Origin of the sequence: Duganella sp. 3397 (assembly GCF_031456625.1) — a bacterium.
Taxonomy (GTDB): Bacteria; Pseudomonadota; Gammaproteobacteria; order Burkholderiales; family Burkholderiaceae_D; genus Rugamonas; species Rugamonas phyllosphaerae.
In genome coordinates this window covers 1-113735 of the sequence record NZ_JAVDVB010000003.1, presented here as the reverse complement: position 1 = coordinate 113735, position 113735 = coordinate 1, and the positions used below count along the sequence as shown (strand labels likewise).

At 64.8% G+C, this 113735-nt stretch carries 101 protein-coding genes and 1 tRNA gene (1 of these 102 running past the window's edge); 57 read left to right on the top strand and 45 right to left on the bottom strand.

Translation table 11 applies throughout. The annotated features are described in order from the left end of the window. The 9 genes from J2X54_RS09225 to J2X54_RS09185 all read left to right on the top strand — a co-directional run. Positions 1–706 carry the end of a penicillin-binding transpeptidase domain-containing protein gene (locus J2X54_RS09225; RefSeq protein WP_310179981.1) on the top strand. It extends 2672 nt beyond the left edge of the window, so only the last 706 of its 3378 coding nucleotides appear in the window; its start codon lies beyond the left edge, outside the window; the stop codon is at positions 704–706. A 102-nt stretch (positions 707–808) separates the two neighbouring features. Beyond that, complete coding sequence (locus J2X54_RS09220; RefSeq protein WP_310179979.1) at positions 809–2194, top strand: hypothetical protein; 1386 nt, start codon at positions 809–811, stop codon at positions 2192–2194. Further along, the gene (locus J2X54_RS09215; protein WP_310179977.1) at positions 2191–2928 is read left to right on the top strand and encodes a hypothetical protein; all 738 of its coding nucleotides are present in this window, start codon (positions 2191–2193) and stop codon (positions 2926–2928) included. Before J2X54_RS09220 ends, J2X54_RS09215 begins: the two co-directional genes overlap by 4 nt. Before the next feature lies 1 nt (position 2929). Continuing rightward, positions 2930–4096 carry a hypothetical protein gene (locus J2X54_RS09210; protein WP_310179976.1) on the top strand — a complete coding sequence of 389 codons (1167 nt, stop codon included), beginning with the start codon at positions 2930–2932 and terminating at the stop codon, positions 4094–4096. Further along, the gene (locus J2X54_RS09205; RefSeq protein WP_310179974.1) at positions 4093–5103 is read left to right on the top strand and encodes a hypothetical protein; all 1011 of its coding nucleotides are present in this window, start codon (positions 4093–4095) and stop codon (positions 5101–5103) included. Before J2X54_RS09210 ends, J2X54_RS09205 begins: the two co-directional genes overlap by 4 nt. A gap of 95 nt (positions 5104–5198) precedes the next feature. Then, positions 5199–7496: an SPFH domain-containing protein gene (locus tag J2X54_RS09200; protein WP_310179973.1), complete on the top strand. Its 2298-nt coding sequence runs from the start codon at positions 5199–5201 to the stop codon at positions 7494–7496. Between the two features lie 16 nt (positions 7497–7512). After that, positions 7513–9906 carry an SUMF1/EgtB/PvdO family nonheme iron enzyme gene (locus tag J2X54_RS09195; protein ID WP_310179972.1) on the top strand — a complete coding sequence of 798 codons (2394 nt, stop codon included), beginning with the start codon at positions 7513–7515 and terminating at the stop codon, positions 9904–9906. 60 nt (positions 9907–9966) lie between these two features. Then, on the top strand, positions 9967–10314 hold the full coding sequence (locus J2X54_RS09190; RefSeq protein ID WP_310179971.1) for a zinc ribbon domain-containing protein YjdM: 348 nt from the start codon (positions 9967–9969) through the stop codon (positions 10312–10314). A 113-nt stretch (positions 10315–10427) separates the two neighbouring features. Beyond that, positions 10428–11324, top strand: a complete 897-nt coding sequence (locus J2X54_RS09185) for a pirin family protein (protein WP_310179969.1) — start codon at positions 10428–10430, stop codon at positions 11322–11324. 8 nt (positions 11325–11332) lie between these two features. On the opposite strand, the gene J2X54_RS09180 is transcribed toward J2X54_RS09185, so the two are convergent. The 8 genes from J2X54_RS09180 to J2X54_RS09145 all read right to left on the bottom strand — a co-directional run bounded on the left by J2X54_RS09180 (position 11333) and on the right by J2X54_RS09145 (position 21027). Next, the gene (locus J2X54_RS09180) at positions 11333–12871 is read right to left on the bottom strand and encodes an FHA domain-containing protein (RefSeq protein ID WP_404990898.1); all 1539 of its coding nucleotides are present in this window, start codon (positions 12869–12871) and stop codon (positions 11333–11335) included. 196 nt (positions 12872–13067) lie between these two features. After that, complete coding sequence (locus tag J2X54_RS09175) at positions 13068–14069, bottom strand: protein phosphatase (protein ID WP_310179966.1); 1002 nt, start codon at positions 14067–14069, stop codon at positions 13068–13070. A gap of 161 nt (positions 14070–14230) precedes the next feature. After that, positions 14231–14725: an SH3 domain-containing protein gene (locus tag J2X54_RS09170; protein WP_310179965.1), complete on the bottom strand. Its 495-nt coding sequence runs from the start codon at positions 14723–14725 to the stop codon at positions 14231–14233. Between the two features lie 11 nt (positions 14726–14736). After that, complete coding sequence (locus J2X54_RS09165; protein WP_310179964.1) at positions 14737–16410, bottom strand: hypothetical protein; 1674 nt, start codon at positions 16408–16410, stop codon at positions 14737–14739. A 2-nt stretch (positions 16411–16412) separates the two neighbouring features. Then, positions 16413–18764, bottom strand: coding sequence for an FtsW/RodA/SpoVE family cell cycle protein (locus J2X54_RS09160; protein ID WP_310179963.1), 2352 nt, complete (start codon positions 18762–18764; stop codon positions 16413–16415). Between the two features lie 59 nt (positions 18765–18823). Further along, complete coding sequence (locus J2X54_RS09155) at positions 18824–19789, bottom strand: serine/threonine-protein kinase (RefSeq protein ID WP_310179962.1); 966 nt, start codon at positions 19787–19789, stop codon at positions 18824–18826. Positions 19790–19874: 85 nt separating this feature from the next. Beyond that, the gene (locus tag J2X54_RS09150) at positions 19875–20345 is read right to left on the bottom strand and encodes a glycine zipper domain-containing protein (protein WP_310179961.1); all 471 of its coding nucleotides are present in this window, start codon (positions 20343–20345) and stop codon (positions 19875–19877) included. A gap of 151 nt (positions 20346–20496) precedes the next feature. Then, complete coding sequence (locus J2X54_RS09145; protein ID WP_070250398.1) at positions 20497–21027, bottom strand: GNAT family N-acetyltransferase; 531 nt, start codon at positions 21025–21027, stop codon at positions 20497–20499. Positions 21028–21161: 134 nt separating this feature from the next. Here J2X54_RS09145 and J2X54_RS09140 point away from each other — a divergent pair, with 134 nt between their 5' ends. Next, entirely contained in the window at positions 21162–22592 is a 1431-nt protein-coding gene (locus tag J2X54_RS09140; RefSeq protein ID WP_310179960.1) for a M20/M25/M40 family metallo-hydrolase, read from the top strand. Here the strand turns inward: J2X54_RS09140 and J2X54_RS09135 are convergent, their stop codons facing one another. Then, positions 22593–23444, bottom strand: coding sequence for an MBL fold metallo-hydrolase (locus J2X54_RS09135; protein WP_310179958.1), 852 nt, complete (start codon positions 23442–23444; stop codon positions 22593–22595). Positions 23445–23582: 138 nt separating this feature from the next. Between J2X54_RS09135 and J2X54_RS09130 the strand changes: the two genes are divergently transcribed. From J2X54_RS09130 to J2X54_RS09115, 4 genes are all read left to right on the top strand, one after another. Continuing rightward, on the top strand, positions 23583–23822 hold the full coding sequence (locus J2X54_RS09130; protein ID WP_040377908.1) for a hypothetical protein: 240 nt from the start codon (positions 23583–23585) through the stop codon (positions 23820–23822). A gap of 99 nt (positions 23823–23921) precedes the next feature. Beyond that, complete coding sequence (locus tag J2X54_RS09125) at positions 23922–24305, top strand: hypothetical protein (RefSeq protein WP_310179955.1); 384 nt, start codon at positions 23922–23924, stop codon at positions 24303–24305. Between the two features lie 119 nt (positions 24306–24424). Then, on the top strand, positions 24425–25828 hold the full coding sequence (locus tag J2X54_RS09120; RefSeq protein WP_310179954.1) for a TolC family protein: 1404 nt from the start codon (positions 24425–24427) through the stop codon (positions 25826–25828). Further along, complete coding sequence (locus J2X54_RS09115; protein WP_310179953.1) at positions 25825–27210, top strand: copper oxidase; 1386 nt, start codon at positions 25825–25827, stop codon at positions 27208–27210. The genes J2X54_RS09120 and J2X54_RS09115 overlap by 4 nt, the downstream gene beginning before the upstream one ends. 32 nt (positions 27211–27242) lie before the next feature. Here the strand turns inward: J2X54_RS09115 and J2X54_RS09110 are convergent, their stop codons facing one another. Together J2X54_RS09110 and J2X54_RS09105 are read right to left on the bottom strand one after the other, a co-directional pair. Further along, on the bottom strand, positions 27243–27524 hold the full coding sequence (locus J2X54_RS09110; protein ID WP_310179952.1) for a hypothetical protein: 282 nt from the start codon (positions 27522–27524) through the stop codon (positions 27243–27245). Further along, positions 27525–28265 carry a S24 family peptidase gene (locus tag J2X54_RS09105; protein WP_070250391.1) on the bottom strand — a complete coding sequence of 247 codons (741 nt, stop codon included), beginning with the start codon at positions 28263–28265 and terminating at the stop codon, positions 27525–27527. A gap of 133 nt (positions 28266–28398) precedes the next feature. On the opposite strand from J2X54_RS09105, the gene J2X54_RS09100 reads away from it, so the two are divergent. Then, on the top strand, positions 28399–28830 hold the full coding sequence (locus J2X54_RS09100) for a hypothetical protein (protein WP_310179951.1): 432 nt from the start codon (positions 28399–28401) through the stop codon (positions 28828–28830). Between the two features lie 55 nt (positions 28831–28885). Next, positions 28886–28970 (top strand) — tRNA-Leu (locus J2X54_RS09095). A gap of 102 nt (positions 28971–29072) precedes the next feature. Here J2X54_RS09095 and J2X54_RS09090 read toward each other — a convergent pair. The 3 genes from J2X54_RS09090 to J2X54_RS09080 form a co-directional block, all read right to left on the bottom strand. Further along, on the bottom strand, positions 29073–31598 hold the full coding sequence (locus tag J2X54_RS09090; protein WP_310179948.1) for a TonB-dependent receptor domain-containing protein: 2526 nt from the start codon (positions 31596–31598) through the stop codon (positions 29073–29075). A 44-nt stretch (positions 31599–31642) separates the two neighbouring features. Further along, positions 31643–32863 carry a glycoside hydrolase family 88 protein gene (locus J2X54_RS09085; RefSeq protein WP_310179947.1) on the bottom strand — a complete coding sequence of 407 codons (1221 nt, stop codon included), beginning with the start codon at positions 32861–32863 and terminating at the stop codon, positions 31643–31645. Positions 32864–33105: 242 nt separating this feature from the next. Further along, positions 33106–34110, bottom strand: coding sequence for a LacI family DNA-binding transcriptional regulator (locus J2X54_RS09080; protein WP_310179946.1), 1005 nt, complete (start codon positions 34108–34110; stop codon positions 33106–33108). A gap of 174 nt (positions 34111–34284) precedes the next feature. Between J2X54_RS09080 and J2X54_RS09075 the strand changes: the two genes are divergently transcribed. Then, positions 34285–35103: an NAD-dependent epimerase/dehydratase family protein gene (locus tag J2X54_RS09075; protein WP_404990897.1), complete on the top strand. Its 819-nt coding sequence runs from the start codon at positions 34285–34287 to the stop codon at positions 35101–35103. A 52-nt stretch (positions 35104–35155) separates the two neighbouring features. Then, positions 35156–37081: a hypothetical protein gene (locus J2X54_RS09070; RefSeq protein ID WP_310179944.1), complete on the top strand. Its 1926-nt coding sequence runs from the start codon at positions 35156–35158 to the stop codon at positions 37079–37081. A 100-nt stretch (positions 37082–37181) separates the two neighbouring features. Here J2X54_RS09070 and J2X54_RS09065 read toward each other — a convergent pair whose 3' ends face one another. Continuing rightward, positions 37182–37442, bottom strand: coding sequence for a hypothetical protein (locus tag J2X54_RS09065; RefSeq protein WP_310179942.1), 261 nt, complete (start codon positions 37440–37442; stop codon positions 37182–37184). Between the two features lie 238 nt (positions 37443–37680). Here J2X54_RS09065 and J2X54_RS09060 point away from each other — a divergent pair, with 238 nt between their 5' ends. After that, the gene (locus J2X54_RS09060; RefSeq protein WP_310179941.1) at positions 37681–39843 is read left to right on the top strand and encodes an EAL domain-containing protein; all 2163 of its coding nucleotides are present in this window, start codon (positions 37681–37683) and stop codon (positions 39841–39843) included. 216 nt (positions 39844–40059) lie between these two features. After that, positions 40060–40656 carry a hemerythrin domain-containing protein gene (locus J2X54_RS09055; RefSeq protein ID WP_310179940.1) on the top strand — a complete coding sequence of 199 codons (597 nt, stop codon included), beginning with the start codon at positions 40060–40062 and terminating at the stop codon, positions 40654–40656. Between the two features lie 86 nt (positions 40657–40742). Here the strand turns inward: J2X54_RS09055 and J2X54_RS09050 are convergent, their stop codons facing one another. Beyond that, positions 40743–41069 carry a 4a-hydroxytetrahydrobiopterin dehydratase gene (locus J2X54_RS09050; protein WP_310179939.1) on the bottom strand — a complete coding sequence of 109 codons (327 nt, stop codon included), beginning with the start codon at positions 41067–41069 and terminating at the stop codon, positions 40743–40745. Positions 41070–41244: 175 nt separating this feature from the next. Between J2X54_RS09050 and J2X54_RS09045 the strand changes: the two genes are divergently transcribed. The 7 genes from J2X54_RS09045 (at position 41245) to J2X54_RS09015 (ending at position 47559) form a co-directional block, all read left to right on the top strand. Continuing rightward, positions 41245–41535, top strand: coding sequence for a hypothetical protein (locus J2X54_RS09045; protein WP_141749612.1), 291 nt, complete (start codon positions 41245–41247; stop codon positions 41533–41535). Positions 41536–41581: 46 nt separating this feature from the next. Beyond that, a complete protein-coding gene (locus tag J2X54_RS09040) occupies positions 41582–42343 on the top strand; it encodes an SDR family oxidoreductase (RefSeq protein ID WP_310179938.1) in 762 nt (253 codons plus the stop codon). Positions 42344–42456: 113 nt separating this feature from the next. Next, on the top strand, positions 42457–43383 hold the full coding sequence (locus J2X54_RS09035) for an STM4015 family protein (RefSeq protein WP_310179937.1): 927 nt from the start codon (positions 42457–42459) through the stop codon (positions 43381–43383). 15 nt (positions 43384–43398) lie between these two features. Next, positions 43399–44490, top strand: a complete 1092-nt coding sequence (locus J2X54_RS09030) for an STM4014 family protein (RefSeq protein WP_310179936.1) — start codon at positions 43399–43401, stop codon at positions 44488–44490. Then, the gene (locus J2X54_RS09025) at positions 44487–45302 is read left to right on the top strand and encodes an STM4013/SEN3800 family hydrolase (protein ID WP_310179935.1); all 816 of its coding nucleotides are present in this window, start codon (positions 44487–44489) and stop codon (positions 45300–45302) included. Before J2X54_RS09030 ends, J2X54_RS09025 begins: the two co-directional genes overlap by 4 nt. Next, on the top strand, positions 45299–46678 hold the full coding sequence (locus tag J2X54_RS09020; protein WP_310179933.1) for an STM4012 family radical SAM protein: 1380 nt from the start codon (positions 45299–45301) through the stop codon (positions 46676–46678). Before J2X54_RS09025 ends, J2X54_RS09020 begins: the two co-directional genes overlap by 4 nt. Beyond that, positions 46672–47559, top strand: coding sequence for an STM4011 family radical SAM protein (locus J2X54_RS09015; RefSeq protein WP_310179932.1), 888 nt, complete (start codon positions 46672–46674; stop codon positions 47557–47559). The genes J2X54_RS09020 and J2X54_RS09015 overlap by 7 nt, the downstream gene beginning before the upstream one ends. Positions 47560–47592: 33 nt before the next feature. Here J2X54_RS09015 and hmgA read toward each other — a convergent pair whose 3' ends face one another. Further along, positions 47593–48939, bottom strand: a complete 1347-nt coding sequence (gene hmgA / locus J2X54_RS09010; protein ID WP_310179930.1) for a homogentisate 1,2-dioxygenase — start codon at positions 48937–48939, stop codon at positions 47593–47595. Positions 48940–49119: 180 nt separating this feature from the next. Here hmgA and J2X54_RS09005 point away from each other — a divergent pair, with 180 nt between their 5' ends. From J2X54_RS09005 to rfaD, 9 genes are all read left to right on the top strand, one after another. Further along, positions 49120–49341, top strand: coding sequence for a hypothetical protein (locus J2X54_RS09005; RefSeq protein ID WP_310179928.1), 222 nt, complete (start codon positions 49120–49122; stop codon positions 49339–49341). A 287-nt stretch (positions 49342–49628) separates the two neighbouring features. Beyond that, positions 49629–50999: a HAMP domain-containing sensor histidine kinase gene (locus tag J2X54_RS09000; RefSeq protein ID WP_310179927.1), complete on the top strand. Its 1371-nt coding sequence runs from the start codon at positions 49629–49631 to the stop codon at positions 50997–50999. Further along, positions 50990–52522 (top strand): sigma-54 dependent transcriptional regulator, encoded by a 1533-nt coding sequence (locus tag J2X54_RS08995; RefSeq protein WP_310179925.1) that lies wholly within the window; start codon positions 50990–50992, stop codon positions 52520–52522. Before J2X54_RS09000 ends, J2X54_RS08995 begins: the two co-directional genes overlap by 10 nt. Positions 52523–52673: 151 nt before the next feature. Then, complete coding sequence (locus J2X54_RS08990; RefSeq protein ID WP_310179923.1) at positions 52674–53228, top strand: hypothetical protein; 555 nt, start codon at positions 52674–52676, stop codon at positions 53226–53228. A gap of 18 nt (positions 53229–53246) precedes the next feature. After that, positions 53247–53933, top strand: a complete 687-nt coding sequence (locus J2X54_RS08985; RefSeq protein ID WP_310179922.1) for a hypothetical protein — start codon at positions 53247–53249, stop codon at positions 53931–53933. Positions 53934–53954: 21 nt separating this feature from the next. Further along, positions 53955–55205 carry an SLC13 family permease gene (locus J2X54_RS08980; RefSeq protein ID WP_310179920.1) on the top strand — a complete coding sequence of 417 codons (1251 nt, stop codon included), beginning with the start codon at positions 53955–53957 and terminating at the stop codon, positions 55203–55205. Then, positions 55202–56530: an MFS transporter gene (locus tag J2X54_RS08975; protein ID WP_310179918.1), complete on the top strand. Its 1329-nt coding sequence runs from the start codon at positions 55202–55204 to the stop codon at positions 56528–56530. Before J2X54_RS08980 ends, J2X54_RS08975 begins: the two co-directional genes overlap by 4 nt. Positions 56531–56817: 287 nt before the next feature. Next, positions 56818–57873 carry a lipopolysaccharide heptosyltransferase II gene (gene waaF / locus J2X54_RS08970; protein ID WP_310179917.1) on the top strand — a complete coding sequence of 352 codons (1056 nt, stop codon included), beginning with the start codon at positions 56818–56820 and terminating at the stop codon, positions 57871–57873. Positions 57874–57889: 16 nt separating this feature from the next. After that, a complete protein-coding gene (rfaD, locus tag J2X54_RS08965; protein ID WP_310181149.1) occupies positions 57890–58885 on the top strand; it encodes an ADP-glyceromanno-heptose 6-epimerase in 996 nt (331 codons plus the stop codon). 20 nt (positions 58886–58905) lie between these two features. Here rfaD and J2X54_RS08960 read toward each other — a convergent pair whose 3' ends face one another. Together J2X54_RS08960 and J2X54_RS08955 are read right to left on the bottom strand one after the other, a co-directional pair. Continuing rightward, positions 58906–59130: a hypothetical protein gene (locus tag J2X54_RS08960; protein ID WP_310179916.1), complete on the bottom strand. Its 225-nt coding sequence runs from the start codon at positions 59128–59130 to the stop codon at positions 58906–58908. Positions 59131–59356: 226 nt separating this feature from the next. Continuing rightward, positions 59357–61477: a TonB-dependent siderophore receptor gene (locus tag J2X54_RS08955; RefSeq protein ID WP_310179914.1), complete on the bottom strand. Its 2121-nt coding sequence runs from the start codon at positions 61475–61477 to the stop codon at positions 59357–59359. Between the two features lie 166 nt (positions 61478–61643). Between J2X54_RS08955 and J2X54_RS08950 the strand changes: the two genes are divergently transcribed. Then, positions 61644–63848: an ATP-binding protein gene (locus tag J2X54_RS08950; protein ID WP_310179912.1), complete on the top strand. Its 2205-nt coding sequence runs from the start codon at positions 61644–61646 to the stop codon at positions 63846–63848. Here J2X54_RS08950 and J2X54_RS08945 read toward each other — a convergent pair. The 7 genes from J2X54_RS08945 to J2X54_RS08915 are packed head-to-tail and all read right to left on the bottom strand — an operon-like array spanning position 63845 to position 70114. Continuing rightward, positions 63845–64081: a hypothetical protein gene (locus tag J2X54_RS08945; protein ID WP_141749607.1), complete on the bottom strand. Its 237-nt coding sequence runs from the start codon at positions 64079–64081 to the stop codon at positions 63845–63847. The two genes, J2X54_RS08950 and J2X54_RS08945, sit on opposite strands and share 4 nt — an antisense overlap. Next, complete coding sequence (locus J2X54_RS08940; protein WP_310179909.1) at positions 64068–66014, bottom strand: response regulator; 1947 nt, start codon at positions 66012–66014, stop codon at positions 64068–64070. The genes J2X54_RS08945 and J2X54_RS08940 overlap by 14 nt, the downstream gene beginning before the upstream one ends. Positions 66015–66051: 37 nt before the next feature. Then, complete coding sequence (locus J2X54_RS08935) at positions 66052–67416, bottom strand: sensor histidine kinase (RefSeq protein ID WP_310179908.1); 1365 nt, start codon at positions 67414–67416, stop codon at positions 66052–66054. After that, positions 67416–68438 carry a SpoIIE family protein phosphatase gene (locus tag J2X54_RS08930; RefSeq protein WP_310179907.1) on the bottom strand — a complete coding sequence of 341 codons (1023 nt, stop codon included), beginning with the start codon at positions 68436–68438 and terminating at the stop codon, positions 67416–67418. Before J2X54_RS08930 ends, J2X54_RS08935 begins: the two co-directional genes overlap by 1 nt. Further along, on the bottom strand, positions 68426–68896 hold the full coding sequence (locus J2X54_RS08925) for an anti-sigma regulatory factor (RefSeq protein ID WP_310179905.1): 471 nt from the start codon (positions 68894–68896) through the stop codon (positions 68426–68428). The genes J2X54_RS08930 and J2X54_RS08925 overlap by 13 nt, the downstream gene beginning before the upstream one ends. Further along, on the bottom strand, positions 68893–69243 hold the full coding sequence (locus J2X54_RS08920; RefSeq protein ID WP_019920657.1) for an STAS domain-containing protein: 351 nt from the start codon (positions 69241–69243) through the stop codon (positions 68893–68895). Before J2X54_RS08920 ends, J2X54_RS08925 begins: the two co-directional genes overlap by 4 nt. Before the next feature lie 7 nt (positions 69244–69250). Then, the gene (locus tag J2X54_RS08915; protein ID WP_310179904.1) at positions 69251–70114 is read right to left on the bottom strand and encodes an STAS domain-containing protein; all 864 of its coding nucleotides are present in this window, start codon (positions 70112–70114) and stop codon (positions 69251–69253) included. A gap of 299 nt (positions 70115–70413) precedes the next feature. On the opposite strand from J2X54_RS08915, the gene J2X54_RS08910 reads away from it, so the two are divergent. The 5 genes from J2X54_RS08910 to J2X54_RS08890 are packed head-to-tail and all read left to right on the top strand — an operon-like array spanning position 70414 to position 75465. Then, positions 70414–71448: an ATP-grasp domain-containing protein gene (locus tag J2X54_RS08910; protein ID WP_310179903.1), complete on the top strand. Its 1035-nt coding sequence runs from the start codon at positions 70414–70416 to the stop codon at positions 71446–71448. Continuing rightward, a complete protein-coding gene (locus J2X54_RS08905; protein WP_310179902.1) occupies positions 71448–72659 on the top strand; it encodes a phosphoribosyltransferase domain-containing protein in 1212 nt (403 codons plus the stop codon). The genes J2X54_RS08910 and J2X54_RS08905 overlap by 1 nt, the downstream gene beginning before the upstream one ends. After that, complete coding sequence (locus J2X54_RS08900; protein WP_310179901.1) at positions 72637–73401, top strand: hypothetical protein; 765 nt, start codon at positions 72637–72639, stop codon at positions 73399–73401. The genes J2X54_RS08905 and J2X54_RS08900 overlap by 23 nt, the downstream gene beginning before the upstream one ends. Continuing rightward, positions 73398–74552 (top strand): cysteine protease StiP domain-containing protein, encoded by a 1155-nt coding sequence (locus J2X54_RS08895; protein ID WP_310179900.1) that lies wholly within the window; start codon positions 73398–73400, stop codon positions 74550–74552. The genes J2X54_RS08900 and J2X54_RS08895 overlap by 4 nt, the downstream gene beginning before the upstream one ends. Then, positions 74545–75465 (top strand): HpcH/HpaI aldolase/citrate lyase family protein, encoded by a 921-nt coding sequence (locus tag J2X54_RS08890; protein WP_310179899.1) that lies wholly within the window; start codon positions 74545–74547, stop codon positions 75463–75465. Before J2X54_RS08895 ends, J2X54_RS08890 begins: the two co-directional genes overlap by 8 nt. On the opposite strand, the gene J2X54_RS08885 is transcribed toward J2X54_RS08890, so the two are convergent. From J2X54_RS08885 to J2X54_RS08850, 8 genes are all read right to left on the bottom strand, one after another. After that, positions 75414–75659 carry a hypothetical protein gene (locus J2X54_RS08885; RefSeq protein WP_310179898.1) on the bottom strand — a complete coding sequence of 82 codons (246 nt, stop codon included), beginning with the start codon at positions 75657–75659 and terminating at the stop codon, positions 75414–75416. The two genes, J2X54_RS08890 and J2X54_RS08885, sit on opposite strands and share 52 nt — an antisense overlap. A gap of 166 nt (positions 75660–75825) precedes the next feature. Beyond that, the gene (locus J2X54_RS08880) at positions 75826–76104 is read right to left on the bottom strand and encodes a hypothetical protein (protein ID WP_070250069.1); all 279 of its coding nucleotides are present in this window, start codon (positions 76102–76104) and stop codon (positions 75826–75828) included. A 108-nt stretch (positions 76105–76212) separates the two neighbouring features. Beyond that, positions 76213–77163, bottom strand: a complete 951-nt coding sequence (locus J2X54_RS08875; protein ID WP_310179897.1) for a polysaccharide deacetylase family protein — start codon at positions 77161–77163, stop codon at positions 76213–76215. Between the two features lie 125 nt (positions 77164–77288). Further along, a complete protein-coding gene (locus tag J2X54_RS08870) occupies positions 77289–80228 on the bottom strand; it encodes a TonB-dependent receptor (protein ID WP_310179896.1) in 2940 nt (979 codons plus the stop codon). 322 nt (positions 80229–80550) lie between these two features. Continuing rightward, complete coding sequence (locus tag J2X54_RS08865; RefSeq protein WP_310179895.1) at positions 80551–81006, bottom strand: hypothetical protein; 456 nt, start codon at positions 81004–81006, stop codon at positions 80551–80553. Positions 81007–81178: 172 nt separating this feature from the next. Next, the gene (locus tag J2X54_RS08860) at positions 81179–81649 is read right to left on the bottom strand and encodes a response regulator (protein ID WP_070250054.1); all 471 of its coding nucleotides are present in this window, start codon (positions 81647–81649) and stop codon (positions 81179–81181) included. After that, the gene (locus J2X54_RS08855; RefSeq protein WP_310179892.1) at positions 81646–83529 is read right to left on the bottom strand and encodes an ATP-binding protein; all 1884 of its coding nucleotides are present in this window, start codon (positions 83527–83529) and stop codon (positions 81646–81648) included. The genes J2X54_RS08860 and J2X54_RS08855 overlap by 4 nt, the downstream gene beginning before the upstream one ends. Continuing rightward, positions 83526–84302, bottom strand: coding sequence for a LuxR C-terminal-related transcriptional regulator (locus J2X54_RS08850; protein ID WP_310179891.1), 777 nt, complete (start codon positions 84300–84302; stop codon positions 83526–83528). The genes J2X54_RS08855 and J2X54_RS08850 overlap by 4 nt, the downstream gene beginning before the upstream one ends. A gap of 158 nt (positions 84303–84460) precedes the next feature. Between J2X54_RS08850 and J2X54_RS08845 the strand changes: the two genes are divergently transcribed. From J2X54_RS08845 to J2X54_RS08820, 6 genes are all read left to right on the top strand, one after another. Next, positions 84461–84955 carry an SgcJ/EcaC family oxidoreductase gene (locus J2X54_RS08845; RefSeq protein ID WP_084640795.1) on the top strand — a complete coding sequence of 165 codons (495 nt, stop codon included), beginning with the start codon at positions 84461–84463 and terminating at the stop codon, positions 84953–84955. 252 nt (positions 84956–85207) lie between these two features. Beyond that, complete coding sequence (locus J2X54_RS08840) at positions 85208–86056, top strand: hypothetical protein (protein WP_070250049.1); 849 nt, start codon at positions 85208–85210, stop codon at positions 86054–86056. 22 nt (positions 86057–86078) lie between these two features. After that, a complete protein-coding gene (locus J2X54_RS08835; protein WP_310179890.1) occupies positions 86079–88292 on the top strand; it encodes a penicillin acylase family protein in 2214 nt (737 codons plus the stop codon). A gap of 367 nt (positions 88293–88659) precedes the next feature. Next, positions 88660–90387, top strand: coding sequence for a methyl-accepting chemotaxis protein (locus tag J2X54_RS08830; RefSeq protein WP_310179889.1), 1728 nt, complete (start codon positions 88660–88662; stop codon positions 90385–90387). A gap of 96 nt (positions 90388–90483) precedes the next feature. Further along, positions 90484–90858 carry a hypothetical protein gene (locus J2X54_RS08825; protein WP_310179888.1) on the top strand — a complete coding sequence of 125 codons (375 nt, stop codon included), beginning with the start codon at positions 90484–90486 and terminating at the stop codon, positions 90856–90858. After that, positions 90855–91145: a hypothetical protein gene (locus J2X54_RS08820; RefSeq protein ID WP_310179887.1), complete on the top strand. Its 291-nt coding sequence runs from the start codon at positions 90855–90857 to the stop codon at positions 91143–91145. The genes J2X54_RS08825 and J2X54_RS08820 overlap by 4 nt, the downstream gene beginning before the upstream one ends. Before the next feature lie 19 nt (positions 91146–91164). Here J2X54_RS08820 and J2X54_RS08815 read toward each other — a convergent pair whose 3' ends face one another. Then, positions 91165–91569, bottom strand: coding sequence for an HNH endonuclease (locus tag J2X54_RS08815; protein ID WP_310179886.1), 405 nt, complete (start codon positions 91567–91569; stop codon positions 91165–91167). Positions 91570–91759: 190 nt separating this feature from the next. Between J2X54_RS08815 and J2X54_RS08810 the strand changes: the two genes are divergently transcribed. Together J2X54_RS08810 and J2X54_RS08805 are read left to right on the top strand one after the other, a co-directional pair. Continuing rightward, the gene (locus tag J2X54_RS08810) at positions 91760–92314 is read left to right on the top strand and encodes a thymidine kinase (protein ID WP_310179885.1); all 555 of its coding nucleotides are present in this window, start codon (positions 91760–91762) and stop codon (positions 92312–92314) included. A gap of 304 nt (positions 92315–92618) precedes the next feature. Further along, positions 92619–93452, top strand: coding sequence for an alpha/beta fold hydrolase (locus tag J2X54_RS08805; protein ID WP_070246068.1), 834 nt, complete (start codon positions 92619–92621; stop codon positions 93450–93452). Here the strand turns inward: J2X54_RS08805 and J2X54_RS08800 are convergent, their stop codons facing one another. Continuing rightward, the gene (locus J2X54_RS08800) at positions 93453–95933 is read right to left on the bottom strand and encodes a glycosyl hydrolase 115 family protein (RefSeq protein WP_310179883.1); all 2481 of its coding nucleotides are present in this window, start codon (positions 95931–95933) and stop codon (positions 93453–93455) included. It lies immediately after the preceding gene. 239 nt (positions 95934–96172) lie between these two features. Here J2X54_RS08800 and J2X54_RS08795 point away from each other — a divergent pair, with 239 nt between their 5' ends. The 3 genes from J2X54_RS08795 to J2X54_RS08785 all read left to right on the top strand — a co-directional run bounded on the left by J2X54_RS08795 (position 96173) and on the right by J2X54_RS08785 (position 99916). Continuing rightward, positions 96173–98284: a TonB-dependent siderophore receptor gene (locus J2X54_RS08795; protein WP_310179882.1), complete on the top strand. Its 2112-nt coding sequence runs from the start codon at positions 96173–96175 to the stop codon at positions 98282–98284. A gap of 874 nt (positions 98285–99158) precedes the next feature. Continuing rightward, positions 99159–99506, top strand: a complete 348-nt coding sequence (locus J2X54_RS08790) for a type II toxin-antitoxin system RelE/ParE family toxin (RefSeq protein WP_310179881.1) — start codon at positions 99159–99161, stop codon at positions 99504–99506. Positions 99507–99556: 50 nt separating this feature from the next. Continuing rightward, positions 99557–99916 carry an addiction module antidote protein gene (locus tag J2X54_RS08785; protein ID WP_310179879.1) on the top strand — a complete coding sequence of 120 codons (360 nt, stop codon included), beginning with the start codon at positions 99557–99559 and terminating at the stop codon, positions 99914–99916. Positions 99917–99990: 74 nt separating this feature from the next. On the opposite strand, the gene J2X54_RS08780 is transcribed toward J2X54_RS08785, so the two are convergent. From J2X54_RS08780 to J2X54_RS08760, 5 genes are all read right to left on the bottom strand, one after another. Then, positions 99991–101328: an MFS transporter gene (locus J2X54_RS08780; protein WP_310179877.1), complete on the bottom strand. Its 1338-nt coding sequence runs from the start codon at positions 101326–101328 to the stop codon at positions 99991–99993. Between the two features lie 246 nt (positions 101329–101574). Further along, on the bottom strand, positions 101575–102027 hold the full coding sequence (locus J2X54_RS08775) for a copper chaperone PCu(A)C (RefSeq protein ID WP_070246065.1): 453 nt from the start codon (positions 102025–102027) through the stop codon (positions 101575–101577). Continuing rightward, complete coding sequence (locus tag J2X54_RS08770) at positions 102024–102647, bottom strand: SCO family protein (protein ID WP_310179876.1); 624 nt, start codon at positions 102645–102647, stop codon at positions 102024–102026. The genes J2X54_RS08775 and J2X54_RS08770 overlap by 4 nt, the downstream gene beginning before the upstream one ends. Before the next feature lie 56 nt (positions 102648–102703). Then, complete coding sequence (locus J2X54_RS08765) at positions 102704–103084, bottom strand: DUF2946 family protein (protein WP_310179875.1); 381 nt, start codon at positions 103082–103084, stop codon at positions 102704–102706. Positions 103085–103167: 83 nt separating this feature from the next. Continuing rightward, on the bottom strand, positions 103168–105195 hold the full coding sequence (locus J2X54_RS08760) for a Cache 3/Cache 2 fusion domain-containing protein (protein WP_310179873.1): 2028 nt from the start codon (positions 105193–105195) through the stop codon (positions 103168–103170). Positions 105196–105629: 434 nt separating this feature from the next. Between J2X54_RS08760 and J2X54_RS08755 the strand changes: the two genes are divergently transcribed. Beyond that, entirely contained in the window at positions 105630–107891 is a 2262-nt protein-coding gene (locus tag J2X54_RS08755) for a carboxy terminal-processing peptidase (protein WP_310179871.1), read from the top strand. 138 nt (positions 107892–108029) lie between these two features. Here J2X54_RS08755 and J2X54_RS08750 read toward each other — a convergent pair whose 3' ends face one another. From J2X54_RS08750 to J2X54_RS08735, 4 genes are all read right to left on the bottom strand, one after another. Continuing rightward, positions 108030–108650: a PEPxxWA-CTERM sorting domain-containing protein gene (locus J2X54_RS08750; RefSeq protein ID WP_310179870.1), complete on the bottom strand. Its 621-nt coding sequence runs from the start codon at positions 108648–108650 to the stop codon at positions 108030–108032. Positions 108651–108841: 191 nt separating this feature from the next. Continuing rightward, a complete protein-coding gene (locus J2X54_RS08745; RefSeq protein WP_310179869.1) occupies positions 108842–109024 on the bottom strand; it encodes a hypothetical protein in 183 nt (60 codons plus the stop codon). Continuing rightward, positions 109021–109446: a hypothetical protein gene (locus J2X54_RS08740; protein WP_310179868.1), complete on the bottom strand. Its 426-nt coding sequence runs from the start codon at positions 109444–109446 to the stop codon at positions 109021–109023. Before J2X54_RS08740 ends, J2X54_RS08745 begins: the two co-directional genes overlap by 4 nt. Before the next feature lie 65 nt (positions 109447–109511). Beyond that, the gene (locus J2X54_RS08735) at positions 109512–110726 is read right to left on the bottom strand and encodes an MFS transporter (RefSeq protein WP_310179867.1); all 1215 of its coding nucleotides are present in this window, start codon (positions 110724–110726) and stop codon (positions 109512–109514) included. A gap of 102 nt (positions 110727–110828) precedes the next feature. On the opposite strand from J2X54_RS08735, the gene J2X54_RS08730 reads away from it, so the two are divergent. From J2X54_RS08730 to J2X54_RS08720, 3 genes are read left to right on the top strand one after another with little or no spacing between them, the layout of a single operon-like run. Continuing rightward, positions 110829–111278, top strand: coding sequence for a helix-turn-helix domain-containing protein (locus J2X54_RS08730; protein ID WP_310179865.1), 450 nt, complete (start codon positions 110829–110831; stop codon positions 111276–111278). A 14-nt stretch (positions 111279–111292) separates the two neighbouring features. Next, entirely contained in the window at positions 111293–112483 is a 1191-nt protein-coding gene (locus J2X54_RS08725; RefSeq protein ID WP_310179864.1) for an acyl-CoA dehydrogenase family protein, read from the top strand. A gap of 9 nt (positions 112484–112492) precedes the next feature. Next, positions 112493–113626 carry an acyl-CoA dehydrogenase family protein gene (locus J2X54_RS08720; RefSeq protein ID WP_310179863.1) on the top strand — a complete coding sequence of 378 codons (1134 nt, stop codon included), beginning with the start codon at positions 112493–112495 and terminating at the stop codon, positions 113624–113626. The last annotated feature ends 109 nt before the right edge of the window (positions 113627–113735 follow it).

Below are 113735 nucleotides of genomic sequence, written 5' to 3'. Positions count from 1 at the left end.
CCGCAGCCTGTTCGGCCGGCCCGACGGCGGTGCGCCCGGCGTACAGGCGCTCGATGCCGATGCGCTGGATGCCGTGCGTCCGATCGTCGCAGCGGCCCACCGCCTCGGCTTCGAGCAGCCGGTGCGGCTCGACGGCGGCCTGCTGCCGGCGGACTTCGACTGGCGCAACTGGGATGCCTTGCTGGCGACGCCGGCCCACATCGACACCATCCACACCCGCCACGAACTGCGCCAGATGGCGATCGGCCTGCGCATGCAGGTCACGCCGCTGCACATGGCGCTGGCCTCAGCAGCGGTGGGGCAGGGCAAGGTGGTAGTGCCCCGGCTGCTGCTGGAGCTGGACGGCAAGGCCGGCACAGTGCCCGCCATGGTGCCCACCGGCGTGCGGCTCGACCGCATCCTCGCCGGCATGAAGGGCGTGGTCGATGCCGGCACCGGCGCCGGTGCCTTCGGCGGGCCGGCACTGGCTGCCGTGCGCCGCGGCCTGTACGGCAAGACCGGCACCGCGCCCACCGGCGACGACACCGCCACCGTGTGGTTCACCGGCTGGCTGGAGCCGGGTACCTTGCCGGGCCAGGCGCACCGGTTGGCGTTTGCCGCCTTTGTCAGCCACTCTGAAAGTACCGGTGGCGGCCACGCGGCGCCGGTGGTCGCGGCGGTGCTGTCCACGCTGGCCGCGCAGAAGCCCGAACAGAGGGGCAAATAGCCTTGTAAACGCGACAATGGCGCGGCGCGCCTGTGGCATGATGATCGGGCGCGCGGCTGGTGCCAGCGCGTGCTTTTCGATTGCCACTCAGGATAGGACTGTATGCGTTTGCCAGGAACCCGGTACCAGGAGCACGGCTGGGAACAAGTGCGCAAGCTGCTGGGATTGTGCTCCCTGCAGGCGTTGCGCCGCCTCGACCTGGCGCCGGTGCAGGACCCGGTGCAGCCTGACGCGCCTGTGGATGCGCTGCGCGACGCCTACGTCGAGGCGCTGGCAGCCTCACTGCGCGCACTTGCGCGCACGGCGCGCGGTGAGGCCGATGGCAACAGCTACGGCGAAACGGTCGCCGAACTGTCGCTGGCCCTGGCGTTCGAATTGCAGGCGTATCCACCGTTCTGGGAGGCGTTTGTCGCCACGCTGGTTGCCGAACATGGCCGCAGCAGCGCTTTCTGGCTGGACCCCGGCGCTGACGGCGTGCTGCGCAAAAAGGTCAACGACATGTATGCCGGCCTGCGCGACCGGGTGGATGCCGACAACTACATCGCCGCCACGGGACGCGACTGCTCGCCCAACAGGATGTACACGTACCGCATGCTCGATACCGCCTACCGCGACATTGCCCGCCTGTTCGCCGACTGGCACGCACATCGCGCGCAGGTGGGCGCGATTCTGGGCCGCCCGATCGAGGCGATGCCCATCGAGGCGCGCCAGATGAAATCGATCGCCGGCTGCAAGGCCGAGTGGATCATCGCCTGGAGCGCGTCGCTGGAACAGCATGGCGGCGCGCCGGGGCCGTTGCACACGCGCTCCAAGCGCTTCGCCAGCCTGAAAAACAGCCCGGACAAGATCGCCGCGATGCTGGTGGAGATCGGCGACTACGAGGAACTGTCCTCCAATCTCGACCATGCCGAAGGCTGGCAGGGCGAAGCCGGCGCGGCCGCTGCCTGGCTGGAGGACTACTGGCGCGTGGTGGGCGACTCGGAGGCACACGAAGCGGGCGGCGCGACGTTCGACGACGACCGCATCTTGCCCGCGCGGGTGCCGGACCAGACGGAGGAGGAGCTGGCGGCAGGCGAATGGGGTCAGGACCAGGATCAAGACCTGGACGCGGACTGTGATCCGGCGTGGGTAACCATGCCAGTGGATGCCGCCCGGCAGGCCGCCGAGCGGCAGGTAGCGGTCGGGCTTTCCCTGCCCCCCCGCTACATGGAACTGGCGCGCAGTGCGCAGGCGTCTGGCAGCCGGCTGCTGCGCATTTTGGGCGCGGAATCGCTGCCGATCCGGCTGGCGGTCTACCAGAAGCTGATGGGTGCGGCCGACGATACGTACCCGGACGCCTGGTGCGATCCTGCCACCGGCGAGCTGCCCACGCTGGCGCAACTGGCGGCGCTCGATGGTATTTCGATGCCCACCCTGCGCAAGCGCCGCGACCAGGCCATCGACAAGCTGCGCGCGGCCAAATCACACGATGCCGCGCCGGCGCCATGAAGGAGAACGAGTTGACGACACAGTATGAACGGGAAGCGCTGGCGCTGCGCCTGCAAGAGCGCGCGCTGCTGATGGCCGGGCGCGCGGCGGCGGGCGACCGCCTGGTGCTGTCCGACGCCACGTTGCTGGCGGCGCTGGCCGGTACCCGCGTGCTCACGCCCAACGAGCGCGCAGCGCTGGCCGCCTCGCCGCTCACGCTGCGGCGGTTGCGCCAGTTATCGTTGCAAGGGCAGGCCGCAGCCCCGATTGCAGAGGGCAAGCCAGTTGCCAACTCCGGCGTTGCGAGCACCAACGCTACCAGGGCCGGCGGCGCGTCAGCCAACGCTGCCAGCGGAACCGGCGCCGGTGTCGGCAGCTTGACTGGCCCTCTCGCCGCCAACGATGCCGACTGGTCCGGCAGTGCCGGCATGTTGCGCGCCGCGTCCACCACGCCGGAGGCGCTGGCCTCGCTGGTCACCGACGACAAGTACTGGACCCTGCATTTCGTCGTGCACGACGGCGGCTGGCAGGTGATCCTGGCGCTGTCGGCGCAGGCGCCGTTCGCCGCGCGCCTGCTCGGCGAGCAACCGCTGCTGCGCGTAATCGACGGCGCCGGCGCCACCGTGCTGCAGGGCCAGCTCGACGCCGACGGCGAATGCGAGTGCGCCTGGCCGTTTGCCACCGCCCCGGCGCCGCATTTTCAGCTGCATGGCGCCGGCTTCACGGTGCAGCCGGCGCCGCCGGTGGCGCGCTAGCATGGGCTGGTTTTCGCTGCGCGGCAAGCCGTCCGCCAACACCGCCGCCAGCGTCAACCTGGGCGCGGACTTGGTCGCGTTGCGGCTGGACGTCGGCGACGTGGCGCCGTCGGCTACTGTACTGGTGGTGTTCGGCGCGTCCGGGCAGGCGCGCCGGCTGCGGCCCGGCAAGGTGGCCTGTGCACCCGGCGAGACCGCATTCTGCTTCCATCCCGGCCCCTACGTGCTGGACCTGGCGCCGTTTGCCGCCGCGCCCGAGTGGGGACTGCGCGTGCGCGTGCTGGTCGATGCGCCCAATCCGCACGCCGAACAGCAGCGTTTCGACTTGTTCCTGTTCGCCGAACACCACCTTCATGGCGGCCAGTTGTCGCTGGCAGCGTTGGGCTTGATCCTGCAAACCGCCTTGCAAAGCCAGCTGGCGCAGGGCGCGCTCGACCTGCCGCCTTGCACCACGCTGGACGAATGGCACGCGTTCCGCGCCGGCTTCAACCAGCTGCTGTACACGCGCTATGGCCTGACCGTGGATGACTGCGTGCCGGTTGATCTGGCCGGGCAAGTCGATTTTGCCCAGGTATTACAGGCGCGGGCGCACGCCGCAGCTGCGCTGGTGGCCGAGACTGCGCCAGCGGCTGCGGTGCTGCACGCCATGTCGGCCCTGCCGCAAGCTGGTGCGCCTCCCGTGACGCCACGGGAACCCGCGTTATCCCCCGCACCACAGCCGCTGTTCCATCCGCAGCCGGCCCTGCACGACAAACCCGACCGGCAGGACGCCGCCGGCCTGCGCCGGCTGTTCCTGGAGCTGCCGGTACTCAGCCGCGACCTGCGCGTGCTGGTGCTGCCCGCAGGGCCGGCGATCTTCCAGCAGCACCAGTCGCTGCTGCTGCGCCTGGGCATGGCCAGCCTGAACGTGGACACCATGCCGTCACTGGCGTGGGCTGCACCAGACCAGCCGCTGGACGCTGCCGACCAGGCCCGCCGCGCTGGCGCCACTGCGATTGCCGTGGCGGCGCTCGACGAGGCCTGGTCGCTGCTGGCGCGTCTGCACCTGGCGGGCGATGATGACTGGCCAGCGCTGCTCGACGAAGCGGACCGCTTGTGCGCCAACCTCGAAACCGGCCTGGCGCTGCGCCGCGCCGCGCATGTCCCGCGCCAGGAGCCTGCACTATGACCAGCCTTGCCAAAACCCCGCTGCCGCTCAATGCGGCCTGTGCCTGCGTGCTCGCCGATGGCCGCCGGTTGACGATTACGGCCAGCCGCCGTCCACGCGCCAACCGCGCCGATGTCAAATGCACGGTACCCGGCGCGCCTGCCATGGCGGAACGGATGCAGCAAGTGGTGCGGCTGGCACGCCACACCGAGCCGTTCCTCGACAGCCGCGACCAGGTGGTGCTGAGCATGGATTTCAGTCCGGATGCCGGCCAGCGTGAATGGGAGCTGGCGGCCGTGCTGGCCGACCGCATGGTGCGCGGCCTGCGCCCCGTGCCTGCGGACGCGCCCTTGACAGCGCAGGGCTGGTCAGACCGCTGGCACCTGGGCCAGGTGAGCGACGCGCTGGTGGACGGCGTGGTCATCGGTCACCTCGGTGCGCTGGACGGCCATGCCGACCTGGCGTCGGCCGTCTCCGGCGTGCGCACCTGGTTTCCGCTGCACAGCGGCGGCATCAACGATGCGCTGGCGTGGGTGGAGGTGAGCGTGTTCGCCATCGATGCCGATGCAGATGCCGGTGCCAATGCCTCCGAGGAGGACACCATCACCGCGCCGGAGCTGGACCTGGCCGCCCAGCAGGACGTGCGCCAGGCGCTGGCGGGCGCCCGCCATTTCGACGGCCATGGCCTGGGGCGCTGGCGCACGGTGGTGCGCTTTGGCCAGCCGCGCTTCCAGGGCGGCTCTTACCAGCTGGCGCTGGTGATGGCCGATCGCCTGGCGCGCGGGCGCGAATTCGTGCCGCGCGGGCGGCTGATCGCCACCGGTACCTCCAGCGCCTGGCACGCCGGCGTGGTGGAGTCGGTGGCGGGGCGTGAGCCGAAGCTGGCCCTGATCGCGACCACGGCCGGACCGGGCGACCGGGTGCTGCTGCCGGCCGAATGGGAGACCTCGCTGCCGCCCGGTTTTGCCGTCCGGCTGCGCGAAAAAGGCGCGAGCGTCGCCTGCATCGACCGCATCGGCATGATCTGAAACGAAGTACGCTGAATGAATCGCGCCGCCCTGCTAAAATCGTCCACTGACAGCCGGGGGGCGGCGCGCGAGATGAATCGAAGAAGGAGTCTGACATGTTCCAAATGTTTGGTTTTGGCGGCGTCAAATGCCCGCGCTGCGCGCACAAGAGCGACGACCAGTCGGGCTACTGCAACCATTGCGGACTGACCCTGGGCGCGCCCCGCAACGAACCGGTGCTGCGCGACAATCGCTGGGTACCGGGCGACGACGAGCTGGCCGTGTACTTCGGCGTGAGCGCCCTGACCGGCATTTTTACCAAGACCCTGCGCGTGCCGGCCACCACCCGCGCCTACATCCTGCAAGCCGACAAGGCCACCGAAGTGCCGCAGGGCGAGTACGAAATCGAAGGATTTTTCACCCGCCTGAATCACCTGCTGCGCAACCAGGATGCCGAAATCCTGATCACCCGCAGCGCCGCGCTGCCGGTGGAATTCTCGTTCGACGATCTGCACACGGCCGAGCACCTGAAGGTGTCGGCGCGCTTCACGGTCGCCATCAAGATCGAGAACGTGGCCGCCTTTGCCCGCCACTTCATGACCGTGCCCGGCGTGGTGAGCACCGTGCACCTGCAGGAGCTGTTGGCGCCCTCGGTGCGCCAACTGGCGGCGGAATTCGTGGGCAGCCGCTCGATGCGCGACATGGCCGGCAACGCCGACCTGCGCGCACAACTCGACGAGCGCCTGCAAAGCGCCCTGAAGCAGCGCCTGGCCTCGTACGGCCTGGCGGTGGAGCGGGTGGAAACGGCCGCGCTGCGCCACGATAAATTCGACCATAACCGCGCCCGCATCGGCACCCTGTGGCTGGTGGCCGACGAGCGCCACGTGCAGCTCGAACACGTCAAGCAGCTCGACCAGATCTACGACGAAGAGGAATGGCAGGCGATCTGGCGCGAAGAGCAGAAGATGCGTTCCGATTTCCGCCGCGCCGAGATGCGCCAGGACGCCAGCGTCAACAAGGCCGGGCTCACGCTCAAGGAGAGCGAGCGGGTGCAGGCGCTGCGCGCGCGCGAGGTGGAACTCTACAGCCAGGTGATGGAGGCGAAAACCCGCAAGGTGGCCATCGACAAGGGCGCCGGCACCGTGCTGGCCGATCTCGAACACGAGCTGGCCCACAAAAAAGCCGGGCGCGCCGGCGAACAGGCCGACTGGGAGCATGTGCGTCACCTGGCGCAGATCAAGATGCGCACCGAGCTCGAAGTGCTGCAGCAAACCGCCGCCGAGCAGCGCCAGTTGGCACAGCAGCGCCTGGGCCATCAGTTGCGCCAGCAGGCCATCGAAAACCAGATTGCCCAGGCCCTGCTGATCGAGGACGAGTCGCACCGCAGGAATGCACTGGCTGCGCTGCGCCAGCGCGAAAAGGACGAAAAGTCGCGCGAGCTGGAACTGGAGGCCGAAGCCCACAACGCCCGTATCCAGGGCATGACGGTGGCCGTGGCCGCCCGTCGCCGCGAAGCGGAGCGGGTGCAGGAATGGGAGGATCAGCTGGCGCTGGCGCGCCAGCGCGAACTGCTGCGCGGCGATGCGGTCAAGGATGCCGCCAACGCGGTGGAAGTGGCCGAGATCAGCCAGAAGATCGAGGACCTGCGCCGCACCGGCGAGCAGGCCGACGCCATCGCCCAGTACGAAAAGCTGCTGCGCACCATCGAGGCCGACGGCATCCACGCACGCCAGAACCAGTCGCTGGGCAAGCAGGCCGCGCTCGACCAGCTGGCGCTCGACGAGCAGCGCCAGATCTTGCGTCAGCGCGAGCGCGAGGCGGAGTGGCAGCACGAACTGAAAAAGCTCGAGCACGAGCGCGACGAAAAGTTCGCGCGCTGGAAGGGCGATTACGACGTGCTGCTGTCGCAGCAAAGCCATGAACTGAGCCGCATCGAGGCCATCGGGCGCCTGAGCGATATCGGCATGGTGGCCACTGCCAACGAATCGAACGCGCAGGCGGTCGCCCAGATCATGCGCATGCAGATCCAGGGCGGCATGACGCCGGAGCAGATTCAGTCGCTGTCGCAGGTGGTGGCGGCCGAGCAGGGCGTCTCGCCGGCGGAGGCGGCGCGCCTGGCGTATGAGCGCGTGTTCGAGGAGCGCACCCACCGCGACGCGGAGCTGGACAAGGACCGGCGCCACCAGCTCGACCTGCTCAATGTGCAGAACGCGGCCAGCGCCAGCGCCCTGATCACCCAGAGCCAGCTGGGCATCGGCGTGGCGGGCGGCGTGGCGGCCATCACCGGCAACGCCCATGGCGCCTGGGCCGACGCCGGCCTGCCGCCGGCCCGCCGCTGCCCGAACGGCCACGCGCAGCGCCCAGGCCACCCGGAAGACAGGTTCTGCCCGCAATGCGGCGCTGGATTGGCGTAGGGTTGGTTACACTGCGATGATGCAAACGGCAAGGGACAAGATCCGCGAACTGCGGGCCTTACATGAAGACGGTTTATTGAGCTTGCAGGAGTTCGACCGCCGCAAGAACGCCATCCTGGATGCGGAGTACGCGCCGCCGGGAGGCGCCGCCGCGCCGGCCGTGCCCACCCACGCGCCGCGCCAGGGTACTGAACTGGGCCTGATGACCGGCCAGGAAATCGGTCCGCAACACCGCCGCTACCGGCTCGAGCGCCTGATCGGCATGGGTGGCATGGGGCAGGTGTGGCAGGCCACCGACCTGGCCACCCACGCGGAGCTGGGCCACAGCGAGACGGTGGCCCTCAAGATACTGCCGCCGCAGCTCACTCAGAGCGCCACCCATGCCAAGCTGCTGATCGAGGAAGCCACGCAGGCGCGCCGGCTGGCGCACGAAAACATCGTGCGCGTGTACGAGTGGGCGCAGGACCCGGCCACGTCCAGCTACTTCATCATCATGGAATACCTCGAAGGCCAGGACCTCGACGCCTACCTGGCGCAGCAAGGATCGCTGGCGCTCGATGCCGTGTTCCGCCTGCTCGCGCCGGTCGGCGACGCACTGGCCTACGCCTGGGACAAGCACAAGCTGGTGCACCGCGATCTGAAACCCGGCAACGTGTTCCTGACGCAGAAGGGCGAGGTCAAGCTGCTCGACTTCGGCATCGCCTCGCGCGCGCGCAACGCGGGCAGCAGCCTGGGGCTGCAAACGCCCAATGCCGGCACGGTCGGCTACCGCGCGCCCGAAGCGGGCGTGCACCAGCGGCAGCCGTCGCCCAGGCTCGACGTGTACGCGGTGGCGGTGATGATCTACCAGCTGCTCGAAGGCCGGGTGCCGTTCGACGATCTGCGCCCGGCCGACTTCCAGCCGTCGGCGCCCAAGGGACTGAACGAGCGCCAGTGGCAGGTGCTGCAGCAGGGGTTTGCGATCGTGGCCGAGCGCCGCCAGGCGTCCGTCACCGAACTGCTGGCCGGTCTGCGCGACGCCGCCGGTCCCTCCGCAGCGGAACTGGCCGAACAGGCGGCGCAGCGCGCGCAAGAGCGGGAGCGAGCCCAGCAGGAGCAGCAACGGCGCCAGCAGCGCGAACAGCAGGAACAACATCAGCAGCTGGTGCGCGAGCGTGAACTGGCTGCGCACCGCCAGCAGCAAGAGGCGGAGCAAGCAGCAGCGCAGGCCGAGCAGGCCAGGCTGGCCGAGCGCGAACGCGTGGTGCAAGCGGCCGAACTGGCAGCGCGGCGCGAGGCCGAAGCCAGGGCGGCGGCGATTGAAAAAGTGCGGCTCGACCAGCAGCGCAGGGCATTGGAGGCGAAACAGCGCGCCGAGGCGGAAGCGGCCGCGCTGGCGCGCAAGCAGGTGCTGCGCGAGCAATTGGCGGCGCGCCGTGACGCTGACGCCAGGCAGGCGCGCGAAGAGCGCGAAGAACAGCAGCGCAAGGCCGCGCAACTGAAAGCCGAAGCGGCTTACCGGGCCGAACAGGATCGCCACCGCAAGCAGCAAGCCGAACGCCACGCGGCCGAACTGGCGGCGCTCATTCCGTCTCCCGCCAGCCCGGTGGCCGACGCCAGCGGCGTGCTGCGCGACCGCTTTGCTGATGGCAGCGGCGCCGGCCCCGACCTGGTGCTGATTCCCACCGGCCGCTTCCAGATGGGATCGCACGAGGTGGAGCAGGCGGCGGCAATAAAAGCCGGCGCTGAAAAAAAATGGCTGCAGCGCGAGGGCCCGCAGCACTGGGTCGGCATCGCGTACTCGTTCGCCATGGGCCGCTACCCGGTGACCGTCGGCCAGTGGCGCCAGTTCGCCCGCGCCACTGGCTGGGAGTCGCAGTCTGACGTGGACTGGCAGGCGCCCGGCTTCGCCCAGGACGATCTGCACCCGGTGGTGGGCGTGAGCTGGCACGACGTCCAGCGCTACCTGCGCTGGCTGTCCGAACAAACCGGCCAGACCTACCGCCTGCCCAGCGAGGCGGAGTGGGAATACGCGTGCCGCGCCGGCACCAAGACCGCCTTCAGCTTCGGCGACACCATCGGTACCGACCAGGCCAACTACGACGGCAACTACGTCTACAACGGCGGCCCGCGCGGCGAGTTCCGCCAGGGGACCACCAGGGTGAATGCGTTCCAGCCCAATCCCTGGGGCCTGTTCGACATGCACGGCAACGTGTGGGAATGGACCCAGGACGCGGTGCACGACACCTACGACGGTGCGCCCGCCGACGGCAGCGCGTGGGAAGCCGGTGGCGACCAGGCGCGCCGCATCCTGCGCGGCGGCTCGTGGCTGTACAACCCGCGCTACCTGCGCGCGGCGGTGCGCAACGGCTACTCGGCGCTGCTGGCCAACGACATCGTCGGCTTCCGCGTGGCCCGCAAACTGGCCTAGTTGGTCTGGCACGGGGGGCGGGTGTATACTGCTGCCTCTTTTACCAACCCAGGATCTACCATGAGCGCCTTGCCACCATGCCCCAAATGTCATTCCGAATATACGTACGAAGATGGCGCGCAACTGGTATGCCCGGAGTGCGCGCACGAGTGGAGCGCCACTGCTGGTGCGGCGGCCGCTGAAGATGGCCCGCGCGTGTACCGCGACTCGGTCGGCAATGTGCTGGCAGACGGCGACACCGTCACCGTCATCAAGGACCTCAAACTCAGGGGCGGTGGCGGCACCGTCAAGGTGGGCACCAAGGTCAAGAACATTCGCCTGGTGGACAGCGACCACGATATCGATTGCAAGATCGACGGTTTCGGCGCGATGAGCCTGAAAACCGAATTCGTGCGCAAGGTAGTGTAGCTCCCGTTCAGGAGAGGCGGCCGGCCACCGAAAGGTGTACATTGTCGGCTCCGACCATCCGCACGGGGAACCCGCATGACCCATATCGCACACTGTCAACAAGGAGACCAGCCATGACCATCGCCAATCTGCTCAAGGGCCACGAGAAGGACCTGGGCGGCGGCTTCGTGGTGCGCCGCTACCTGCCGTCCGCCATCAAGCAGGCGGTCGGGCCGTTCATCTTCTTCGACCATTTTGGTCCGGTCGAGGCCCCGGCCCACGCCGACCACGACGTGCGTCCGCACCCGCACATCGGCCTGGCCACCGTCACCTACCTGTTCGAAGGCGCGATGGACCACCGCGACAGCCTCGGCACGGTCCAGCGCATCGAACCGGGCGCCGTCAACTGGATGACCGCCGGGCGCGGCATCGTCCATTCCGAGCGCACCCCGCAAGACCTGATCGAGGTGCCGCACCGCACGCACGGCCTGCAACTGTGGGCCGCGCTGCCGGTCGCGCACGAAGAGGACGAACCGGGCTTTTGTTACACGCCCGCCGCCGACATACCTCAACTGGCAGTCGATGGCGCCGTGATCCGGGTGCTGGTGGGCAGCGCCTTCGGCCACACATCGCCGGTCAAAACTTACAGCCGCACGCTGTACCTCGACATCGTGCTGCAGGCCGGCCAGGTGCTGGCGCTCAATGGCCTGCCGGAAGAAGCGGCGATCTATCCGATCAGTGGCGCGGTGGAAATCGATGGCGCCCCGCTCGAACTGCACACCATGGCGCTGTTGGCCACGGCCGAGCAGCAGCGGGTGAAAGCCACGGACGACAGCGCCGCACACTTCGTGGTGATCGGTGGCGAACCGCTGGACGGCCGCCGCTTCATGTCGTGGAATTTTGTCTCGTCGAGCAAGGAGCGCATCGTGCAGGCGGGAGAAGACTGGGAAGCGCAACGCTTTCCCAAGGTGCCGGGCGAGACGGAGTTCATTCCGCTGCCGGCCAGGAAGCCGGCGCCGAGCTACCTTTAAGCTGACTTTTATGCCGTTTGGGCGTGGTAGGCGTGGCCTGAGCTGGCCCGGTAGGCTTCGCTGACGTCGCCGCCGGCGGTGCGGATGATCCAGTGTTCGGGATACGCATCGCTGGCAAAGCGGCTGTGGCGTGGCACGCGGCTCAGTTTTTCGAGCGACACGGTGGGCGCCAGCGCGGTTTCCTTGCCGGTGAGCTGGTCCAGGTGCCAGAAACCGCCGGCGCCGTGGAACAGCAGCGGCAGCGCGGCTGCATGCGGTGCTGCCGCAAAGGTCTTGACCGGGAAACCGGGATGGGTGTCGGGCGCCAGCACGTAGTAGCACTCGGCGCTGGCGCCGTGGTCGATGCGATGCAGGATCACGCCGTGCGGCATGATGGCGCTGACCTGCAACACCGCCACGCCCTTGATGCTGGCGGTCAGTTCGATACGCATGCCGAGGCGCAGCGCGGTGGGCTTGTGCTTGCCGGGCCATACGCCGTCGAGCAGGACGCCGTAACGCGACACGTCTTCGATTTCAAACCCGGCGCCGGCGCGGCGGATGATCGCGTGGCGGCCGGACAGGCGGCGCGTAAGTCCATTGGTGTCCTGGCCGTCGGCCGAGTAGTGCGTGAGCAGCGCATGCGCTTCGGGATCGACCAGCTCGAACCGGCCGAATACACATTCCTCGACCGCGAACAAGCGGATCTGGCGCTGGGCGCCGGCTTCGGGCGCGGCATTGACCAGCGAGGCCGCGCAACTGGCGTGCGGGTGCACCGCGCCGGCCGCCGGCATGTCGATCTCGATCAGGTCCTCGTCCCAGGCGATGGTGGAAAAGCCCAGGTCCACCTTGCCGGCCGGGGCGTTGAGGTCGAGGTGGGCGATGCCGGCATTGCGCGCGGTGACGTCGATATCGAGGCTGTCGCCACCGCTGGCGCTTACGCGCGCAATCGAGGCGTCGTCCGCCATCACCCGCACGTTCTTGTGGGTGCTGAGGAAGATGCGGTGGATTTCGGTGAGGGTGGCGTCCAGGCGCGGCACCAGGATCACGAAGGTGCACACCCATTTGCGCGGCGCCTGGCCGGCGTGCTGGCTCAGGACTTCGATGCTGATCTGGTACTGGCCGTGCTCCTTGTCGCGCGACGAAAACTCGACGAACACGGGCCGCCAGTCGCCGCCGACCGCGCGCACGAACTGCTGGCGCGCGGCGCCGTGGGGAATCAGCTCCGACTGCACCGCCAGCGCCAGTTGCGGCGCGCTGGCCTCGGGCATGCCGCGCAATTCCATCTTGAGGGTTTGGCGGCCGCCGGCTGCGCGCGGGTCGAAGCCGCTGATGTGCAGTTGCGGGCGCTCGGCCTGGGCACGTTGCAGGGGACGGGCGTAGCCGTTTGGCGAAGCGGGGGCGACTGGCGCGATTGGCGTGGTGGTCGCGGGTGCAGCCGGACCGGTATGGACGTCACCCAGCGTCGTCACGGGCAAGCCGGAACGCGTTGTACGCATGGCGCTCAGCAGGGCATAGCTCGAGGAATCGGCTTGGGCGTGGCCGCCCTCGCAAGCTTGATTTCCTGGCATGACCCAATGAGTGCAGTGCGGGTGCTGGGCATTACTGCATTTTTTCATGACAAACCGACCGATGGGATAACCGTAAGTTTATGCGGTTTCGGCGTGCATTGCCAATCAAAGGTGCATCTGATCCGCATATTGTTGCAGACTGGCGCCTGCTGCGGACATGCTGCAACAGATCACGCGACTACGGCCGGTTCAGCTGTCACGAATGCGGCGGGATTGATGCCGCCGGCAGTGCCGTTTCGTCAATGTTGTCAGGCGGCCGCGCGGGTGCCGTGCCAAAGCGCAGCACGATGGCGGTGACGTTATCGATGTGCAGTTCGCGTGGCGGGTTGTCCGTATAGTCGGCGAACAGGGCGTCGAGCGCGGCGCCGGGCGCGTGGCCGGGACGCGCCATCAGCGCCGGCCAGCGCGCTGTCCATTCCAGCGGCCGGCCGCACGACCAGAAACCGTCGGTGGCCAGCAGGTACAGCGCGTCCTCGCGCACGGCCAGCGCGCGGCGGTCGCCCAGCTCGCGCAGGAATGGCGGCAGGCGCTGCGCGTCGAGCGCCAGCAGGGGGTCTTCCAGCACCTGCGGATTGCCGAAGGCGTTGCCGAGGATGTAGGCCTGGGAGATTTGCGGCCGGTGTTCACCATGCACCTGCTGCCACCATTCCTGCTCGCCCAGCAGGCCGTGCATGGCGAAGCAAGTCGCCGGCACATGGTCCACCGTGAGCGGACGCGCGGCCAGGGCCGAGATTTCGTACAGGCGTGAGTCGCCGGCGTGGTACAGCAGTGGCGCGCTGCCCGGGGCGATTTCCAGCAGCGTGAGCGTGGTGCCGGGCCGGCGCAGGCTGTCGCGCGGCTGGCGAAAATGCTGTTGTAACTTGGTGTGCAGGGCGTCGAGCCGCTGATCGAGTTCGGCCTGGGTACTGCATGCCGGCACGCGCAACAGGCCTGTAGCCACCGCCTCGGCAGCTTCACGGCCGTGGCCATGGCCACCCATGCCATCCATCACCGCCACCCGCACGTGGCCGGCCGGCCAGCCTGGCACCTGCACGCTGTGCGGCGCCTGGTCCTGCAGGAAGGCGGCGCGACCGGTGGCGTCGATCAGTAGCAGGTTGTCCTGGTTTTCGGGGACTTGCGACGGGCAGATGCTGGCACAGCTGCGCGCCGCGATGGCGAGGCCGGGGCCGAAATCGAGCGGATCGGTGATGCGGGTCATCGTGGCGGGCGCCGGGGCGCAGGAGGCGAAAGACCACAGCTTAGCTGAAAATCCGGTCCCGGTCCCGGTGCCGGTGCCGGTCCCGGTCCCGGTCCCGGTTTCGCTTCCGGTGCGCGCGCTGGCGCGGACATGGACGCTGACGCCTGTGAGCGCGTCTGCGTTCATCGAACCGGCCGTGGTGGTTCCGCGCTGCGGCGCAGCCACAGGCTGCTGGCCCAGCCGGTGCGCTCATGGCCTTCGATATTGGCCGTGACCTGCCACCAGTCGCCATGGCGCTGGCCGGTGGCGACCACGGTGGCGCCGGCCGGCACCGTGAGCAAGCGCGGCGCGTCGACACCGGCGCTGCGGCGCAGGTTGAGGTCGCGGTGCACCTGGAACGCGCTGCCCGATCCGATGGCGGTGGCTGGCGCAGCGCTGTTGCTGGCTACCGCAGTGGGCGACGCCGCTGCGGGGAGGGCTGCTGCGGGCAGGGCTGCCACCGGTAAGGCTGAAAAGATAAGGCTGCCGAAACCCCACGCGCCCGCAGCGGAAATGGCCAGTGCGCGCAGAGTTGGCCGGCGCCACCAGCGGCGCGGGGTGAGCCACGCGCACAGGCACCAGGTGAGCGCCAGGCCGGCCGCAAAGGCGGCGGCCGTGGTCAGCGTCGCGGTATCCATGGCGACTCTCCTCAGGCGTCGAAGCGCAGCACGTAGTGGCCCGCCACCAGGTGGTGACCGTGCGGCAGCAGGTAGGGGCTGTCGGCGCCGGCGTCGGCGATCATTGCCACGAAAGCCATCCGTTCGTCCAGGTGGTACAGCGCCTGGCTGGTGGACAGGCGGCCGATTCGGTAACCATGGTCGGTGGCCTCGAAACTGAAGGCGTTGCGCGACAGGCCGATGCGGTCGGCGCTGGCGGCGCCAGGGGCGCCATCGGCGCGGCGGATGAAGCGCGGCGAGTCGAGCACGCGCAGCGCCGCCAGCATGTTTGAGCTGCGCCCGAAGGTGAAGCGCGCGCCGCTGGCGACCGCTGCGCCGACAGGCTGCGCCAGGCACAGCAGGGCGTGGTAGCGGTCGGCCATGGCCGGCGCCGCCGGCAGCAGGCGCATGGTGCGCGCATCGACCGGGGCGAAGGTGGCCGGTGCCGTGATGCGCTGGCGGCCGGCCGCCGTGCAGGCGGTGAGTTCGTCGGCGGCGTCGATCGCGAAGCTGATGGCGGTATCGGCTTGCTCCTCGGCGCACAGCGACAGCGACCGGTCGAACGGCAGCACCAGCGCCTGGGCGCCGGTGTCGCGATAGCGGCTCAGGCGCGGCAGGGCCAGCGCCACCAGTTGCACGCGCTGTTGCGCCAATGGCGCGTAGGTGGCATCGCTTTCACCGGGCAAGGTGGCCGGCGCTGTCGGCTTGTGGCTAAGCGACATGGCGGGGGTGGCGGTGGGATCGAGCGGCATGCCGTCGGCGCGGCTTTGCCAGACCGCCGGCCGCGCGGGCCTGGCCGCCGCTGCGGTCGCCGCTGTGGCCGCAGTTATCGCTGCAGCACGTTGCGCCGGCATCTGTGGCGGCAGGTCGGCCGGCGCCGGCTGCGGTACGACGACTGGCGTCGCGGCTGCGTGCGCGGCCGATGGGCCGACCGGTTCGCTGGCAAACGCGGCATTGCGGGCAATCCTGAGCAGCAGGCGCGGGCCGCCGCCGTCGATGTCGCGCAGCGATTTGATGGTGTAGTAGCCGCTGCGCGGATCGTAGCGGCAGTCGAAATCGCCGCGCGGACGCATGTCCACCACCGGCACGGTATCGGCGCCGTCGTTGATGACGAGGATGGCGCCGTCCGGGCCGAAGGGCCAGTCGGCGGCGCCCTGGCCGGCTTGCCCGCCGATCAGGGCCAGGCGCTGGTTGGGATAGATTGCGCAGACCGGGTGCCAGATGGCGCTGTCGCGCGACACGCTGACGTTGTAGAGCACTTTTTCGCCGGGCGCGGGCAGGTAGACGGCGTGGCCGAAGCGTACCTCGATCTCGCCGGGCGCCAGCGATTCGGCGCCCACCACGTCGTAGCGCACCTGGTCGCTGCCGAGCAGGTCGCCGAAATCCTTCTGGTGCAGCGTGGCGAGTGTTTGCGCCAGGTCGCGGGCGCGGGCGCCGCGCGTGAGGTGGTAGTCGTCATCGACATCCTCCTGCGGCAGCACCAGCGTGACGTGCGAAAAGCAGCGGGTGGCGGCGCGGCCGCGATGCTCGCGCGGGCTGCGCTCGAGCAGGTCGCGCAGCAGCGGGCGGCGCGAGAACAACGCCAGCCCCGGCGCCTGCCAGATCGCTTCGGCATTGAAGACGTCGGGGATGCGGCCCAGAACCTCGTGTTGGACGTAGATCGGCATGGTCATTCTCCTTCTAAAGATGGTGCGCCGGCGGCACTGAACGCTAGCAGGGGGCAGAGGAAAAACAGCAGGTGACTGCCGCCGGCCGACAGGAAGCTCATGGGCTGGCCCATGATGGGGAAGATGGCTAGGTTGGTGCCCCACGACAGCAGGAAGTGGCCCAGCACGAAGGCGCCGCCGCCGCACAGCGCAAAGTAGCGAAAGCGCGCCGACCAGGCCTGGCGGAAATTACGGGCGGCAAAGCCGGCGCGCCAGGCGGCGCGCGCCGCCAGCGCCATCCCGCCCAGGAACGTCGCCTGCGCGCACCACAGCAGCATGGCGCCGGTCAGGCCGTGGCGGTTGATCAGGAACGCGGCGGCAAAGTCGTCCTGCACCGCCGGGATGCGCATCACGTCGCCCGCCGGCTGGCCCAGATCGCGCAAGCCGAACCACCAGTCCGCGCCCAGCCAGCCGCCTTCGCCGATGGCGCGCGCACCCAGCAGCAGTTGCTGGCCGGTGTGCGGATGGCCGGCCGGGTCGAGCCACACCAGGAAGCGGTCGGCATAAAAACCCCACCGCACCAGGTCTTCGCTGCCGGCCAGCCGCAGCCAGGCGATGGCCGCCACCGCCAGTACCGCCAGCAACAGCAACGCCGACGCCAGCAGGCGCTGGCGCGCCAGCAGCGCATACGAAAATGCCATGGCCACGCACCACACCAGCAGCAGGATCAGTGGCGAAAAATCGTCCACCTGCACCAGCGCCAGGCCGAGCAGCGCCAGGAACAGCAGCGCCGGCGCGACCAGGCGCAGCCAGCGCGCGCCCTGGTCGGCCGGGTGCGGCGCGTCGCTGTGCCACCCGAAGCGCAGCGCCAGGCAGTGCGCGGTCAGCGCGGCCAGCGCCAGCTTGGCCAGTTCCACCGGCTGCAAGTCGAACACGCCGCCTTCGTCGCCCCACAGCACCTGCGCGGACAGGCCGGCCAGCGCCACGAGGGCAAAGCCGGCCAGCAGCCATTCGATGGTGCGCTGGTGCAGGCGCCGGCCAGTGCCAGCGGCATGGCGGAACCACAGTCGCAGCAGGCCGCCGGCGCCGCAACCGATCGCCAGCAGCGCCGCGCTTTTCTGGTAGTAGCGCAGCCACGTGGTTTGCGGCGCACCGAGGCCCATTTCCAGTTGCACCAGCAGACCTGCGGCCAGCAGCAAAACGGCGGCAGCGGTGAGCAGTGCGAGGCGACCGGGGAGAAACAGCCACAGTAACAGCGCTGAGGCGCCCAGCAACAGCGGCAGCGCGGCGCCGGGAGAAACGCCGGCGCGCTGGGCCAGCAGCGTACCGGCGCCGGCCAGCAACAGCAGCAGCGACGCCACCACGGCGCCGCCCGCGCGCGACACTGCGGCGGTCCCGGCCACGCACAGCACGGCGGCCGCGATCAACATCCAGGCAGCCGGGCCAAGGTCGCCGCGCCACAACTGGCGCTGTTGCCAGTCCCAGGTCACGGTCGCAGGCAGCTTGAGGTCCGACGCTGCGTGCAGGGCGACCTGGCGGCTTGGCGCCAGCGTCAGGGTGCTGGTGTTGTTACTGAGCCGGAAGCGCGTGTGGCCCACGATCAGCGCGGTGGCGCCCGCCAGCGCAGCTTCCTGGCGGCGCAGGTCCCGCCCGTCGACCAGCACGGCCGTGCGTTCGCCATCGGCGCTGCCGGGCGCCAGTTGCAGGCGGCCGTGGCTGCGCGCCAGCAGCGCCGCACCGGGCGCCACGCGTTCCACCCCGAGCCGGTTGCCGCAGTACAGGTTGCCGCCAAAAGCGAGCGGCCGGGCGATGGTGAGCACACCCGGTGCGAGCCGGTTCCACAATGCCTGCGCGCGGGTGGACAGGTGCGCATCCGGGCAATCCGGTTGGGCGCGACCGTCGCGGTACAGCGTGGCGCCGTCGTAGCGCCATTGGCGGCCGCTGCGGGTAAAGGCGACGCTGCCGGCATCGGCCGCACCGACCTGGAAGCGCGCGCCATCGACCTGGAACACGGCGCCCGGCGCCAGCGTGCTGCTGCCCAGGCGCTGTTCGTCGCCGCCGCGCACCACGACCACCTGGCGCGCGGCGGCGAGGTTGCGCAGCATCCAGCCATCGCGCGGGTCCAGGCGCAGCGCCAGGTGCTGGCGGTCCGCGTGGGGCGCGGCCAGTTCCGGCTGGCCCAGTACCACCGTCTGGCCGGCAACGGGTGCGATATGGATCGCAGCAGGCAGCCAGGCCGCCGGCGCCCTGAGCAGGGCCAGCACCTGCAAGGCGCACAGTGCTGCCAGCAGGGCCAGGGTAATGGCCATGCCCAGGTGCTGTCCTGCCACGTTGCGTAATCGGGCGACGAGGTTGTCGGCAACTGGCGCTGGCAAGCCCCAGAGCGGTCGCCGTGGCAATGCCACCGGCGCTGTCGAGTGAAGCGGCCGCCCCATCACGCCGCCAACGCCGGTATTGCAGACGCTTGCGCGACAGCTGCCAGCATGCGGCTGATCTGCAAGGCATGGCGCGGACGCAGCGCCGGATCGATCTGCAGCAGCGCGCGCAGCAGCGCCACCGCCGGCGAGCGCGCGGGTGGCGGCAGCCCTGCTGCGAAACGCGCCTCCTCGTCGGCGTGCAGGGTGGCGGGGATGGCGCCGCCGTGGGCGCGGCGCAGCACGTCGGCGCCGGCCGTGTGGTGGGTGCGGTAGGCCTGGCCGCAAGCGCTGCAAAAACGCAGCGCCTGGCCGTTCGTCACCAGGAAGTAGAACAGTGCGCCCAGCGAAAAATAGTCGCTGCGCGCGCTGCTGGTGTAGGCGCCGCCGGTGGGGAAGAACTGTTCCGGCGCCTGCCAGTTGGCAGTGCCGGAGTACGAGTGCTCGCGGGCGCCACCCAGCAAGCGGTTGGTGCCGAAGTCGGCCAGCTTTACCGTATGGTGCAGGCGGTCCACCAGCACGTTGGCCGGTTTCAGGTCGAGATAGCGCCAGCCGTATTGGTGCACCTTGGCCAGCGCCTGATTGATCTGCCCGAGCCAGTCCAGCGCGCGTTCGACCGGCAAAGACTGCGCAGCGTCGCGTAGCGCCGCCAGGTGTTTGGCCAGATCGGTGGACATCAGTTCCAGCGCCAGCACCGGCAAGCCCTGGTGCCAGCCGCTGTCGAGCAGGCGGACGATGTGGCGGCCGTCCCACGGCGCCAGCGATTGCAAAAAGGCGATTTCGCCGGCGGCGCTGCCGGTCCAGCGTTCGCGTTGCAACGGTTGCGCGCGCGCCATCTGCTGCTCGTTGATCAGCTTGACCGCCACCTCGCCGGCGCCGTGCGGGCCGCTGGCGCGCCATACGTGGCCGTAAGCCGAACCACCGATCTGCTCGCGCAGCCGGTAATGGCCCCGTTCCATCGCGATGATTGCGTTTGCTGTCGTCATGATCCCCCCGTTGGTCGCTACTAGCGGAGGGAGACGAAAAAAAGCCCCCGGCGCGAGCGGCGGGGGCAGGGGAGACTAGTACAGTTTAACGGCGATAGCCGTCGTAGCGGTCGTAGCGGTCATGGCGATAATCGCGCCCGCCACGGTCGTAGTAGTAATCGCGGCGCACTTCGCGGTATTCGCGGTAGACCGGACGTGGCGGCTCCACGTAAACTACGCGCGGTGGCGGCGGGTAGTAGCGTGGTGGCGGTGCGTAATAAGTCTGTGGCTGCTCGTAGTACACGGGCGCCGGTTGCGAATAAACGCGGGTTTCGACGTAGCGGTCGTCGCGACGGTAATAGCCACGATCGCGGTCACGCGAGCTGAGGCCGTTGCCCACCGCCGCGCCCACCAGGCCGCCGACGATGGCGCCATCGCGGCCACCGGCGCTGTTGCCAATCGCGGCGCCGACCACAGCACCGGCCACCGTGTTGAACTCACGGTCGCCTGCGTAAGCCGCCGACGATACTGCGGCTGCGGCCAGTAACGCGGTGCCCATCAATTTTTTGATCAACATGGTAATCCCCTTGCTGCGGCGCGGATCGGAATGATACGTCTGCCGGTAATGTCACTATAAAGCGTTAAAAAAAGCACGCAATTAGTTAAACACCTGCTTACAATCAAGACGGCTTGTAACAACTAAGTTACAGGCACGGTTACCAGCACGCTTACAGGCGACGCTCTTCCCATTCCGGCCGCAGCAGGCTGAAGATGCCCACGTCCTGGAAACGGCCATTGATGAAAAAGCTCTGGCGCAGCAGCCCTTCGGCGGTAAAACCGCATTTTTGCGCGACCCGCACCGAGCCCTTGTTCTCCGGCGCTGTCAGCAGTTCCAGCCGCTGGTACTGGTGCACGTTGAACAGGTAATCGACCAGCAACTGGCAGGCCTCGGTCATGTAGCCGCGCCCGGCCAGCCTTGGCTCGAACAGGCGGTAGCCGATTTCGCGCGTGGTGGGCGTGCGGCTCTTGAAGTGGGTGATCACGCCGACGATGTGGTGCAGGCTGTCCTCGATCACGAATAATTCGCTGTCGTCGGTCACGTAGCCGTGCTGGAGAAACTCGCGGCGCAGCGTTTCGGGCGACTTGAAATGGGTGGAAAAATGGTCGCCGCGCGAGGGCAGGTCGTTGACCAGGGCGATGAAGGTATTGAGGTCGGTGCCGATCACGTGGCGCACGATGCAAATCTGACCCTTGAGCATGACGGTGTTCCTTCTGGCGGTGGACGACCATCTTAGTTTACCACCCCGGACAAATCAATCTGGATGACAAGCGCGATCTGATCGGTTATCGTTTTATATTGACTTGCAATCCATCCACTCTTTACAGGGCCCGCATGAAACTCGTCTTCCCTTCGCAACTGACCATCCTCGCCAGCAGCCTGTTGATCGTATCGCACACTGCGCTCGCCGCGCCGGCCAACGATCCCGCCACCCTGGCGCAAATCCGTGACAGTGCGATGAAACAGGACTGGGCCTACGACCGCCTGGCCGACATGACCGATTTGATCGGTCCGCGCCTGTCCGGTTCCGCCGGCGCGGCCGCTGCCGTCGAACAGGTGGCGAACGCCATGCGCAAGATCGGCGCCAAGGTCACGCTGCAACCGGTCAAGGTGCCGCACTGGGTGCGCGGCGAGGAAAAGGCGCAACTGGTGGACTACACCGGCCGGCCTTCGGGCATCACGCAGAAGGTGGTGCTGTCGGCGCTGGGCGGCTCGGGCGCCACGCCGGCCGAAGGCCTGACCGCGCCGGTGATCGTGGTGCGCGACTTCGACGAGCTCACTGCCCGCAAGGCGGAAGTGAAGGGCGCCATCGTGCTGTTCGATGTGGCCTTCGACGACGAGATGGCCAAGGGCGGTCAGGCCGGCAGGGCCTATGGCCGCGGCTCCAACTACCGCACCAACGGTCCGCGCCTGGCGCAGGAACTCGGTGCGGTCGGCGCGCTGGTGCGCTCGGTGGGCGGCGCCGATTTCCGCCTGACCCACACCGGCGCCACCATCCTGGTGGACGGCAAGCGCATTCCGGCCGCCGCCGTCACGGCCGAAGACGCGATGCTGATTGCGCGCCTGAGCAAGCGCGGCCCGGTGAAAATGCACCTGACGCTTACGCCGCAAAACCTGCCCGACGCCGACAGCTACAACGTCATCGCCGACTTGCCGGGCACCGACAAGCCGGAAGAAGTGGTGATCGTCTCGGGCCACCTCGATTCGTGGGACCTGGCTACCGGTGCTCACGATGACGGCGCCGGCGTGGCAGCCGCCATGGCGGTGATCGACACGCTGAAAAAGCTCAACCTCAAGCCGCGCCGCACCATCCGCGTGATCGCCTGGATGAACGAAGAAAACGGCACCCGTGGTGGCCGGGGCTACTTCGACATGAACCAGCAAAAGATGGAGCAGCATTTCGCCGCGATCGAATCGGACAACGGCGCCGGTCGGCCTTTAGGCTTCATGGGCAGCGTGCGGCCGTCGATGGTGAAGTACTTCGCACCACTGCAAAAATCGCTGGACCAGATCGGCGCCGGCGTTTTTGACCGCCGCGACGCCGCTGCCGGTTCCGACATCGCGCTGCTGGAACGCGCGGGCGTGCCATCGTTCCAGCCGCTGGTGGACTTCACCACCTATTTCAACTTCCACCACACCCCGGCCGATACCCTCGACAAGGTCGATCCGGTGGAGCTGAAACGCCAGGTGGCCGTCATGACGTCGCTGACCTGGTACCTCGCCAACATGGACGAAAATATTGGCCGCACCGTCGTGCCGCAGTAATCAGAAGGCGTTCAGCGGTATCTTCAGGTACCGCACGCCGTTTTCCTCGGCGTCGGGCAGTTGTCCGGCGCTGATGTTGACCTGGATGGCCGGCAGGAGCAGCACCGGCATCGGCAGGGTGGCGTCGCGCCGGGTGCGCATCTCCACGAACTGTTCTTCCGTGACGCCGTCGTGGATGTGGATGTTGTGGGCGCGCTGTTCTGCCACCGTGGTTTCCCACTTCGCCTCGCGGCCGGCCGGTGGATAGTCGTGGCACATGAACAGCCGGGTTGCCGGCGGCAGTGCCAGCAGGCTGCGCACGGACCGGTAGAGCTGGGCCGCGCAGCCGCCGGGGAAATCGCAGCGCGCCGAACCCACGTCGGGCATGAACATGGTGTCGCCCACGAATACCGCGTCGCCGATGCGGTACGCCAGGTCGGCCGGCGTGTGGCCCGGCACGTGCAGCGCGTGCACTTCCAGCGCGCCGATGGTCAGTATTTCGTCGGGTTCGATCAGGTGGTCGAATTCACGGCGCACGCCCGGCGCCTGCGGGAACACTCGCGCGAACGCCTGCTGCACCTCGGCGATATGGCTGCCGATGGCGATGCGTCCGCCCACCGCCTGCTTGAGGTAGGGCGCCGCCGATAAATGGTCGGCGTGGGCATGGGTTTCCAGCAGCCAGACCGTACGCAGGTGGTGCATGCGCACGAACGCGATCACCGCGTCCGCCGAGCCGGTGGACGTGCGGCCCGACTTGGGATCGTAGTCGAGCACCGAATCGATGATGGCGCAGTCGCTGCCATCGCCCTGGTGGACGACATAGGTGACGGTGCCGGTAGCCGCATCGAAGAACGCTTTGATCTGTGAATTCATGGCGGTCATTATAATAAAATTTCATATCAAGGAAAGGCCTGGCAGGTTTTTCGATGTTGCCCAAGCCATCCGTGCGCAAGTCGGCGCGGCCTTCATGATAGTCTGGATAGCGATCAATAGCAGCCAAGGGAGCTACAGATGGACAAGATTCACTACAAGGGCTGGGAAATCGTTCCCACCGTTCTGCCAACCAGCGATAACAAATTTACCGCCAGCTGCGACATCGAGCGCGCCAACGCCGACGGCGTGGAAGTGTTCGAGGGCGCCACCATGCAGTTCGTGCGCGACACCGAAGACGACGCCATCACCGCCGCCTGCGAAGAAGCCATCCGCCAGATCGACAACATCATCGCCAACCCGCTGGTGCGCCTGGCATAGAGACCGGGGGCGGCGCTGCGGCATGCCTATGTCCTGTGGCATCTGCTGTGATACCATGGCCGCATGATCGTCCTGCTCCGTTCCCTCGTCGTGTACTGCATGCTGCTGGCGCTCCCGTACCAGGGTTACGCTGCGGCCGCGATGATGGCGTGTGTGCCTGCCACCGCTCCTGCGGTTACTGACGTTGCTGTAGCTGCCGACCACCTGGCCATGCCCGCCGGTCCCCACGACCACGCGGCCATGATGGCGGCAATGGCGCACGATAGCGCCCAGCATGATTCTTCTTCCGGACACGCTGGCCAAACCCACAACCATGGCAGCGCCAAGTGCGGCGGCTCCGCCTGTTGTGTCGCCGGCGCGCCGGTGATGGTCGATATGTTGTCCGTCCCCGCGCTGCCGGCCGTCTCCGGCGCCGTTGCGCTGTATGCCGACTATCTCCCTGCGGTAGACCTGGCTCACCCCGAACGTCCCCCTCAGGCTTAAGCCGTCCTCCGGCCACAGGTCCGTCCACGGACTGCGCCACCCCTGACCTTGCCGCGACAGACCCTGCCCGGGACCACTGCGCGCATACCATTCATACAATTTACCTCGAGGTGTAAGACATGCCCTGTCTGCATAAACCCGGCGGTGCTATTGCCATGGCGGCGGCGTTGCTGCTGTCCGGCTGCGCGTCTCTGTCCGGCGACGGCGGTTTCAAATCTGCCGCCACGGTCAGCGAACAGCGCACCGGTGCGCCCGCCAGCGTGGCCGGCCGCCTGCCGCAAAACGATGACGACACGCGCGCTCTGGCCGCCGTGATCGACCAGAAACTGGCGCAGCCACTGAGCGCCAACGACGCGGTGCAGATCGCACTGCTCAACAACCGCAGCCTGCAAGCGACTTACTGGTCGCTCGGCATTGCCGAAGCGGACCTGGTGCAGGCGAGCCGCCTGCAAAATCCGGTGCTCGATTTCAAGCGCAGCCACGGTGGCGGCGCCCTGGAAATCGAACGCACGCTCACCTTCAACCTGCTCGGTATCATCACCGCGCCGATGGCCGGCCGCATCGAAGGGCGGCGCTACGAGCAAAGCAAGCTGCTGGTCGCCAACGAAGCGGTGCGCGTGGCGCTCGATACCCGCCGCGCCTGGGTGGTGGCGGTGGCCGCCGGCCAGAGCGCCGACTATGCGCAGCAGGTGCAAGCGTCGGCCCATGCCAGCGCGGAACTGGCGCAGCGCATGCGCGACGCCGGCAACTGGAGCGCCATGGACGTGGCGCGCGAACAGGCCTATCACGCGCAAACCATCGCCGAGGTCAACGCGGCCCGCAAGGGCGCCGTGATGGCGCGCGAAAAGCTTACCCGTTTGATGGGCCTGGGCGGCACGCAGGCGGCCTACCGGCTGCCGGATCGCTTGCCCGACTTGCCGGCGGCGCCTTCTGAACTGCCGCAACTGGCCGACATCGAACAGCTGGCTGTCAACGAACGGCTCGACATCCAGGCTGCCAAACTCGATGTGGCGCACACCGCCAGCACCCTCGGGCTGACCAGGACCACGCGCTTCATCAATGTGCTGGACCTGGGCCTGGTCGCCAACAGCGAGGGTGCGACCAACACCCGGGGCTACGAGATTGCGCTGGAGATTCCACTGTTCGACTGGGGCTCCACCCGCGTGGCGCGCGCCGAAGCGACGTATATGCAGGCGGCCAACATGCTGGCGCAAACTGCGGTGAACGCCCGCAGCGAGGCGCGCGAGAGCTACGCCGACTACCAAGCCTCGTACGACCTGGCGCGCCACTACCGCGACCAGGTGCTGCCAGCCCGTAAAAAGCTGGCCGACGAAACCCTGCTGCGCTACAACGGCATGCTGATGAGCGTGTTCGAGCTGCTGGCCGACGCCCGCGAACAGGCCGGCGCGGTGCGCGGCTATATCGCCGCCCAACAGGACTTCTGGATCGCCCAGGCCAACCTGGAGGCTGCCCTCGGTGGCCGCCTGCCAGCATCAACCATCAAACAAGGAAATCAACCATGACCACCCGCAGATCGTTTCTCAGCGGCGCCGCCCTGATCGGCGCCGGCATGGTGACCAGGGCCGGCGCAGCGTCGCTGCCCGAAGCGCCGGTGCAATCGTCGGCGGCCACGGCGCCGCCGCTGGCGCCGCCCAACGGCCGCCCGTACAACCCGGTAGTCACCCTCAACGGCTGGACCCTGCCATGGCGCATGAAGGACGGCGTCAAGGAATTTCACCTGGTGGCCGAACCGGTAGTGCGCGAAATCGCGCCCGGTATGACCGCCAACCTGTGGGGCTACAACGGCCAGAGCCCTGGCCCGACCATCGAGGTGGTGGAGGGCGACCGCGTGCGCATATTCGTCACCAACAAGCTCCCCGAGCACACCAGCGTGCACTGGCACGGCCAGCTGCTGCCCAACGGCATGGACGGCGTGACGGGCCTCACGCAACCGGGCATCAAGCCCGGTAAAACCTTCGTCTATGAATTCGTGGCGCGCAATGCCGGCACCTTCATGTACCACCCGCACGCGGACGAGATGGCGCAGATGGCAATGGGGATGATGGGCTTCTGGATCACACACCCGAAGAACCCGAAGCAGCACGCGGTGGACCGCGACTTCGTATTCCTGATCAGCGCCTATGACATCGAGCCTGGCAGCTACACGCCCAAGATCAACACGATGACCGACTTTAACCTGTGGACCTTCAACAGCCGCGCCTTCCCCGGCATCGACCCGATGGTGGTGCGCAAGGACGACCGGGTGCGGGTACGCGTGGGTAACCTCACCATGACCAACCACCCGATCCACATGCACGGCCACACGTTCGAAGTGACCGGCACCGACGGCGGCTGGGTCAAACCGTCGGCGCGCTGGCCCGAGGTGACGACGGATATCGCCGTGGGCCAGATGCGCGCCATCGAGTTCGTGGCCGACGCGCCCGGCGACTGGGCCTTCCACTGCCACAAGTCGCACCACACCATGAACGCCATGGGCCACGACGTGCCGACCATGATCGGCGTCGATCACAAAGGCGTGGCCGAGAAGATCAACAAGCTGGTGCCGGGCTACATGGTGATGGGTGACAAGGGTGGTTCGATGGGCGCCATGCGCATGCCGCTGCCCGAAAACACGTTGCCGATGATGAGCGGCGACGGACCGTTCGGTGGCCTGGAAATGGGCGGCATGTTCACCACGCTCAAGGTGCGCGAAGGACTGGCGCGCAACGACTACAAGGACCCCGGCTGGTACCAGCATCCGAAGGGGACGGTCGCCTACGAGTGGACCGGCGAGATCCCGCCGGCGCCGCGTGCTCCGGGCGTGCCTGAAAACCCGGCAGCCAAGCCGGCGGCCGAAGCGTTGAACATCAAGCGTGACGGCGGCGGACACCAGCATCATCATTGAAACAGGTGTCAAGGATGATGGCCACCTGCCGCCTAAAAGGGCAGGGGGCTGTCGGAGATATCGGCGCTGTAGCGTCGCCACGCAATCTGGTCGGTGTCGATGTCATCGACCAGATTGGTCGTGTCGAAGTGCGCATACGTGCGCGAAAAGCCGCCATCGCGCGGCGACACCAGCATGATGGGCAGCGTGGGGAACACGCGCTGCGCCTCGGCGATCAGACGCGCCCCCGGTTCCGGATAAGTAAATTCCAGAGGTACCAGGATCACGGCCAGCGTCAGCCGGCGGATGGTGATGACGGCAGCGGTAAGTTCCACTTATAGCCGATCCTTGAAATTGCGCGCATCGAAGCGCACGATGCGGCCGATCACGAAGCAGTCCGCGCCCTTGCACGGCTCCGGGCGGAACGCCGGATTTTCCGACGCCAGGAACCATTCGCGGCGCTGGTACACCAGGCGCTTGATCACGGCCTGGCCATTGTAATTCATGGCGAACACGCCGCCGGCCTTGCGCGCCTTGTCCTTCGTATTGATGACGACAATGTCGCCTTCGTACATCATCGGCTGCATGCTGTCGCCCTTGATCTTGATGGCCAGCAGCGCGCGCGGCGACAGGTCGTTTTCTTCGAGCCACTGGCGCGGCACATGGTGCTGGCCGTTTTCCTCGTACAGCGGCACGGTCTCGATGCCGTCAATGCCGGCTTGCAGGTGCAGCGACACCAGCTCGATCGGCACCGACGGCGGCGCCAGGTCGTCGTCGTCGGTCACCGGCTGCGCTTCGGGCATGTCCATGCCGGCGACCGAGCGCGAAGCCTCGGCAATTTGCGCAGCAATGGTGGGGCTGAACGCATCGACCGGCACGGCCAGGCCGCGTGCAAAGGCGGTGGCGGCCTTGATGTTGAGCGGACGCCGGCCGGCCACGTACTGCCACACCATGCCTTGCGAGCCGATGTCGAACTGCAGGCCGAACTCTGCCTGCGAGATTTTCGGCTCGCGCGCGAGCAGCAGCGCTTTCAGGCGAGCGGCGTCATCGAGTTGCCAGGATTCCAGGGTTTTCAAGTCAGGTTTCATGAAAGGAAGTTTAGCACGATGTTGCACATATGACGAGCTTTGCTATTGATTTATGTAATAGCGGTGCTATTATTCAATGTATCCGCACCGACATTCATCAAATCTTTACGAGAGAGCCATCATGCCCGTCCCCGACATCACCCCGTTCAGCGCCGGCGCGTTGGCTCAGATCCTGGCGCTGCCCATTGCCGCCGGCATGGCCGCCACCGTTCTCACCTTTCTATTCATGTGGCCGCGCACGCGCCGCGAAGCGCTGGTGCGCCTGACCTGCTCGATCTGCACCGCCGCCTTGCTGGGGCCGCTGCTGCTGATCGCTCTGCACAGCTGGTGGCCCACGCTGTTCGACTCGGCCAAGGTGTTGGCCGTGCTGTACGGCGGGCCGGCCATGCTGGGCGTGGTGGCGGTGGCATGCCCGGTCATGGTGCTGGCGGGCTTGCCAGCATGGTGGGGGCTTGGTGCGGTCGTGCTGTGGCTGGAACGCCGGCGCGGCAAGGACATCGGCGAGCTGGTGCACGATGCAGCGGAAGTGGTCCGCGATGTGCGGCGGGGCTAAGTGTTGTCGGTATGGCAGTGGCGCGCCGCTTGTGTCATAATATTGCGCTGCGTGGGCTCCGATGGTGAAATTGGTAGACACTGGAGACTTAAAATCTCCCGCCGTAAGGCGTGCCGGTTCGATTCCGGCTCGGAGCACCAGCCCTCATTTTAGATGCACATCATCAAACGCCATAAGCTCTTGAGGGTATTGCTCTCGATAGGCCCTTCCATGGCGGCATGTCAGGGCCTCGTTCCGGCGCTTCAGAATTTCACATCAAGCTTGACGCTGAAGAAGCGGAAGACGTCGCGCGGCGGTACCCAACTATCGACCGTTATAGCGGGCGACGTGGCCGTCGGCCCGGCGCGGTAGGAAGGGCCACTGGCGTTCGCGTTGGGAATGTAGAAGCGGTCGAACAAATTATTGATGCGGAAGCTGACCTTGTAACGATCGCTTGGCGCCCGGATACCAAAGCCGAGATCAGCAATGGTGTAGCCGTCATTGATTGCGCGCGGATCGTTGTTGATGTTGTTGCTGTACTCGCTCTGGTATCGCACATTGCCATCCACAAAGCCGCCCCACATCATGCCCGGGATTTTGAAGTCCACGTTGGCCCCGACATTGAGCTTGAGCTTGGAAGTGCCGGGGAACACGCCGCCGCTCAAGTCCTGGATGCCGGTTGTCGAACCGGGCTTGATCGGGAAACACGCGTTATTGCGGCCGGGAATGGAACCGTTCGCTGCCAATCCCCCCGCAGAGGCCGCGACGTTGGTCGTATCGTTGTAGCACGGACCATTCCTCCAGTTCTCGATGGTCGGACGGGTATAGGCCAGCGAGGCGTTGACGGTGAATCCGGGGCGGATGAGCATATGGGTGTCGAGTTCGAAGCCGCGCGTTTGGATGAGCGGAATCGAATTGAGCTGCGTGTAAATGGTCGGGTCGTCTGGCAGCACGAACGAAACATTCTGCTGGTATCCACGGAACCGTGTCCTGAACACGGTGGCTGCCACCGACATGCGATTGTCGAACAGGTTGGCTTTTGCTCCGAGCTCGATGGTGCGGCTCTTTTCCGGATCAACCGGGAACGCTGCCGACGCCGTCAAGCCGCTCGTGACATCGTAGGCGCGGCCCTTGTGGCCGGTGGCGGTCATCACATAAGCCATGAGGTCGGGCGTGATCTGCTTCTGCACACTGAGCTTGCCCGTGGTCGCATAATCCTTGTTGCCGGTGCTGGCAAACTGGTCTACGCCAACTGGCCCGGGTACAAAGGTAGAGCGGTCCAGCTGGTCCGTGTAGAAGCCTCGGCTGTAGTGAAATCCCGATTCCTCCACGTTGCGCCGGATGCCTGTCACCACGGTCCAGGTCGGCATGAATTCCCATGTCGCCTGGCCGAATGCGGCCTTGTTGACGTTGTAGATATCGGTATAGTAATTGGTCGGACTCGACGGCGAATTGGCCGCGCAGTTGCTGGGCGCAACACAGAAGCCCCGGATGAAATGGCGGTCGATCTCGTTGCGCGCCCACCACAAGCCGGCCACGTAGCGTACCGTGCCACTGTCGGGCGACACCAGGCGCAGTTCCTGCGTCTTGGAACGGATGTCGTAAGTGCCGAACTGGTTGTTGCCCTCGGTAAGACCGGGAACACCGGGACGCGCCAAGGTTGGTACGTCGACGAAGTCCTGGTCGCGCGAGTCGTTGGCCTTGTACTTGCTGTACGAGGAGATCGACATCAACTGAGCGTCGTTGGGCAGCGTGTAGGCGAGCTTCAAGCCCAGACCGTTGGTCTTGGACGAGATGCCGGTAGGGAAGTCGCGCCGCACGTTGCGGTTGTTGCGGTCGGTCGGATCTATCCCTGCCATCGTGACGGTAGCGGGCAGCAGCGGATTGCCATTCAAATAGGCGGTCGATATATCTACAGGCGTGCGTACCTGGTTGCCTGCCGCAGCTGTGCCGGTTGTCCTGTAAAAGCCGTTGACGGCGGTGACGCCGCGCGTATTTTTCTGCTTGTTAAAGCTCGGCATCAGGTCGATATCGAGTGAGCTGGTTGGACGCCAGCTGAACTTGGCCATCAGGGTGGTGCCGCCCGAGCCGTTGACGTCTTCGCCAGTCGTCAGGTTGGTAAAATTGCCCGGCATGCGCGTGCGGTTGACGGCCACCCGCGCACCCAGGGTATCCGAAACCATGCCGCCGGCCGACAGGGCCAGGCGCCATTCGCCGTCATTGGTGTACATCGAGCTGCCGCGATAGACCATCGGACCGCTGATGGGCTTGGTGACTATGTTGATCGCGCCGGCGACGGCGGACTTGCCGAACAGCGTGCTTTGGGGGCCTTTGAGCACCTCGATGCGGGCAACGTCGGCGAGGTCGCGGAAGGCCTGGAATTGGGTGGCGACCGGAATATCGTCGATGATCACCGAGACATCCGATTCGACGCCGATTCCCACCGAGACGGTGCCGATGCCGCGCATGAAGAGAGCGTTATTGGCCGCTGTCGAGCCCGAGGCCATGGTCAGCGATGGCGTCAGCGCCACCACGTCCTCGATTTCGCGGATGTTGGTACGGGCGATCTCCGCCTCGGTCAGCACCGAGATAGCCATCGGCACCGACTCCAGTTTTTCTACCCGCTTGTTGGCGGTAACGACCACGGTTTCGAGCCGGGCGCCGTCGTCCTGCTTTTCCTGGGCAATGGCACCGTTCGCCATGCTCAGCACCGCCGCGCCGACCAGTACCGCCAGCGGTTTCATGCGGATGCGGCCGTGTCCGTTTTTGCTATAGTTATTCGATACCACGATTGTCTCCTTCTTATAATAAAACACCAAAAAGCTGCGGCCCGTTAAGGCGATTTTGTTGGGCGGGGGAGGGCCGTGAAGCGCAGCAGCGCTTCAAGGAAGTAGTAGTCGCCGTAGTTGAGCGGGACGTCGACTTCCTTGCCGGCAGGCTTGTGGCCGGTGGCGTGCATGAGCAAGAAACCGCCGTTGCCTCCGGGTGCCGCGAGGTAAGCGGGCGAAGACAGACTGCGCAACTGCTGTTCGGCCATCGCGATATAGCGGTGCGCCAGTGGCGGCTCGACAAAACCAGATAGTTCCAGCAGGGCCGACGCAATGATTGCAGCCGCCGACGAGTCGCGCGGTGCCTGGGGAATCGCGGGATCGTCGAAGTCCCAGTACGGTACCTTGTCGGCAGGCAGGCGCGGATGATTGATGATGAAAGAGGCGATTTTGTTGGCCTGGGCCAGATACTCGGGCTTGCGGGTCTCGCGGTACATCATCGAGTAGCCGTACAGGCCCCACGCCTGGCCGCGCGCCCATGCCGAACTGTCGGCATGGCCTTGGTGCGTGACGCGGCTGCGCACTTTGCCGTCGACCGGGTCATAGTCGACCACGTGGTAGCTCGAGCCGTCCGGTCTGAAATGGTTGCGCAGCGTCGTGTCCGCATGGGCGATGGCGACGTCGCGGTAATAGCTGTCGCCCGAAGTGCGCGCGGCCCACATCAACAGCTCCAGGTTCATCATGTTGTCGACGATGACGGGGAACTTCCAGTCCTGGTCGGGCCGCAGATTCCAGGACTGGATGCTGCCAACCTTCGGGTTGAAGCGGGTGACCAGCGTCGTCGCGCCAGCCAGCAATGCGTCCCGGTAAGCGATGCCGCCGGCACCGTACTCATCGAGCCGCAGCCCGTTCCCATAGCCGCAGTTCAGGATGAAGCCGATGTCATGGGTGGATTTGTCGAACTTGGCGGAGGCGGTGTTGGCCGTGTAGCGTGCGGCCGCCGTACGCCACTTGGCGTCACCGGTTGCCTCGGCCAGATACCACAAGGCGCCGGGGAAAAATCCGCTGGTCCAGTCGCGCGTGGACACCATGCTGATTTCGCCGTCCTCCATCGTGCGCGGGAAACCTTGCTTGCCCTCGATGTTTTCGAGCAGGGTGCTGTACTGGCGCGCCGCCAGTGCGATGTCGCGCGCAATGAGGTCGTCTTTGGTTTCGGCGGCATACAGCGGGCCAGCGGCCATGGAAAACGCCAGCCCGAGGCCGATCAGTTTTTGTTTGATGTTCATGCAGTCTCCGAGTCGGCGCGTGGCCGTGACAATCGGTCAAGCGCCGATTCCGGAGTAAATATACACGCAAAAGAAGGCTAGACAAACGTTTTTTCTTTTTGTCGTAAAAATGAGTATATCTTGGAAAAATAGTAGTTTTTTGGCGGCGCTGCAGAGAAAACGCCAGGCAGGGGATGCCATCAGGCGCGACCAGAAAAAACGATTATTGGACAGCGTGAGGGGTGTTCGGGGGGGGGGGGGGCTCAGCCGAGCGATAGGGCGCGCCGCTTGATCGATGAGCGCAGTACTAGCTGCGGCTCCAGGAGAGTGAGATCGATGCTGGCGTCATCGCCGATGTTGGAGAGTAGGGTATTCATGCCAACGACACCCATCTCCTCACTGCGCAGGTCGACAGTGGTGAGGGGCGGCGAGGCATAGCGGCCGAACTGGATATTGTCAAAGCCCGCAACGGAGATATCCTCCGGCACTCTGAAGCCAAGGGCTTGCGTTGCTTGCATGAAACCGAGTGCCATCATGTCGTTATAGCAGATGATGGCATCTGGCCGCTGCTCCCCTAACATGATGTCTGCACTCCTGCGTTCGCCCTCGATCGCTGTGGGCGCCGCGCCGCCGAACGCCTGCAGTGGCAAGCCGTGTGTGTCCAGGCAGTCGCGGACGCCGGCCATGCGGTCCTGGTCTCGGTGCGACTTCGGAAACCCCAGATAGGCAATGCGCTCATGCCCCATCGCCACGAGGTGCTGAGCAATCATGTAGCCGCCGCGGTGGTCGTCGCTAGTGACGGTGGGCAGCGCCAGGCGGGAGAGGCGACCGAAGAATACCAGGGGCTTTTCAAGGCTAGCCATCCAGTCCATATCATCTTCGGGCAGTCGCGAGTACACCAGCAAACCATCAACCCGGCGGCTCAGCGACTCGAGCAGCATGCGCTCGCGACCAGGATTCTCATCAATATCAACCAGCAGCAAGGTGTAGTCATGTTCGGTGGCAACGCGGTTGGCGCCCTTGATGATGCTGGTGAAGTGCGGATTGCTCACATCGAGTACTGACAGGCCGATATTGTTGGTACGCCCTGTGATCATCGATTGCGCCAGCGGGTTGGAGCGATAGCCCAATTCCTCGATCACCGACTTGATGGTAGCTTCGACCGCTGGCGAAAACCGCTGCGCCTGGTTCACATACCTCGATACTGTGGTGATCGAAACGCCGGCGGCGGTGGCGACGTCGCGGATGGTTGGTGCCTTGATTTTCATTTTTTCCAGATGGCCGGAACTGTGGTGAGAAAAGCGCAAATGATCGCACAGTTTCTGCCAACTGCCCCGACCAACTTCCTTTCGAAGAAGATGTTGACGTTGAAGCGTATTTGGATATACTTGGTAAAACGTTTGTTCGATAGCCTCTACGACTAGCCCCATTCACTGGATAACATGATGATCGACACGCCCGCCGAAAAACCCTTCCATCGACTTTTGCTGACCGGCGCCGCTGGCGGGCTGGGGCAAGTTTTGCGAGAGCGTATCAAGCCGTGGGCGCACATTGTGCGCCTGAGCGACCGCGCCGGCATGGGCGAGGCGGGTGATGGCGAGGAAATCGTCCAATGCGACCTGGCAGACAAGTCTGCGGTCCTGGCGCTGACGGAGGGGGTCGACGCGGTTCTGCATTTCGGCGGCATTTCTGTCGAGGACAGGTTCGAACCTATCATGCAGGCAAACATCCTCGGCTTGTACAACCTGTACGAGGCGGTGCACAAGTCTGGCGTCAAGCGTGTGGTGTACGCCAGCTCCAACCACGTCACCGGCTTTTACCGCAATACCGAAATTGTCGATGCCGACATGCCGCTGCGCCCGGACGGTTTCTACGGCCTGAGCAAGTGCTTCGGCGAAGCGCTGTCGCGTTATTACTACGACCGCGTCGGCATCGAGACCGTTTGCTTGCGCATCGGTTCGTCTTTCGAGCAACCGAAGAATGCGCGCATGATGACGACCTACCTCGGCTACGACGACCTGGTCGAACTGCTGCGCTGCGCGCTATTTACACCGCGCGTAGGACACACCATCGTCTTCGGCACCTCCGACAACGACGCCAGCTGGTGGGACAACCGCAAGGCCAGCCATCTCGGCTTCAGGCCAACGGACAGCTCGCGCCGGTTCAAGTACCTTTTCCCGGACACGGCGGAGCGTCCTGGCGATGACCCTGCCACCATCTTCCAGGGCGGCCCTTTCGTGACGGCGGGTCCGATGTACTGATTGCCGCGAGACCCCGATATCAATCACCAGATACCCCAACGGAGGAACACGGATGCGCAGCACGAGAAAACTAGTGACGAAACCCACACCCAAGCTTGGCAACGTCCGGCTGCTCGCCGCAGCACTGTTCGGCATACTGTCGCTGAACGCCGGCGCCGCCGAGAGCCTGCCACCGCCGCCATCGTCGAGCTACCAGCCGCCGCTGGCGGCGGTCCCGATGAACCAGATCATCCAGCAGCAGTTGTACCCGCAGCTGGAGTACCTGTTCGATAAGATGGTGGCCGAGAAGGACAACTTCACGCTTGACGGTGTCGCGGCACTGAAGAGCAACGATAAATTCTTGCAGGGCAAAATTGCCGTCGGTCTTACCCATGTGCTGCTGAACATGCGCAAGGGCGACCCCCGCCTGCCAGAGCGTTTACGCCAGTTCCGCGCCATCGCCGACATGACGATCGGCATGGATAACCAGACCTGGGGCATACACTATTATCTGACCGCCCTGTATCAGCTCAAGCAGGCTGGCTTGCTGGAACAGGCGGTCTCGCCAGCTACGCTAGCGGCGCTGCGCGCCAAGCTCGACTGGCGCCACTTCGTCACCCAACCCGACTTCCAGCTGATACGCTTGCCCACCAATTACTACGGCGTGGCTTTCAGCGTGGCTCGTCTGCGCATGCTGCTGGGCTGGGAAGATGACAGCGGCGCCAACATTCTGCTCGACAAAATGATGGAGCATTACAACACCTACTCAGGCAAATTTGGCTTTTCCGACGAGACCGCCGGCGAAGGCCGTTTCGACCGCTATAGCATCCTGCTGATCGCCGAAATCTGTGAGCGCTTCATCGAGACCGGCCTGACGGTGACGCGGGAGCTGAAGGCGCTGTTGCGCAAGGCTGCCGACGTGGCTCTAAACATTGCGAACACGTCGGGCGACGGCTTCACCTTCGGCCGCAGCCTGGGACCATACGGGGAGACCGCCGCGCTGGAGATCTTGTCGGTGTCGGCCTATCTCGGCGTGCTGACGCCGGAAGAAAAACAGTATGCCTACGCGTACTCGACCCGCATCGTCGCCAGGTATGTGGACTTCTGGTACAACCCGGCGATGCACTCGGTCGACATGTGGGGCCAGGGAAGGCGCACGGATGCCTATCGAGCCAAGCACCGCATCCTTGGCGAGAATTTCTCGCTGGCGCATCAGTTTATCTTCACCAGCGAATTCTGGAGCAAGGCCGGAATGGAAGATGCCCAACCGAAGGCCGATTTGCAGGCATGGCTGGACCGGACCCGTCCGCGCTTCAGCCTGGTGCGTTTCGCGCAAGGACAGTACGACCGCGCACTGGCCATCTATCGCGACCGGCATCACAACTTCAGCCTGCTGATGGTCAACGGCGGTGGGGGCCAGTACGACAACAGCCCCTACTACCCGCTGCCGTTCGCCACCGGCATCGTCGCCGGCATCCCCGACAGTGGTGCCGAGCACCCGCAACTGCTGCCCAAGTTCAGGCTGGTCGATGGCACCGAGCTGATTGGTGCCAGCTACATCAAGGATATCCGGTCCAGCAGCGAAGGAAACCAGGCCAGCGTCAGCTATCGGCAGGACGAACTGGCGCGGCTCGGCGGCAAGGCCCCGACGCCCGACGACCGCATCCGGCTTGAGACCACCTACGCAATGGCGCCCGGTGTCATCGTCCGTACCGACAAGTACACGCCGAAGGTTCCAGTGGAGGTCGCGCGCGCCAGCCTTGAGTTCGCCTCATTCTCTGACGGCGCCACAGTTCAAGGCAAAAAGGTCAACTTCGCGCAGGGTGATGCGGTCTCTTTCGAGGTGGAAGGGCTGGACAGCTGCGCGGTCGCGCCGACCAGGGGCGCAGAACCGTTCCGCTCCCCAACAGGAGCAATGCGGTCACTCGTGAGCTGCGCTACAAGCAATTTTACGTTTTCCAAGCCGCTGACAATCCGCTGGACCTTGACGTACCGATAACTATGCCACCCATAAGCCGCCTCTTGCTGGACTGGTGTTGTTTGCCCTCTTGCTGTCGCTGGAGGCTTACGCTTCTATGAGCTGACAGAGCAACCGGGGACTATCGCTCCAAGGCATCGATCAGGTCTTTGACTTCGGTGTAGAGCACATCAACACACTGAACATGGCTATCGAAGCGTCGCGTGCCGGTGTCGAGCATTTGTATCCTTGGATCGATCCATTTTCCAGGATCTTGTCCAGGATCAAGTTCGGCCGTTGCGGCTGATTCGTAACGTGACCGAGCAGGCATGCCCGACAAACGCTGAGTGCAGCGGATCGTGACAGTCCATCCCTTGTAATGTTTTTGTTCCACTGTACCCATGATTTTGATGTGGTTTGCTTATCAAGATTATCATAGGTAGCGCTAACTTCAAGGAAAGTTTCAACCGTATAGTGGGCATGAGGGATCGGAACCCCCCTCTTACCCACGCGCATCAGCGTTGTCGCCCATCGCGACTATCTCCAAAAACCTGCCGCACATTTGCGCAAAATCAAACAATTTTGAAGTCGAGCACGTCAGTATCAACAAAATTGAATGATCGTTGACGCAAAGGGCATACATGGATGATCACGAACTGCGGTCGCTGATGGCGATCGAGGCCGCCGGGATGGCGATTTGGGATTCGACCGTGGTCAACGGCCAGATTGATGAAGGCACCATACAGTGGTCGGCCCGTGGTGCTGCAATGGTAGGGCTGCCCGCGCAAGAGACATTGCAGCCGTTTACGCAGTTTCTCGCGCTGGTGCATGAAGACGACCGCGACGAGCTGCTCGATACGATGCAAATGGCGGTGGACGCCCGAGCCGAGTACCACCTCGGGTATCGTGTGCGGCTCGCCGAAGGCACGGTACGCTGGCTGCACGCCGATGCCAAGGTATTGTGCGGTGATGGCCGACATCCGGACCGCACACTCGGGCTGATTCGAGATGTCACTGGTATGGTTGAGCACGAGCGCCTCGTCAACGAACGCGAACGGATGGCTGAGGTGACGCTCGACTGTATTGGTGACGGCGTCATCACTACCGACTGCCACGGTGCCATACGCTTCATGAACCGGGCAGCCGAGCAATTGACCGGCTGGCCCCGTCAGCGGGCGGCTGGGCGCGACGTCAACGAAGTGATGCCGCTCGTCGATGAAGTCGACGACACGCCGCTTGAGCATGTCGCTTACAAATGTCTGCTCAGGCGCGAAACAGTGGGTATCTCGTCACACGCAGCGATGCTCACGCGCGACGGCCGCCGCATCGCCGTTGAGGACACCGCAGCACCCATCCGCGTGAACAGTGGCGGCATCGTCGGTGCGGTGGTGGTGTTCCGCGACGTCACCCATCAGCGCGCGCTGTCGAGCCAGCTATCCTGGCACGCCAGCCATGACGTGCTGACCGGCCTGTTCAACCGGCGTGAATTCGAGCTACACATTTCCCATGCGCTGCACGTGTCCAAGCAAGATAACCATACCCATGCATTGCTGTACATTGACCTGGACCGGTTCAAGCTGGTGAACGACACCGCCGGTCACGCTGCCGGCGACGCCTTGTTGCAGATTCTGGCCAAACAGCTGCAAGAGCGCATGCGCGAGAGCGACGTTCTGGCGCGGCTCGGCGGGGATGAACTCGGCGTACTTCTGGGTTACTGCCGCATGGACCAGGCGCGTCGTATTGCCGAGGAAATCCGCCAACTGGTCAAGGATTTTCGTTTCGTCTGGGATGTCCATAGCTTCGACATCGGCGCCAGCATAGGCATGGCTGAAATCAGCGCAGACAGTACTTCCGTCAGCGACCTGATGATTGCCGCTGACGAGGCTTGTTACCTCGCCAAGGACCAGGGACGCAATCGCGTCCACGTCTACTCTCCAAACGACGCCGCCATCACGCGCAGGCACAGCGAGATGATGTGGGTGGCGACACTGAACGACGCGATGCAGCAGGACCTGTTTACGTTGTACTCGATGCCGATCGCGCCGCTACGGGGCAACCACATGAAACACGAAGAAGTCCTGGTGCGCCTCACCGACGAGGGCGGTGACGTGATCAGGCCTGATCGGTTTATTCCCGCTGCCGAGCGTTACCATATGATGCCAATGCTCGACCGCTGGGTCATCCGCGCGGTATGCCGGCACATCGCTTACAGCGTGGGGTCACAATCCCAGCCTGTGCGGGAGGAGCAGCATGGGCGCAACACTGAAACCGAAGTGCCGGTTAGCGGGATTTTTTCCGTCCTGGCGCAAGAAGTCGGGCCAACGCTGTACTCGGTGAATTTGTCGGGAGCATCGATGAGCGACGATGCGCTGTATCAGTTCATCGTTAGCGAGTTTGCGGTAAACCGAGTCGATCCCGCACAGATCTGTTTTGAGATCACCGAAACTGCAGCGATTCGCAACCTGCTGAAAGCGCAAGACCTGATATCTCAACTCAAACTGATTGGTTGCCGATTCTCGCTGGACGACTTTGGCAGCGGCCTGTCGTCGTTTGGCTACCTTAAAACGCTGCCGGTGGACTTCCTGAAGATCGACGGCTCGTTCGTCCGCGATATTGCCAGCAACCCGGTACACAGGGCCATGGTCGAGTCGATCCAGAAAGTTGCGCAGGTAATAGGTATCCAGACGATCGCCGAATTCGTCGAGGATGCGTCAACACTGGAGGTCATCAGTGAGATCGGAATCGATTTCGCCCAGGGCTACGCGGTTGGGCGGGAGCGTGCGCTTGATTCGGCCGACACGTAGAAAAATCTTGCCGCCCCTATCAGTGCTCCAGGGATCAGTAAGATGTCGGACGTGGAATGACGCCGGTTGCGCGTGCTTCGTCGATAAAAATTCCCTGATTAAATCAACCTTGAACACCAGCTCTTACATGGCATCGATCGCTACTCCTACATGAGTTTGTCGGCTATGGAGGGATCATGCCTGTACGCCGACATCTATAGTTCAGGAGACTACATCATGTTTTCCCTTGCAAAACTCAGTCCCACCGTGACCGACATGATCCGCTTCGATCATTCTCATGTCTTCGTTACCTTTCATCAATTTACCCAGGACAAAAGTCCCACCGTCAAGAAGGCACTGAGCGACACGATCTGTGCCGCGCTGGAAATTCACGCGACACTGGAAGAAGAGATTTTTTATCCGGTCATGCAGACAATCGACCCAGGCGACTCGGCGCTGGAAAAAGCGCCGCATGAGCATGCCGACATGAAGCGCCTGATCCGCGAACTGCGCACCATTCCCGGCACCGACGATCTTCATGACCGGGTGCTGTTGGAATTGATGCGCGAGGTAATCCATCATGTTGCGGATGAAGAAACTGTGCTACTGCCTGCTGCCGAGCGCAAGCTGTCCAAAGAACGTCTGATCGAGCTGGGTGTGGCGATGAACAAGCGACGCATTGAACTGCTGGCGCCCCAGGCCGGCAAGGTTGCGATCAGTCATGCTGTTGGCTTTTCCGGCAGCACTGCCGCCTGGGTCCTCGGTGCAGCAGGCGCGATCGGCGCGATGCTTGCCTTTTCGGCGGCAGGCAGAAAGGCTGCCGTGCAAGTGTGACGATCTGGAAAACGACCAGGCCCATCTTGCCGAGCGGGAAAATCCCGCTGGCCAATCGGCACGTCGGCTAGCGTCGCCAGCTTGCATCATGGTTGGGTTGCTTCCCGGCCAGGCTGCGGCGCGAAGCGCCCGTACGCTTTTTCCGCGAGGTTGGCCATGATGAAATCGAGGCTGGTGAGACCGCCGGCATCGTGGGTGGTGAAACGGATGTTTACCGTGCGATACACATTCGACCATTCGGGATGGTGTTTATGTTTTTCGGCCGCGAGCGCCACCTCCGTCATGAACGAGAACGCCTGAACAAAATCGGCAAAGACGAACTCCCGATCAATCGTCCCGGCTGCGGCATCAAGCTTCCAGGACGGTAACGATTGTGCATGGCGCAATGCCGTATCGGAATTAAATTTTTCCATAACTTCCTTTCTTGGTCACGTCGATCTATCCGGAAAAATTCATAGTACAAGAGATGACAGGTTTTTGTGGCGTGCCGTACAGAGCCGTCCGCTGGCATGCACCACACTCGCCCTTTCGCGCAGCGTTTTCTCACTGCATACCGCAACGTTTCGACTGTCTCTGAAAGGACTCCCAATGACTATCTTCTCCACCTCCGCAAAGTTGTTAATGGGCGCCGCCATTGGTGTAGCCGTTCTCACCGGCTGTAACAAGAAAGCTGAAGATATGCCGGCGCCAACGGCCAGCCAGGCTGCCAATCCCAACGTGGTGCCCGATCCTGACATGACCAAGCCCGGCACCACGGCAGGCGGCACCACGCGCGATGCCAATCCGGGCGGCACCACGGGTGCGCCGGCCACGCCGGTTGCTCCCGATCCGAATTCCACGGCGCAGCCGCCGTCGAGCACCACGTCGACCAATCAATGATGCGCGCCATCGTTCGAGCTTGCACAGCGGGCCAGAAAGGATTTAGATGAACCGTTTTAACAAGAAGACCGTCCTGATCACAGGTGCAGCTTCGGGAATGGGCCTGGCTGCGGCCCGCCGTTTCCTCGACGAAGGCGCGCATGTCGTGATGATCGATATCGATGAGGCTGCGCTCACCAAGGCAGCTTCGCAGCTTCCGCAGGACCGGGTGCTGGTGCAGGTTGGCGATACCGCCGACAAAAGGACTGCGGACGTCGCCGTCAAAGCGACCATCGAGCGCTTCGGCAGCCTGGATGTCTTGATCAATAATGCCGGTATCGGCAGCTCGGGCGACATCACCAACACCAGCGCGGAAGACTTCGACCGCGTGATGGCGGTCAACGTGGCCGGTTACTTCCACATGGCCAAGGCAGCCATGCCCGAGCTGGTCAAGGTACGAGGATCGATCGTCATGACCTCGTCCGTTTCGGGCCTGGGCGGTGACTGGGAAATGTTCGCCTACAACACGTCGAAAGGCGCTGTCAGCAATATGGTGCGTGCGATGGCGCTCGACGCTGCCAAGCATGGCGTACGCGTCAATGCAGTCAATCCAAGCTTTACGGACACCGGTATGACCCGGGACATGTTGCAGGATGCAGAGCTTGTCGCCAAGTTCAAGGAACGCATGCCGCTCGGTGCACCGGCTGCCCCGGAAGGCGTGGCAGCAGTCATGGCCTTCCTGGCCAGCGACGACGCGCGCCTGATCACGGGCGTCAATTTGCCGGTAGATGCCGGATTGATGGCTTCCAACGGCCAGCCGCCGCAGTAAGAAAACGGCGTTCAGCGTAGTGAACGGGGGGGCAAGACCCTCCCTGTGGCAAGCCCTCCCATGGTAAGATTTAGGAATAAGCAAGATTTCCTGTCCGCCACGGAGCCCCCGCAATGACGATTTCCGACAGCACCACCACCTTCCACAACAAAAAAGTCGTGCAGTACGATCCCGACAGCGCTTTTGATCCGTCGCCCGACGTGGTCTATCGGCTGGCGCTCGACTACGACGACAAGCGCAAGATGCCGGAGCTGATCGACAGCTTTTTGGCGCGCGCCGACAAGGCGACGCTGGAAGCGCTGGTGATTGGCATGTGGGGCGAACCGTACGAGGCGGGCGCCGATGCGGTGATCGCCGCGCTGGCCAGCCATGCGCCGGAACTGCCGGCGCTGCGCGCGCTGTTCGTCGGCGACATGACGTACGAGGAATGCGAAATTTCGTGGATCGTGCAGGGCAATTACAAGCCGCTGCTCGACGCCTTCCCGCAACTGGAAGAGCTGCGCATCCGCGGCGGCAACGAGCTGACCATCGAACCGTTCGCGCACCAGCACCTGCGCAAGTTCACCATCGAATCCGGCGGCCTCGATCAGAAAATCGCGCTGGCGCTGGCCGCCTCCAGCATGCCCAACCTGGAACACCTGGAGCTGTGGCTGGGCGCGGACGACTATGGCTTCTCCGGCGACGTGGCGCTGTACCGCAAGGTGCTGGCGCAACTGGCCACGCCAGGCCTGCGCTACCTGGGCCTGCGTGACGCCGAGATCGCCGACGACCTGGCTGCATGGCTGGCCAGCGAGCCGCTGCTGGCCAGCGTCACCACGCTCGACCTGTCGCTGGGTACCATCGGCGACGCTGGTGCCGAGGCGCTGCTGCAAGGCACGCAACTGGGCAACCTCGCGCGCCTGGACCTGTCGCACCACTATATTTCGCCGGCCAACCAGCAGAAACTCAAGGCGCTGCCGTTCGACGTCGTGCTCGACGATCCCCAGGAAGAGGACCAGTATGATGGCGAGGGCCATCGCTACGTGGCCGTCGGCGAGTAATTGTCGGGTCAGCGGATGACCGCGATGACTGTGCTGGCAACCGCTGCCAGCAAGCGCGTGCGGCTGTTGCAGGCGGCGCGCGCGCAGCTTGGCATGCCGGCCGCGCGCGTTCTGGAATGGCGCGATTGGCTCGAGCAGCCTTCGCTGCTGGCGCAGGCGCTCGATCTGCCGTGCCTGTTCAAGATCGAGCCGCCCGGCGACGATGCCGCCGCGCACCTGCACCTGGTGCAGGACGGCTGCCGCCTGCTGGACCGGCCGCCGCCGCGCGCGCCCGAACATGGCGAGCTGCTGGCGATGGATGCCTGGTTTGCCGGTTTTGCCGACGCCATGGCGCGCCTGTCGCAGCAGCTGGCCGGCCTGCCGCTGGCGCAGGTGGTCAACGCGCCCGGCGACATCTGCCTGATGACCGACAAGCTGGCGTGCCAGCGCCACCTGCGCGAGCTCGGCGTGCCCGTGCCTGCCTTGCTGGGTCGCGTGGACGGCTACGAGCACCTGCAAGCGCTGCTCGATCAGCATGACCTCGACCGCCTGTACCTGAAGCCGCGCTACGGTTCTTCCGCGTCGGGCGTGGTGGCGTACCGGCGCAACCGGGCAGGGCGCCAGCAGGCCACCAGCTCCGCCAGCATGGTGCACACGCAGGGCGCCATCCGGCTGTTCAACGACAAGCGCATCGCGCGCTATGAGCGCGCCGCCGATATCGGCGCGCTGGTCGATGCCTTGGCCGCGCAGGAACTGTACGCGGAAGCGTGGCTGGACAAGCCGCGCTGCGGCGACTCCCACTACGACTTGCGCGTGGTCGCCATCGGCGGCCAGCCCGCGCACCGGGTGGCGCGCCTGGGGACGCGCATGATGACCAATCTGCACCTCGACAACCGGCGCGGCGACGCCGCCGCGCTGCTGGGTGCAGCCGACATGGCGGCGCTGGAAGCGACCGTGCGTCAGGCGGCGCGCACGTTTCCCGCCAGCGGCGTGGCCGGCTACGACCTGGTGGTGCGCCGGGGCCAGGCCCACGTGCTGGAAGCGAACGCTTTCGGCGACCTGCTGCCCGGCCTGTTGTGGCAGGGACGCGATACCTGCGCAGCGCAGCTGCAAGCGCTGGCGCCATGACGGACATGAACCTGGTCGTGGGCAGCCACGACATCGTCTTCATCACGCTCGACACCTTGCGCTACGACGTGGCGCAAGCCCTGTTCGAAGCCGGCGAACTGCCGGTACTGGGCCGTTTTCTGCCTGCTGCGGGCTGGGAGCGGCGCCACTCGCCGGCCACGTTTACCTATGCCGCGCACCAGGCCTTCTTTGCCGGTTTTTTGCCCACGCCGGCGGCCCCGGGCCGCCATCGGCGCCTGTTTGCCAGCGCCTTTGCCGGCAGCGAGACCACGTCGCCTCAGACCTTCGCTTTCGAGCAGGCCAGTATCCCGGAGGCGCTCGCCGCGCGCGGCTACCGCACCATCTGCATCGGCGGCGTCGGCTTTTTCAATCAACAGACCGCGCTGGGCCGCGTGTTGCCGGCGCTGTTCCAGCAAAGTCACTGGAACGCCGGCATGGGTGTGGCCGCCCGCCACTCGACCGAAAAGCAGGTGGCGCTGGCGCGCGAACTGCTGGCGCAAACCAGTGAGCGCACTTTTTTGTTCCTCAACGTGGCCGCGCTGCACGCGCCCAACCGCGCCTACCTGCCGGGCTGTCGCGCCGACAACCTGGAGAGCCACGCGGCAGCGCTGCGCTACGTGGACCAGGCGCTGGCGCCGCTGTTCGATGCGTGCGCCGCGCGGGCGCCCACCTTTACCATCGTCTGCTCCGACCACGGCAGCGCGTATGGCGAAGACGGTTATCGCGGCCACCGCGTGGCGCACGACAGCGTCTGGAACGTGCCGTATGCGCACTTCTTCATCCCCGCAAAATCGACAGGAACCGCACCGTGAATCCCTCCGAAGCGCCAGGCAACCTGGCGCAGCGCATGCGCCACACGCCTTACCAGGCCTATTCGTACTCGTATCCGCACAAGGCGGCGTATCGCAAGCTGGAGCAGGCCACGCCGCTGGCGCCGCTGTGGGCGCAGCAGGATCGCTCCGCGCTGTTTGCTTACATCCATATTCCGTTCTGCGAAATGCGCTGCGGCTTTTGCAACCTGTTCGCCATGGCGCGACCCGGCGCCGACATGGTCGAGCGCTACGTGCAGCAGGTACTGGTGCAGATGCGCGCGATGGATGGCGTGCTCGGTGAGCGTCGCTTTGCGCGCTTTGCGCTCGGTGGCGGCACCCCCACGTATTTGTCGCCGGCGCAACTCGAAACCTTGTTGTGCGGCGCCCGCGACATCCTCGGCATCGACCTGCACGCCACCCCGGCCGGCATCGAGGCATCGCCGGAAACCATCAACGCCGAACGGCTGGCGGTGTGCCGTGCGCACGGTATCGATCGCGTGAGCCTGGGCATCCAGAGCTTTGCCGCCGGCGAGATGCGTGCGCTGGCGCGGCCGCAGCAGAATGCCACCGTGCACCACGCGATTGGCCTGATCCGCGCCGCCGGTTTTCCGACCCTCAACCTCGACCTGATCTACGGCATCGCCGGGCAGACGGTGGCCAGCCTGCTGGCATCGATCGACAGCGCGCTGGCGTTCGCGCCGGAAGAAATCTACCTGTATCCGCTGTACGTGCGCGAGCAGACCGGCCTGGGCAAGGTAGCGCGGCGCCAGGGCGCGCATACCCTCGATCCCATCATGCTGGCGCGCGACGGCGACAGCCGCCTGGCGTTGTACGCGGCAGCGCGCGACCACCTGCGCGCGCAAGGCTATGTGCAGGTATCGATGCGCATGTTCCGCGCGCCGCATGCGCCGCTTGATGCCGGCCCGTCCTACTGCTGCCAGAACGACGGCATGGTGGGCCTGGGCGCCGGTGCGCGTTCGTACACTTCGCAGCTGCACTATTCGAGCGAATACGCGGTCGCCCGCGTGGAGACCATCGGCATCATCGACAACTACCTGGCCCTCGACCAGGCGCACTTCGCCCAGGCCGAGCATGGCTACCTGCTCGGCGCTGAAGACCAGCAAAGGCGCTACGTGATCCAGTCGCTGCTGACGGAACCGGGCCTGGACCGCGACGCCTACACGGCGCGCTTCGGCACCGCCTGCGAAGACGATCTGCCGCAACTGGCCGAACTGTTCGCCCTGGCGCTGGTGCAGCGGGACGGGCCGCTGCTGCGCCTGAACGACCAGGGCTACGCCTACGCCGACACCATCGGCCCGTGGCTGGCGTCGAACCAGGTGCGTGCGCTGATGGCTGAAAGCGGGCAGGCGTGCTGACAGTGCCCGACAGCGGACTGGCGCTGCTGTACCGCGGCACGCTCTCGAGCTGCAACTACGATTGCGGCTACTGCCCGTTCGCCAAGCAGCAGGACAGCCGCGCCGTGCTGGCGCGCGATGCCCGCGAGGTGATGCGCTTTACCGACTGGGTGGCTGCGCAGGACCGCGCCATCAGCGTGTTGTTCACGCCGTGGGGTGAAGCCCTGGTGCGGCGCCACTACCGCGCCGCCATGCATACGCTGGCGGCATTGCCGCACGTGTGCCAGGTGGCGCTGCAAACCAACCTGTCCGGCCCGCTCGGCTGGCTGGCCGACATGGGCGACATCGCACGTGCGAAGATCGGGCTGTGGTGCACCTACCACCCCGACCAGACCACGCTGGCGCGCTTTGTCGAACGGTGCGCGCGGCTGGGCGCCATGGGCGTGCGCTACTCGGTCGGCGTGGTGGCGCTGCGCGAACATTACGACGCCATCCGCGCGTTGCGCGCGGCGCTGCCGCCGCACGTTTATCTGTGGCTGAACGCCTACGACCGGCGTGGCCCCGGCTACTATGCGGCCGCGGACCTGGCCTGGCTCGACGTCATCGATCCGTGGTTTGCGCAGAGCCGTCGCCCGGCGCCGTCACGCGGCAAGGGCTGCCTGGCCGGTGAAGCCGCGCTGTCGGTCGATGGCGACGGCACGCTCACGCGCTGCCATTTCGTGCCCGAGATTCTCGGCAATTTGTACCAGCATGATTTGGCCGATTTGCTGCAGGAGCGCAGTTGCCCGCGCTTCAAGTGCGACTGCTATATCGGTTATGCGCAGCGCAAGGATTTGCCATACCAGGACGTGTTCGGGGCAGGCGTGCTGGCACGGCTGGGACCGCAGGGGCAGTCGGCGTGAATGCTGCCTTGTGCGTCCGCGCTGCCCGGCCGGTCAGACGCCGGTTCCCTCGTCGTTGAAGTGCTTGTTGAAGCCTTGCCAGCACTGGTAATAGTCGGGTTGCAGCTGCGGCGACGCCAGCGCGTGGGCGGTGGGGCAGATCACGTCGCGCGTCTCGAACATGAAGGCCATGGTCTGGTCGACCTTGTGCGGCACGCTGGTGTCGCTGGCGCTGGCCTTGTCGAAGGTGGCCGCGTCGGGGCCATGGCCGCTCATGCAGTTGTGCAGGCTGGCGCCGCCGGGGCGGAAGCCGGCCGACTTGGCGTCGTACTGGCCCTCGATCAGGCCCATGAATTCGCTGGCGACGTTGCGGTGGAACCAGGGCGGACGGAAGGTGTTTTCGGCCGCCAGCCAGCGCGGCGGGAAGATCACGAAGTCGAGCGTATCGACGCCCGGCGTATCGGACGGCGCGTGCAGCACCAGGAAGATCGACGGATCGGGATGGTCGTAGCTGATCGAACCGATCGCGTTGAAATGGCGCAGGTCGTATTTGTACGGCGCGTAGTTGCCGTGCCACGCCACCACGTCCAGCGGTGAATGGCCGATGCGCGCGCTCCACAGGTTGCCGGCAAACTTGGCCACCAGTTCGAAGTCGCCCTCGCGGTCTTCGAAGGCGGCGCGCGGGGTCAGGAAGTCGCGCGGGTTGGCCAGGCCGTTGGAGCCGATCGGCCCCATGTCGGGCAGGCGCAGCAAGGCGCCGTAGTTCTCGCAGATATAGCCGCGCGCGGCGCCGTCGGGCAGCATCACCTGGAAGCGCACGCCGCGCGGCACCACCGCGATTTCCTGCGGTTCGACCTCGATCAGTCCCAGCTCGGTGGCAATGCGCAGGCGGCCCTGCTGCGGCACGATCAGCAGCTCGCCATCGGCGTTGTAAAAGTAGCGGTCCGCCATGTCGCGGTTGGCGGAGTACAGGTGGATCGCGCACCCCGATTGCGCCGCCACCGATCCATTGCCGGCCATGGTGACCCAGCTGTCGAGGAAATCGGCACCGTCCTGCGGCAATGGCAGCGGCAGCGGATCCCAGCGCAGCTGGTTGGGCGGCACGGCCACCTGGTCGAAGCGGCTGACCACGCGGCCGTTGTCGATCTGGCGGAACGGCTGGTGCATGGCCGCAGGCCGGATGCGGTACAGCCAGCTGCGCCGGTTGTGCGCGCGTGGCGCCGTGAAAGCAGTGCCGGACAACTGTTCCGCGTAGAGGCCGTAAGGGGCGCGTTGCGGCGAATTCTGGTGCAGCGGCAGCGCGCCGGGCAGCGCCTCGGTGGCGAACTCGTTGCCGAAGCCGGATTGATAACCGGCTTGATGGTCGGACTGAAAACGCGTGGGAGGGTGGGGGACGTTCACGCTGGCTCCTGTGATTGGTATCGCCACAATGTAGTACACCGGCGTGAAGTTTGCGATGTAAATAAGTGAATAAGCTTTATTTACGAAGTAAATAAGGCCGTCGTGCCAGTATTCCCATTGGCCAGGTCCGCACGATAGAAAAACCCGCCATAATGTGCCATCAATCCTGAGGAGACCGGCATGCCATTTTATCGAGTGTGGTACCAGAACAAGTCCGAGCCGCTGGAGTTTTCCAGCGCTTCCCGCGTGCGTGAAGACGAGATTTTCGAGCGCGTGTTCTCGCACGAAAACATCGCGCTGCCGGCCGAGTCCGGGCCGTCGCTGGCCGACGTGGCGGCCAGCCACCAGCTGGCGCCGTTGCGCTACACGGAAGACGAGGGCGAGCCTTATACGTTGCTGTAACGCTGCTGCAGCTTGACCCCGAAGCCACCGACCGCCGCACGCCGGCGGTTTTTTTCGTCACAGAACTTCCGTGCAACTACCGGTCCGTCCGGCTCTCCCACGTCTCCCACCTCGACTTCGAACCCGGCTAGCAGCCGGTGCCGTTGCAGCAGCTAACCCGCGATCAAATGTTGTCGCTAACCATTTCGCATTAACTTACTTTCAGGCTACTGTGCTGTCGTGCCTGCCTTGAAGCGGCATAATGCGCGACAGGTTGGTTGCCTAAAGGATATATAGTGCTGAATGGAATGCTTAAACGCGATTTGTCGTGGCTGTGGGCGGCGATCGCGGCAATGGTGCTGCTGGTCATCTGGCTGCTGCTGCAACTGGGACGGCAAGGGTCGGAGGCGCAGATCGCCGCCGCCCGTACCCGTGCCGCCGTGATTTGCCAGATCATGCGCGCCGGCGCCCAGCGCCTGGACGGCCGCGATGCGCAAGCCGAAGCGGTCGAGCGCGCCGTGGTCGATATGGCGCTGCGCGAAGACAACGGCGTCGAAGGCGGCCTGTGGCAGGCGCAGCGCGGCGTGTACGGGTATGCGTTTCCCACCTACGACGGCAGCGGCGTCAAGGACGATGCGCCGGCTGCCGAGTTGCCGCGCATCGCCTCGCTGGCGCAACGGGCGCTGGCCAGCGCCGCGCCGGTGCTGGAAGTACGTCCCGGCCTGCGCGAGGCGGTGGTGTATGGCGCCTGCCCGGTGTCGGCCGATGTCGCCGGCTGGACCCTGACCCGGGTGGCGACCATCGCCGACAACGCGCTCGACCACCTGGTGCTGGCGGTCAGCGCGCTGCTGTGTGCGCTGGTGCTGGCGGGCGCCTGGTTCGCGGTGCTGCTCACGCGCTGGGGCCGCGAGGTGCAGCGGCTGTCGGGCCTGCTGGTGGCCAGCGAACGGATGGCTGCGCTGGGCAGCCTGGCTGCCGGGCTCGCGCATGAGATCCGCAATCCGCTCGGCACCATCCGCATGAAGGTGGACAACGCGCTGGCGGCATCGCCCGACAAGCGTGGCGCCCGCACCGAGGCGGCGCTGCACACGACCCTGCTGCAAGTACAGCGGCTGGAAACCCTGGTCGCCAGCCTGCTGGCGCTCACCCAGCCATTTCACCCGCAACGGGCGCCAGTGGTCCTGGCCGACTGGCTGGCGCAACGGCGCCAGGACCATGCCGATGCTGCGGCCGATCTTGATGTGACGCTGGCATTGACGTTGGGGGCCGGTATTGCGCCTGGCGACCATGCTGCTGCCCACGGCGCCGCCGCGCAGGTCGATGGCGGTGCCAATACCGCCGACCTCGAGGTGGCGCTGTTCGATCCGGCGCAAATGGCGCGCGTGATCGACAACTTGCTGATCAACGCGCTGGCCCACACCACGGCCGGCGGCCGGGTGGAGCTGGGCGCGGCCCGTGACGGCAGCGTCCTGCGGCTGTGGGTGGCCGACGACGGCCGTGGCGTGCCGCCGGCCTTGCAGGCCAGCCTGTTCGATCCGCTGGTGACGGGCCGGCCCGGCGGCACCGGCCTCGGGCTGGCCGTGGTGCGCGAGGTGGTGCAAGCCCATGGCGGCGCCGTCAGCCTCGACGCCAACCACAGTCCCGGCACCCGCATCGTGATGGAGTTGCCATGGAACTGATCCTGGTCGTCGACGACGACACCGCCTTCCGCGCCACGCTGGCCGAGACGCTGGAAGACCTTGGCTACGGCGTGCGCCAGGCCGCCAGCGCCGAGGCGGGGCTGCGCGCGTTGGGCGCGGGCGGTATCGCCGCCGCCATCGTCGATTTGCGCCTGCCCGGCGACGACGGCCTGGCGCTGCTGCGCGCCGCGCCCGAGATCGCCCCGGACGTGCCGTGCATCATGCTCACCGCTTACGCCAGCGGCGCCAATACCATCGAGGCGATGCGGCTGGGCGCTTTCGACCACCTGACCAAGCCGATCGGGCGCAGCGTGCTGGCCGAGACGCTGGCGCGGGCCTTGCGGGCGCGGGCGGCCAATGGCGTGGACACTGAAATGGACAATGCAGTGGCCGACCCGGACGACACCATGGTCAGCAACAGCGAAGCGATGCGCGCCATCTTCAAGCGCATCGGCCTGGTGGCCGACAGCGACAACTCGGTGCTGGTGCTTGGCGAAACCGGGACCGGCAAGGAGCTGGTGGCGCAGGCGCTGCATCGCAACAGCGCCCGGGTGCAGGGGCCGTTCGTGGCGGTCAACTGCGCGGCGATTCCGGCCGACTTGCTCGAGAGCGAACTGTTCGGCCACGTCAAGGGCGCGTTTTCCGGCGCCACGGCCGACCGCCCCGGACGCTTCCGCGAGGCCGACGGCGGCACCCTGTTCCTCGACGAGATCGGCGACATGGCGCTGCCCACCCAGGCCAAGATCCTGCGCGTGCTGCAGGAGCGCGTGGTCACGCCGCTGGGCGGACGCCACGCGCAAGCGGTCAACCTGCGCGTGGTGGCGGCCACCCACCGCGACCTCGAGCGCGAGGTGGCAGAGGGCAGGTTCCGCGCCGACTTGCTGTACCGCTTGCAGGTGATCACCATCGTGTTGCCGCCGCTGCGCGAACGGCAGGGCGATATCGAGGTGCTGCTCGCGCATTTTCTCCATCACGGCGGCGGGCGCAGCAAGCGGCTGTCGGACGCCGCGCTGGCCGCCTTGCGCGCGCACGACTGGCCCGGCAATGTGCGCGAGCTGCGTAACACCGTGCAGCGCGCGATTGCGCTCAGTGAGGGCGATCTGATCGAGGAGCGGCACCTGGGGCTGGCAACGGCTGCAGGGGCGTCAGCGGCGTCCGTCGGCGCGACTGATGCTGCACCTGCCGGTACGCCATCCCGCGCTACCGGGCCGGCTGCGGCCATCGGCAGCGTGGATGCAGTTGCCGCGCTGGCTGACGGAGTGGCTGCTGCCCCTGGCGGCGTTGCTGGCGCCACCGGGGCGGCGCTTGGTGCTGGTTCGGTCACTTCCGTGCCGCTGGCCGCAGATGTACTGGCCATCGACTGGGACGGCAACCTGGACCAGGCCGTGGCGCAGCTGGAGGCGGCGATGCTGGTACGGGCGCTGGCCGCCAGCGACGGCAACCGCAGCCAGGCGGCGCGCCGGCTCGGCCTGTCGCGCCAGCAGTTGTATCGCAAGCTGGCGCAATATGGTCTGGATGTGTGACGCTGTCCGCAGGGCGGACAAGCAGGTGTCACCAAAGCGGACAAGCGGCGGCGCCGAACGCCCGATTCGGGCGTTTTGCAGGCGGGCAGGGCTGGCACGCTATCTGCATAGACATGGTTACCCCGCCTTTTAATGAAACAAGGAGAGAACCATGAATACCCTGAAACTGAAACCCGTCATGCTGGCTGTCGCACTGACCGCTGTCACCGCCACTGCTGCCTTTGCCGCGTCGCAGCCTGCTCAGCCGCCAGCACCATTGCTGCTGGCCCAGGCCGATACGCCACCGCCGCCGCCGGCAGCCGGCGCGCGCCGGGCGCCGCCTGGTCAGCCGGGCCAGCGCGTACGTCCGCCGGCACCGCCGCGTGACGGTGCAGCACCACCACCGCCACCCCGTGATGGCATGGCGCCGCCACCACCCCCACTGCCGCGCGATGGCGTAGCACCACCGCCACCCCCACGTGATGGCATGGCGCCGCCACCGCCGCCTGATGGCATAGCACCGCCGCCACCCCCACGTGATGGCATGGCGCCGCCACCGCCGCCTGATGGCGTAGCACCGCCGCCACCACCACGCGACGGTATGGCGCCACCGCCACCGCCTGACGGCGCAGCACCACCTCCGCCGCCACCACGTGACGGCATGGCGCCGCCACCACGTGACGGCATGGCGCCGCCACCACCACCGCCGGCCGGCGGCCAGTTGTAATCGTCGCCGTCGCACGCCATGCCATGCTATCGCCACTTGCCGGCCGCGCTATTGGTGGCGCTGCTCGCCAGCGTGGCGAATGCCGCCAGCGCCGCGCCGCCCGGCCCGCCGGCATTGCCGGTACCGCTTGCGCCGTCGGCACAGCTGGCACAGCTGGCACCAACAGCGGCGGCGCCGCCCGGCAAAGCGGCGCTGACTGTCCTCGAGGGCAAGGTGCAGCGCCTGTTGATCACGGCTTACGGCGAGCCCAATGGCGTGCGCCTGGCTGACGGCACCGTGGTCCTGCTGCCGCCGCACCTGGCCGGCCGGCTGGCAGGCGCGGTGGCCGTGGGCGACCGCGTGCGCGTGATCGGCCAGCCGGCCAGCGGCGGCGCCATGCGCGCGCAGGCGCTGGTCAATCTCGCTTCCGGTGGCGCCGTGGACGGGCAGGGCGATGGCCCGCCCATGCTGCCATCCCCATCGTCACGGCCGCCGTTGCAGCAGTTTTCGGTGCGCGGCGTGATCGACGCCGTGCTGCACGGTCCGCGCGGCGAAGCCAATGGCGTGATCCTGACCGACGGCGCCATCATCTATTTCCGGCCCGACCTGGTCGGCGTGCCGCTGGCGCCGGGCCAGCCGTTTGCGGCCGTGGGCATCGGCACGCGCGCCGCCGCCGGCCTGGCCATCGAAGCGATTTCCGCCAATACCACCCCTGATCAACACTGACCAACCCTGAAGAATCCAGCCATGTCGAGTAACATCATCTTGTGGACGATCACCGCCATCACCATGTTGGGCATCGTGGTGCGCCCCTGGCGCCTGCCCGAAGCCGTGTGGGCGGTCGCCGCCGTTGCCGCCCTGCTGATGTTCGGCCTGATCGATTCGCACCAGGTCATGGCCGGCGCGGCGCGCGGCACCGACGTCTACCTGTTTTTGGCGGGCATGATGCTGCTCGCCGAACTGGGGCGCCGCCATGGCGTGTTCGACTGGCTGGCCGCCCACGCGGCGCGCGCGGCCGACGGCTCCGGCCACCGCCTGTTCCTGCTGGTATACCTGGCCGGCACCGTGGTAACGGTGCTGCTGTCCAATGACGCCACCGCCGTGGTGCTCACCCCGGCGGTCTACGCGGTGGCGCGCGCGGTCGATGCGCCGCCGGTGCCGTACCTGCTGCTGTGCGCCTTCGTCGCCAACGCCGCCAGCTTCGTACTGCCGGTCTCCAATCCCGCCAACCTGGTCGTGTTCGGCGCCCACATGCCGGGCCTGGCCGACTGGCTCTCGATGTTCCTGTTGCCGTCGCTCGGCGCCATCGTGGTCACTTACGCGATCCTGTATTACCGCTTGCGCGCCGGCCTGCCTGCCGCGATCGGGCGTGACATCGCCGTGCCTACGCTGGCCACCGGTGGCCGCGTGACGCTGGGCGCGCTCGGCGGTACCGCGCTGTTGCTGGGCGTGGCGTCGGCCTGGCGCCTGCCGCTGGGACCGATCACGCTGGCGGCCGGGCTGGTGGCGTTGCTGGCCGCCAGCATGGCCGCGCGCGTATCGCCGGTCGCCACCGTCCGGGCGCTGTCGTGGGACGTGTTGCTGATGGTGGCCGGCCTGTTCGTGCTGATCGAGGCGCTCCAGGCGCACGGCGTGGTGGCGGCGCTGGCGGCGCAATTGCAGCATTTGCAGTCGGCGCAACCGGTTATGGCCAATGGCATCGCCGGCGCGGTGCTGGCGCTGGCCTGCAACCTGTTCAACAACCTGCCGGCCGGCTTGCTGGGCGCCGCCACGCTCGACCACGTGGCAGCCGGTCCCGCGCTGCGCGCCGCCGCGTTGATCGGTATCGACCTGGGGCCCAACCTGTCGGTGAGCGGCTCGCTGGCCACCATCCTGTGGCTGACCGCGCTGCGCCGCGAGGGCGTGCATTTCAGCGCCTGGGGCTTCCTCAAGCTCGGGGTGCTGGTGATGCCTGCCAGTCTGCTGGCTGCGCTGTTGCTGTTGCAGGTGGTGTCATGAGCGCGGTGCCGGCCGGCCGCGCTCCGGCGTCGGCAGCCATCGCCGGTCCCACCGTCGCCACGCTGTGGGCGCTGGCGCTGCTCAACTTTTTCCTGGCCGATGCCAGGGACGGCCTCGGTCCGTTTCTCGACGCTTTTTTGACCACGAAAGGCTGGCAGCCGATGGACCTGGGCATGCTGGCCACCATCGGCGGCGCGATAGGCCTGGCCGCCGGCGTGCCGGCCGGCGCGTTTGCCGACCGCACCCGCAGCAAGCGCATGATGATCGTCGTCCCGATCGCCCTGATCACGGCCATGAGTTTCCTGTGCATCGCCTGGCCGCAACAGGGCGTGGTGTTCGTGACGCAGGCGCTGGCCGCGCTGGCCGGCGTGCTGATCGCGCCGGCGCTCACCGGCATCACGCTCGGCGTAGTGGGGCCGAAGCACTTCGGCCGCCAGCTGGGCAAGAACGAAGCCTGGAACCATGCCGGCAACGTGGTCCTGCTCGGTGGCACGTGGGGCGCCAGCGCCTGGTTCGGTTTGCCCGGCGTGGCCGGCCTGATGCTGATCACCACCATCGCCGCCATCATGGCCACGCTCGCGATTGCGCCAGCCAGCATCGACCACGCTGCCGCACGCGGTCTTGCGCCGTCCAAGGTCGACGCTGCGGCCGGGTTGGACAATCCGGACGCAGGCGCGGCGGCGCAATCGGGGCCGGCCGGCAGCGGCCAGCCATCACCGGCTGGGGCAACGCCGCCCGCGCCGTCGTGGCGGGTGCTGGCAGCCAACCGACCGCTGCTGCTGCTCAGCGTGGCCTTGCTGCTGTTTCACTTCGGCAATGCACCGCTGGCGCGCCTGATCTCGCAGCAGTTCGCCTTGCAGATGCAGCGTCCGTTCGAGACCACGGCCGTGATCACCATGGTGTCGCAACTGTCGGCGCTGGCGGCGGCGCTGCTGGCGCAGCGCATCATCCGCCTGGACTGGGTACGCGCAGCGGCCGTGCTGGCGGTGCTCAGCCTGCCGCTGCGCGGGGTGCTGGCGTACAGCTTTTCCGAGTTCGCCATGATTTACCCGGTGCAGCTGCTCGACGGGCTCGGTGTGGGCCTGCTCGGCATCCTGACGCCGTTCCTGGTCGAGCGCCTGACGCGCGGCAGCGGCCACTTCAACATGGCGCTGGCGGCGGTCATGGTGGTGCAGGGCGTGGGGGCGGCGTCGAGCAACGTGGTGGCCGGCTACCTGGTCACGCATTACGGCTACGCGATGACGTACCTGCTGCACGGCAGCTTTGCACTGGTGGCGCTGGCGGCGTTGCTGCCGGCACTGACCGGGGCCCGGGCCAGGCCATAGAGCGGAGGCGCTGCGCCGTCTGCCTGCCCGCCCGCCGCGCGGGCGCCTTGGCGCTATAATTCCGGTTTGCCGGTTCGGCAGCGCCTAGCAGCCTGTCGGGCTTGGGGAGTCAGAGCGAAAAAATAGCTGGTGGAGGACAGATTTTGTCGATTTCGCAGTGCCCATAGCGGGCTATGGGCCGAGAAAGCGGCGAAATATGGACCGATCCAGGTATTTTTGCAGCTGACGATCCCAAGTCCGACAGGCTGCCAGGGCGTGGCCGCCGCTGGTCGGTCTCTCTGGAACTTATGGAAAAATCAATCGATACGCGTGCCGTGCGCACGCTGGTGATCTCGCCCAACTGGATCGGCGACGCCGTCATGGCGCAGCCGTTGTTGCGCGCCTTGAAGGACGCCAATCCGCAGCGCCGCATCGACGTGCTGGCCCCGGCCTGGGTGGCGCCCGTGTGGCGCGCCGCCGCCGAGGTAAGCGAGGTGCTGGAAACGCCGTTCAAGCACGGCAAGCTGCAATGGGCCGAACGCCGCGCCTACGCGCGGGTGCTGCGCGAACGCGGCTACGACGAAGCCTACATCCTGCCCAATACCCTGAAATTCGCGCTGATACCGTGGCTGGCGAAGATTCCGAAGCGGGTCGGCTACAAGGGCGAGATGCGCTACGGCCTGATCAACGTGATGCACCACGACGACCGCAAAAGCAAGCGGCCGATGCTGCCGTTTTACGCGGCGCTGGCCGGTCCGGTCTCGACCACGCCGCCGCAGAACGTGCCCTATCCCGAGCTGACCATCAGCGACGCCGACAAGGCCGCTGCGCTGGGCCGGGTGGGTATTGCGCCCGGCGCCACCATCGTGGCGTTCGCGCCGGGCGCCGAGTTCGGCCCGGCCAAGCGCTGGCCCAGCGGCTATTTCGCCGGCCTGGCGCGCCTGTTGCAGCAAGCGCGGCCCGATATCACGATTGTGCTGATGGGCTCGGCCAAGGATGCCGAGGTATGCGACGAGATCGTTGCCGCCGCCCCCGGCGTGCGCAGCCTGGCGGGCGTGACCTCGCTGGCCGACGCGCTGGCCATTATCGGCAGCGCGGCGGCGCTGGTGACCAACGATTCGGGCCTGATGCACATTGCCGCCGCGCTCAAGCGCCCGGTGGTGGCGTTGTACGGTCCGACCGATCCACGGCATACGCCGCCGTTGTCGGCGCTGGCCAAGATACTGTGGCTGCACCTCGAGTGCGCCCCCTGCCAGCAGCGCGTGTGTCCGCTCGGCCACCAGGCTTGCATGCAAAAGCTCACGGTGGACCTGGTGTGGACGCCGCTGCGCGCCATGCTGCCGGCCCGGCCGGCAGCCCTTTAATTTCAGAACAGGACACATCATGATTTTGGTAACCGGCGGTGCGGGTTTTATTGGTAGTAACATCGTTCATGCGCTGAGCCGGCGCGGCAGCGAGGCGATTTTTGTGGTCGATAACTTGAAGCGCCCGGAAAAATTTCTCAACGTGGTCGATGCCGAGGTGGTCGACTACATGGGCAAGGAAGAATTCATCGAGCGCCTCGAGCGCGGCGAATTTGCCGGCAAGTTCTCGGCCGTGTTCCACGAAGGCGCCTGCTCGGACACCATGGAAATGGACGGCGAGTACATGATGCGCAATAACTTCCGTTACAGCGTCTCGTTGTTCCACTTCTGCCAGAAGGAAAAGATCCCGTTCATTTACGCGTCGTCGGCGGCCGTGTATGGCGCCGAGGAAGGTTTTACCGAAGAGCGCTCGGGCGAGCGGCCGTTGAACGTGTACGGCTATTCGAAGTTCCTGTTTGACCAGTACGTGCGCAACTACTGGAAGGAGCATGGCGAGCGCGGCGCGCAAGTGGTGGGACTGCGCTACTTCAACGTGTATGGGCCGCGCGAATTCCACAAGGGGAATATGGCCTCGGTACCGCTGCACCAGTACCGCCAGTTCCTGGCCGATGGACAAGTCAAGCTGTTCGGCGAGTACGACGGCTACGCGGCCGGCACCCAGACCCGCGACTTCGTGTATATCGACGACGTGGTCAGTGTCAACCTGTTCTTCCTCGATCACCCGGACAAGAGCGGCATCTTCAACCTCGGCACCGGCCGTGCGCAGCCGTTCAACGATATCGCGGTGGCGGTGGTCAACAACCTGAAGCCTGAAGGCGGCGCCTTGACGCTGGACGCTATCGTCGAGCAGAAATTGCTGGAGTACGTGGCTTTCCCGGACAAGCTCAAGGGCAAATACCAGAGCTTCACCCAGGCCAACATCGCCAAGCTGCGCGCGATTGGTTACGACAAGCCGTTTTACGATGTGAGCGCGGGGGTGACGGCGTATATCGCGTGGTTGAAGGCAAACTAAGGGCCAGCGACAAATAAGCGCTATTGCAGGCCCAGCTTGCTGAGCAAGCCCGGCAGTATCTGCGCCAGGAAAATCGCGCCCACAGTCCACATGATGATCGTGCTTTTTGCGTCTGCGATGGACGTCCTGGTGCCGGCGATGGCCTCGACCAGGTCGGCCTTGGTGGCCACCGTGGCCTTGAGGATGCCAAGGTCGAGCTTGATCGCCGCCATCTCCGCTTCGAGTTTTGCAACGCGTTCTTCCATTTTGCGCCCCAGGCTGTGAATACTCTCCGCTGATTCTGGAAGCCTCTGCGCGAAACGTCAAGCGGCACACGTTGCAGACTGCAGGCTGCAGAAATGCTGCCTTGCTGGCGCCTCTTGCACGGCACGAACACGCGCCACGCCACCACACACGCGGTGCCGTTCAACGCGACTCCCGGCGGCGCCAACCCCAGCCACTGGTGCACGCACTGCAGCGCCTGTTTCATGATCAGAACGTGGTACGCGCCGTCAGCTGCACCGAGCGCGGGTCGGCCAGCAGCCAGCGTACGCCGGCGCTGCCCGACAGGGCGTAATCGCGGTCGGCCAGGTTCTTGACCGACAAGGTCACGCCCAGATTTGGCGACGCCGCCCACGCCAGCGTGGCGTCGAGCGCGGTGTAGCCTGGCAGGTTGGCGGTGTTGGCGGCATTTGCCTGGCGCGCGCCGACGTAACGCGCGCCGAGGGCGGCCTGCCAGCCGCGCACGAAGCGGTAACCGGTCCAGATATTGGCGGTGCGCTCCGGTACGCCGGTGGGGGTGTTGCCGCTGCGCGAGACCGGCACGCCTGCCACCATTTCGTTGAAGTCGTCGTAGCGGGCGCGTAGCGCGGCCAGGTTGGCGTCGATTGTCCAGCCGCGTATTGGCTCGGCGGCAAGCGCCAGTTCGATGCCGGTCGATGACTGCTGGCCGATCTGCAGCGCCACGGTCGGGTTGTCGGGGTCACGCGAGAGCAGCTTGTTTTTTTCGATCTTGTAGAGGGCCGCGCTCCACTCGCCCCGGATGGCGTTGATGCCGCCCTTGGCGCCGACCTCGAGTTGTTTGCCCCTGGTGAGATCGAAGCTGGGGCTGCCGTTGGGCAGGGCCAGCGCGCCGCTCAGCGGGTCGGTGGCGGTGCCGTACTGGGCGTACAGGCTGACGGCGGGCTCGACGTTCCACACCAGGCCGGCGCGGCCGGTCACCGGCGTGTAGTCCCTGGCCGCGCGCACGCCGCTGCGCAGTTCGTGGTTGTCCAGCGCCATGCGGTCGCGGCGAAGGCCGGCCACCAGTTTCCAGTGCGGCGCCAGGTCGAGCACATTCTCGGCGAAGACCGCGGTCGATGCCAGCTCGGCGCGGCGCAGCGCCAGGGTCTGGCTCGGGTTGGCGCCGGCAAAACTGCCGGGCACAAAATTGTAGGGATTGATCACCGAGCTGCCGGTGTACGGCGAATTATTGGTCAGGAACAGCCGGGTGCGATACCACTCCACTCCCGCGACGAAGCGGTTCTTCAGGCCGGCAAGCGTGCCATCGAGCGTGACGTCGAGGCGGTTGCCGACCTGCTGCTGGTCCTGCAGGATTTCCAGGTAGCTGTCGCGATCAAGCGCGGTGCCGGCCGGGTTGAGCGTATAGCTCTCGGTGTTGCGCCAGTGGCGCTTGCTGGTCAGGTAGTAGCTCTCGTTGCGCACTTGCACGCCCGGCGCTGCCTGGTAGGCCACTTTTACGCGCCACACGCGGTCGTTGTATTCGACCAGGGCGTCGTTGACATTGAAACTCAGGCGTTTCAGGCTGTCGTCCAGCTTGCCGTTGCGCAGCGGCGTGCCGAAGTAGCGGGCGTCGTTGTTGTGACCGGCATCGACCAGCACGGTCACTGCCAGGTTGTGGTTGGGACGTATGCTGACTGCGCCGGAGAGGTTCTGGCGCTGGTAACCGGAATCCGAACGGTAGCCATGGCTTTTCTGGGCGTCGGCGTACAGCGAATACGCCACCATGTCGTTGACCGGGCCGCGCACACCCACACCGCCGCGCACCGTGTTCCACGAGCCGGCGCTGGCGTATGCCTCACCTTCGAACCGGTCGAAACGGGGCTGTTTGGTCACGTAGTTGACCGCCGCGCCAATGGCGCCGTCACCGTACAGCACCGAGGCCGGGCCGCGCAGCACCTGCACCGATGCCAGTGGCCAGGTCGAGAACGGGTAGGTGATGGTGCCTACCGCTGCCACCAGCCGGGTGCCATCGACCATCTGCGCCACCGAATTGTGGCCGGCGAAGCCGCGCGCCGACAGGCTGGTGCCGCCGTTGCCGGGCGACGGCGCTTCGCTCACGCCCGGCATGCGCACGGCGGCGTCTTGCGCGCGCGTCAGCACGCGCTCGGCCATGTCCGCGGCGCTCATGCTGCTGACGCTGGCCGGGGTCTCGCGCGCGGTCAAGCCGAGGCGCGAGCCGGTGCCATTTTGCTCATCCAGGCCAAGGCCGCTGTTGGGCGCAAGGCGGCTTTCGACCACTTCCACAGTGGCAAGGGTCGGATGATGAGCGCGGGCAGTGGCGCACAAGGTGAGGCTGGCGGCGGCCAGCGCGGTAAGTGTCAGGTGGTTCATGTGTGATTGTGGCGATGAGGGAGGCGCAGTTTACGATAGCGGCAACATTGAGTCATTCGAAAGATTTTCACTGAGGCGTGAAAAATTTTCATGCAATCGCTTTCCCTGCCGGTTCTGTTGCGGCGATGGCACTCGCAGGGCGCCTGTCGGGGGCTATAATCCTGCGATGACCCCACCCGATTTCTTCGCCCGCAACGCCGATGCACCCGTGACCCTGGACAACTGCGCCGACGAGCCGATCCACATCCCCGGCAGCATCCAGCCGCACGGCGCGATCCTGGTATTTGGCAGCGCGGCGCAACTGGTGTCGTGGAGCGTGAATGCGCCCGCGCTGTTGCAGTGGCCTGCGCCGCCGGTGCTGCTCGCTGCGGTGGACGAGCTCGGCCTCGTCGACGCCGTGGTGGAAAAAATCCGCGCCTGCCTGCAGGAGCTGGAAGACGGCGAAGCCCCGGCCTCGATGCTGGAAACCATGATCGGCGCGCAGGACTTCGATTGCATCGTGCATGGCCACGAAGGCCTGGTGATTGTCGAATACGAATGCCGCGAGCGCGAAGCCGCCAGCGTGGCCACCTTTGCGCTCAAGGCGCACACTGCCATCGAGCGGCTCAAGCGGCAAAAATCGGTGGCGGCACTGCTCGCCTCGGCGGTCGATCAAGTCCGCCAGATCACCGGCTTCGACCGCGTGATGGCCTATCGCTTCCGCCAGGATGACAGCGGCGAAGTGGTGGCCGAAGCGCGCCTCGATACCCTCGATCCCTACCTGGGCCGGCGCTACCCGGCCAGCGACATCCCGGCCCAGGCCCGTCGCCTGTACGTGATCAACACCCTGCGCATGATCGGCGACATGGACTACACACCGGTGCCCATGGCCGGCCGCGCCGGCGCCGCGCCGCTCGACATGAGTTATTGCGTGCTGCGCAGCGTCTCGCCGATCCATGTCGAATACTTGCGCAACATGGGCGTGCAGGCGTCGATGAGCATTTCCATCGTCATCAGCGGCAAGCTGTGGGGCATGATCGCCTGCCACCACATGGCGCCGCGCCGGGTGCCGTACGCCATTCGCATGGCGTGCGACGTGATGGCGCAGGTGCTGGCGGCGTCGGTACAGTCGCTGGAAACGCGCGAGCGCGCCGCCCTCACCGAACGCGCGGCAGAAGTGCGCACGCGGGTCATGCAATCGCTGCTGCATGTCGATGACGTGGCCGCCGGCCTGACCGCCTGTGCCGCCGAGATTTGCAATTCGCTGGGGGCCGGCGCGCTGGTGGTCATGCATGGCGGCCGCGTGGTCGTGCACGGCCCGGTACCGGCCGACGTGGCGGCGGCGGCGGTGGCGTCGATGCAGTCCGAAGACACCGACGTGGTGGAGCGGTCGGCGCGGCGCGACTGGCCGGCAGCGCTGCAGCAGGGCTGCGGCAAGTGGGTGGGCCTGCTGGGCCTGCGCTACGACGCCGCGGCCAACGGCTGGCTGCTGGCGCTGCGCGAAGAGCAGGTGGAACTGGTGCGCTGGGGCGGCAAGCCCGACAAGGAAATCGCCCACGGTCCGCTGGGCCCGCGCCTGACGCCGCGCGGCTCGTTTGCCGAGTGGCGCGAAACCGTGGTTGACCAGGCCGAACCGTGGGAACCCACGCGCCTGCTGATCGCGCGCCAGCTGTTGGCCGAGATGCACCGCGCGTCCATCACCCGCCACGAGCAGAACGACCGCGCCCGCGCCCAGCTGTTCGCCATCCTCGGCCACGACCTGCGCAACCCGCTGCAATCGATCAGCATGGCAGCCACGGTGCTGGAACTGGGCGGCTCCAAGGAAACTGCCGGGCGACGCATCAAGGCTTCGAGCGGGCGCATGGAACGGCTGATATCGCAGGTGCTCGACATGAGCATGATCAATGGCGGCATGCGCCTGGGCGGCGCGGTGGCGGCGGCCGACCTGGCGCCCATCCTGGCCGACCTGGCCGACGAATTCCGCAGCGCCAAGCCGAATATCGTGCTCAACATCGAGAGCCCGCCGCAGGTGCTGGCGACGATGGACGCCGACCGCTTGGCCCAGGCGGTAAGCAACCTGATCAGCAACGCCTACCACCACGGCAAGATCGGCGAGCCGATCGACGTGCGCCTGGTGCAGAACGAGGCTGGCGTAACGCTGGACGTGCTCAATGTTGGCGATGAAATTGCCGAGGAGACCGCGCGCACGCTGTACAACCCGTTCAAGCGGCTGTCGGCCAACAACGCGCGCAACAAGGGCGGCATGGGCCTGGGCCTGTACATTGCGCGCCAGATCATGCTAGAACACGGCGGCACCATCGACTACACGTACCAGGCGCCACACGTGCGGTTTACGCTGCATTTGCCGGTGGCGCCAGCCACTTCAGACTAGTTCACCTGCCCCAGTCCCGTCATCAGCCACTTCAGATCGCAATCGGGATCGTCGCGGTAGCGCAGGTAGAAGCGTTCGGCCCATTCCTGGTCGAGCGCAGTGTCCCATTTCTCGAAGCTGGCAATCGGGTATTCCTCGCTGAACAGCAACAGCAAATCGGTGTGGGCCTCGCGTTCGCTGGTGGCCAGGCCACGGTACACGCAGAAGCGGGTCAGTAAATCACTTTTTCTCATGTTCTTGAACCTGTGACGGCCGCAGACTGCGCTCGAGCTCGTCGAAATTGGCTGGTTTGACCAGGTGGAAGTCGAAGCCGGCATCGCGGGTTTTCTGGCGGTCCTGGTCGGAGCCATAGCCGGTGTGGGCGATCAGCCGGGTGCTGGCGAACAGTGGGTCGTCGCGCAACATGCGCGCCAGCGCGTAGCCGTCCACCTTGGGCATGCCGATGTCGAGGATGATGGTGTCGGGCAGGTAGTCGCGGGCCACGGCCAGCGCCCGTTCGGCGTCGTGCGCCAGCATCACTTCGTGACCGAGTACGCCCAGCAGTTCGCCCATCACCTCGGATGAATCGACATTGTCGTCCACCAGCAGCAGGCGGCGCATGCCAGGCTTGCGTACCACTGCGGCGCCTGCAGCAGGCGCTGGCGCTGGCGCGTCGGTCAGCGCTGCCTCGTCGTCCAGCAGCGGCAAGATCAGCTCGAAGCTGCTGCCGCGATCGATGCCGGGACTGCTGGCATGCACGCTGCCGCCGTGCATATGCGCCAGCGTGGACACCAGCGACAGGCCGATGCCCAGGCCGTCGTGGATGCGGTCGTGGGCAGCCGCGCCTTGCGCAAACATATTGAAGATGCGCGGCAGGTTGTACGAGGTGATGCCGATGCCGTTGTCGTGCACGCCGATCGACACGCGGCTGTCGGGCAGGCGCGTGATCTGCAACCGTACTTCGCCGCCGCGGTTGGTAAATTTGGCGGCGTTGTGCAGCAGGTTGCCGATCGCCTGCGCCAGCCGCACCGGGTCGCCGTTGATGAACAGCGGCGTGGACGGTACATCCACGTGCAGCGTGTGCTCGCGCGATTCGAGCATCGGCTGCGCGGTTTCCAGCGCCGAGTCCACGATCGCGTGCAGCTCGGTGCGCTGCAGCTGCAAGGTCAGCTTGCCTTGCGAAATGCGCGCCACGTCCAGCAGGTCGTCCACCAGGCGCGACAGGTGCGCCACCTGGCGCACGATAATCTGGCGGGCCTTCTGGTGCAGCGCCACGTCGGCCGGCGCCACCTCGCCCATCAGCGCCACCGCGTTGCGGATCGGGCTCAGCGGATTACGCAGCTCGTGCGCCAGCGTGGCGAGAAAATCATTCTTGTTGTCGTCGGCCGCGTGCAGGCGGTCTTCCATGTCGCGGCGCTGGGTGATGTCGCTGGTGATGCGGGCCAGGCGGTACGGTACATCGGCGGCGTCGCGCACCAGGAAGGCGCGGTCGCGCACCCAGCGCACGCCGGCGCCACTGCCGACCTCCGGAATCGTCAGGCGGTATTCTTCGTCGAACGGTTCGCCGGCGCCGGCCAGTTGCCAGCGCGCGGCCACCGCTGCGCGGTCGTCGGCGTGGATGGCGTCGAGCCAGTCGCCGGGTGCGCGTTCGAGCAATTGCGCGGGACGCTGCCACATGGTGGCATAGGCATTGCTCACATACAGCAATTCGCTGCCGTCCAGGCTGAACATCCAGAACACGTCTTCGATATTGTCGGTGAGCTGGCGGAAGCGTTCTTCGCTGTTGCGCAGGTCGGCTTGCACGCGTTGCAGGCGCAGCAGGGCGTTGACGTTGGCGACCAGTTCGTCCGCTTCGATGGGGGCAGCCAGGTAGTTGTCGGCGCCGCCTTCCAGGCCGCGAATCTTGTCGTCGCGGCCGGTCAGTGCGGCCGAGGTTTGCAGGACCAGGATGGTGCAGGTGGCCGGGTCGGACTTGATCAGGCGGCAGACTTCGATGCCGTTGATGTCGGGCAGCTTGACGTCGAGCAGCACCAGGGCCGGCAGCAGGCGGCGCGCCATGGTCAGCGCATCGGTGCCGTTGGCCGCTTCCGCCACCGTGAAGCCGGCGCCTTGCAGGATGCGGGTCTTGACGTAGCGGGCGCCGTCGTTGTCGTCGACGTTGAGGATCAGGATGTCACTATTGCTCATATTGCTCACGGAGCGGTCTTTCACAGGAGTGGACATGCTAGGCGACCGGCGCAGTTGCAGGCGCAGAGCGGGGCAGGTGCAGGAAGAAAGTCGAACCCTTGCCGCTGGCGCTTTCCACCTCGACCGACCCGCCCAGCAGCGTGGCCAGCTTGCGGCACAATGGCAAACCGAGCCCGGTGCCCTTGACCTGGCGCTGCAGCGGATGTTCGATCTGGGAAAACTCCTCGAAGATCAGCAGCAGGTTGTCGGGGCTGATGCCGATGCCGGTGTCGCTGACTGCAAAGGTAACATGCTCGGGGCTGCCGCTGTCGCGCAGCTCGACGCAAATCTGGCCCTGTTCGGTGAACTTGAGCGCATTCGAGATGAAGTTGCGCAGGATCTGCGCCACCATGCCTTCGTCCGACAGCAGCAGCGGGCCGGGCGGCGGCATCACGAACACCAGTTCCACGTGCTCGTGGTGGGCCAGCGGGCGCAACATGCCCTTCAGGGCGGAAAACAGGTTGGCGACGTCGATCGGCGCCACTGTCAGTTCCACCTTGCCAGCCTCGATCTTGGCCAGGTCGAGCAAATCATTCACCAGTTCCGACAGGTCGCTGGCGGCCGTCGCGATGAACTGCACTTGCCGTTCCTGCTCCACCGTCAGCTCGCCGTCCATGCGGTCGAGCAGCAGTTTCGACAACGCCCGGATCGAACTGAGCGGCGTGCGCAGCTCGTGGCTGGTGTTGGACAGGAAGCGCGATTTCATTTCGTCGGCCTTGCGCAGGCGCTCGGCTTTTTCTTCCACCTCGGCGTACAGCGCGACCACGCCGCGATTGGTGTCTTCCAGTTCGTGGGTGAGCGAGATCAGGTCTTCCTGGCGGTCGCGCAGTTCGGCCAGCGCAGTCGCCAGTTCGCGGTTTTGCTGTTGCATTTCCGCTACCGTGTTTTGCACCGGGCTGGCGGCCAGCTCGCTGCCCAGTTGCAGCAGGCGGTCGCGGTCGATGTGCTGGCGCTGGCTCAGCGCCTTGAGCATGACCACGTGCAAGCCGTGTTCGGGCGCGCCTTGCACGCTGCACTCGTCCATCAGGCGGTGCGCGGTGGCCACCGCGTTATTGAGTTGCGATTGCGGCGATTCGCCCTCGACGCCGGAGATCGCTTCCAGTGCGCGCACCGGGTCGCCATCGGCGCGGATGGTCACCACCAGTTGCTGCTGGGCGCCCGTCGATTCGAGTGCGAACACGGCCCGGCCACGGGCCAGCCGCGCATAGGCGCAGCGCGCCACTTCGGAGACCGCCGTGGCAATGCGCACCTGGTCTTGTGCGCCAAAGCCGAGCAGGGACGAGATCTGGCGCGCGCGCTGGCGTACCGCGACCACGTCCGGTTCGCTGTCGATGCCCACTTGCAGGATGCGCACTTGCGGCATTATGCAGGCTCCGGCACGCGGTAGACCAGCACGCTGGCGTCGTCGCGCGGACGGGCATAGTCGCGCAGCAGCACGGCCGCCACCACCGACGGGTCGCAGCCGGCCAGCCCAGGGTACTGGTCCAGGTCCCACTGGGTGCCGATGCCGTCGGTGGCCAGGATCACCAGCGCGCCAGGCGCGCAGTTCACCGTGAACTCCTGCACCTTGCGCATATTGTGGCCGACGATGCCGTTGTACGACGCCAGCTGGCGCCGTCCGGCAGCGTCGATCACGCAGGCGCTGATATTGCCGATGCCGGTGAAGTGCAACTGGCCGGCGGCCGGGTCGAGCAGGCCCAGCGCCAGCGCCGCGCCCCGCGTATTGCGCAGCGCCTCGTGGCAGACCTGGACCTGTTCGGCCGGGCGCAGGCCCGGTTGCAGCGCGAGCGTGGCAATCGCGGCAGCGGCGGCCTTGGCCGCTTCGGGGCCGTGGCCCAGGCCATCGACCATCAGCAGGGCCGTGTGCTGGCGCAGGTTGACCACGGCCCAGGCGTCGCCGTTGGCGGTTTCGCCGGCCAGCGGCAGCGAGATGCCGCCGCTGGCCAGGTGCAGCTCGGGGGACGGCGTGCGCCACAGGCGCATGAAGAACACCGCGCCCTTGTCGCGCGGCGCATAGACGTCGAACTGGTCGGACAGGCGGTGCAGGGCGCCCAGGCCGGTGCCGGAGGTGCCGGCGCTGGAATTGCCGTCGCGTAGCGCCTGCGCCATGTTGCCGATGCCGGGACCGGCGTCGTAGGCCAGCACGTCGATGCCGTCCATCTCGCCGGCATGCACGGCGGAGAGCACGATAACGCCGTCGCCGGCGTGTTTCAGAATGTTGGTAGCCGCCTCGGTAATGAGCAAGGCCAGCTGGCCGGCCCGTACATCGTCAAAGCGGCCCGTGTCGGCCAGGCGCTGGCCGGCGCGGCGGGCGGCAGCGATGTCGCTGGCGTGGGTAATGGTGATCCAGGTGGAACTCTCGACCGATTGATTTATTTTTTCCATTTAACAATGGCTACTGCCGTACCTTCTCCGCTGCGGGAATCTATGTCGAACTCGTCGACGAGGCGCTTGGCCCCGCCCAGTCCCAGTCCCATGCCGCCGCCGCTGGTAAAACCATCGCGCAGCGCCTGGGGGATATCCGCAATGCCGGGTCCGTCGTCGGCAAACACCAGCCGCAACCCCTGGCGCAAGCCGCTGTCGAGCCTTTGTGCCTGCACCATGCCGCCGCCGCCATACTTGATGGTGTTGCGCGCCAGCTCGCTGGCGGCTGTGACCAGCTTGGTCTGGTCCACCAGGCTCAGCTTGAGATCGAGCGCCTGCTCGCGCACCAGCTTGCGCACACCCACCACGTGCTCGTCGGTACGCACCGGCAAGGTAATGGTGCTGGACACGCGGGCACCGGGCTCGGTCAGCAGGGGCGAAGCGAAGCGCACCGCATCATCGGCGCCAGGCGCGTTCATCGTTTGCCGAGCATGACCATGCCCTTTTCAACGTTGAGCGCGGTTTTCACGCCGGGCAGGGTCAGGCCCAGTTCGACCAGCGTGATGGCCACCGCCGGCTGCATGCCGACCAACACCGTCTGGGCGTCGAGCACGCGCGCCATGGCAGCGGTATTGCTGATCATGCGGCCGATGAAGGAATCGACCAGGTCCAGCGACGAAATGTCGATCAGCACGCCCTTGGCGCGGTCGCTGACGATGCGCTCGGTCAGGTCGTCCTGCAGGGTCATGGCCAGGCGGTCGTGCATATCGACCTGGATCGATACCAGCAGCAGGTCGCCGATGCGCAGGATGGGGATGCGTTCCATGCTGGCCTCAGGCGGCGATACGGGTCACGCGCGCGCCCACGCGGGCCAGCGCCACTTCGAAGGCGTCGGCCAGGGTGGCCTTGGTCATCACGTCTTCCAGGTTCACGCCAAGGTGGACGATGGTCTGGGCGATCTGCGGACGGATGCCGGAAATGATGCAGTCGGCGCCCATCAGGCGCGCGGCGGCAATGGTTTTTAGCAAGTGCTGCGCCACCAGGGTGTCCACGGTCGGTACGCCGGTGATGTCGATGATGGCGATGGCGGCGCCGGTTTCGACGATTTTTTCCAGCAGGCTTTCCATCACCACCTGGGTGCGGGCGCTGTCGAGCGTGCCGATCAGTGGCAGGGCCAGCACATCCTGCCACAGCTTGACGACCGGCGTGGACAGCTCCAGCAGCTCCTGCTGCTGGCGCACGATGATCTGGTCGCGGCTCTTCTGGAATACTTCCACGGTGTACAGGCCCAGCTGATCGAGCAGGGTGGTGGAACCCCACAGCGCGTCGGCCAGCACGGCCGGTTCGGCGCCCAGCGCTTCGCGCAGCGCGGTAAACAGCGACTGCTTCAGCGAGAACACGAAGGTGGCGGTTTCGCTCGGGGTGGAGCCTTGCTTGGCGCGCTGGCTGGAGATCTCGGCCAGCAGGTTGCGCACTTCGTCCCAGGCGCGGCCTTCGATATTGTCGGTGCCGCCGTTTACGGTGGCTTCCGGCAGCAGGCCCAGCAACTGGGTGCAATGGCGGCGCAACTGTTCGGCCACGGCAGCGTCCTTGCGGAAGGAAAGACTGTTCAGATGGCCGATCCATGCCTCGAGGATCTGTTGTTCGTGTTCTTGTATCACGGCGCCAAGGCGGCGTGCGGTGTCGTTCGAGCTCATCGATTCCCCAGTGAGATTGATTATTTCCTGTGAGTATAACAATTGATCTAAATCCATGAATTGATCAATCGTGTGCAACCTCAAAGCTTAGCCACTTTTCAACCTTTCGCCTAGGGCCTGGAATGGGGTAATGATGTGATTTGGAAAATAAATCCTCCCCGTGCAAATTCGCGCGGTTTGTCTCCGGAACGTCAAACAAGACTGATAAGATTAAGTTTCCCTTAATTTCAAACCGGATACTGTTGGCGCGGCCGCAACTTGCCGTATGGGAGTCGACATTACATATAACAGGAGTGCAAGTGGTCAGTGATTCAGTGCAGCGCGTATGGTTCAATCGTGCCTTTTCGTCGGTCTATACCGCAATCAGCCTGATCCGCGAGGCGGACCGGGAACAGCGTTATCACCTGATCTACTCGCACGTGGCGCCCGCCACCGCCGGCCAGGTCGCGCACCAGTTCGAACTCGAACCCGCCGGCCTCAAGGGCGATGAATACGTCGCATGGTGCCTGGACTTCTGCCGCCAGCATGCGGTCAATATCTTTGTCACCGGCAAGGAAGCGCGCCTGATCATGGCTGCCAACGACAGCTTCGCCGAGATCGGTGTGCGGGTGCACGCGGCCGCTTCAGCCGATAACCTGCAACTGCTGCACGACAAGGCGCGTTTCTATGCCACGGTCGCGTGCCCGCAGGCGCCGCCACCGCAAGCGATCGCGGTTCACACGCTGGCCGAGTTCGACGCCGCCTGGACCGAGCTGCGTGGCCGCTACAACAAGCTGTGCATCAAGCCGTCGCAATCGATCTACGGCCTGGGCTTTGCCCTGATCGACGAACAGCGCAGCTGCGCCGAACTGCTGATCGCCGGCGTGCAGTACACCATCGGCCTGGCCGACCTGCGCGCCGGGCTGGCGCTGCTGCCCGAGTTCCGCACCATGCTGGTGATGGAATACCTGGAAGGGCGCGAGTACAGTGTCGATTGCGTGGGCGACAACGGCAAGCTGATCGTGGCCGTGCCGCGCAAGAAGCCGCAATCGTCGGCCGCCACCGGGCAGCGCGTCGACATGCACGCCGATATTTTGGCCGCGTGCGCCACGCTGACTGAAAATTATGGCCTGAACGGCTGCTTCAACGTGCAGTTCCGCGAAACCGGCGGGCAGCCGCGCCTGCTGGAAATCAATCCGCGCATGTCCGGCGGCATCAGCATGGCGTGCGCGGCCGGGCCCAACCTGCCGTACATCGCGCTGGCCGGTTTCGACCGCGGATTCGAGCATGTCGAGATCGCGCCGGTGCGCAATGGCGCGCGCGTGACCGAAGTCTCGATCGCCATGGCGCTGTAATGGAGCGGCTGGCTGAAACCCTGGCGGTCGCGTTTGCCGGCCAGGCCACCGAGCGCGTGGTGGACCTGCCAACCGGCAAGCTCACCGTCACTGTCACTGCGCACGCTGGCGCGTATCCCCTCGATGCCCTGGTGGGCTTTGCCGCCCGCGCCAACGCCAAGCGCGGCTTCCTGTTCGTGAGCAAGGTGCTGGGCAAGCACTGGCCGGTGCGGCCAAGCGCCATGCGCGCCTTGCACCATTCATTGGCGCGAGGCTTGCCCCTGGCCCTGCCGGGGCCGGTGCTATTCATCGCCATGGCGGAGACCGCCGTCGGGCTGGGGCAGGGCGTGTTCGAGGCCTGGCTGGAACAGGATGTCGGCCGCGAAGCGCTGTTCCTGCACACCACGCGCTACCGCGTGGGCGACGGACCGCTGATCGAATTCGAGGAAGCGCACAGCCACGCGCCGCGCCAGTTCCTGCACATGCCGCAGGATGCGGCGCTGGCCGAAAAATTTGCCCAGGCCCGTTCCATCGTGCTGGTCGATGACGAGGCCAGTACCGGCAACACCTTCGTCAACCTGGCGGCGGCTTGCCGCGCGGTGGCGCCCGCCATCGAGCACGTGCACCTGGTGACGATCACCAATTTCATGGGCGAAGCGGGTACGGCCAAATTGCTGGGCCGCTTCGGCGTGCCGGTCACGCACAGCGCCGCACTGGAGGGCGCGTACACGTTCGAGGCCGGCCAGCTCGACAGTGGCGCCGCGCCGGCCCAGCGTTACGACGCCAGCGCCGACCGTGGCGCCAGCGCAGGGTTCGGCCGGCTGGCGGTGGACCACGCGCTGGCGTTGCCGCCCGGTCTGGCGGCCGGCCTGGTGCACCAGGTGCAGCCGGGCCAGCGCGTGCTGGTGCTCGGCACCGGCGAGTTCATGCACCCGGCTTACCTGCTGGGCCGCGCGCTCGAAGACCAGGGCGCCGACGTGGTGGTGCAATCGACCACCCGTTCGCCGATCCTGGTGTGGGGCACGGTGGCCAGTGCAGTCACCTTCCCCGACAACTACGGCGAAGGCGTGGCCAACTTCATCTATAACGTCGCGCCGGGCCAGTACGACCACGTGCTGGTCTGCCACGAAACGCCGCCTACGGCCGCACTGTACGAGCTGGCCGATCAACTGGGCGCGCGCCTGTTCCATTTCAAGTCGGAGAAGCTGGTTGAAGAAATTCCTGTTCGTTGACCTGGACGATACCTTGTTCAGTACCCTGGGCAAATGCGCCAGCCAGTCTGACCTGCATCCGGCCGCCTATTATTCGGACCGGTCGGTGTGCTCCTACACGACTGCGCGCCAGCGCGCCTTCTTGTCGCTGATGGACCCGGCCACCACGCTGATCCCGGCCACCGCGCGCCACCTCGATGCGTTCGGCCGCGTCGATCTGCCCTTCAATAGCTACAAGATCCTCAATTTCGGCGGCCTGATCCTCGGCCCCGACAACGAGCCCGACCCGGCCTGGATGGCGCAGATGCGCGCCGACATGACCACCGCACTGCCGGGCCTGAGCGATGCGGCGGCCGTGATCAACGCGTACTGTGACGAGCAGGGCCTGGCCTCGCGCGCGCGCGTGGTGGAAGACGGCGGCTTGCCGTTTTATACCTTGATCAAGGACGTGGACAAGCTGGCCGCACGGCTGGCGCCGATCGAGCACGAGGCGCTGGCGCCGTGGCTTGCCGGCCAGGGTAGTGGCCTGGGCTGCGGCTTCTACGTGCATCGCAACGGCAACAACCTGGCCGTTCTGCCGCGCACGCTCGACAAGGCGGTGGCGGTGGAGTACGTCACGCGCCTGCTGCGCGCCGAGCATGGCGAGATCATGACCATGGGCATGGGCGACAGCAAGTCCGACGCCCGCTTCATGGCGGCCTGCGATTACGCCATCATCCCCAGTAATACCCAGTTGGCGGCATTGACGGTGGCGGCGTTATGACCATCGTTCCATTCTCCGGCAGCTATGCCGCCGACGACGTGCAGTTCCTGCTGCGCCAGCTGCCGGCGCAGCAGTTCACCAGCGTGGCCGACAAGGAAGCGCTGATCCAGTCCGGCCGCAAGCATTACAGCGAAATGCTCTCGCCCGAGTCGCTGCCGTCGCAGCGCTACCTGCAGGTGTTCGACGACGCCTGTGCGGCCAACCTGGCGCAGATGGCGCGCGATTGCCTGGTATTGACCGGCATGATTGCGGCCCGTCGCACCGGTGACGTGACCGTGGTGTCCTTGGCGCGGGCCGGCACGCCCGTGGGCGTGATCGTCAAGCGCCTGCTGGCGCAACGGTTCGGGCGCGCCGCAGTGCATTATTCGGTATCGATCGCACGAGACCGCGGCATCGACGCGGTGGCGCTGCGCCATATCGTGCAGCACCACGCGCCCGAGTCCATCGTGTTCATCGACGGCTGGACCGGCAAGGGCGTGATCTCGCGCGAACTGGCGCAGTCGGTGGCGGCGTTCGATCTTGCGCATGGCACCGCCATCGACAGCGGCCTGTACGTGCTGTCGGACCTGGCCGGTTCGGCCGCCTGCGCTGCCAGCGAGGCCGACTACCTGATCCCGTCGAGCATCTTGAACGCCACCGTCTCCGGGCTGGTGAGCCGCACCGTGGTGGGCGCGCCGGACCAATTGCACGGCTGCGTCTATTATGAACAGTTCGCGCCGCACGACCGCTCGCGCAGCTTTGTCGATGCGGCGACCGCCGCTGCGCTGGCATTGATCGATGCAGCACCGCCGGCCGCGACACTGGCGTTGACCGTCGCCCTGCTGCCGGCGGCAACCCAGGGGCGGCCCGTCGTCATTCCGCCGGTCGCAGCGCTGGACCGGGCAGCGGCAGCGGCTATGTCAACCGCTTGCCTGGCGCGCCTGCAACAGGAATATGACGTTGCCGACGTCAACCTGATCAAGCCGGGCATCGGCGAAGCCACGCGGGTGCTGCTGCGCCGGGTGCCGCGCCTGCTGCTGGTGCGCGATCCGGGCGCCGCCGACGTACGCCACCTGACCCTGCTGGCACAGGAAAAAAATGTGCCGGTCATTATCGACCAATCGCTGCCTTACCAGGCAGTATCGCTTATCAGGAGTGCACTCGATGGCTAACTGGACGGTGAACAAGCCGATGGGCGCATCGCTGTATGTGCCGACCACCCACAAGGATTTGCTGGAAATTGCCAATGGCGTCAAGTTGCCCAAGCTGCGCTCGGTGATCTTTTGCACCGAAGACGCGGTGGCCGACAGGGAATTAAGCTACGCGCTGTTCAATCTGTCGATGATGCTGGAAAACATGGACCCGGTGGGCGTGCTCGACCGTTTCGTGCGGGTGCGCAATCCCGAAGTGCTCGAGCGCGTGCTGGCGATGAAGGGCGTGGAACATTTGACCGGCTTCGTGATCCCGAAAGCCACGCGCGAGAATTTCGATGCCTACTTCAAGCTGGTGCGCCAGACCGGGCACCTGCTGATGCCCACGCTGGAGACGGCCGAGGTGTTCGACGAGCGCGAGATGATCGCCTTCCGCGACCTGTTGCGTGCGCCTGGCGTGGTGGGAAGAATCCTGGCGCTGCGCATCGGCGGCAACGATTTGCTGGCGCTGCTGGGCATCCGCCGGCCGCGCAACATGACGATCTACCGCACTCCGCTCGGCTCGGTGATCGCGCGCCTGGTGACCACGTTTGCGCCGTACGGTTTCCGCCTGACGGCGCCGGTGTTCGAACACCTGGACCAGGATGCCTTGCTCGATATGGAAGTGCAGGAAGACCTGGCGCACGGCCTGGTAGGCAAGACCGCGATACACCCTTACCAGCTGTCGCTGATCGAAATGCACTACCGGGTACAGCCGACCGACGTGGCGGCCGCGGAGAAGATCATGGAAGAGGACAGTCCGGCGGTATTCAAGATGGGCAACTCGATGTGCGAAGTGGCTACGCATCGCGCGTGGGCGCAAGCGGTAATCCAGCAGGCCAATCATTTTGGGACGTATCCGGATAACAGCATGGCGCCGAACTCGGATGGATGATGTGGAGTGTGCGTTGATATGCTGATGCTGATGCTGATGCTGATGCTGATGCCGATGCCGATGCCGATGCCGTTGCCGATGCTGATGCCGATGTAGATTTTGATGCCGATGCCGATGCCGATGCCGATGCCGCGTGCGGTGAGGGCGGGGCAACGCGCGGTGCTGACCGTAACCGTTAGCCCAAAAGCCGTCATCCCCGCGCAGGCGGGGATCCATGGAACGGTTGATCTGTGGTAAAGATCAATTGACCGTTGAGCGAACCTGGGGTTCTATGGATCCCCGCCTTCGCGGGGATGACGGATCATGCGCTGACGACTAACCGTGCGGCAGCATGCCACTAACCATAGTGCGGCCGACCGCTTAACGCGCTGGTGGCGGCGCTGCCGGGTCTGGCGTGGTGCCGCCCGGTGGCGTGGTGCCGCCTGCCGGTGGGGTTGCCATGCCGTCAGCCGGCGGCGTGGTCGCTGGCGGTGGCATGGTCGTGTCTGCTGGCGGCGAGCCGGTCGGCGCCGTGTTGGCCGGTGGTGCTACAACTTCAGGTGCTGGCGGATCGACTTCCTGCTTCTTGCAACCGGTAACAGCGGCGGCGGTCAGGATCAAGGCGAAGACGAACTTGGCTGGTGCGTGATGCTGTTTCATGTTGAGCTCCTTGTGGTGACAAACAAGCTACATCGTAAGCATTCCTCAGTCCGTGCGCTATCGGCGCGCTTGCGGCCTCCTTGTAGGACTAGTCAGCGGTCGGTTGTATCACTTCTTTCCTGATGGAACAGGCTCCTGGTGCTCCCGTTCGCGGCATACGGTATCAGGATCGATGCGGCTGGCCACTGGCGCCGCCTCACCGAGCCGGATGCCCCGGCGCCGCGCCGTACGCTCGATCACGGTGCCGCCTGCGGGCTCGGCATATGCTGGATCGGACTGGGCTTTTTCCAGCGAGACGTAGCGGGCGCCAGCCCGGTCCAGCCGTTGCAGCACGTCGGGGAGGGTCACTGCGCTCCAGCCGCCCAGGTGGGTCAGCAGCACTTGCGCAATCACGCGGCCATACACGCGCTGCGAGTGGGCCTGCATCCTGGCGATACCGGCATCGACCGCCGCCAGGTACTGGTTCTTCATCGCGGATATGGTGGCCTCATCGCCGCTGGCCACGCAGCGTGCATAGGCATCGGTATAGGCCCAGTCATCGAACGAGATGCTGACATCGGCCACGCGGTAGCCGCGTGCGCGCAGGTAGGCCAGCGCTGCCGGCCAGCGTTCGCCGCCGCCGTCGAGGAATGGTAACCGCAGGTAGCGCCAGTCGGCGCCCTGCATGCGCTGCGCCACGGCCGCTTCGCCGGCTTCGACGTCGGCCTGCCAGGCCGCCAGCGACGGCGCCGTCGACAGGCCGAGGTGGGTGGCGGTGTGGTTGCCCAGCGGGTGGCCGGCGGCGCGCCAGGCGTCGAGCACCTTGGCCTCGTCGGCAGCATCGGCCCCGGCCAATTTGCCGGCGTTGACAAACCCGAACGCTTCGGTCACGCCGTGCTGTTGAAAGGTATGCAGGGTCGATTCGGCGATGCCCAGGCGCGTCACGCCGGGCGGCAGTTGGCCGTGGGCGGGCAGGTCGTCAACCGTGACAGCAACTTCGAAGCCCTGGGCGCAGGCCGCGCCGGCACAGAGCAGGGCGGCAAGCAGGGCGGAAACTGCGGTGGCGCGGGTAGGTGTCATGAGGGGTAATCGGAAGTCGGTGATGCTGCATCCTAATCGAAGCGCCATGCCGGTGTGGAAAAAAATGCCGCCCGGTCTTGCGACGGGCGGCATAGTCAGGCTGATCGAGCGCCTGTGGCGTCAGCTTAGAACTCGTATGCTGCCGTGAAGCGGACCTTGCGGGCGCCCTGGTACGAGACCGGGCGCATATAGGTGGCGCTGACGGAACCCACTGCAGCAGCTTCTGCCTGCTCGTCGATCGCGGTGGTGGTGCGTTCGTTGAACAGGTTCAGTACGTCGACCTGGAAGCTCAGGCCTTTCTGCCACTTGGGCTGATAAGTTGCCTGCACGCCCACCTCGGTAGTCCAGGCCAGGCGGCCTTGCGAGCCGCGAGGTTTCAGCACGCCGTTGCAATAGAACGACGACGAGCCGTAGTCGACCGAGACTTCATCGAGGGTGCCGTTGTACACGCCCAGGCAGTTTTTCGGACGGCCCGACTGCACAACGATATTGCTGCCTACGCGCCACTCGTCGGCCAGCTGGTAGGCGCCGAAGATCTTGAAGGTGTGACGGCGATCGTTGGGCAGGTAGCCGTTCGATCCTTCCATCAGGCCCGGGAAGTCCCAGTCCTGGCTGATGCCGGCGTCATCCTGGCCGATGTCGGACTTGACGTAGCCTTCGGTATTGCCCTTGCTAAAGGCCATGACGTACGAACCCTGCAGCGACCATTTGCCGTCCCATGGACGCTCGAAGGTCAGTTCAAGGGCCTTGAAGGTCCGTTCAGGTTTCGGGAAACCCAGCGCCGAAGAAGGGATGACCACGCGGGTAAAGCCCTTGCCATCGTCGAAATCGACGTTCGCGGTCAGGTCGCCACCCGGGTTGTACAGGAAGCAGTGGTCGACGGTGCTGCCGATGGTCGCCGCCTGGCCGGCGCTGTAGCCGTTGGCTGCGGCCCACTGTTCCGCGCCGGGACCGTTACACATATCGTCCATCACGCGTTTCAGCTTGCGATAGGTGAGCTTGCCGCCGACGACCCAACGGTTGGCCAGCGCTCGCTGGATACCGACGATGTACTCGTCCTGGTACATGGGCTTGATGTTCGGGTCCACGACCGAACGTGGATCGCCGGCGGTGCCGTCGCCGGAGACGACGGTGTTGCCAAGCTTGGCGCCCATGGCTGGCAGGCCGAGGCGGTCGTTGGCAAAGCTGCCGTTGAAAGCGTACACGTCGGTGTAGTCGGTTTCGGCACCGGCCAGACGCACGTTGGTGTTCGACATCACCGGAATGTAGTAACGACCGGCGTTGGCGAAGACCTTGGTCTCGGCATTGCCGCTGACGTCCCAGGTCAACCCCAGGCGCGGGGCCCAGGTATTCTTGACTTCGATGAAGGTTGCGCCACTGGCATTCTTGTTGGTAAACGATTCGTTACGCACGCCGAGCGAGGCGACGACGTTCTTCGTCACTTGCCAGTTGTCTTCGATGTAGTAGGCCGAATTTTCAGTTTCAAACGCACCGCCGTTAATGAAGCGACGTACGGTCACGATGTCCTGCGAGGCGCCGGTGTTGTTGGTGTAGCCGCCAGCCAGGGTGCCGCCTGAGGCCAGCGTGGTGACGCGATAGTTGTCGGCGCCAGGATAGAAGGTGCCGTTCACCACTTTGTATTTCTCGTTGTCCATGCCGAAACGCAGGCCATGGTCGCCGATGGTCCACTCGGCGTCGAGGCGGAATGCCTTGCGCTCATCGTTGGCATTCGGATCGTCAATCGAGGTCGTGGTGGCGCAGCCATACTGGAGCACTGGCGAAACACGGCGATCGGTAATGTAGGGGCAGTCGGCAGTCGAAATGTTGGATTTGCGGTTGTAGCGACCCACGCCGTAGATACCGGACACGGTGAAGTTATCGGTCAGCCACGAGGTGTACTTGGCGATATAGTTCTCGCCGCCCGTCGTGTAATCGTCATGGCCCTTGAAGTCGCCCTTCTGTTCGCCGTACTGGTTGGGCGACTTCCAGGTATCGACCTTGTCCTTGGCCTTGTCGCTGAAGGCGGTCAATTCCAAAGTATTGCTGTCGTTGATGTTCCAGTCGGCTTTGAGCAGGTATTTCGGTGACTTGGATGTGGTCACATCCTGCTGCGACGAATCGTAGGTTTTGCGTTCGATATCGGCACCCTGCACCAGTCCGAAGATGAACAGCTTGTCCTTGATGACTGGGCCGCCCAACCAGACGTTGGCCTGCAGGTCGTCGGTGCCGCCGGCACGCTTGGCGTTGTGCCATTTGCCGTCGGTGCCCTTGACTGGATACAGCGCCGAGCCTTCCAGCGATTCGGGCGAGTACATGACGTTGACGCCACCCTTCCATTCGTTGGTACCGCGTTTGGTGGTCACCGACAACACGCCGCCCAGCGATCGGCCGTATTCGGGACCGTACCCGCCGGTTTTTACCTCTTGCGTGCCGATGGCGTCAAACGGCACCTGGTTGAATGCTACGCCGTTGAGGGAATTGGTGACGTTGAAGCCGTTGATGTAATACACGTTTTCCGCCGGCGAGGCTCCGCCGAGCGAAGGCACGTTACCAGCGCGTAGCGCGGTCTGGCCGATCCGGCTGTCGCCACGGGTCGCGCCCGGCGCCAGCAGGGCAACTGCGGTGACGTCACGGGCGACAGGAATGCGGTCGATCGCTGCCTTGCTCAGGACGGTGCTCGATTCCGGCGATTTGAAATCGATACGCGAGACGAGTGAGCCGGAAACGGTGACCGAGGCCACTTCGTTGAAATTGGCCGTAGAGCCCTGGCCCGCGTTGACGACCACTGCTTCGGTTTGCTCAGTACCGTTTGGCAGTGTCGCCTTCACCGTGTAAGCGCCCGTTGGCAACTGGGACAACTGGAAGATGCCATCTTTGCCAACGGTGACGGAACGGCTGGCGCCGATCGCAGGGTTGGAGGCAACAATGACCGTTCCACTCACGGCTTTGCCCGACACGCTACCCGTGGTCGATTGCGCGTAAGCAGTGTTCACTGCGGCAGTGGATACTACCGAGGCCATAAAGGCAACCGACAACGCATGGGCCACTACAGTTTTTTTCAACATCTGATTCCCTTTGGTTAAGCTCTTCAGTCGAGAGCCTTTATTTTGACAACCGCGTTTTGCCGACGCGAACCACTCATGTAAATTGTTGCGAAAAATAAATCATTGCAACAAGGTACTGATGAGTTCATCAAAACATAGCCAGGGAATCAGTGTCAATTAACCCGAATAAAAGTCTGAAAAATACAACGTTACCAAAATAAGATGCACCATGTTGGCCGTGGAATGCATCATTTATGGGCGTATTTGGCGGTCTTCGGCGAAGAATGCACTGGTATGATGCGTGCCGCCAAGGCGCCCAAAAGTAAGGACAAACGTCCGGAAATCAGGAACCTTTGCTGGCGCCACCATCGATGGCAGCGAGAATCACGTGTTCGGCGGCCTGGTAGATATTCGGGTCGCGCAGGATGTCGTACTGGAACGCGCCGCCCGGCGTGGCCATCAGATTGCCGTCGCAATACACGCGGGCGTTCCAGTCGGCGCCATGGCCCACGCTGTAGGTGCCGAGATAGCTGATGGCGCGGCCGTCGCGCTTGCGGGTAAACGAGCCCTTGATGGGCCACTGGTCGAGCCAGTACGACGCCATTTCCGCCGCATAGCGGTTGGCGCCGTCGGCACTGCCGAATTCGGCCTGCGGATACGCTTGTTCGTAGACGACGTCGCCATCGGACGAGCCGCCGCGGTAGATGCGGAAACAGGCGTAATAACCGTTGTCCGCCGTGCGTTTGGGCGTGCAGACGATGTAGTGGCCTGCGTATGCGTAACTATGTGATTGCGCCATATGACCTCGCTTTGATGAACTTGTTTGGCGCATCGCACCAAACCGCCCGTAACCGTGCTTGGGCGATGTTTATAGAGCAAGAATAGCACAGGATTTTGCGATAAGTCAGTTCAAGCGTGCGCCGTGGCGAATAAATTATTGCGACGCAGCATGGCGCCGGAGGCAGAGCAGTTCACGGCAAGCGGCCCCGGTAGCTCTGCGGCGCCAGTTCCTGCTGCGGCGCCAGCGCTTGCAGGCGCTTGTACAGTACCCGGGTTTCCAGCAGGTTCCATACGCGCAGCATCGCTTCCAGCGTATCGAACGGCTTGGTCAGAAAGTCCTTGGCGCCCAGCGACAGCGCGCGCCGCTTGGCTTCCGCGGTGGCGTCGGCGGTAATCACCAGCACCGGGCGGAAGTCGTACGGATCGCCGCGCCGCTTCAAGCGCTCGAGCACGGCATAGCCGTCGAGGTCGGGCATCATCAGGTCGAGCACGATCAGGTCGGGATCGAAGGCGGTAAACAAGTCGAGCGCGGTGCGGGCGTCGGTGGTGCCGACCACGTGGGTCAGGCCCTCGGCGATGAACATGTCTTCCAGCAGCCGCAAGTTGGCGGGCTGGTCGTCGATGATCAGGATGCGCGAGGCGAGTACTTGGTTTTCCATCATGTGGATTGTCCGGTAGAGTCGAGCAGGGCGAAGAACGCCGGGATGTCGAGCGGTTTGGCCAGGTGCGGCAAGCTATGCTCGGCGTGGTCGATGTCGCTGCCCAGCAGCACCACGGCGGTGGGCAAGGTCAGCCAGGGCTCGCCAGCCAGGTTGGCGGCCAGCAGCAGCAGGTCGGGGTGGTCGGTTTGCGCCACCCGCAGGCCTTCGGCGGCATCGGGTACGGCGGTCACGCGCCAGTGCGGCCGGCGCTGGGCCAGGGTGGCCACCAGGATGCGGGTGGCCGGATCGGCTTCCACGCACAGCAGGTGGTGGGTGCTGACGCTGGCCGGCGGCAGCGCCGGTGCGGGCGCCGGCTGGTCGGCCTGTGCCTGCGCATCGGCCCCGGCGGCGGCCTGGGTGGCTGCTGTGGTGGCCAGCGGCAGGGTCAAGGTAAAGCGGCTGCCCGGCCCGGCTTTGTCGTGCAGCACCACGTCGCCGCCCATCGCCTGCATCAGCGCCTTCGACACCGCTAGGCCCAGTCCGGCGCCTTCGGTCTTGCCGCGCTCGGCGCCCAGGCGGTCGAACGGTGCGAACAGGCGGGTGCGCAACGACGCCGTGATGCCGGGGCCGTTGTCATCAATCTGGATCGCCGCGAGTTCGTCGTCGATTGCCAGGTGAATCGTCACCACGCCGTCGCGCGGTCCGTACTTGATCGCGTTCGACAGCAGGTTGAGCAGCGCTTGCAGCAGGCGCTGGCGGTCGGCCAGCACGGCCGCCGTGAGGCCGGCGTGGTCGTGGCGCAGCTGCACGCCGCGCTGGCGCGCCAGCGGCGCCATCAACATCATCGCCTCGTCCAGCAGCGGCGCCAGCGCCACCGGCACGCACGCCAGCGTCAGCTTCCCTGCTTCGATGCGGCCGATGTCGAGCACCTCGTTGATCAGTGCCAGCAGGTGCTGGCCGGCCTGGCGGATGTGCTCGGCATGTTCGCGCTCGCGCGGCTCGCGCAAGCCCGCTTCCAGCAGTTGCGCATAGCCGAGAATGGCGTTGAGCGGGGTGCGCAGCTCGTGGCTGGTGCGTGCCAAAAATTCGGTCTTGGCGCGGCTGGCCGCCTGCGCGGCGGAGGCGCGTCCAGCCAGCAGCACACTGGCCTGGTGCAGCCGGTCGGCCAGTTGGCCCAGCTCGTCGGTGGTGGACGGCGTGGGTTTGAGCGGCAGGTCGTTGGACAGCCGTTCGGCATTTTCGGCCGCCAGCCGCACGCGCCGCACCAGCCCGAGGGTAAAGGTGAGCGTGGCCATCGCCCCGGCCATGCCGGCGCCGATCACGATCATGGCCATCCACAGGTTGCGGTTCGAGGCATGTTGCAAGGCCAGCGTGCGCTGCTCGACCAGGGCCGCCTCGCGCAGGTTCATCACGGCAATCTCGGTGCGCAACTGGTCGAGGATCTGCTTGCTGCTGGCCAGGTGGGCCTGCAACTCCGCCGCGCTGGCGTTGCGCTGGCCCCGCATCAGGTTCAGGCTGGCGAGCTTGCGGCGCAGCAGCGGCGTGATGCGCGCCAGGCTGGCCAGCTGTTCGGGATCGACCGCGCGCGCCTGCAGGCTGGCCAGGGTGGCCGGCAGTTGCTCGGCAGCGGTGTGGTAGGGCACCAGGAAATCGTCGCGGCCGGTGAGCAGGTAGCCGCGCACGCCGGTGGCCGCTTCGGCGATCTGGGTGTGCAGGCGCTGGATGTCGGCTTGCGCCTGCATGGTGCGCAGCATGTCGGCAGTGGCGGCGGCGGTATTGCGTTCGAGCGTGTAGCTGGTCGCGGCCGAGCCCACCAGCAGGGCCAGCGAGGTGACGATGATGGCGCCGCCCTTGAAGCCGAGCGACCAGTGGCGCGGATTCAGTTGGGCGAACGCACTCATGAGCCCAGTCCCAGGTCGGCCGCGCGCACGGCGGCCTGGGTGCGGTCGTTCAGGTCCAGCTTGTGCAGGATGCGTTCCACGTGCACCTTGACCGTGCCGGCGGCAATGCCCAGGTGCTCGCCCATGGCGGCGTTGGTCCAGCCTTGCGGCAGCAGGGCCAGGATCTGCAATTCGCGCGGGGTAAGCGACTTGAGGATGGCGGCGGCCTCCGCCGCGCCCACGCGCGGCGTCGCCTGGCTGTTGGCCAATGCCGCGCCCAGCAGCGTGGCCAGCGCCTGCAGCGTGAGCAGGTCGTCGGGATGCGGTGGCGGTGCGGCGGCGGCGCAGAGCAGGGCCAGGATGCCGCGGTGCTTGCCGTCCAGGCATAGCGGCACCAGCACTTCGAGGCCGGTGCGCTGCTCGCGGCCGATGCGCAGGCCGCTCGGCACGTCCTGGCGCACCAGCGGCGCCAGCGGTCCCGGCTGCAGCACCGTGTGCAGCGCCATGGCGTGCGCCACCCGTGCCCCCACCGGCGGCACGTTGCCGTGGCTGGCTGCCACGTGCAGCGCGTCGTCCTTGAGTACCAGCAGCAAGCCATCGTCGAGCGACAAAAACGCCAGGGTCTTGGCCAGCACGGTGGAGAGGGCGGACGGACGGGCGCCGTCCTGGGCCAGCGCGCCGGCAGCGTCGGTGAGCAGGCGCCAGCGCGCGGCGCTGCTTTCGCTCTGGCGGTAACGGGTGCGGACGGCGTGGGCGCTGTCGCCGGCAGAAGGAGACGCAGAAGGAGAATTCATTGCATGCAACCAGTTTCATGTGAGGATACGCAGTGTATATGCCACCCGGCATATGCCGCAACCCCCGGCCGGCAGATTTTCAAAGCGCCTACGACCGCGATACTGGATTCATTGGCAGTCACCGACCGCCGATGATCCTCAACTACACGGAGCACATAATGAAAAAAGTCCTGATCGCCCTCGCCCTCGCCGCATCGACCACCTTCGCTGTTGCCGATATTGCACCGAAGTTTTATACGGGCGTCGTCACCGCCCCGGCCAACGCCCAGGAAGCGGAAATCGCCGCCCTGTTCGACCGCTGGAACGCCACCCTGGCCACCGGCGACGCCGCCAAGGTCGCCAGCCTGTACGCCAGGGACGGCGTGCTGGAGCCGACCGTGTCGAACGAAGTGCGCACCACGCCAGCCGCCATCGAGGACTATTTCGTCAAGTTTCTCAAGATGAAGCCGGTCGGCACGATCAATATGCGCCAGATCCGCATGCTGGGCAGCGATTCGGCACTCGACACCGGTGTGTACACGTTTCGCCTGACAGTGGACGGCAAGCCGCGTGACGTGCAGGCGCGTTACACCTATGTGTACAAAAAGGTGGGTGGCGACTGGAAAATCCTGAATCACCATTCGTCGGCGATGCCGGAAGTTGCCGCCAAATAACTGTGATTGAATAGGAAAAGCCCCGTGGTAGCAGCAACCACCCGGGGCTTTGGTCAATAGCTGGAGAAAGCATGTTTGACTGCTGAGAATGGTAAATAGTAATTCTTAAGCCAGTCTTAGCTGCACTGCACCATTTATGATTTTCCAACGTGAAGCCGACCTTTTGCCGCACCGCCCGGATGGTGTAGCATGTCGGATGGCGCAGCGGGCGGGCGCATTTTGCCTGCCGCCGCCGGTACTTCAAGGAAAACCATGCAAATCAAAATTAACGACGTGCTGCGCGCTTATATCGAGCCCCTGACCGAGGCCGAGTACATGGCGCTCGAGCGCAGCGTGCTGGCCGAGGGCTGCCGCGACGCCCTGGTCCTGTGGCAGGACACGCTGGTGGACGGCCATAACCGTTATCAAATCTGCCAGGAGCACGGCATTCCGTTCAAGGCGGTGGAAAACACCAGTTTCCGCGACCTCGACGACGTCAAGCTGTGGATGATCGACAATAACCTGGGGCGCCGCAGCATTTCCGACTACCAGCGCGGCGTGCTGGCCCTGCGCAAGAAGGAAATCGTCCGCGCCCGTGCTTTGGAACTGGCCGCCGAAGCGGCAGCGGAGGACGCCGCCATCGCGCCGCCGGACGGCGAAGCCAAGCCGAAGCCGGCTGCCATGCCGCTCACCTCGCGCGAAGACATCGCCCGCGCTGCGCGCCTGTCGAGCGCCACCATCAGCCAGATCGAAAAAATTCAGAAGACCGCTACGCCGGAGCTGGTGGAAGCGGTGCGCTCGGGTACGATTTCGATCAACGCGGCCGCGACCGTGGCGTCGTTGCCGGAAGACGCCCAGATCGCCGCCGTGGCTGGAGGCAAGAAGGAACTGCAAAAGGCCGCCAAGGAAGTGCGCGATCTGCGTACCGCCGGCAAGCCGCCCAAGGAAGCCAAGGGTGCGCGCGAGGACGGCGAGCGCGATTACAATCGCAATCCCACCGAGGCGGACGAGTTGCGGCGCGAAAACGCTGCGCTGCGTGAAAAGAACGCGGCGCTGCTCGAAGAAATTACTGCGTTGCAGCGGCGTATTTCCGAACTTGCATCGAGTTCGTCCCAAGGATAATCACCTGATCCGGAGTTTGCCGATGCACCGATGGCGCGCCACGCTGGCCTTGTTGTGTTTTGTTCCCCTCAATGCAGCGCTGGCGGCCGCTCCGGCTCCCGCAGCGCCCGCTGACGCCGACCTGGCCCGCATGCAGGCCCAGGCCAAGCGCGTGACCATTCTGCGCGACCGATGGGGCATTCCCCACGTGTACGGCAACAGCGACGCCGACGCCGTGTTCGGCCTGCTGTACGCCCAGGCCGAGGACGATTTCCGCCGGGTCGAACGCAACTACATCAACGCCCTCGGCCGCCTGGCCGAAGTGGAAGGCGAGGCTGAGCTGTACCGCGACCTGCGCATGAAGCTGTTCATCAACCCGGACTTCCTCAAAGCGCAATACCAGCAAAGCCCGGCGTGGCTGAAAAAGCTGATGGTCGCCTTTGCCGACGGCCTGAACTACTACCTGGCCACCCATCCCGACGTCAAGCCCGACCTGATCACGCATTTCGAGCCATGGATGGCGCTTGCCTTCAGCGAAGGCAGCATCGGCGGCGATATCGAAACCATCGACCTCAAGCAGCTCGAAGCGCTGTACGAGCACGGCGCCCATCCCATGATGGCGCCGATCCTGCTGGCCGATCAGGGCAGCGACCTCGACCACGAGCCGGGCGGCTCCAACGGGTTTGCCATTGCACCGGCGATCACCAAAAACGGCCACGCGCTGTTGATGATCAACCCGCATACGTCGTTCTATTTCCGTCCCGAAGTGCAGGTGCACAGCCGGCAAGGACTGAACGCCTACGGCGCCGTGACCTGGGGCCAGTTCTTCGTGTACCAGGGTTTTAACGACCGGGTGGGCTGGATGCATACGTCCGGTGGCGGCGACGTTATCGACGAATACCTGGAAACCATCATCGACAGGGATGGCCAGTATTTCTACCAGTACGGCAACGAGCAACGCCCTTTGAAGGCGGTCGATATCGCGCTGCCGTACAAGACCGCCGGCGGCATGGCCCGCAAGACGGTGAAGGTGTATTACAGCCACCACGGCCCCATCGTGCGGGCCAGGGACGGCAAGTGGATCGCCGTGAAGCTGATGAACGAGCCGCTCAAGGCGCTCACGCAATCGTTCCTGCGCACCAAGGCGCGCAACTACCAGGAATTCTACAAATCGATGGAGCTGCGCACCAACTCCTCGAACAACACCGTCTATGCGGATGCAGACGGCAATATCGCCTACTTCCACGGCAATTTCATCCCGCGCCGCAATCCCAGGTTCGACTTCAAGCATCCGGTCGATGGCAGCGACCCGGCCACCGAATGGCAGGGCCTGCACGAGGTAAAAGAAACCATTACCCTCTTCAACCCGAAGAATGGCTGGATCTATAACACCAACAACTGGCCGTACACGGCAGCCGGTGCGTACAGCCCCAAGGCCAGCGACTACCCGGCCTATATGTCGATGAACCCGGAAAACCCGCGCGGCATCCACGCCGTGCGGGTGATGGAAAACCGCAAGGATTTCACCATCGACAGCCTGATCGCGGCGGCCTACGACCCCGCGCTGCCGGCGTTCGAGCCGCTGCTGCCGCAACTGTTCGCCGCTTACGACGACCTGCCTGCCGACGATCCACTGCGGCCAGCGCTGGCGCCGCAAATTGCCGCGCTGCGCGGCTGGGACATGCGGTACGCGCTGGACTCGGTGCCGACCTCGCTGGCAATATACTGGGCCCAGGACTTGACGGCCGCTTTCGGTCCCGTTGCCAAGGCCAGGGAAGTGCTGGTGCTCGACTACATCCAGGCCGCGCTGACGCCGCGCCAGCGCCTCGAAGGGCTGGTGCGCGCATCCGCCAAGCTCAGCGCCGACTTCGGCACCTGGCAAACGCCGTGGGGCGAGATCAACCGCTTCCAGCGTCTGACCGGCGACTTGGTACAGCCATTTGACGACAGCAAGCCCAGCCTGCCAATGCCTTACGCTTCGGCCAACTGGGGTGCGCTCGCGGCATACGGCATGACGTCGAAACAGACCACCAAGCGTATCTATGGCGAGCGCGGCAACAGCTTTGTGGCCGTGGTGGAATTCGGCCCACGCCTGAAGGCGCGCAGCATCCTGGTGGGCGGCCAGAGCGGCGATCCGGCTTCGCCGCATTTTGCCGACCAGGCCGAGATGTTCGCCAGGGGCGAGTTCAAGCAGGTATTGTTCTACCGCGAAGACGTGGAACGCCATGTCGAACGCCGCTATCATCCCGGCCAGTAAATGGACAGTTATGGCCAGGAAATGGTCAGTAAATGGTCAGTAAGCGGTGTTGGTACTATGCAACATTCAGCATACGTAGTTTTACTGGCGTCCCAATATTGATATCACAACCAATATGTTTTCCTGGAAATGCCCGCTGAACACTGCTGGGGGCCGTTAGTGCTTGATTTTGCTGGTACACGTGGTTTTTGGATAACTGTTCAGGTGTTCCGAGACTGTCTTGAATTGTGTCATCGTCGGAATTTGCCTGTTTATCACTATTAATATTATTTATAAACAATATTAATTTGCGCTGATATAGTGATATCTATGGGAGTGCTCACCGGCAATTCCTTCTGATTTCACTTACTTTGGCAAGGCACTATCCATGAAAAATCTCAACATTGGCGTTCGCCTGGGCATCGGTTTCGGCATCGTATTGCTGCTGCTGATTGCCACCACCGCCATCGCGGTCATGCGCATGCAGGCCGGTACGGCGCTCACAGACCGGCTGGTCAACACCAGTTTCAAGAACCAGCGCATGGTGGCCGAGTGGGCCAAGGTTATCGAAATCAATGCGGTGCGGTCCTCGGCGGCCTGGCAGGCCACCGGCGAGGCCGATCAAAAAAAGTACGAGGCCGACATGGCCGCTGCCTCGACCCGCGCGGTCGAGGTGCAGCAAGCGATCGACAAGAGTATCCGCAATCCCGGCGTGCGAGCCCAGTTCGACCGGGTGCTGGTGGCGCGCACCGCGTACATCGATGCGCGCAAGCTGGTCTTCCAGCTCAAGGCCGCTGGCGACATGGCGCAGGCCACGGTGGCATACCAGGGTGGCCTGGTGCCCAAGGGCGTGGTCTACCTGGAAGAAGTCAACAAGCTGCAGACCATGCAGATGGCCGCCGCCGACGGCATCGCCAGCGACGTCATCGACCTGTCGGTGTCCACCCGCGACATCATCATCGTCCTGGGTCTGGTTGCGCTGGTGCTGGGCGTGGGCTTCGCGCTGTACATCACGCGCTCGATTACCGGCCCGATCAACCGCGCGCTGCAAGTGGCCGAGACCGTGTCTGCCGGCGACCTCACCAGCGTGATCGTGGTCGAGAGCCGCGACGAAACCGGCCGCCTGATGGGCGCGCTCAAAACCATGAACGACAACCTGGTCGGCATCGTCGCACAGGTGCGCAGCGGTACCGATACCATGGCCACGGCCTCGGCCGAGATTGCCGCCGGTAACCAGGACTTGTCGAGCCGAACCGAGCAGCAAGCCAGTTCGCTGGAAGAGACCGCCTCGTCGATGGAAGAGCTGACCGCCACCGTGCGCCAGAACGCCGACAATGCGCGCGAAGCGAACCGCCTGGCGCAGGATGCGGCCGGCGTTGCCAACCGCGGTGGCGCGGTGGTGGCCAACGTGGTCGATACCATGGGGTCGATCAATGAGTCGTCGCGCAAGATCGTCGACATCATTTCGGTGATCGACGGCATCGCCTTCCAGACCAATATCCTGGCCTTGAACGCGGCGGTGGAAGCGGCGCGCGCGGGCGAGCAGGGCCGTGGTTTCGCCGTGGTCGCCTCGGAAGTGCGCAACCTGGCCCAGCGTTCGGCGGCAGCCGCCAAGGAAATCAAGGTACTGATCGACGACTCGGTGAGCAAGGTCGAAGCCGGTTCGGTGCTGGTGGACCAGGCCGGCCACACCATGAGCGAAATCGTCCAGGGCATCGGCCAGGTGACCAGCATCATGGGCGAGATCACCAGTGCCAGCGCCGAGCAGAGCGCCGGCATCGAGCAGGTCAACCAGGCCATCACCGAGATGGACCAGGTGACCCAGCAAAACGCCGCGCTGGTGGAACAAGCCTCGGCCGCCGCCGAATCGATGCAGGAGCAAGCCGCCGGGCTGTCGCAAGTGGTGAGCGTATTCAAGCTCGACGCCCTGGCCCAGGTAGCCCAGGTAAACCAGGCATCCCCGGCGCGCCGTCCCGTCAAGCCGGTGGCAAGCCGCAAAGCGGCAGCAGCACCGGCGCGTTTGCCGGCAGCGATCAAACCAGCTGCCGCCACGCCAGCGCGCAAGCCGGCGCCGGTGTCGGCCAAGGCTGAGGCGAACGAGTGGGAAGAGTTTTAAACGGCGTGATCTATTCGCGATGTGTTTGCGCTGACTACATATCAAAATAACTACCGCTACTACCGTGACCTCCTGGAGGCTCTTTCAGGAGGTCACGTGCCCAGATATCTCGACGCCATTGCGGACAGTCTTGCCAATGCTTTCCTGCGCTGGCAGCAAGACGGTGACAACTGGTTTGAAGTGGACCTGGATTTGCCCCACGGGGTAGTGCAGCTTGCGGCCGAACTGGTGCTCGACCCAAGATCGGGCACGCTGGCGCTGTTCGATGTGGCCATCTATCCGCTGGACGACATGATTTGGTGGGATCCTCCGCCAGCGCATTTCGTGAAGCCATGCGCGATCTGCGATATCTGGCACGGCAAAATGGCTACCGCCGTGTACAAATCGTTGGCGAACGTGTATCCAAAAGCTCCTCGGCACGTCCCGGTCACAAGATTTGTGTTAGCTTGTGATGATATGGAGGCCCTATGAACTTCCCCACCTACGAATATTTGCTCGCCCACATCAAACGCCTGGAGTTTGCTACGCCGGACGAGGCTCAGCACTACCTGTTCCAGTCGCGCGCATCCGTCATACTGGCAATTCGCGTAACGCGGGATGCGTTTGGGCTGTCGTTGGGACAGGCCAAGAAAATCGTCGACCGGCACCCCGTGTGGCACCGGAAAGCCGTGCTGGGCGGTCGCATTCAAAACGTCGCGCTGAAGGTTGCCTTGCGCCACGGTGAACAATGCGAACAACGGGATCTGCTGCAGCGTTAAACCTCTTGCGCGGTTTGCGTCAGGTCTGGATCAGATTCTCGGACTCTTCCCTCGTCAATAGCGACGGTTCCGTCTCCGGCGCGCCTGCCACCAGTTCCAGGTTGTCGATATTGTTGTTGCGCACGTTGCCGTCCTTGTGGCGCACCTGTGTGTAACGCCTGGGGTTGGGCAGGTACACTTCCGCCACCAGCTCGTGCACGTAGAACTCGCCCACGCGGTTGCCGCCGCGCAGCTTGACGCGCAAGCCGTCCGGGTACAGGGTGGGGCGCACCGCGCTCACCTTGGGGCCGGCGCACATCAGTACCCGACCATCGCGCGAGATCTTGTACATGCCGCTGCCTGGAATGGGCTTGGCGCTGGCCACGGTGACCGAGTAGAGCACGCCGAGCGCCAGAACGCCGGCGATGATGAAGACGATTTCCATCTGCTTGGATATAGTGGTGGTAATGCCCCGATACTAGCAGTCAATTGCGCCGGGGGGAGCCACGAACAACGGCCATTATTCCCCCTATATCGTGGCTTTCCGCGCCGCCCCTTTTCGACGGTTTATAATCGCGCTCAACTTTTTGATGCGGCGCTCGTTGCGCTGCATATTCACCCTATTTTGGAACACCATGGCAAGTCTTCACTTCAGGTATTCGGCGATGAACGCAGGCAAGAGCACCTACCTGCTGCAAGTGGCGCACAACTACAAGGAAAACGGCATGGAGGTGCTGCTGCTCACCTCCGCACTCGACGGCCGCGACGGCTACGGCGTGATCGCCTCGCGCATCGGCCTCAAAAGCGAGGCCACCACCTACACCGCCGAGACCGACTTTGCCGCGCTGTTGCACGATGTGAAAGTCGCATGCGTGCTCATCGACGAGGCGCAATTCCTCACCGTCTCCCAGGTCCATCAACTGCACTGGTGGGTCCACACCACCAATACCCCGGTGATGTGCTTCGGCCTGCGCTCCGATTTCCAGGGCAACCCGTTCCCCGGCTCGGCCGCCTTGCTGGCGCTGGCCGACAGCCTGGAAGAAATCAAGACCATCTGCAAGTGCGGCAAGAAGGCCACCATGAATATCCGTACCGACGAACACGGCGTGCGGGTGCGCGAGGGCGACCAGGTGCTCATTGGTGGCAATAGCCTGTACCGCCAGGTCTGCGCGGGCTGTTTTTATAACTAGGGATAACCAGGCAGACTTGACCCTGCACTTAATGAGTGTAGTTGCCCTACCCAAAGACAGAATACAAGGTGCCAGGCGATGGTGTCCAATGGTGGTTATCAGCTCATGCCAGTCATGAGCGGTACCAACCACCCGAAACACACCCATCAAGGAGCATCACGTGAAATCCGATCAAAGCCCTATCGACACCGTCACCTCGCGCCGTACCGCCATCGTTGGCAGCCTTGGCGTTGCCGCCGCCGCTGTGGCGGCCACCTTGCCGGCGTCGGCATCGGCTGCCGCGCCGGCCGGCCGTGGTACCACCATGGACAGCGGCTTTGTCACCGTCAAGGACGGTTCGCAGATCTTCTACAAGGACTGGGGTCCGCGCGACGGTCAGGTGATCTGGTTCCACCACGGCTGGCCGTTGACCGCCGACGACTGGGATGCGCAGATGATGTTCTTCCTGCAAAACGGCTACCGCGTGATCGCCCATGACCGTCGCGGCCATGGCCGTTCGACCCAGACCGACAAGGGCAACGACATGGACACCTACAGCGCGGATACGGCCGAGCTGGTCGCTGCGCTGAAAGTAAAAAAAGCCATCCACGTCGGCCACTCCACCGGCGGCGGCGAAGTCGCCCGCTACACGCGCCAGCACGGCAAGGGCCTGGTCACCAAGGCCGTTCTGATCAGCTCGGTGCCTCCGATCATGGTCAAGTCCGCCACTAATCCTGACGGCGTGCCGCTGTCGGTGTTCGACGATATCCGCAAGGGTACCGCCTTCAACCGTCCGCAGTTCTACATGGACCTGACGCTGCCGTTCTACGGCTTCAACCGTCCCGGCGCAAAAGTGTCGGAAGCGGTGCGCAACAACTGGTGGCGCCAGGGCATGATGGGCGGCGTCAAAGCGGCCTACGATTGCGTGTTCCAGTTCGCCCAGGTGGACTTTACCGAAGACCTGCGCGCGATGGACATGCCAGTGCTGGTACTGCACGGTGAAGACGACCAGATCGTACCGTTTGCCAACAGCGGCGCCAAGTCGGTCAAGCTGGTCAAGAACGGCAAGCTGATTTCGTATCCGGGCTTCCCGCACGGCATGCCAACCACGCATGCCGACGTGATCAACGCCGACCTGCTGAAGTTCTTCAAGTCGTAATTACCTGCCCGACGTTGGCGGTGCGCCGTAGTAGTCGGGGGCGCCGTCGGCGAGGATGTCGATGCGGTCCAGGATGAAGCCCGGGTCCAGCGCGATCACCTCGATACGGTGCGCACCGGCGGCCAATTGTGGCCGCGTGACGGTGCGCACCGCCGTATTGCTCAGCACATTCTGTTTCCATTCATCGCTGCGTCCAAACGTGCGGAAGTCCAGCACTTCCCAGGCGCCGTCGTCGATGCGCACGCCGATGCGCAGGCCGTTGGCGGACGTCAACCGATGCACGGGCACCGCCACCAGCCTGATCTTCGCGCCACCGGCACTTTTGTATTCGAAGCGGTAGACCAGCGGGACCGTTGCGGCAGCGTCCACTGTCGTGGCAGACGCCAACTCAAGCCGGCTGCGCAAGGCGTCACCGTTACTGCCCAGTCCCGGCACCACTTCCCACGATGCATTCTCGCCGGCCGCTGCGGCCGCCAGCGATATCACCGCCACTTTGCTGGCCGGTATGGCGATCGCCTTGACTGGCTCCGGATAATCCGGAAACACCGGTGCCTGGAACACCGGCAGCCGGCGCGGCGCCAGGTCCATCATGTGGTTCCACTTGCCGCCGGCCAGCGCATTGTAGTGCGCGGTGTCGGCTACCAAGGCCGCGTGTGCTGCTTTGGCTTGCTCCACCTGCTGCCGGGCGCCGGCCTGGCTCTGGCGCGCCATCGCAGCGGCGAGCTCGAGCTTGAGGATACGCGCGTTCAAATTGGCGCTGGCGCGCACCGGGTACAGCACCAGTTCGAAGTACGCGTCCTGGCGGTCGGCTGGCAGCGCGGCGCCCAGCTGTTCGGTTTGCTTGACGAGGGCGTCGTAGCGGGCCAGGCGGCGGCGGGCTTCGTCGCCGCCGGTGCGCAGGTAGGCGTTGACGCCGTTGGGCGTGGTTGGTTCGGTCTGGCCAAAACCCATGAATTCGGGCCGGCGTTCCCAGGCCAGGTCGTAATATTCGCGCTTGAGTGCGGCCAGCGCCTCGGCATGGTGGGTGCCAAATTGCGCCGCCAACCAGGCGCGCAGGTGCTGGTCCGGGGTCTGGGCGATCTGCGTGTGGTCGAAGGCGATGTCGAGGAAATACTGGGTCAGGTATTCGAGCGGCTTGATGTCGCCGACATTGACGATCCACATGGTGCGCGCGCCGGTCTGCCAGGCGCGGTCGAGCTGTTCGCGCACCAGCGCCGGGCGGGTGCTGCCCAGCCACAGGTAGTCGTGCGGGCGGCCCCAGTACGACAGGTGGTAATAGATGCCGGCGCCGCCTGCGCGCGTGCGCTCCTGCGCCGTGCTCAGCTGCGCCAGGTAGCCGTAGTTGTCGTCGGGCCAGACGATGGTGGCGTCGCCCGGTACCTGCAGGCCGGCCTGGTACAGGTCCAGCACTTCCTTGTACAGCGTGAGCGCCTGCGGGATTTCGCCCACCGGCTTGCCGGTGGATTTGGCCAGCATCCGGCGTTGCAGTCCCATCACTTCGGCCACGGCGTCGCGCGCCTGTTCGGTGGACCTGGCGCCTTCCATCGGTGAATCGTGCACGCCGCGCACGCCCAGGCTGTAGATGTTTTCGTCGTCCTTCACTTCATCGACGCGGCGTTGCCAGTAAGCGAGCATGCGGTCGCGGTTGGTGAAGTAATTGAATTCGCCGTCTTGCTGCTGGCGCCACTCGCGCACATTGTTGCGCATCATCGGTTCCGCGTGCGAGGTGCCGACCACGATGGCGTAGTCGCGCGCCGTTTGCGGGTTGCCGGCGATCTGGTAAAACGGCTTGGTGCTGTCGTGCATGGCCGGCCAGATGGTGTTGGCTTTCAGGCGCCACAGCAGTTCGTAGATGCGGGCGTAGGTGGCCGGGCCGATATCCTGCGCTTGCTTGTCGTAGGTCTTGGCGGCCCACGGTTGCAGGCCCCAGTCCTCGTCGTTGAGGAAGATGCCGCGGTATTTGACCGATGGCGGCTTCGAGAGCACGGTGCGGTCATCGACCGTGATGTTCGCTTGCCGGCGTGGCGCCACGTCGGCCCACCATTCCCAGCTCGAGACGCCGAGTTCGCGCGTGAGATCGACCACGCCCCAGGTGGCGCCGCGCGCGTCCGAGCCGGCGATCAGCAGGTAGGTGGTGGCGCCGGCTGGCACCACCGCGCGCCGGTAGCGTTCCCACTGGCCGGGCAAATCGCCGAGCGACATCTGGGCAGCGGCTGCAACCGTGGCCACCTGCGGCGCATCGTGGCGTCCCAGGACGATGCACACAGGGCCGCAGTCGGCCAGGCTGGTGGTAACCTTCGGCGCCATGCCGCTGACCGCTTGCAGGTCGCGGGCCAGCAGGCGGGCGGCGAGGGCGGCGGTGGCGTTATCTTCGTGGACCACGGTGGCGACCTGCTTGCCGTCGTACAGCGTGATTGCGCTGGCAGGCAGGGCGGCCAGCAGCGCCAGGGGCCAGGCCAGGTGCCCGAAGCGCAGCGTCATGTCAGCGACCCCGTTCCTTGTGCTGCGATCATGGTAGGAGTGCTCATGCGGTTCCTGCGAGGTCAATGGCGATGGCAGATAGTACAAGAAGCGAAATTGCCGTACGTATGTTTTACCGAAGTGCTCAGTTGAATGATTAAATAGACCCGCGTCGGAATTTTCTGCGCAATATCCTTAATGCAATTTAGTTGCGTTCCATGTAGAATGCAAGTCTGTTGCGTTTAATCCCTGGAGCATTCATGTCTGTAGTTCGTCCTTCGCGGCTGGCGGTTTGCCTGGCTGCCGCCTATCCTTGGTTTGCCGTCGCGGCCCCTGCTGCCGATGCCACCGAAGTCACCGAGGTGGTCAACGTGGTGGCCGCGCGCCAGCCGTATCGCAGCCTGTCGGCCACCGGCGCCACCAAGACCGAGACCGACCTGAAGGACTTGCCGCAATCGGCCCGCGTGCTCACCGCCGACATGCTGGGCGACGCCGGCGTCACCCGCCTGGCCGATGCGCTCGACATGGGCAGCAGCATCGCCCGCCAGAACAACTTCGGCGGCGTGTGGGACAGCTACTCGGTGCGCGGCTTCACGGGCGACCCCAACTACGGCTCCGACTTCCTGGTCAACGGCTTCAGCTCGAGCCGTGGTTACAATGGCCTGCGCGATATCGCCAACGTGGGCAGTATCGAAATCCTCAAGGGCCCGGCCGCCGCGCTGTATGGCCGTGGTGAACCCGGTGGCATCATCAATATCGCCACCAAGAAGCCGCTGTTCCAGCCGGCCTACATGCTCGAGCAATCGGTCGGCAGCCATGATACTTACCGCACGGCGGTGGACCTGACCGGCCCGCTGAGCGAGAACGTGGCGTATCGCCTGAACGGCTCGTACGAAAAAGGCGACAGCTTCCGCGACTTCGTCACCAGCGAGCGCCATTTGCTGTCGCCATCGGTGATCTGGCGACTTTCCGACGCCACTACGCTGTCGTACGAGCTCGAGCAAGTCGAGCAGAAGGGCAATTTCGACCGTGGCGTGGTGGCCGTGAAAGGCGTGCTGGGGCTGATACCGAATTCGCGTTTCCTTGGCGACCCGGCCGATGGTCCCACCACCATCAAGTCCACCGGCCACCAGGTGTTTGTGCAGCACGACTTCCAGGAAGGCTGGTCGCTGCAAAGCGGCCTGTCGTACCGCAGCAGCCAGATGAAAGGTTTTTCCAGCGAGGCCTCGGTGTTGCAATCGGACGGCCGTACCCTGTGGCGTCAGCGCCGTTTCCGCGATTTTTCCGGTCAGGACTGGTCCGGCCGCGTGGAGCTGCTGGGCAAACTCAGTACCGGTGCGGTGCGCCACAACGTGCTGTTCGGTGTCGATGGCTACCGTTTCGTCGACGACCGCCTGCAACTGCGGCGTAATCCGAGCGCGGCGGCGCCGTACAGCATCGACATATTCAACCCGGTGTATGGCGGCCCGCAACCGACCAACCTGGCGCGCTCGCTCGATACCCGCGAGCAGCAGTGGTCCACCGGCATGTACGTGCAGGACCAGATCGATTTGAATGCGCAGTGGAAGGCGCTGCTGGGCGTGCGCCGCGACGCCTATCGCCAGCGCATCACCAACGCGCTGCTGGCCGGCCGCGTCAATGAACAGCGCATCGAAGCGACCAGCCCGCGCGCCGGCCTGGTGTACCAGCCAACCAGGCAGGTGTCGCTGTACGTATCGGCCGCCAAGTCGTTCCGTCCCAACAGCGGCATCAGCATTTCCAATGAATCATTCCCGGCCGAGAGCAGCCGCGCCTACGAGGCCGGTGTCAAGTTCGACACGCCTGACGGAAAGCTCAGCAGCACCCTGGCCGTGTACTCGATCAAGAAGGAAAACGTGTTGACCGTCAACCCGGCCGATACCAATTTCTCGCTCGCCGCCGGTGAAGTGGGCAGCAAGGGCGTGGAACTGGACGTGGCGGGCGAGGTCGCGCGCAAGTTGCAGCTGTCGCTCTCGTACGCTTACACCGACGCCAAGATCTTGCGCGACAACGTGCTGGCGGTCGGCGGCACGGTGGCCAATGTGCCCAAGCAAAGCGCCAACCTGCTGCTGGTGCGCGAATTGAACGTGCTGGGCAAGCGCGCCTCGTTCGGTGGCGGGTTCAACTACGTGGGCGAGCGCAACGGCGACGTCGCGATCAGCCGCAGTTTCACTCTGCCGGCGTACACCACGGCCAAGCTGGTGTCGTCCTTCGACGCCACGCGCCAGCTGCGCCTATCGCTCGACATCGACAACCTGTTCAACAAGGTCTACTATCCGAGCGCCTACCAGCAAACCTGGGTGGCGCCCGGCGACGAGCGCCGCGTGACCTTGAAAGCGCAATATAAATTTTAACGGGTGGTGATGAAGGTTTTTCCTGCGCTGGCAGGTCACCGACCCGATGGACGCGGCGCAGACCGAGCCGGCGCTGTTCTTCAGCCGCTTTGCCGCGCATTTTTGCGCGTTCCTGTTCGTGTTCTTACCGCCCTGTCGGCGTGACCGTCTGCCCCCCCTTCGGGGTCAGTGCCGACATTTAGACATGCCCCCCTTCGGGGTCAGTGCCGACATTTAGACACGAACCCATCACTACAATGCCCCCCTTCGGGGTCAGTGCCGACATTTAGACACGAACCCATCACTACAACGACCAATACCGTGCGGTTAAGTTCAATAATGTCCGAATGTCGGCACTGACCCCGAAGCTCGGAGCTTAATAATGTCCGAATGTCGGCACTGACCCCGAAGCTCGGAGCTTGCGTTCGATACCGCTTGACGAAGGACATAGGGACACCCCTCGGCAGGGCCGCGCTCTGCCACCGGCTTGCTGCTCAAGCGTGGCCGGTTCCTGGTAGTGTCCGAAGTGCTGGTGGTGAGCGTGGCCTGGGCCGGCGTGTTTCCACTACGGCGAAACACTGGACTGGACCCCGGGCGAGACGGCGCTGCGCACCGTGATGTCGTTCCTCAACCTGGCCAAGCACCCGCCATCGCTGGTGTTCCTGCTGCTGACCCTGGGTGTGGGCCTGGTGGTGCTGGGCTGGCCTGGCCGTGCAAGGCGTTCGGCGCGTTCGAGCGTCGCACCAGCATGGCGTGGGTCAGATATCTGTGATGTCGGGCTGAATCCACACCGGTTCGATACGGCTCAGTAATTGTGCATCATCCAACGTTGAGATAACGTCAATCACACAACTTGATCGTCACGCGGTTTGACATTTGAGAACAGGTGATTACAATGGGCGCAGATGTTCACAAAAAGACGGCGAAACAGACTGCGGCCTACCGCTGCTGGTTCAACGCCATGCTCGACCGCGTTGCCAAGTCGATCGTCGCCAGCCGGGTGGAACGTTTGCAAATGGGGTTGTACGGCGACGTCAAGTCCTGTGGCGAGGGTGTTTCTGAAATACGCATTGATTTCGGGCCTGGCTACCGGGTGTACTTCACCGAAGCGATGGACAATTCCATCCTGCTGCTGTTGATTGGCGGCGACAAGTCCACCCAAAAAAGAGACATCAGGGATGCCAGGCAAATGCTCGCAGACTTGAAGCGGCAACGGCAAGCCGAGAAGAAGCGCACAACTTGATGGCAACGTCAGCCTGCTCACGATTCACCAACGAAGCAAAGGATACAGCCATGACCGCCGATGACAAGCAATACCTGCTCGACAGCCTCGATGGTATCGACGGACTGACCGATTTCAATGTCGTCGATGTTCTCACCAGCCCCGAGGCAATCGCAGCCTACATCAACGATGTGATTTCAGCCGGTAACGCGGACCTGATGAAGCAAGCGATCAAGAACGTTCTGCAAGCGAAGGGCGTTGCCAAGATTGCCGAGCAATCGGGCCTCACCCGCGAGGGCGTCTATAAAGCACTGCGGCCCGCGAGCAAACCGCAATGGGACACCATACGTAGCCTGCTCGCGGGCCTCGGTCTCGAAGTGCGCGTGGTCGCCATCGGTGCAGAGGGCACAGGCCAGGCCCTGGCCGCCTGATAGCCGAGCGCAGTCTGACAAGCGGCCGCCAGATCGCTCCGGCGGCCGCCTGCTGTTTTGCACGATGAGCTGGTTCAGGCGCGGGTAACCGGCGTTTTGAACTCGAAGCGCTTGATCTCGCCCACCATGAACACGTAGCACAGGATGGCCACGGCGGCGTTGGCGCCGACGAACACCAGGGCACCGGCGAACGAGCCGGTCGCTTCCAGGATGTAGCCAATCACGATCGGCGTCGTGATGCCGGCGGTGTTGCCGAAGCTGTTGAACAGTGCGCCGCTCAGGCCGCCTGCTTCCTTCGGCGACGTGTCTGCCACCACCGCCCAGCCCAGCGCGCCGATGCCCTTGCCGAAGAAGGCCAGCGCCATCACGGTCACGATCAGCCAGTCCGCATCGACGTAGTTACAGATAATCATGGTCATGGCCAGCAGCATGCCGCCAACGATGGGGATCTTGCGCGCCTTCGACTGGGAATAGCCGCGCTTGATCAGGCGATCGGAGATCACGCCGCCGAGGACGCCGCCGAGGAAACCAGCCAGCGCCGGCAGCGCCGCCACGAAGCCTACCTTCAGGATTGTCATATGACGTTCCTTGACCAGGTAGATCGGGAACCATGTCAGGAAGAAATAGGTCAGCGTGTTGATGCTGTACTGCGCGATGTACACGCCCAGCAGCATGCGGCTGCCCAGCAGCTGGCGGATGGCCGACCAGGTATCGATCTTGGCGCTGGGAGCGTTCTTGTCCTTGGACTCCAGGTCGACCAGCGCGCCGCCGGCGGAAATATAGTCGAGTTCGGCCTTGTTGATGTTCGGATGGTCTTTCGGGCCATACACCAGCTTGAGCCAGAAGAACGACATCACCACGCCCAGTCCGCCCATCACGTAGAACACGCTTTCCCAGCCGTGCGCGTGGACCAGCCAGCCCATCAGCGGGCCGAACAACACCGTGGCGAAATACTGCGCCGAGTTGAAGATGGCGGCGGCCGTGCCGCGTTCAGCAGTCGGGAACCACGACGAGGCCAGGCGGCTGTTGCCGGGGAAGGAGGGGGCTTCGGCCGCGCCAATCGCCAAGCGCAGGCAGAACAGGGTGGTGAGCGCGGCGGCGCCGGTCAGGAAGCCCACGGTGCCCATCAGCATGGTGAACACGGACCACAGGAAAATACTGAAGAAATAGACGATCTTGGTGCCGAAGCGGTCGAGCATCCAGCCGCCGGGCAACTGCGCCACCACGTACGACCACGAGAAGGCCGAGAACACATAACCCATTTGCACCGGCGTCAAGCCGAGCACACGCGTAAGTTCAGGCCCGGCGATGCCGATGGTGGAGCGGTCGGCGTAATTGATGGTGGTAATGGCGAACAGGATGGCCAATATCAGCCAGCGTACCCGCGTTGCTTTTTGTTGCTGCGTTGCCATGCGTGGATCTCCCTCTTATCGATATGCGAAGGATCATAGCGCACATATCAGACATCATACAACTGGATATCTAAAATATTCATACCTGTCATATTAATTTGTCTGACGACTTACTTAAACCTTACGAATCAAGAGGTTAAACGTTTTACCTGCGCTATCCAAGTTGTACGATAACGTAAGAAAATGGCGTGGAGGGGGCTACGGAAGGAACCGGTCGTCGCCCTGCGACGGCCGGCCCGGGAAAACTTAGTGGCCGGCGTGGGCGGCGGCGTTCAACGGTTTGACGATGGCGTCGACCTTGACGGTGGTGCGCACCTTGGCGGCGTCTTCCACTTCCAGTACCAGCGGCACCTTGTCACCATCCTTGAGCTGCTGCTTGAGCTGGAACAGCATCAGGTGGTAGCCGCCCGGCGTCAGCGCTACCGGCTTGCCGGCTGGCAGCTCCAGCGCCGGCACCTGGCGCATGCGCATGACGTCGTCCACCATTTTCATTTCGTGCACTTCCACCGCCCCGGCGACCGGCGAGCTGACCGCCACCAGGCGGCTGCCCTTGGCGGAGGTCAAGGTCATGAACGCGCCGGTGACTTTTTGCGCGGCCACGGTGCCGCGCACCCACGGCTGATCGACGGTCACTTGCGACCAGGCGGGGGCAGCGGCCAGAATGGTGGCGCCCAACATCAGGGAAATCATGGTTTTCATTGGAACAGTCCTTGTAAGAATTCGGAGAAGCCGGATTTTTTCGGGTTGATCAGTTGGCGCAGGTCGTCGGCGCACTGCCGGGCGGTCTGGTCGTGCTTGAGGCCGAGGCGGATCTTGCCGTTGGCGTCGAACACATAGGTAATCGCCGTGTGGTCCATGGTGTACGACTCGCCGCTCGGCACTTTTCGATACATGATCTTGAAGTCCTTCGCTGTCTTGGCAGTTTGCTCGGCGGTGCCGCGCACGGCGATGAAGGTCGGGTCAAACGCCGCCATGTAGTCGCGCAGCAGCGGGCCGGTATCGCGCTCAGGGTCGATGGTGGCAAACACGATTTGCAGCCTGTTGCCGTCGGCGCCCAGCAAGCGCTTGATTTCCACCGCGCGCGACAGGGCGGTCGGGCACACGTCCGGGCACTGGGTAAAGCCGAAGAACAGCAGCACCAGCTTGCCGCGAAAATCGCGCAGCGTGGCCGGCTTGCCGTCCGGGTAGGACAGCAGGTAATCGGGGCCGATGGCGGCGCCGGTCAGGTCGATCGCGGTGTATCCGCGCGCGTGGGCCGCCAGCGTAAATCCGGCCAGCGGCATTGCCGCCGCAGCCGAGAGGAAGGAACGTCGTCGCATAAAACTCCTGTAGTGTCTGGATGGCGCTGGTGCTGGCACCGGCGCAGGGGCAGGGGTCAGGCGAGCGAGGGCGGGGCGCGCGGCCGGGCGTCGGGCCAGCTGCGATGCGGCGTAGGCGCCGTGTAGCCGGCTGCCGGGCCGGGCGCGGTGGCGGTGAGGGGGGCGCGTAAGGTAAGCGGCGCCGGCGGCGGCGCAGCGGCCAGGCTGGCGCACAGCGCGCAGTGTTTCAGGTGGTGGCCGGCAGTCGGCCCTGGTGGCTGGTGCTGGCTGGCGGGGCTGCTGTAGACAGTGCCGCGGGCGCTGCAGATCTCGGCGGCGATGGCGTCCAGGCCCGGCGCCACCGTTGCCTGGCCCAGTGCTGGCCACAGCAGATTGAGCATGATCGCAAAACAGAGGATCACGCTGATGTGGCGACGCTGGGAAAGAAACGGGTGCATCGCACGATTATAAGGTAAAAGAGCCAAGTAAAAAAAAGCCGCCACCGCTGGCGCGGAGGCGGCTTTGGCCGGAGCGATGCTGCTTACTTCAAGGCCAGGCGCGACGCGGTATGGACTGGTGCTCTGGCTGCACCGGCATTGCTGCCCAAGTTGAAGATGCGCACCACTTCCACCAGGTCGTGCGCCTGGTCCTGCAGCGCGGCGGCGGCGGCGGCCGCTTGCTCCACCAGCGCGGCGTTTTGCTGGGTCACTTCGTCCATCTGATGGATGGCATCGTGCACCTGGCCGATGCCGGTGCGCTGCTCGTCGCTGGCGCTGCTGATCTCGGCCATGATGTCGGTTACGCGGCGCACGCTCTCCACCACTTCCTGGATGGTGCTGCCCGCCTCGGCCACCTGGCGGCTGCCGATGTCCACCTTGCTGACCGAATCGTCGATCAATTCCTTGATTTCCTTCGCTGCCGTGGCCGAGCGCTGCGCCAGGTTGCGCACTTCGGTGGCGACCACCGCGAAACCACGGCCCTGTTCGCCGGCTCGGGCCGCTTCCACTGCCGCGTTCAGCGCCAGGATATTGGTCTGGAAGGCAATGCCGTCGATGACAGAAATGATGTCGACGATCTTGCGCGAGGAGGCGTTGATCGAGCCCATGGTATCGACCACCTGCGCCACCACCTCGCCACCCTTGGCAGCGACGCCAGAGGCTGCCATCGCCATCTGGTTGGCCTGGGCCGCGTTGTCGGCGTTCTGGCGCACCGCGCCGCTCAGCTCTTCCATCGAGGCGGCGGTTTGCTCCAGGCTCGACGCCTGCTCTTCGGTGCGGCTCGACAGGTCGAGGTTGCCGTTGGCGATTTCGGTCGCAGCCGTGGTGATCTGGTCGGCGCCGGCGCGTACCTGGCCTACCACGCTCGAGAGGTTGCTGCTGATGCCATTGAGGGCGCGCAGCACCAAGCCGATTTCATCGTTGTTATGGATTTCCAGGTGCACGTCGAGGTCGCCCTTGGCGATGCGGTCGGCGGCTTCCTCGGCGCGGGCCAGCGGCCGCGACACCACGGTGCGCACCAGTAGGAACAGGATGACGGCGAAGATCACCAGCGCGGCCAGGCCGATCAGCGCGTAGCGGTTGCGCAGGGTGGCCGCTTCGCTGGTGATTTCGTCAGTATAGGTGCCGCCCACGATCAGCCAGTTCCAGTCCTTGAAGGTGTGGAACTCGACCATTTTCTGGCGTGGCGACTCGTTTTCGCTGGCGGCCCAGTTGTAGGTCATGCCGCCGGACTTGGCCTCCAGCATCTCGCGGATGATGGCCTTGCCGTCGGTGCTCTTGGTATCGATCAGGTTGTCGCCTTCGCGCTTGGGATGGATCAGCGCGACGCCCTGTTTCTCACCCTTGGCGGCATTGATCACGTAGATGTAGCCGGTGTCGCCGATCTTGATCGCCTTGATCTTCTGCTTGAGCATATCCATGTTCTTGGAGATGTCGAGGCCGATGAACAGCACGCCGATGACGTTGCCGGCCGCATCCTTGATCGGATCGTATTGGGTGATGAACTGCTTGCCGAACAGCGTGGCGAGGCCAATATAACGCTGGCCGTTGCGCAGCAGCGGGTAGCTGGGGTGGGCGTGGTCGAGCTGGGTGCCAACCGCGCGTTCGCCGTTCTCTTTCTTGAGCGACGTGGTCACGCGCACAAACTCGGCGCCGTTGGCGGCAAAAATGGTGGCGATCACGCCGGTTTCATTGGTGAACTTGTCCGGGCCGGTGAAGTCGAGGTTGAGCGCTTTGCCGCCATGCATCAGCGATGGCGTCGGTTTGCCGGCGATCTCGACCGTGGTGGCCGGGTCGAGGCTGAACTTGCCGCCATCGAACTCGGAAGCGAACAGGCGCGCGAAGCTCGACGCCTCGTTGGTCATGGCGTTATTGAACACCTCGACCGTGTTGCTGATGCCGCTCAGCGAGTTGGCGACGTTGGACTTGGCGCGCTCGGTCAACATGGCCGAAGTGCTGTGGTTGATCAGCACCAGGATCACGGCCATGATCACCGTCATCAGCGCGAAGGTGAACACGGTAATCTTGGTGCCGACACCCCAGTCGCGGGGATTCATCAGGGATTTGGTCATTGGATTCCAGTTATTGCTGTTATTGGTGGTTCGGAAACGGGATATGCCCCGAAAAGTCGGGAGCGCTGCTTGAGGCCAGGGAAAACATGTACCTCAACAGCTGAGGCGAGCTGCCCACCGCCGGGTGCCGGGGCGGCGTCATCATTGAATGCAATTGATGCGATAAGGCTAAATTCTAGCAGAATTTTGCCGTTGAGCAATCAAAATTTTGACGTATATCAAGGGATTTCCTTTTCTAAAACAATGACTTAAATAATATATTGCCGACTTTAAATACGGGTTACTACGTATTGCGAGAGATGGTATTCAGTCGCGCTTAAGGTTCGTGGCGGAAACTCGCGATTCACAGAACGGCGTGCCGACTGCTATCCTGTAGAATGAAATTCAATGCTGCGCCTGCAATAACCTATAGATAAATACTCCGGAGTTAGCCGATGAAGAAAAAAATGCTGTTGGTGGCCATGATCGCGGCCCTGTCCTTCCAGGCCGGCGCTGCCGTGCCTGACAAAGTGGCAGATGCGCCGCTCAAGCCCCAGGTTGGCCAAGCCCAGGCCGCTGTGCTGGCCTCGCGGGTGCTGACCAAGCTGCATTACAAGGCTGCACCGCTCGACGACGCCATGTCGGAAAAGATCTTCGACCGCTATTTCAAATCGCTGGATTCGGAAAAACTGTTCTTCACCCAGGCCGACCTGAACCAGTACGCCATCGTGCGCACCCGCCTGGACGACGCCATCAATGGGGAAAACCTCAGCGTACCGTTTGCCATCTTCAACCTGTACCAGACTCGCTTGCGTGACCGCATCGCCTATGCACGCGAGCTGGTCAAGACCGGCAAGTTCGAGTTCGCGTCGGACGAGACCTACCAGATCGACCGCGAAAAGGCCGATTGGGTCAAGAGCGACGCCGACATGAAAGACCTGTGGCGCAAACGCGTCAAGAATGAATGGCTGCGCCTGAAACTGGCCGGCAAGGACGACAAGAGCATCCGCGAAACGCTCGACAAGCGTTACGAGAACTACCTCAGCCCGTCCCGCCAGCCGACCAGCGAAGATGCGTTCCAGATCTTCATGAATGCCTACGCCATGTCGATCGAGCCGCATACCAATTACCTCGGTCCGCGCGCCGCCGACAATTTCGACATCTCCATGCGCCTGTCGCTTGAGGGCATCGGCTGCGTTCTGCAAAGCCGCGACGACTACGTGGTCGTGCGCGAAGTCGTGCCGGGCAGCCCGGCCGGCCTGTCCGGCAAGATCAAGGTGGGCGACCGTATCGTCGGTGTGGCCAAGGACGAGAAGGGCCCGATGACCGAAGTGCTCGGCTGGCGCCTGGACGACGTGGTCGCGCTGATCCGCGGTCCCAAGGACTCCACCGTCAAGCTCGAAATCATCCCGGCCGACGCCGGTCCCGATGGGAAGCACGCGTTCGTTTCGCTGGTGCGCCAGAAGATCAGCATGGAAGAACAGTCGGCCAAGAAAACCATTTACGAAGTCAAGGATGGCAACGCCAAGCGCCGCGTGGGCGTGATCTCGCTGCCAACGTTCTACCAGGATTTCGAAGCGCGCCGCAGGGGCGACAAGGATTTCAAGAGCGCCACCCGCGACGTCGAACGCCTGCTGGTCGAACTCAAGAAGGATAAAGTCGACAACGTCCTGATCGACCTGCGCAACAACGGCGGCGGCTCGCTGAACGAGGCGGTGGAACTGACCGGCCTGTTCATCGACAAGGGCCCGGTCGTGATGCAGCGCAGCGCCGACAAGAAAGTGGAAGTGGAAAGCGACACCCGCGCCGGCATGACCTGGGACGGCCCGATGGGCGTGCTGATCAACCGTGGTTCGGCCTCGGCGTCGGAGATTTTTGCCGCAGCGATCCAGGACTACGGCCGTGGCGTCATCATCGGCGAACCGAGCTTTGGCAAGGGCACAGTGCAAACCCTGTTCAGCCTGGACCGTTTTGCCCAGGACGACAAGGTGCGGTATGGCGAAGTCAAGTTCACCATCGCGCAGTTCTTCCGTATCAACGGCGGCACCACCCAGTTGCGCGGCGTCACGCCCGACCTGAAGCTGCCCACCATGACGGACGCCGAATCGTTCGGCGAGTCGAGCTATGACAATGCCTTGCCATGGACCCAGATCGCGCCGGCCACGTATATCCCGGCGGGCGACCTCAAGGAAATCATCCCGGTGCTCGATAAAAAGCACGTGGCGCGCATTGCCAAGGACAAGGACTTCCAGTACCTGGCCGAGGATATTGCCCTGGTGAACAAGCAGCGCAAGGAAAACGCGATTTCGCTCAACGAAACCGTGCGCCGCAAGGAACGCGAACAGCAGGAATCGCGCGCCAAGCTGCGCGAGGCCCGTTTGCTGGCAGCCCCGGGCGCCGACGATCCCATCCTGTTGCCCGATCCGAAAGACGCGCTCAACAAGGCGATCGCCGCCAAGCCGGCCAGCGGCAAGACCGCACCGATCCCCAAAGTGGCAGGGGTGAAGGGCGCGTTGCGCAGCGACGACGGCCTGCAGGGCGCCGAGCGTACGCTGGCAGCCGAGCTGGAAGCGGAAAAATTGGCCAAGGCAGCCAAGGACGTGTTGCTTAACGAAGCGGTGCACGTCCTGGCCGATGAGGTGGCGTTGCTCAAGGCCGATAGCCGCATGGCGGCGCGAGTGATACCTTATGCGCAACCGACGACCGCTGGTAAATAACGAGTTATGCTTGCTGTGAATTTCCAATATTTCCGATATAAATTGGATTTATATGCTGCACAGCGGCATTATCATTCCTGTCTCCTCTATTCTCCTCCAAGAAAATAGATTCAGCCCGCTCCCTGAGCGGGCTTTTTTTTACGTGCGCTGTTTGCGGCGTACGCACGCAGTCACCAGTGCCAGGCCGCCTAGCAGCATGGCCCAGGTTGCAGGTTCCGGCACGGCCGAAACGGTGTCGCGCGCCAGGATAGACCGCACCGTCAGAAAATCGGCATTGTCCACGGTGCGGTCTGTAACCATGGCAAACGGCCGTACCACGCTGGGCGTGGTCAGCTCCTTGGCGAAAAAGCCGAAGCCGCCTGAAATGCCGTCGGCATCGCCGTAGGTCGTGGCGTCGCGCGGATTGGTGCCCACCACCACGCGCTGGCCGATCAGTTCGCGGGTAAAGTCAACCGGGGCCCGCGCATAGAACAGGATTGAAGAGAAATCCTGCTTGCCAAACACCCCGTTGCCGACGGCGGCGCCGGTGACGGTCAGTTTCAGGCTGGCAATCTGGGCCATATCGATGGCGTGCGGAACGGACGGGGTGGTGTCGATCAGTAACGAGTCAAGCGTCAACTCGGCAAAAGCGGTATCGACGCCGTTGCCGTTGCTCCACTTGATATCGAAGGTGACCAGGCCGGCCTGAGCCAGCGGCGCCATGCCCAACGCACACAACACGGCTGCTGCGCCGGCCATCTTTTTCAACGAGTTCATCATCTTGAGTCCTGCTATCGGTAAGGGGATTCTTGCATGGAAGCCATGCATCCGATGCAATATAACTGCGGCTAGTTTAAGCCGCAACCTTTAACGTGCAGGTGTGATTGGCACGCGACATTCGGACAGGATCAGGCGCGGGCACGATGAGGCTCGGGCCAGCGCTGCGCTGGCCCGGCAAACTTGGCAATCGGCTAGGAGGTGCGCCGCAGCAGGCGGCGTAGACGATAGTTGTCGGCGAGCAGTCCCAACAAGGCAATGATGGTGACGACGACGAAACCATCTTTCTCAAGGAAGTACCAAAATACCCACGCCATGCCAGCGCAAAGCAATGCGCAAAGCAACAATGCAAGTCTATCTTTGGCGTTCGTTTTCATGGTTTTGATGAGATATATCGGCAAGAATAACGGCCTGCAGCATCCGGGTGATAGATCGGTGGCGCTTTTAACAGAACCGGCGCGAGCCAAGCGCGGTCCAACCGGTGTTGTCGCGCCAATCGTAAAACATCTGCGATATCCCTGCCACCCCCGAGAGTGCGGCCGGTGGCGACAGCGAGACTGCCGATACATGCTCCTACATAGAATGCGGCGGAGATGGCCGCCACTGTGGCTAACTTTTCAAGGCGGGTACCTGTACCAATCAACTCTCCCACCGTGACGGTCTTGCCGAATTTATCTATATTGGTGAGCAATACGGTCAAGGTCCCGGCAGTTATTTGTAGCGTACCGAACAAGCTCTCGGGCGCAGGCAATCCGAGGCTATCCATATTTTCTTTGAAATACCGGTAAAAGTTAGACATGGAATTTCCTTTGGTAAAGAAGACCAAGAGCTTAAGACGGCGTATTCAGTCAAAATTGATGCGTATCACACACCCGTCGTTTCGAGTAGCTTATCGCTTCCGGTCCAAGCCCAACAGACCAGTGCCGTCAGGCTCACCGCAGCGCCGAGTGCGCAGACAGCGTTCCAGCCAGCGACGCTGAATACCACCGTCGCCGCCCAGGCGCCAATGCCGCTGCCTACCGCGTAGAACAACATATAGCAGCCCACAAGGCGGCTGTGCGCGCCGCCGCTGGCTCCGAATATCAGGCCCTGGTTGGTGACGTGCAGCGCCTGCACACCAAGATCGAGCATCAATATGCCAAGTACCAGCATGGATATGGTCGTGGTCATGCCGGTGCCGGGCTGAAAAGCCAGGCTCAGCGGCAGCCACGACAGTACCAGCAGGACCAGGGCGGTTGCGCTGGTGCGTCGGCTGTAGCCGCGATCTGCCCAGCGGCCGGCGCGGGTGGCGGCCAAGGTGCCGGCCAGTCCGACCAGGCCGAAGGCGCCGATGGCAGCGTGCGAATAATGGTAGGGTGCGGCGCTGAGCGGCAATACCAGCGCGCTCCACAGGATATTGAAGGCAGCGAACATCAGCAGTGCGATCACTCCGCGCACTTGCAGCACGCGATCGTCGCGCAGCAGTGTGAACATCGAAGCGAGCAGGCGCGGGTACGACAGTGCTCGTTGCTGAATCGGCAAGGCCGGTAACAGCCGCCACAGCAACCCCGCCATCACCAGCATCGCCAGCGCCGAGCCACCATACACCGCGCGCCAGCCGGCCAGGTCGGCAACCGAGCCGGCCACCACCCGCGCCAGCAACAAGCCCGATACCACGCCGCCCTGGGCAGCACCTACCACGGCGCCACGTTCGGCTGGCTGGGCCGCTGCGGCCGCATAGGCGATCAGTCCCTGGGTCATGGCGGTGCCCAGCAGCCCTACCGCCAGCATGGCCGCCATCAGCCCCACGGCGTTGTGGGCGCACGCTGCCGCTGCCAGGGCCACCACGAGGGCCAGCAGCTGCGCCAGCATCAGTCGCCGGCGCGGTAGCAGGTCGCCCAGCGGTACCAGTAGCAGCAAGGCCAGCACGCTGCCAGCCTGGGTGGCAGTGATGACCCCACCGACGGCGGCGCGCGAAATGCCGAAGTCGTCGGCCAGCGCGACGAGCAGCGGCTGGGCGTAATAGAGGTTGGCGACACTGAAACCGCTGGCGCAGGCAAGCAAAACCACCAGCGTGCGGGGAAGAGAAGGTTGACGCATGATGCTCCTAACGGCTCGCAAGACAGATCTGGTTTCAAATCAAAACTGGTTGTATTGTAAGTATTTCAGTTTTAAAATGCAACCAATTATCTGGAGGAGGCCATGGTCAAACGAAAATCGATGCAGGACGATGCCTGCCCGGTGGCGCGGGCGCTGGACCTGGTGGGCGACCGCTGGTCGCTGCTGCTGGTGCGCGATGCGTTCGACGGCATCCGTCGCTTCAGCGACTTCCAGCGCAATCTTGGCGTCGCGCGCAACATCTTGTCGGACCGGCTGGCGACGCTGGTGGCAGCCGGCGTGCTGGCAGTGCAACCGGCCTCGGACGGCACGTCGTACCAGGAATATGTGCTCACGCCTAAAGGCGAGCGCCTGTTTCCGCTGGTGGTGGCCTTGCGCCAGTGGGGCGAGCAGCAGTTGTTTGGGCCGGGGGAAGCGCATTCGCAATTGCTCACGGCGGCTACCGGGCAGCCCTTGGCGCCCATGTTGCCGTTCGATGCGACTGGGCAGGTGGTACAGTCACACCATACATTCGTGAAGAAATTGCCAAATTAAACGATGGAGACAGCATGGATTTGAGCTACACGGCAGCGGACCTGGCGTTCCGCGACAAGGTGCGCGCTTTTCTCGCCGCCAACTTGCCGCCCGACCTGCAAAAAAAGGTGCGCAACCACGTGCGCCTGACGCGCAACGACTACGTACGCTGGCACCAGATTGCCGCGCGCCAGGGCTGGTCGGCGCCGGGCTGGCCGGTTGAGCACGGCGGGCCGGGCTGGACGCCTACCCAGCGCCATATCTGGGAAGAGGAGTGCGGCCGCGCCGGCACCCCGCAAATCCTGCCGTTCGGCGTCAACATGGTCGCGCCGGTGATCATGGCATTTGGCAGCGCTGCCCAAAAAGCCCATTACTTGCCGCGCATCCTCAATTGCGAAGACTGGTGGTGCCAGGGATATTCCGAGCCCGGCGCCGGCTCCGACCTGGCGTCACTGAAAACCCGCGCCGTGCGCGTCAACGACGTGTATATCGTCAATGGTCAGAAAACCTGGACTACGCTGGCACAGCACGCCGACATGATGTTCTGCCTGGTGCGCACCGATCCCGACGTGCGCAAGCAGGAAGGCATTTCGTTCCTGCTGATCGACATGACCTCGCCCGGCATCACCGTGCGACCGATTCTCACGCTCGATGAAGAGCACGAAGTCAACGAAGTGTTTTTCGAAAATGTGCGGGTGCCGGCGATCAACCTGGTGGGCCAGGAAAACAAGGGCTGGACCTATGCCAAGTACCTGCTGGGCCACGAGCGCACCGGCATCGCCGGCGTGGGCCGGTCCAAGCGCGAGCTGGCCTTCCTGAAAAAACTGGCTAACGAGCACAGCAAACATGGCAAGCCGTTGTTGCAGGATCCGCTGTTTGCCACCAAGGTGGCCAACGTGGAAATCGAGCTGATGGCGCTGGAAACCACGGTGCTGCGCGTAATTACCAGGAACGCCCACTCGCCCGGGCCGGAGGCGTCGCTGCTCAAGATACGCGGCACGGAAATCCAGCAGTGGATTACCGAGCTGATGATCGAAGTGCTGGGCCCGAATGCGCTGCCGTTCGACCTTGCCTACCTGGACGGTGACAGCGAACACGCGGTAACCGGTGACGACGCCGGCGCGCCGCTGGGCGCCAACTACCTGAATATGCGCAAGACATCGATCTACGGCGGCAGCAACGAAATCCAGAAAAACATCATCGCCCAGATGATCCTGGGACTGTGAGGAAACGGCATGGACTTTAATTTTACCCAGGAACAGCAGCAATACGGCGACGCCCTGCGGCGCTGGATCGACAAGGATTACACGTTCGAGACGCGCCAGCGCATCGTCCATTCGCATACCGGGGTATCGGACGCTGCCTGGCAGGCATTGACCGAACTGGGCATGACTGCGCTGCCGGTGCCGTCGAACCAGGGCGGCTTCGACGGCGACGCCATCGACATGCTGGTGGTGATGCAGGAGCTCGGGCGCGGGCTGGTGGTCGAACCATATTTCGCCACCGCCTGGGGCGCCTATTTTCTCAAGCTGGCCGGCAACCAGTACCACCTGTTGCAAGACGTGGCCGAAGGCCGCGCCAAGCTGGCGTGCGCGCTGGGCGAGAAGCACTCGCGCTACGACCTGGCCGACATCAAGACCCTGGCGGCCGTCAACGGCGAGGGTTACCGCATCGACGGCACCAAGACCGTGGTGCTGCACGGCGCCCAGGCCGACGCCCTGGTGGTCTCGGCCCGCAGCGCCGGCGGCCAGCGCGATGTCAACGGCATCAGCCTGTTCGTGGTGCCCACCGATATGCCGGGGCTGACCATCCGCGACTACCGCACCCTCGACGGTCGCCGCGCCGCCACGGTGCAGTTCAGCCACGTGGCGGTGCCGGCATCGGCACTGCTGGGACGGCTGGGCGCAGGGTGCGACATGCTCGATGAAGCGGCCGACTATGGTGTGACCTTGCTGTGCAGCGAAGCGCTGGGCGTGATGGATGCGCTGTTTTCCAGCACACTGGACTACGTCAAGACGCGCCAGCAGTTCGGCGTACCGATCGGCAGCTTCCAGGCCTTGCAGCACCGCATGGCCGACATGTACATCCACCTCGAGCAGGCACGGTCGATGGCGATGCTGGCTGCCGCGCGCATGTCCTGCGGCGATCCTGGCGAGCGGCGCCGCATCATGTCGGCAGCCAAGGTCAGGGTAGGGCAGGCGGCCAGGTTCATCGGCCAGGAAGCGGTGCAACTGCACGGCGGCATGGGCGTCACCGACGAACTGCCCGCCTCCCACCACTTCAAGCGCCTGGCGATGATCGAACGCACCCTGGGCGACATCGACCACCACCTCGAACGCTACACCGCCCAAAAATTGTTCCAACCCTAACTTCGGGGTCAGTGCCTAATGCCGCTAAGTTAAGCTCTTAGCGGCATTTTTCTTGTAAACGACTGCCGGAAGTGTTAACTTTCTGCACGATGCTATCAGATACCATTTC

What these genes read in the sequence shown, in the direction of transcription:
- J2X54_RS09220 (WP_310179979.1), top strand. Translation starts at nt 809, where the DNA reads ATGCGTTTGCCAGGAACCCGGTACCAGGAGCACGGCTGGGAACAAGTG.
- J2X54_RS09215 (WP_310179977.1), top strand. Translation starts at nt 2,191, where the DNA reads ATGAAGGAGAACGAGTTGACGACACAGTATGAACGGGAAGCGCTGGCG.
- J2X54_RS09210 (WP_310179976.1), top strand. Translation starts at nt 2,930, where the DNA reads ATGGGCTGGTTTTCGCTGCGCGGCAAGCCGTCCGCCAACACCGCCGCC.
- J2X54_RS09205 (WP_310179974.1), top strand. Translation starts at nt 4,093, where the DNA reads ATGACCAGCCTTGCCAAAACCCCGCTGCCGCTCAATGCGGCCTGTGCC.
- J2X54_RS09200 (WP_310179973.1), top strand. Translation starts at nt 5,199, where the DNA reads ATGTTCCAAATGTTTGGTTTTGGCGGCGTCAAATGCCCGCGCTGCGCG.
- J2X54_RS09195 (WP_310179972.1), top strand. Translation starts at nt 7,513, where the DNA reads ATGATGCAAACGGCAAGGGACAAGATCCGCGAACTGCGGGCCTTACAT.
- J2X54_RS09190 (WP_310179971.1), top strand. Translation starts at nt 9,967, where the DNA reads ATGAGCGCCTTGCCACCATGCCCCAAATGTCATTCCGAATATACGTAC.
- J2X54_RS09185 (WP_310179969.1), top strand. Translation starts at nt 10,428, where the DNA reads ATGACCATCGCCAATCTGCTCAAGGGCCACGAGAAGGACCTGGGCGGC.
- J2X54_RS09180 (WP_404990898.1), bottom strand. Translation starts at nt 12,871, where the DNA reads ATGCCAGGAAATCAAGCTTGCGAGGGCGGCCACGCCCAAGCCGATTCC.
- J2X54_RS09175 (WP_310179966.1), bottom strand. Translation starts at nt 14,069, where the DNA reads ATGACCCGCATCACCGATCCGCTCGATTTCGGCCCCGGCCTCGCCATC.
- J2X54_RS09170 (WP_310179965.1), bottom strand. Translation starts at nt 14,725, where the DNA reads ATGGATACCGCGACGCTGACCACGGCCGCCGCCTTTGCGGCCGGCCTG.
- J2X54_RS09165 (WP_310179964.1), bottom strand. Translation starts at nt 16,410, where the DNA reads ATGCCGATCTACGTCCAACACGAGGTTCTGGGCCGCATCCCCGACGTC.
- J2X54_RS09155 (WP_310179962.1), bottom strand. Translation starts at nt 19,789, where the DNA reads ATGACGACAGCAAACGCAATCATCGCGATGGAACGGGGCCATTACCGG.
- J2X54_RS09150 (WP_310179961.1), bottom strand. Translation starts at nt 20,345, where the DNA reads ATGTTGATCAAAAAATTGATGGGCACCGCGTTACTGGCCGCAGCCGCA.
- J2X54_RS09145 (WP_070250398.1), bottom strand. Translation starts at nt 21,027, where the DNA reads ATGCTCAAGGGTCAGATTTGCATCGTGCGCCACGTGATCGGCACCGAC.
- J2X54_RS09140 (WP_310179960.1), top strand. Translation starts at nt 21,162, where the DNA reads ATGAAACTCGTCTTCCCTTCGCAACTGACCATCCTCGCCAGCAGCCTG.
- J2X54_RS09135 (WP_310179958.1), bottom strand. Translation starts at nt 23,444, where the DNA reads ATGAATTCACAGATCAAAGCGTTCTTCGATGCGGCTACCGGCACCGTC.
- J2X54_RS09130 (WP_040377908.1), top strand. Translation starts at nt 23,583, where the DNA reads ATGGACAAGATTCACTACAAGGGCTGGGAAATCGTTCCCACCGTTCTG.
- J2X54_RS09125 (WP_310179955.1), top strand. Translation starts at nt 23,922, where the DNA reads ATGCTGCTGGCGCTCCCGTACCAGGGTTACGCTGCGGCCGCGATGATG.
- J2X54_RS09120 (WP_310179954.1), top strand. Translation starts at nt 24,425, where the DNA reads ATGCCCTGTCTGCATAAACCCGGCGGTGCTATTGCCATGGCGGCGGCG.
- J2X54_RS09115 (WP_310179953.1), top strand. Translation starts at nt 25,825, where the DNA reads ATGACCACCCGCAGATCGTTTCTCAGCGGCGCCGCCCTGATCGGCGCC.
- J2X54_RS09100 (WP_310179951.1), top strand. Translation starts at nt 28,399, where the DNA reads ATGCCCGTCCCCGACATCACCCCGTTCAGCGCCGGCGCGTTGGCTCAG.
- J2X54_RS09085 (WP_310179947.1), bottom strand. Translation starts at nt 32,863, where the DNA reads ATGAACATCAAACAAAAACTGATCGGCCTCGGGCTGGCGTTTTCCATG.
- J2X54_RS09080 (WP_310179946.1), bottom strand. Translation starts at nt 34,110, where the DNA reads ATGAAAATCAAGGCACCAACCATCCGCGACGTCGCCACCGCCGCCGGC.
- J2X54_RS09075 (WP_404990897.1), top strand. Translation starts at nt 34,285, where the DNA reads ATGATGATCGACACGCCCGCCGAAAAACCCTTCCATCGACTTTTGCTG.
- J2X54_RS09070 (WP_310179944.1), top strand. Translation starts at nt 35,156, where the DNA reads ATGCGCAGCACGAGAAAACTAGTGACGAAACCCACACCCAAGCTTGGC.
- J2X54_RS09065 (WP_310179942.1), bottom strand. Translation starts at nt 37,442, where the DNA reads ATGGGTACAGTGGAACAAAAACATTACAAGGGATGGACTGTCACGATC.
- J2X54_RS09060 (WP_310179941.1), top strand. Translation starts at nt 37,681, where the DNA reads ATGGATGATCACGAACTGCGGTCGCTGATGGCGATCGAGGCCGCCGGG.
- J2X54_RS09055 (WP_310179940.1), top strand. Translation starts at nt 40,060, where the DNA reads ATGTTTTCCCTTGCAAAACTCAGTCCCACCGTGACCGACATGATCCGC.
- J2X54_RS09050 (WP_310179939.1), bottom strand. Translation starts at nt 41,069, where the DNA reads ATGGAAAAATTTAATTCCGATACGGCATTGCGCCATGCACAATCGTTA.
- J2X54_RS09045 (WP_141749612.1), top strand. Translation starts at nt 41,245, where the DNA reads ATGACTATCTTCTCCACCTCCGCAAAGTTGTTAATGGGCGCCGCCATT.
- J2X54_RS09040 (WP_310179938.1), top strand. Translation starts at nt 41,582, where the DNA reads ATGAACCGTTTTAACAAGAAGACCGTCCTGATCACAGGTGCAGCTTCG.
- J2X54_RS09035 (WP_310179937.1), top strand. Translation starts at nt 42,457, where the DNA reads ATGACGATTTCCGACAGCACCACCACCTTCCACAACAAAAAAGTCGTG.
- J2X54_RS09030 (WP_310179936.1), top strand. Translation starts at nt 43,399, where the DNA reads ATGACCGCGATGACTGTGCTGGCAACCGCTGCCAGCAAGCGCGTGCGG.
- J2X54_RS09025 (WP_310179935.1), top strand. Translation starts at nt 44,487, where the DNA reads ATGACGGACATGAACCTGGTCGTGGGCAGCCACGACATCGTCTTCATC.
- J2X54_RS09005 (WP_310179928.1), top strand. Translation starts at nt 49,120, where the DNA reads ATGCCATTTTATCGAGTGTGGTACCAGAACAAGTCCGAGCCGCTGGAG.
- J2X54_RS09000 (WP_310179927.1), top strand. Translation starts at nt 49,629, where the DNA reads ATGCTTAAACGCGATTTGTCGTGGCTGTGGGCGGCGATCGCGGCAATG.
- J2X54_RS08995 (WP_310179925.1), top strand. Translation starts at nt 50,990, where the DNA reads ATGGAACTGATCCTGGTCGTCGACGACGACACCGCCTTCCGCGCCACG.
- J2X54_RS08990 (WP_310179923.1), top strand. Translation starts at nt 52,674, where the DNA reads ATGAATACCCTGAAACTGAAACCCGTCATGCTGGCTGTCGCACTGACC.
- J2X54_RS08985 (WP_310179922.1), top strand. Translation starts at nt 53,247, where the DNA reads ATGCCATGCTATCGCCACTTGCCGGCCGCGCTATTGGTGGCGCTGCTC.
- J2X54_RS08980 (WP_310179920.1), top strand. Translation starts at nt 53,955, where the DNA reads ATGTCGAGTAACATCATCTTGTGGACGATCACCGCCATCACCATGTTG.
- J2X54_RS08975 (WP_310179918.1), top strand. Translation starts at nt 55,202, where the DNA reads ATGAGCGCGGTGCCGGCCGGCCGCGCTCCGGCGTCGGCAGCCATCGCC.
- waaF (WP_310179917.1), top strand. Translation starts at nt 56,818, where the DNA reads ATGGAAAAATCAATCGATACGCGTGCCGTGCGCACGCTGGTGATCTCG.
- J2X54_RS08960 (WP_310179916.1), bottom strand. Translation starts at nt 59,130, where the DNA reads ATGGAAGAACGCGTTGCAAAACTCGAAGCGGAGATGGCGGCGATCAAG.
- J2X54_RS08955 (WP_310179914.1), bottom strand. Translation starts at nt 61,477, where the DNA reads ATGAACCACCTGACACTTACCGCGCTGGCCGCCGCCAGCCTCACCTTG.
- J2X54_RS08950 (WP_310179912.1), top strand. Translation starts at nt 61,644, where the DNA reads ATGACCCCACCCGATTTCTTCGCCCGCAACGCCGATGCACCCGTGACC.
- J2X54_RS08945 (WP_141749607.1), bottom strand. Translation starts at nt 64,081, where the DNA reads ATGAGAAAAAGTGATTTACTGACCCGCTTCTGCGTGTACCGTGGCCTG.
- J2X54_RS08940 (WP_310179909.1), bottom strand. Translation starts at nt 66,014, where the DNA reads ATGAGCAATAGTGACATCCTGATCCTCAACGTCGACGACAACGACGGC.
- J2X54_RS08935 (WP_310179908.1), bottom strand. Translation starts at nt 67,416, where the DNA reads ATGCCGCAAGTGCGCATCCTGCAAGTGGGCATCGACAGCGAACCGGAC.
- J2X54_RS08930 (WP_310179907.1), bottom strand. Translation starts at nt 68,438, where the DNA reads ATGGAAAAAATAAATCAATCGGTCGAGAGTTCCACCTGGATCACCATT.
- J2X54_RS08925 (WP_310179905.1), bottom strand. Translation starts at nt 68,896, where the DNA reads ATGAACGCGCCTGGCGCCGATGATGCGGTGCGCTTCGCTTCGCCCCTG.
- J2X54_RS08920 (WP_019920657.1), bottom strand. Translation starts at nt 69,243, where the DNA reads ATGGAACGCATCCCCATCCTGCGCATCGGCGACCTGCTGCTGGTATCG.
- J2X54_RS08915 (WP_310179904.1), bottom strand. Translation starts at nt 70,114, where the DNA reads ATGAGCTCGAACGACACCGCACGCCGCCTTGGCGCCGTGATACAAGAA.
- J2X54_RS08905 (WP_310179902.1), top strand. Translation starts at nt 71,448, where the DNA reads ATGGAGCGGCTGGCTGAAACCCTGGCGGTCGCGTTTGCCGGCCAGGCC.
- J2X54_RS08895 (WP_310179900.1), top strand. Translation starts at nt 73,398, where the DNA reads ATGACCATCGTTCCATTCTCCGGCAGCTATGCCGCCGACGACGTGCAG.
- J2X54_RS08890 (WP_310179899.1), top strand. Translation starts at nt 74,545, where the DNA reads ATGGCTAACTGGACGGTGAACAAGCCGATGGGCGCATCGCTGTATGTG.
- J2X54_RS08885 (WP_310179898.1), bottom strand. Translation starts at nt 75,659, where the DNA reads ATGACGGCTTTTGGGCTAACGGTTACGGTCAGCACCGCGCGTTGCCCC.
- J2X54_RS08880 (WP_070250069.1), bottom strand. Translation starts at nt 76,104, where the DNA reads ATGAAACAGCATCACGCACCAGCCAAGTTCGTCTTCGCCTTGATCCTG.
- J2X54_RS08875 (WP_310179897.1), bottom strand. Translation starts at nt 77,163, where the DNA reads ATGACACCTACCCGCGCCACCGCAGTTTCCGCCCTGCTTGCCGCCCTG.
- J2X54_RS08870 (WP_310179896.1), bottom strand. Translation starts at nt 80,228, where the DNA reads ATGTTGAAAAAAACTGTAGTGGCCCATGCGTTGTCGGTTGCCTTTATG.
- J2X54_RS08865 (WP_310179895.1), bottom strand. Translation starts at nt 81,006, where the DNA reads ATGGCGCAATCACATAGTTACGCATACGCAGGCCACTACATCGTCTGC.
- J2X54_RS08860 (WP_070250054.1), bottom strand. Translation starts at nt 81,649, where the DNA reads ATGATGGAAAACCAAGTACTCGCCTCGCGCATCCTGATCATCGACGAC.
- J2X54_RS08855 (WP_310179892.1), bottom strand. Translation starts at nt 83,529, where the DNA reads ATGAGTGCGTTCGCCCAACTGAATCCGCGCCACTGGTCGCTCGGCTTC.
- J2X54_RS08850 (WP_310179891.1), bottom strand. Translation starts at nt 84,302, where the DNA reads ATGAATTCTCCTTCTGCGTCTCCTTCTGCCGGCGACAGCGCCCACGCC.
- J2X54_RS08845 (WP_084640795.1), top strand. Translation starts at nt 84,461, where the DNA reads ATGAAAAAAGTCCTGATCGCCCTCGCCCTCGCCGCATCGACCACCTTC.
- J2X54_RS08840 (WP_070250049.1), top strand. Translation starts at nt 85,208, where the DNA reads ATGCAAATCAAAATTAACGACGTGCTGCGCGCTTATATCGAGCCCCTG.
- J2X54_RS08835 (WP_310179890.1), top strand. Translation starts at nt 86,079, where the DNA reads ATGCACCGATGGCGCGCCACGCTGGCCTTGTTGTGTTTTGTTCCCCTC.
- J2X54_RS08830 (WP_310179889.1), top strand. Translation starts at nt 88,660, where the DNA reads ATGAAAAATCTCAACATTGGCGTTCGCCTGGGCATCGGTTTCGGCATC.
- J2X54_RS08820 (WP_310179887.1), top strand. Translation starts at nt 90,855, where the DNA reads ATGAACTTCCCCACCTACGAATATTTGCTCGCCCACATCAAACGCCTG.
- J2X54_RS08815 (WP_310179886.1), bottom strand. Translation starts at nt 91,569, where the DNA reads ATGGAAATCGTCTTCATCATCGCCGGCGTTCTGGCGCTCGGCGTGCTC.
- J2X54_RS08810 (WP_310179885.1), top strand. Translation starts at nt 91,760, where the DNA reads ATGGCAAGTCTTCACTTCAGGTATTCGGCGATGAACGCAGGCAAGAGC.
- J2X54_RS08805 (WP_070246068.1), top strand. Translation starts at nt 92,619, where the DNA reads ATGGACAGCGGCTTTGTCACCGTCAAGGACGGTTCGCAGATCTTCTAC.
- J2X54_RS08800 (WP_310179883.1), bottom strand. Translation starts at nt 95,933, where the DNA reads ATGACGCTGCGCTTCGGGCACCTGGCCTGGCCCCTGGCGCTGCTGGCC.
- J2X54_RS08795 (WP_310179882.1), top strand. Translation starts at nt 96,173, where the DNA reads ATGTCTGTAGTTCGTCCTTCGCGGCTGGCGGTTTGCCTGGCTGCCGCC.
- J2X54_RS08790 (WP_310179881.1), top strand. Translation starts at nt 99,159, where the DNA reads ATGGGCGCAGATGTTCACAAAAAGACGGCGAAACAGACTGCGGCCTAC.
- J2X54_RS08785 (WP_310179879.1), top strand. Translation starts at nt 99,557, where the DNA reads ATGACCGCCGATGACAAGCAATACCTGCTCGACAGCCTCGATGGTATC.
- J2X54_RS08780 (WP_310179877.1), bottom strand. Translation starts at nt 101,328, where the DNA reads ATGGCAACGCAGCAACAAAAAGCAACGCGGGTACGCTGGCTGATATTG.
- J2X54_RS08775 (WP_070246065.1), bottom strand. Translation starts at nt 102,027, where the DNA reads ATGAAAACCATGATTTCCCTGATGTTGGGCGCCACCATTCTGGCCGCT.
- J2X54_RS08770 (WP_310179876.1), bottom strand. Translation starts at nt 102,647, where the DNA reads ATGCGACGACGTTCCTTCCTCTCGGCTGCGGCGGCAATGCCGCTGGCC.
- J2X54_RS08765 (WP_310179875.1), bottom strand. Translation starts at nt 103,084, where the DNA reads ATGCACCCGTTTCTTTCCCAGCGTCGCCACATCAGCGTGATCCTCTGT.
- J2X54_RS08760 (WP_310179873.1), bottom strand. Translation starts at nt 105,195, where the DNA reads ATGACCAAATCCCTGATGAATCCCCGCGACTGGGGTGTCGGCACCAAG.
- J2X54_RS08755 (WP_310179871.1), top strand. Translation starts at nt 105,630, where the DNA reads ATGAAGAAAAAAATGCTGTTGGTGGCCATGATCGCGGCCCTGTCCTTC.
- J2X54_RS08750 (WP_310179870.1), bottom strand. Translation starts at nt 108,650, where the DNA reads ATGATGAACTCGTTGAAAAAGATGGCCGGCGCAGCAGCCGTGTTGTGT.
- J2X54_RS08745 (WP_310179869.1), bottom strand. Translation starts at nt 109,024, where the DNA reads ATGAAAACGAACGCCAAAGATAGACTTGCATTGTTGCTTTGCGCATTG.
- J2X54_RS08740 (WP_310179868.1), bottom strand. Translation starts at nt 109,446, where the DNA reads ATGTCTAACTTTTACCGGTATTTCAAAGAAAATATGGATAGCCTCGGA.
- J2X54_RS08735 (WP_310179867.1), bottom strand. Translation starts at nt 110,726, where the DNA reads ATGCGTCAACCTTCTCTTCCCCGCACGCTGGTGGTTTTGCTTGCCTGC.
- J2X54_RS08730 (WP_310179865.1), top strand. Translation starts at nt 110,829, where the DNA reads ATGGTCAAACGAAAATCGATGCAGGACGATGCCTGCCCGGTGGCGCGG.
- J2X54_RS08725 (WP_310179864.1), top strand. Translation starts at nt 111,293, where the DNA reads ATGGATTTGAGCTACACGGCAGCGGACCTGGCGTTCCGCGACAAGGTG.
- J2X54_RS08720 (WP_310179863.1), top strand. Translation starts at nt 112,493, where the DNA reads ATGGACTTTAATTTTACCCAGGAACAGCAGCAATACGGCGACGCCCTG.